105 protein-coding genes and 1 tRNA gene (2 of these 106 running past the window's edge) are annotated in these 111,688 nt (G+C 71.1%); 43 read left to right on the top strand and 63 right to left on the bottom strand.

Annotated features, from left to right (window positions below):
• A protein-coding gene (locus E5082_RS13745; RefSeq protein WP_135791521.1) for a hypothetical protein crosses the window boundary here: on the top strand, nucleotides 1-148 show its 3' portion. It extends 503 nt beyond the left edge of the window; 148 of the gene's 651 nt are visible here — the last part of the coding sequence; the start codon falls outside the window, past its left edge; it ends in the stop codon at nucleotides 146-148.
• Here E5082_RS13745 and E5082_RS13740 read toward each other — a convergent pair.
• The gene (locus tag E5082_RS13740) at nucleotides 141-572 is read right to left on the bottom strand and encodes a hypothetical protein (protein ID WP_135791520.1); all 432 of its coding nucleotides are present in this window, start codon (nucleotides 570-572) and stop codon (nucleotides 141-143) included. The two genes, E5082_RS13745 and E5082_RS13740, sit on opposite strands and share 8 nt — an antisense overlap.
• Nucleotides 573-696: 124 nt before the next feature.
• Here E5082_RS13740 and E5082_RS13735 point away from each other — a divergent pair, with 124 nt between their 5' ends.
• Both E5082_RS13735 and E5082_RS13730 read left to right on the top strand, forming a co-directional pair.
• The gene (locus E5082_RS13735; RefSeq protein WP_135791687.1) at nucleotides 697-1,578 is read left to right on the top strand and encodes a helix-turn-helix domain-containing protein; all 882 of its coding nucleotides are present in this window, start codon (nucleotides 697-699) and stop codon (nucleotides 1,576-1,578) included.
• The gene (locus E5082_RS13730; RefSeq protein ID WP_135791519.1) at nucleotides 1,535-1,795 is read left to right on the top strand and encodes a DUF397 domain-containing protein; all 261 of its coding nucleotides are present in this window, start codon (nucleotides 1,535-1,537) and stop codon (nucleotides 1,793-1,795) included. The genes E5082_RS13735 and E5082_RS13730 overlap by 44 nt, the downstream gene beginning before the upstream one ends.
• Here E5082_RS13730 and E5082_RS13725 read toward each other — a convergent pair.
• A complete protein-coding gene (locus tag E5082_RS13725) occupies nucleotides 1,773-1,964 on the bottom strand; it encodes a hypothetical protein (protein ID WP_135791518.1) in 192 nt (63 codons plus the stop codon). The two genes, E5082_RS13730 and E5082_RS13725, sit on opposite strands and share 23 nt — an antisense overlap.
• Before the next feature lie 91 nt (nucleotides 1,965-2,055).
• Nucleotides 2,056-3,339: an adenylosuccinate synthase gene (locus E5082_RS13720; RefSeq protein WP_135791517.1), complete on the bottom strand. Its 1,284-nt coding sequence runs from the start codon at nucleotides 3,337-3,339 to the stop codon at nucleotides 2,056-2,058.
• Between the two features lie 196 nt (nucleotides 3,340-3,535).
• Here E5082_RS13720 and E5082_RS13715 point away from each other — a divergent pair, with 196 nt between their 5' ends.
• Nucleotides 3,536-4,327, top strand: a complete 792-nt coding sequence (locus tag E5082_RS13715) for a diacylglycerol kinase family protein (RefSeq protein WP_135791516.1) — start codon at nucleotides 3,536-3,538, stop codon at nucleotides 4,325-4,327.
• A gap of 1 nt (nucleotide 4,328) precedes the next feature.
• Here E5082_RS13715 and E5082_RS13710 read toward each other — a convergent pair whose 3' ends face one another.
• Together E5082_RS13710 and E5082_RS13705 are read right to left on the bottom strand one after the other, a co-directional pair.
• The gene (locus E5082_RS13710) at nucleotides 4,329-4,937 is read right to left on the bottom strand and encodes a Uma2 family endonuclease (protein ID WP_135791515.1); all 609 of its coding nucleotides are present in this window, start codon (nucleotides 4,935-4,937) and stop codon (nucleotides 4,329-4,331) included.
• An 85-nt stretch (nucleotides 4,938-5,022) separates the two neighbouring features.
• Entirely contained in the window at nucleotides 5,023-5,529 is a 507-nt protein-coding gene (locus tag E5082_RS13705; protein ID WP_135791514.1) for a GbsR/MarR family transcriptional regulator, read from the bottom strand.
• 73 nt (nucleotides 5,530-5,602) lie between these two features.
• Between E5082_RS13705 and E5082_RS13700 the strand changes: the two genes are divergently transcribed.
• From E5082_RS13700 to E5082_RS13680, 5 genes are all read left to right on the top strand, one after another.
• Complete coding sequence (locus E5082_RS13700; RefSeq protein WP_135791513.1) at nucleotides 5,603-6,505, top strand: ABC transporter ATP-binding protein; 903 nt, start codon at nucleotides 5,603-5,605, stop codon at nucleotides 6,503-6,505.
• Nucleotides 6,505-8,061, top strand: coding sequence for an ABC transporter permease (locus E5082_RS13695; RefSeq protein ID WP_135791512.1), 1,557 nt, complete (start codon nucleotides 6,505-6,507; stop codon nucleotides 8,059-8,061). Before E5082_RS13700 ends, E5082_RS13695 begins: the two co-directional genes overlap by 1 nt.
• A gap of 75 nt (nucleotides 8,062-8,136) precedes the next feature.
• Entirely contained in the window at nucleotides 8,137-8,535 is a 399-nt protein-coding gene (locus E5082_RS13690; protein ID WP_135791511.1) for a hypothetical protein, read from the top strand.
• Nucleotides 8,536-8,634: 99 nt separating this feature from the next.
• The gene (locus E5082_RS13685) at nucleotides 8,635-9,309 is read left to right on the top strand and encodes a DUF4097 family beta strand repeat-containing protein (RefSeq protein WP_135791510.1); all 675 of its coding nucleotides are present in this window, start codon (nucleotides 8,635-8,637) and stop codon (nucleotides 9,307-9,309) included.
• Nucleotides 9,310-9,384: 75 nt separating this feature from the next.
• Nucleotides 9,385-9,900 (top strand): GNAT family N-acetyltransferase, encoded by a 516-nt coding sequence (locus E5082_RS13680; protein ID WP_135791509.1) that lies wholly within the window; start codon nucleotides 9,385-9,387, stop codon nucleotides 9,898-9,900.
• Between the two features lie 14 nt (nucleotides 9,901-9,914).
• On the opposite strand, the gene E5082_RS13675 is transcribed toward E5082_RS13680, so the two are convergent.
• Nucleotides 9,915-11,123, bottom strand: a complete 1,209-nt coding sequence (locus E5082_RS13675) for a cytochrome P450 (RefSeq protein ID WP_135791508.1) — start codon at nucleotides 11,121-11,123, stop codon at nucleotides 9,915-9,917.
• Between the two features lie 109 nt (nucleotides 11,124-11,232).
• On the opposite strand from E5082_RS13675, the gene E5082_RS13670 reads away from it, so the two are divergent.
• Nucleotides 11,233-11,454 (top strand): DUF7489 domain-containing protein, encoded by a 222-nt coding sequence (locus tag E5082_RS13670; RefSeq protein ID WP_135791507.1) that lies wholly within the window; start codon nucleotides 11,233-11,235, stop codon nucleotides 11,452-11,454.
• A gap of 2 nt (nucleotides 11,455-11,456) precedes the next feature.
• On the opposite strand, the gene E5082_RS13665 is transcribed toward E5082_RS13670, so the two are convergent.
• The 3 genes from E5082_RS13665 to E5082_RS13655 all read right to left on the bottom strand — a co-directional run bounded on the left by E5082_RS13665 (nucleotide 11,457) and on the right by E5082_RS13655 (nucleotide 14,581).
• Entirely contained in the window at nucleotides 11,457-12,350 is an 894-nt protein-coding gene (locus E5082_RS13665) for an alpha/beta hydrolase (protein WP_135791506.1), read from the bottom strand.
• A 184-nt stretch (nucleotides 12,351-12,534) separates the two neighbouring features.
• Entirely contained in the window at nucleotides 12,535-13,728 is a 1,194-nt protein-coding gene (gene kynU / locus E5082_RS13660; protein ID WP_135791505.1) for a kynureninase, read from the bottom strand.
• Nucleotides 13,721-14,581, bottom strand: coding sequence for a tryptophan 2,3-dioxygenase family protein (locus E5082_RS13655; protein ID WP_135791504.1), 861 nt, complete (start codon nucleotides 14,579-14,581; stop codon nucleotides 13,721-13,723). Before E5082_RS13655 ends, kynU begins: the two co-directional genes overlap by 8 nt.
• 141 nt (nucleotides 14,582-14,722) lie before the next feature.
• On the opposite strand from E5082_RS13655, the gene E5082_RS13650 reads away from it, so the two are divergent.
• On the top strand, nucleotides 14,723-15,142 hold the full coding sequence (locus E5082_RS13650; protein ID WP_135791503.1) for a DUF3151 domain-containing protein: 420 nt from the start codon (nucleotides 14,723-14,725) through the stop codon (nucleotides 15,140-15,142).
• A gap of 33 nt (nucleotides 15,143-15,175) precedes the next feature.
• Here the strand turns inward: E5082_RS13650 and E5082_RS13645 are convergent, their stop codons facing one another.
• The 18 genes from E5082_RS13645 to E5082_RS13555 all read right to left on the bottom strand — a co-directional run bounded on the left by E5082_RS13645 (nucleotide 15,176) and on the right by E5082_RS13555 (nucleotide 30,450).
• Nucleotides 15,176-16,648, bottom strand: a complete 1,473-nt coding sequence (locus tag E5082_RS13645; protein WP_135791502.1) for an MFS transporter — start codon at nucleotides 16,646-16,648, stop codon at nucleotides 15,176-15,178.
• Nucleotides 16,649-16,735: 87 nt separating this feature from the next.
• Nucleotides 16,736-17,758 (bottom strand): class II fructose-bisphosphate aldolase, encoded by a 1,023-nt coding sequence (gene fbaA / locus E5082_RS13640; RefSeq protein WP_135791501.1) that lies wholly within the window; start codon nucleotides 17,756-17,758, stop codon nucleotides 16,736-16,738.
• Between the two features lie 150 nt (nucleotides 17,759-17,908).
• The gene (gene pyrE / locus E5082_RS13635) at nucleotides 17,909-18,460 is read right to left on the bottom strand and encodes an orotate phosphoribosyltransferase (RefSeq protein ID WP_135791500.1); all 552 of its coding nucleotides are present in this window, start codon (nucleotides 18,458-18,460) and stop codon (nucleotides 17,909-17,911) included.
• Nucleotides 18,461-18,470: 10 nt separating this feature from the next.
• Nucleotides 18,471-19,259 carry an aldose epimerase family protein gene (locus E5082_RS13630; protein ID WP_135791499.1) on the bottom strand — a complete coding sequence of 263 codons (789 nt, stop codon included), beginning with the start codon at nucleotides 19,257-19,259 and terminating at the stop codon, nucleotides 18,471-18,473.
• A gap of 45 nt (nucleotides 19,260-19,304) precedes the next feature.
• Nucleotides 19,305-20,360 carry an SRPBCC family protein gene (locus E5082_RS13625; protein ID WP_135791498.1) on the bottom strand — a complete coding sequence of 352 codons (1,056 nt, stop codon included), beginning with the start codon at nucleotides 20,358-20,360 and terminating at the stop codon, nucleotides 19,305-19,307.
• 103 nt (nucleotides 20,361-20,463) lie between these two features.
• A complete protein-coding gene (locus E5082_RS13620) occupies nucleotides 20,464-22,110 on the bottom strand; it encodes a polyamine aminopropyltransferase (protein ID WP_135791497.1) in 1,647 nt (548 codons plus the stop codon).
• Between the two features lie 80 nt (nucleotides 22,111-22,190).
• Nucleotides 22,191-22,718 carry a DUF2617 family protein gene (locus E5082_RS13615; protein ID WP_135791496.1) on the bottom strand — a complete coding sequence of 176 codons (528 nt, stop codon included), beginning with the start codon at nucleotides 22,716-22,718 and terminating at the stop codon, nucleotides 22,191-22,193.
• A 956-nt stretch (nucleotides 22,719-23,674) separates the two neighbouring features.
• Complete coding sequence (locus tag E5082_RS13605; RefSeq protein ID WP_135791495.1) at nucleotides 23,675-24,925, bottom strand: tyrosine-type recombinase/integrase; 1,251 nt, start codon at nucleotides 24,923-24,925, stop codon at nucleotides 23,675-23,677.
• On the bottom strand, nucleotides 24,925-25,122 hold the full coding sequence (locus E5082_RS13600) for a helix-turn-helix transcriptional regulator (protein ID WP_135791494.1): 198 nt from the start codon (nucleotides 25,120-25,122) through the stop codon (nucleotides 24,925-24,927). Before E5082_RS13600 ends, E5082_RS13605 begins: the two co-directional genes overlap by 1 nt.
• A gap of 2 nt (nucleotides 25,123-25,124) precedes the next feature.
• The gene (gene repSA, locus E5082_RS13595) at nucleotides 25,125-26,543 is read right to left on the bottom strand and encodes a replication initiator protein RepSA (RefSeq protein WP_135791493.1); all 1,419 of its coding nucleotides are present in this window, start codon (nucleotides 26,541-26,543) and stop codon (nucleotides 25,125-25,127) included.
• 4 nt (nucleotides 26,544-26,547) lie between these two features.
• On the bottom strand, nucleotides 26,548-26,730 hold the full coding sequence (locus tag E5082_RS13590; protein WP_135791685.1) for a hypothetical protein: 183 nt from the start codon (nucleotides 26,728-26,730) through the stop codon (nucleotides 26,548-26,550).
• Between the two features lie 93 nt (nucleotides 26,731-26,823).
• Complete coding sequence (locus tag E5082_RS13585; RefSeq protein WP_135791492.1) at nucleotides 26,824-27,372, bottom strand: GGDEF domain-containing protein; 549 nt, start codon at nucleotides 27,370-27,372, stop codon at nucleotides 26,824-26,826.
• Nucleotides 27,373-27,375: 3 nt separating this feature from the next.
• Complete coding sequence (locus tag E5082_RS13580; RefSeq protein ID WP_135791491.1) at nucleotides 27,376-27,696, bottom strand: SpdD protein; 321 nt, start codon at nucleotides 27,694-27,696, stop codon at nucleotides 27,376-27,378.
• 15 nt (nucleotides 27,697-27,711) lie between these two features.
• Nucleotides 27,712-27,900 (bottom strand): mobile element transfer protein, encoded by a 189-nt coding sequence (locus tag E5082_RS13575; RefSeq protein WP_135791490.1) that lies wholly within the window; start codon nucleotides 27,898-27,900, stop codon nucleotides 27,712-27,714.
• Between the two features lies 1 nt (nucleotide 27,901).
• A complete protein-coding gene (locus tag E5082_RS13570) occupies nucleotides 27,902-28,084 on the bottom strand; it encodes a hypothetical protein (RefSeq protein WP_135791489.1) in 183 nt (60 codons plus the stop codon).
• A gap of 20 nt (nucleotides 28,085-28,104) precedes the next feature.
• Complete coding sequence (locus E5082_RS13565) at nucleotides 28,105-28,764, bottom strand: DUF2637 domain-containing protein (protein ID WP_135791684.1); 660 nt, start codon at nucleotides 28,762-28,764, stop codon at nucleotides 28,105-28,107.
• 14 nt (nucleotides 28,765-28,778) lie between these two features.
• A complete protein-coding gene (locus E5082_RS13560; RefSeq protein WP_135791488.1) occupies nucleotides 28,779-30,119 on the bottom strand; it encodes an FtsK/SpoIIIE domain-containing protein in 1,341 nt (446 codons plus the stop codon).
• 1 nt (nucleotide 30,120) lies between these two features.
• On the bottom strand, nucleotides 30,121-30,450 hold the full coding sequence (locus tag E5082_RS13555) for an SCO3933 family regulatory protein (protein ID WP_135791487.1): 330 nt from the start codon (nucleotides 30,448-30,450) through the stop codon (nucleotides 30,121-30,123).
• 216 nt (nucleotides 30,451-30,666) lie between these two features.
• Between E5082_RS13555 and E5082_RS13550 the strand changes: the two genes are divergently transcribed.
• Entirely contained in the window at nucleotides 30,667-31,425 is a 759-nt protein-coding gene (locus E5082_RS13550; RefSeq protein ID WP_135791486.1) for a GntR family transcriptional regulator, read from the top strand.
• Between the two features lie 1,572 nt (nucleotides 31,426-32,997).
• Here E5082_RS13550 and E5082_RS13545 read toward each other — a convergent pair.
• The 4 genes from E5082_RS13545 to E5082_RS13530 all read right to left on the bottom strand — a co-directional run bounded on the left by E5082_RS13545 (nucleotide 32,998) and on the right by E5082_RS13530 (nucleotide 36,948).
• A complete protein-coding gene (locus tag E5082_RS13545) occupies nucleotides 32,998-34,134 on the bottom strand; it encodes an HTTM domain-containing protein (RefSeq protein ID WP_135791485.1) in 1,137 nt (378 codons plus the stop codon).
• Nucleotides 34,124-34,714, bottom strand: a complete 591-nt coding sequence (locus E5082_RS13540) for a DUF5819 family protein (protein WP_229918842.1) — start codon at nucleotides 34,712-34,714, stop codon at nucleotides 34,124-34,126. Before E5082_RS13540 ends, E5082_RS13545 begins: the two co-directional genes overlap by 11 nt.
• 267 nt (nucleotides 34,715-34,981) lie before the next feature.
• The gene (locus tag E5082_RS13535; RefSeq protein ID WP_135791484.1) at nucleotides 34,982-36,280 is read right to left on the bottom strand and encodes an ice-binding family protein; all 1,299 of its coding nucleotides are present in this window, start codon (nucleotides 36,278-36,280) and stop codon (nucleotides 34,982-34,984) included.
• A gap of 398 nt (nucleotides 36,281-36,678) precedes the next feature.
• Nucleotides 36,679-36,948 (bottom strand): hypothetical protein, encoded by a 270-nt coding sequence (locus tag E5082_RS13530; RefSeq protein ID WP_135791483.1) that lies wholly within the window; start codon nucleotides 36,946-36,948, stop codon nucleotides 36,679-36,681.
• 361 nt (nucleotides 36,949-37,309) lie between these two features.
• Between E5082_RS13530 and E5082_RS13525 the strand changes: the two genes are divergently transcribed.
• Nucleotides 37,310-38,497: a pyridoxal phosphate-dependent aminotransferase gene (locus E5082_RS13525; protein WP_135791482.1), complete on the top strand. Its 1,188-nt coding sequence runs from the start codon at nucleotides 37,310-37,312 to the stop codon at nucleotides 38,495-38,497.
• Between the two features lie 74 nt (nucleotides 38,498-38,571).
• Here the strand turns inward: E5082_RS13525 and E5082_RS13520 are convergent, their stop codons facing one another.
• From E5082_RS13520 to clpB, 4 genes are all read right to left on the bottom strand, one after another.
• Entirely contained in the window at nucleotides 38,572-39,102 is a 531-nt protein-coding gene (locus E5082_RS13520; RefSeq protein WP_030816547.1) for a type III secretion system chaperone family protein, read from the bottom strand.
• Between the two features lie 133 nt (nucleotides 39,103-39,235).
• The gene (locus E5082_RS13515) at nucleotides 39,236-39,826 is read right to left on the bottom strand and encodes an RloB family protein (RefSeq protein ID WP_135791481.1); all 591 of its coding nucleotides are present in this window, start codon (nucleotides 39,824-39,826) and stop codon (nucleotides 39,236-39,238) included.
• Nucleotides 39,804-41,090, bottom strand: a complete 1,287-nt coding sequence (locus E5082_RS13510) for an AAA family ATPase (RefSeq protein ID WP_135791480.1) — start codon at nucleotides 41,088-41,090, stop codon at nucleotides 39,804-39,806. The genes E5082_RS13515 and E5082_RS13510 overlap by 23 nt, the downstream gene beginning before the upstream one ends.
• Nucleotides 41,091-41,241: 151 nt before the next feature.
• Nucleotides 41,242-43,839 (bottom strand): ATP-dependent chaperone ClpB, encoded by a 2,598-nt coding sequence (clpB, locus tag E5082_RS13505; protein ID WP_135791682.1) that lies wholly within the window; start codon nucleotides 43,837-43,839, stop codon nucleotides 41,242-41,244.
• A 115-nt stretch (nucleotides 43,840-43,954) separates the two neighbouring features.
• On the opposite strand from clpB, the gene E5082_RS13500 reads away from it, so the two are divergent.
• Complete coding sequence (locus E5082_RS13500) at nucleotides 43,955-44,368, top strand: pyridoxamine 5'-phosphate oxidase family protein (protein WP_135791479.1); 414 nt, start codon at nucleotides 43,955-43,957, stop codon at nucleotides 44,366-44,368.
• A gap of 139 nt (nucleotides 44,369-44,507) precedes the next feature.
• Here the strand turns inward: E5082_RS13500 and E5082_RS13495 are convergent, their stop codons facing one another.
• Entirely contained in the window at nucleotides 44,508-44,843 is a 336-nt protein-coding gene (locus E5082_RS13495; protein WP_030816552.1) for a Rieske (2Fe-2S) protein, read from the bottom strand.
• A 349-nt stretch (nucleotides 44,844-45,192) separates the two neighbouring features.
• On the opposite strand from E5082_RS13495, the gene E5082_RS13485 reads away from it, so the two are divergent.
• Nucleotides 45,193-46,206, top strand: coding sequence for a helix-turn-helix transcriptional regulator (locus E5082_RS13485; protein ID WP_167514048.1), 1,014 nt, complete (start codon nucleotides 45,193-45,195; stop codon nucleotides 46,204-46,206).
• A 163-nt stretch (nucleotides 46,207-46,369) separates the two neighbouring features.
• Here the strand turns inward: E5082_RS13485 and E5082_RS13475 are convergent, their stop codons facing one another.
• The 6 genes from E5082_RS13475 to dnaK form a co-directional block, all read right to left on the bottom strand.
• A complete protein-coding gene (locus tag E5082_RS13475) occupies nucleotides 46,370-47,398 on the bottom strand; it encodes a helix-turn-helix transcriptional regulator (protein WP_161201750.1) in 1,029 nt (342 codons plus the stop codon).
• A 219-nt stretch (nucleotides 47,399-47,617) separates the two neighbouring features.
• Nucleotides 47,618-48,724 carry a sugar ABC transporter substrate-binding protein gene (locus tag E5082_RS13470; RefSeq protein WP_135791476.1) on the bottom strand — a complete coding sequence of 369 codons (1,107 nt, stop codon included), beginning with the start codon at nucleotides 48,722-48,724 and terminating at the stop codon, nucleotides 47,618-47,620.
• A gap of 319 nt (nucleotides 48,725-49,043) precedes the next feature.
• Entirely contained in the window at nucleotides 49,044-49,502 is a 459-nt protein-coding gene (locus E5082_RS13465; protein ID WP_086692767.1) for a heat shock protein transcriptional repressor HspR, read from the bottom strand.
• A gap of 5 nt (nucleotides 49,503-49,507) precedes the next feature.
• A complete protein-coding gene (dnaJ, locus tag E5082_RS13460; RefSeq protein ID WP_135791475.1) occupies nucleotides 49,508-50,689 on the bottom strand; it encodes a molecular chaperone DnaJ in 1,182 nt (393 codons plus the stop codon).
• Between the two features lie 45 nt (nucleotides 50,690-50,734).
• Nucleotides 50,735-51,385 (bottom strand): nucleotide exchange factor GrpE, encoded by a 651-nt coding sequence (grpE, locus tag E5082_RS13455; protein ID WP_135791474.1) that lies wholly within the window; start codon nucleotides 51,383-51,385, stop codon nucleotides 50,735-50,737.
• Nucleotides 51,382-53,223, bottom strand: coding sequence for a molecular chaperone DnaK (gene dnaK, locus E5082_RS13450; RefSeq protein ID WP_135791473.1), 1,842 nt, complete (start codon nucleotides 53,221-53,223; stop codon nucleotides 51,382-51,384). The genes grpE and dnaK overlap by 4 nt, the downstream gene beginning before the upstream one ends.
• 282 nt (nucleotides 53,224-53,505) lie before the next feature.
• Here dnaK and E5082_RS13445 point away from each other — a divergent pair, with 282 nt between their 5' ends.
• Nucleotides 53,506-55,785 (top strand): (Fe-S)-binding protein, encoded by a 2,280-nt coding sequence (locus tag E5082_RS13445; RefSeq protein WP_135791472.1) that lies wholly within the window; start codon nucleotides 53,506-53,508, stop codon nucleotides 55,783-55,785.
• Between the two features lie 82 nt (nucleotides 55,786-55,867).
• On the opposite strand, the gene E5082_RS13440 is transcribed toward E5082_RS13445, so the two are convergent.
• Nucleotides 55,868-56,245, bottom strand: a complete 378-nt coding sequence (locus E5082_RS13440) for an antibiotic biosynthesis monooxygenase family protein (RefSeq protein WP_135791471.1) — start codon at nucleotides 56,243-56,245, stop codon at nucleotides 55,868-55,870.
• Between E5082_RS13440 and E5082_RS13435 the strand changes: the two genes are divergently transcribed.
• From E5082_RS13435 to E5082_RS13415, 5 genes are all read left to right on the top strand, one after another.
• On the top strand, nucleotides 56,195-57,877 hold the full coding sequence (locus E5082_RS13435) for a recombinase family protein (protein WP_135791470.1): 1,683 nt from the start codon (nucleotides 56,195-56,197) through the stop codon (nucleotides 57,875-57,877). The genes E5082_RS13440 and E5082_RS13435 overlap by 51 nt on opposite strands.
• 466 nt (nucleotides 57,878-58,343) lie before the next feature.
• On the top strand, nucleotides 58,344-59,828 hold the full coding sequence (locus E5082_RS13430; protein WP_135791469.1) for an FG-GAP repeat domain-containing protein: 1,485 nt from the start codon (nucleotides 58,344-58,346) through the stop codon (nucleotides 59,826-59,828).
• 144 nt (nucleotides 59,829-59,972) lie between these two features.
• Complete coding sequence (locus tag E5082_RS13425) at nucleotides 59,973-61,385, top strand: FG-GAP-like repeat-containing protein (RefSeq protein ID WP_135791468.1); 1,413 nt, start codon at nucleotides 59,973-59,975, stop codon at nucleotides 61,383-61,385.
• 34 nt (nucleotides 61,386-61,419) lie between these two features.
• The gene (locus tag E5082_RS13420) at nucleotides 61,420-62,844 is read left to right on the top strand and encodes an FG-GAP-like repeat-containing protein (RefSeq protein ID WP_135791467.1); all 1,425 of its coding nucleotides are present in this window, start codon (nucleotides 61,420-61,422) and stop codon (nucleotides 62,842-62,844) included.
• 113 nt (nucleotides 62,845-62,957) lie between these two features.
• Complete coding sequence (locus E5082_RS13415; protein ID WP_135791466.1) at nucleotides 62,958-63,863, top strand: Yip1 family protein; 906 nt, start codon at nucleotides 62,958-62,960, stop codon at nucleotides 63,861-63,863.
• Between the two features lie 206 nt (nucleotides 63,864-64,069).
• Here the strand turns inward: E5082_RS13415 and E5082_RS13410 are convergent, their stop codons facing one another.
• Together E5082_RS13410 and E5082_RS32660 are read right to left on the bottom strand one after the other, a co-directional pair.
• Nucleotides 64,070-64,513 (bottom strand): hypothetical protein, encoded by a 444-nt coding sequence (locus tag E5082_RS13410; RefSeq protein WP_135791465.1) that lies wholly within the window; start codon nucleotides 64,511-64,513, stop codon nucleotides 64,070-64,072.
• 193 nt (nucleotides 64,514-64,706) lie between these two features.
• A complete protein-coding gene (locus E5082_RS32660) occupies nucleotides 64,707-65,735 on the bottom strand; it encodes a hypothetical protein (RefSeq protein ID WP_135791464.1) in 1,029 nt (342 codons plus the stop codon).
• 349 nt (nucleotides 65,736-66,084) lie between these two features.
• On the opposite strand from E5082_RS32660, the gene E5082_RS33425 reads away from it, so the two are divergent.
• Entirely contained in the window at nucleotides 66,085-68,673 is a 2,589-nt protein-coding gene (locus tag E5082_RS33425; RefSeq protein ID WP_135791463.1) for an ATP-binding protein, read from the top strand.
• A gap of 188 nt (nucleotides 68,674-68,861) precedes the next feature.
• Here E5082_RS33425 and E5082_RS13395 read toward each other — a convergent pair whose 3' ends face one another.
• From E5082_RS13395 to E5082_RS32360, 3 genes are all read right to left on the bottom strand, one after another.
• Complete coding sequence (locus E5082_RS13395) at nucleotides 68,862-69,371, bottom strand: phosphoribosyltransferase (RefSeq protein ID WP_031178948.1); 510 nt, start codon at nucleotides 69,369-69,371, stop codon at nucleotides 68,862-68,864.
• A gap of 13 nt (nucleotides 69,372-69,384) precedes the next feature.
• On the bottom strand, nucleotides 69,385-69,960 hold the full coding sequence (gene dcd / locus E5082_RS13390; protein WP_030816566.1) for a dCTP deaminase: 576 nt from the start codon (nucleotides 69,958-69,960) through the stop codon (nucleotides 69,385-69,387).
• Nucleotides 69,961-70,055: 95 nt separating this feature from the next.
• Nucleotides 70,056-70,214 (bottom strand): hypothetical protein, encoded by a 159-nt coding sequence (locus E5082_RS32360; RefSeq protein WP_165425636.1) that lies wholly within the window; start codon nucleotides 70,212-70,214, stop codon nucleotides 70,056-70,058.
• Nucleotides 70,215-70,398: 184 nt separating this feature from the next.
• Here E5082_RS32360 and E5082_RS13385 point away from each other — a divergent pair.
• Nucleotides 70,399-70,469: transfer RNA gene (locus tag E5082_RS13385), tRNA-Gly, on the top strand.
• A 52-nt stretch (nucleotides 70,470-70,521) separates the two neighbouring features.
• On the opposite strand, the gene E5082_RS13380 is transcribed toward E5082_RS13385, so the two are convergent.
• Nucleotides 70,522-71,622, bottom strand: coding sequence for a helix-turn-helix domain-containing protein (locus tag E5082_RS13380; protein WP_308437521.1), 1,101 nt, complete (start codon nucleotides 71,620-71,622; stop codon nucleotides 70,522-70,524).
• A 239-nt stretch (nucleotides 71,623-71,861) separates the two neighbouring features.
• On the opposite strand from E5082_RS13380, the gene E5082_RS13375 reads away from it, so the two are divergent.
• The 5 genes from E5082_RS13375 (at nucleotide 71,862) to E5082_RS13355 (ending at nucleotide 77,616) form a co-directional block, all read left to right on the top strand.
• Nucleotides 71,862-72,380: a DUF4232 domain-containing protein gene (locus E5082_RS13375; protein WP_135791462.1), complete on the top strand. Its 519-nt coding sequence runs from the start codon at nucleotides 71,862-71,864 to the stop codon at nucleotides 72,378-72,380.
• Between the two features lie 143 nt (nucleotides 72,381-72,523).
• Entirely contained in the window at nucleotides 72,524-73,030 is a 507-nt protein-coding gene (locus E5082_RS13370) for a nucleotide triphosphate diphosphatase NUDT15 (protein WP_135791461.1), read from the top strand.
• A gap of 101 nt (nucleotides 73,031-73,131) precedes the next feature.
• The gene (locus E5082_RS13365) at nucleotides 73,132-74,121 is read left to right on the top strand and encodes an iron-containing alcohol dehydrogenase (RefSeq protein ID WP_167514046.1); all 990 of its coding nucleotides are present in this window, start codon (nucleotides 73,132-73,134) and stop codon (nucleotides 74,119-74,121) included.
• 44 nt (nucleotides 74,122-74,165) lie between these two features.
• Nucleotides 74,166-75,185, top strand: a complete 1,020-nt coding sequence (locus tag E5082_RS13360) for a PfkB family carbohydrate kinase (RefSeq protein WP_135791459.1) — start codon at nucleotides 74,166-74,168, stop codon at nucleotides 75,183-75,185.
• Complete coding sequence (locus E5082_RS13355; RefSeq protein ID WP_135791458.1) at nucleotides 75,178-77,616, top strand: tetratricopeptide repeat protein; 2,439 nt, start codon at nucleotides 75,178-75,180, stop codon at nucleotides 77,614-77,616. Before E5082_RS13360 ends, E5082_RS13355 begins: the two co-directional genes overlap by 8 nt.
• Nucleotides 77,617-77,638: 22 nt before the next feature.
• On the opposite strand, the gene E5082_RS13350 is transcribed toward E5082_RS13355, so the two are convergent.
• Entirely contained in the window at nucleotides 77,639-78,034 is a 396-nt protein-coding gene (locus E5082_RS13350; RefSeq protein WP_135791457.1) for a hypothetical protein, read from the bottom strand.
• 468 nt (nucleotides 78,035-78,502) lie between these two features.
• On the opposite strand from E5082_RS13350, the gene E5082_RS13345 reads away from it, so the two are divergent.
• Both E5082_RS13345 and E5082_RS13340 read left to right on the top strand, forming a co-directional pair.
• Nucleotides 78,503-79,261, top strand: a complete 759-nt coding sequence (locus E5082_RS13345; RefSeq protein ID WP_135791456.1) for a polysaccharide deacetylase family protein — start codon at nucleotides 78,503-78,505, stop codon at nucleotides 79,259-79,261.
• Nucleotides 79,262-79,308: 47 nt separating this feature from the next.
• A complete protein-coding gene (locus E5082_RS13340) occupies nucleotides 79,309-79,878 on the top strand; it encodes a hypothetical protein (protein WP_135791455.1) in 570 nt (189 codons plus the stop codon).
• A 19-nt stretch (nucleotides 79,879-79,897) separates the two neighbouring features.
• On the opposite strand, the gene E5082_RS13335 is transcribed toward E5082_RS13340, so the two are convergent.
• The 3 genes from E5082_RS13335 to E5082_RS13325 form a co-directional block, all read right to left on the bottom strand.
• The gene (locus tag E5082_RS13335) at nucleotides 79,898-81,277 is read right to left on the bottom strand and encodes a phosphatase PAP2 family protein (protein ID WP_135791454.1); all 1,380 of its coding nucleotides are present in this window, start codon (nucleotides 81,275-81,277) and stop codon (nucleotides 79,898-79,900) included.
• Nucleotides 81,278-81,518: 241 nt separating this feature from the next.
• The gene (locus tag E5082_RS13330; protein WP_135791453.1) at nucleotides 81,519-82,571 is read right to left on the bottom strand and encodes an LAETG motif-containing sortase-dependent surface protein; all 1,053 of its coding nucleotides are present in this window, start codon (nucleotides 82,569-82,571) and stop codon (nucleotides 81,519-81,521) included.
• Between the two features lie 158 nt (nucleotides 82,572-82,729).
• Nucleotides 82,730-83,602 carry a PhzF family phenazine biosynthesis isomerase gene (locus tag E5082_RS13325; RefSeq protein WP_135791452.1) on the bottom strand — a complete coding sequence of 291 codons (873 nt, stop codon included), beginning with the start codon at nucleotides 83,600-83,602 and terminating at the stop codon, nucleotides 82,730-82,732.
• A gap of 92 nt (nucleotides 83,603-83,694) precedes the next feature.
• On the opposite strand from E5082_RS13325, the gene E5082_RS13320 reads away from it, so the two are divergent.
• Nucleotides 83,695-84,585, top strand: a complete 891-nt coding sequence (locus E5082_RS13320) for a LysR family transcriptional regulator (protein WP_135791451.1) — start codon at nucleotides 83,695-83,697, stop codon at nucleotides 84,583-84,585.
• Nucleotides 84,586-84,744: 159 nt separating this feature from the next.
• Nucleotides 84,745-85,506: a glycosyltransferase family protein gene (locus E5082_RS13315; RefSeq protein WP_135791450.1), complete on the top strand. Its 762-nt coding sequence runs from the start codon at nucleotides 84,745-84,747 to the stop codon at nucleotides 85,504-85,506.
• A gap of 43 nt (nucleotides 85,507-85,549) precedes the next feature.
• Here the strand turns inward: E5082_RS13315 and E5082_RS13310 are convergent, their stop codons facing one another.
• From E5082_RS13310 to E5082_RS13290, 5 genes are all read right to left on the bottom strand, one after another.
• Nucleotides 85,550-87,664, bottom strand: coding sequence for an ATP-binding protein (locus tag E5082_RS13310; protein ID WP_341869154.1), 2,115 nt, complete (start codon nucleotides 87,662-87,664; stop codon nucleotides 85,550-85,552).
• 189 nt (nucleotides 87,665-87,853) lie between these two features.
• On the bottom strand, nucleotides 87,854-88,861 hold the full coding sequence (locus E5082_RS13305) for an MIP/aquaporin family protein (protein WP_135791448.1): 1,008 nt from the start codon (nucleotides 88,859-88,861) through the stop codon (nucleotides 87,854-87,856).
• Nucleotides 88,862-89,011: 150 nt separating this feature from the next.
• Nucleotides 89,012-89,686 (bottom strand): DUF4328 domain-containing protein, encoded by a 675-nt coding sequence (locus E5082_RS13300; protein ID WP_135791447.1) that lies wholly within the window; start codon nucleotides 89,684-89,686, stop codon nucleotides 89,012-89,014.
• A gap of 123 nt (nucleotides 89,687-89,809) precedes the next feature.
• Nucleotides 89,810-90,229, bottom strand: coding sequence for a DUF7144 family membrane protein (locus E5082_RS13295; protein WP_135791446.1), 420 nt, complete (start codon nucleotides 90,227-90,229; stop codon nucleotides 89,810-89,812).
• Between the two features lie 132 nt (nucleotides 90,230-90,361).
• Complete coding sequence (locus E5082_RS13290; RefSeq protein ID WP_135791445.1) at nucleotides 90,362-91,048, bottom strand: DUF6445 family protein; 687 nt, start codon at nucleotides 91,046-91,048, stop codon at nucleotides 90,362-90,364.
• 279 nt (nucleotides 91,049-91,327) lie between these two features.
• On the opposite strand from E5082_RS13290, the gene E5082_RS13285 reads away from it, so the two are divergent.
• The gene (locus E5082_RS13285; protein WP_229918821.1) at nucleotides 91,328-92,074 is read left to right on the top strand and encodes a DUF4142 domain-containing protein; all 747 of its coding nucleotides are present in this window, start codon (nucleotides 91,328-91,330) and stop codon (nucleotides 92,072-92,074) included.
• On the opposite strand, the gene E5082_RS13280 is transcribed toward E5082_RS13285, so the two are convergent.
• On the bottom strand, nucleotides 92,071-93,717 hold the full coding sequence (locus E5082_RS13280) for a glycoside hydrolase family 13 protein (RefSeq protein ID WP_135791444.1): 1,647 nt from the start codon (nucleotides 93,715-93,717) through the stop codon (nucleotides 92,071-92,073). The two genes, E5082_RS13285 and E5082_RS13280, sit on opposite strands and share 4 nt — an antisense overlap.
• A 76-nt stretch (nucleotides 93,718-93,793) precedes the next feature.
• Nucleotides 93,794-94,759 carry a nucleoside hydrolase gene (locus E5082_RS13275; RefSeq protein WP_135791443.1) on the bottom strand — a complete coding sequence of 322 codons (966 nt, stop codon included), beginning with the start codon at nucleotides 94,757-94,759 and terminating at the stop codon, nucleotides 93,794-93,796.
• Nucleotides 94,760-94,929: 170 nt separating this feature from the next.
• Here E5082_RS13275 and E5082_RS13270 point away from each other — a divergent pair, with 170 nt between their 5' ends.
• Nucleotides 94,930-95,718, top strand: coding sequence for a hypothetical protein (locus tag E5082_RS13270; protein WP_135791442.1), 789 nt, complete (start codon nucleotides 94,930-94,932; stop codon nucleotides 95,716-95,718).
• A gap of 24 nt (nucleotides 95,719-95,742) precedes the next feature.
• On the opposite strand, the gene E5082_RS13265 is transcribed toward E5082_RS13270, so the two are convergent.
• The gene (locus E5082_RS13265; protein WP_135791441.1) at nucleotides 95,743-97,086 is read right to left on the bottom strand and encodes a helix-turn-helix domain-containing protein; all 1,344 of its coding nucleotides are present in this window, start codon (nucleotides 97,084-97,086) and stop codon (nucleotides 95,743-95,745) included.
• 110 nt (nucleotides 97,087-97,196) lie between these two features.
• On the opposite strand from E5082_RS13265, the gene E5082_RS13260 reads away from it, so the two are divergent.
• From E5082_RS13260 to E5082_RS13250, 3 genes are all read left to right on the top strand, one after another.
• Complete coding sequence (locus E5082_RS13260) at nucleotides 97,197-97,394, top strand: hypothetical protein (RefSeq protein WP_135791440.1); 198 nt, start codon at nucleotides 97,197-97,199, stop codon at nucleotides 97,392-97,394.
• 270 nt (nucleotides 97,395-97,664) lie between these two features.
• Complete coding sequence (locus E5082_RS13255) at nucleotides 97,665-99,212, top strand: LCP family protein (protein ID WP_190045272.1); 1,548 nt, start codon at nucleotides 97,665-97,667, stop codon at nucleotides 99,210-99,212.
• A 156-nt stretch (nucleotides 99,213-99,368) separates the two neighbouring features.
• A complete protein-coding gene (locus tag E5082_RS13250; RefSeq protein WP_135791439.1) occupies nucleotides 99,369-101,339 on the top strand; it encodes a WD40 repeat domain-containing protein in 1,971 nt (656 codons plus the stop codon).
• 2 nt (nucleotides 101,340-101,341) lie between these two features.
• Here E5082_RS13250 and E5082_RS13245 read toward each other — a convergent pair whose 3' ends face one another.
• Together E5082_RS13245 and E5082_RS13240 are read right to left on the bottom strand one after the other, a co-directional pair.
• Nucleotides 101,342-102,394: a hypothetical protein gene (locus tag E5082_RS13245; RefSeq protein WP_135791438.1), complete on the bottom strand. Its 1,053-nt coding sequence runs from the start codon at nucleotides 102,392-102,394 to the stop codon at nucleotides 101,342-101,344.
• 77 nt (nucleotides 102,395-102,471) lie between these two features.
• On the bottom strand, nucleotides 102,472-103,677 hold the full coding sequence (locus tag E5082_RS13240; RefSeq protein WP_190045271.1) for a PP2C family protein-serine/threonine phosphatase: 1,206 nt from the start codon (nucleotides 103,675-103,677) through the stop codon (nucleotides 102,472-102,474).
• A 192-nt stretch (nucleotides 103,678-103,869) separates the two neighbouring features.
• On the opposite strand from E5082_RS13240, the gene E5082_RS13235 reads away from it, so the two are divergent.
• From E5082_RS13235 to E5082_RS13210, 6 genes are all read left to right on the top strand, one after another.
• Nucleotides 103,870-104,337 (top strand): hypothetical protein, encoded by a 468-nt coding sequence (locus E5082_RS13235; protein ID WP_190045270.1) that lies wholly within the window; start codon nucleotides 103,870-103,872, stop codon nucleotides 104,335-104,337.
• Nucleotides 104,338-104,415: 78 nt separating this feature from the next.
• Nucleotides 104,416-105,339: a hypothetical protein gene (locus E5082_RS13230; protein ID WP_135791436.1), complete on the top strand. Its 924-nt coding sequence runs from the start codon at nucleotides 104,416-104,418 to the stop codon at nucleotides 105,337-105,339.
• 95 nt (nucleotides 105,340-105,434) lie between these two features.
• The gene (locus E5082_RS13225) at nucleotides 105,435-107,366 is read left to right on the top strand and encodes an FUSC family protein (protein ID WP_135791435.1); all 1,932 of its coding nucleotides are present in this window, start codon (nucleotides 105,435-105,437) and stop codon (nucleotides 107,364-107,366) included.
• A 290-nt stretch (nucleotides 107,367-107,656) separates the two neighbouring features.
• On the top strand, nucleotides 107,657-109,639 hold the full coding sequence (locus tag E5082_RS13220; protein WP_308437519.1) for a VWA domain-containing protein: 1,983 nt from the start codon (nucleotides 107,657-107,659) through the stop codon (nucleotides 109,637-109,639).
• Between the two features lie 119 nt (nucleotides 109,640-109,758).
• On the top strand, nucleotides 109,759-111,474 hold the full coding sequence (gene metG, locus E5082_RS13215; protein WP_135791433.1) for a methionine--tRNA ligase: 1,716 nt from the start codon (nucleotides 109,759-109,761) through the stop codon (nucleotides 111,472-111,474).
• Nucleotides 111,475-111,668: 194 nt separating this feature from the next.
• Nucleotides 111,669-111,688, top strand: the beginning of a protein-coding gene (locus E5082_RS13210) for a hypothetical protein (RefSeq protein ID WP_190045269.1). The gene runs 409 nt beyond the window's last position; only the first 20 of its 429 coding nucleotides appear in the window; it begins with the start codon at nucleotides 111,669-111,671; the stop codon falls past the right edge of the window.

The following is a 111,688-nucleotide window of genomic DNA, read 5'->3' as shown; positions in this document are numbered from 1 at the left end:
CCCCTCGGCCCCCACCGAGCTGGAGGAGCCCGCCGTCCCCGGGCCCTACGACCCGAGCCCCTTCGCCCGTGAACGGCACGTCTGGCTCGGCCTGCACGCCGCCGCGACCCGCTCCCTCGCCCAGGGCTCGATGATCGTCTTCAGTTGAGCTCGTGCGGCTGCGGCGGCCCCTGGCTCCCGTCCAGCAGGGCCGCCCGCAGCAGCAGCGTGTGCACGAACCGGTCCGGCGCGGTCGGCGGGAACCGCCAGCCCAGCGGCCAGGTCTGCCCGTCCAGCGCCGGGACGGGGATGTAGCTCACCCGGTACGGCCCACTCGTGAGCCGGGTGACCTCGGCGGGCCAGGCGTGGTGCGCGGTACTCCCCGGCGCGACCAGGAAGTACACGCACCTGCGCCCGCTCCCCGACTCCACCACCGGCCCCGGATCACCCCCGGTCATCCGTGCCATCCGGTCCGCGACGACGCGTCCGCGATCGCCGTCCAGCCGCACCGCGTCGAACTGCACTCCGGCCCGCCGCAGTTGGATGCCCATGGCGGGAACCCACTGGATGCCCGCGTGACTTTGCGTATTCATGCGATCAGTTTCGGCAGGCGGCGCTACGGTTTCCATGACTCTCCGTCGACCTGTCGGAACGGTCGGGAGTCGGCGGCAATCGTTGAAGACCGGTTGAGTTCGGTTGAGTCCGGGGGTGATCGCAATGGCGCGAGCGGCGAACAAGCTGGCGGCCAGCGGGACGGCGCGCATGGTCGCCGCCTTCGCGAAGGCACGGCGTGAGCAGATGGGTCTCACCCAGGAGGAGTTGGGCGCCCTCATCGGCTACACGGCGTCCGCGATCAGCGCGATGGAGACGTGCGCGCAGCCCGCCAGCGACAAGATGCTGATGGAACTGGAGCGGGTGCTCGGGGACGGCATGAACATCTTCGAGATGGCCCGCAAGTTCGTCCTGCTGGACAAGTACCCGCCGCAGTTCCAGGACTTCGCCCTGATGGAGGCGGAGTCGGTCACGCTGTCCTCGTACCAGACTTACGTCGTCGACGGCTTGTTCCAGACTCCGGACTACGCGCGGGCACTGATCGGTGGCGGCTTCCCCAAACTCCCTGACGCGACGGTGGACGAGTTGGTGGATGCCCGCATCGCCCGACGGTCCCTCTTCGACCGCACCGAGCCAATTGCCATGATCGAGCTGATCCTTGACGAAGCAGCACTCCTTCGTACGATCGGCAGCCGGGACATCATGAGCGAGCAGTTGTACGCTCTCGCCGAGGACGCCGAGCGGGACAACGTGAGTCTGCAAGTGATTCGCCTGAACCGAGGGGAGAAGGGCCCCCACGCGGGTACCCGAGGCGACATGGTGCTCGTCACCACCAGCGAACACCACCACGTGGTCTACCTGGAGAGCCAAGACGAGAGCGTGCTGGTCAGTGATCCAGTTAAGGTAGCCCGCCTCACCCACCGGTATGCGAAGATCCGATCACAGGCTCTGAGCCCGGACGACTCTGTGAGCCTCATCCAGAAGTTGGCGGGAGAAGCGCGAAATGACCAGCACCCTCCTATGGTTCAAGTCGAGCTACAGCAATGACAGCGGCGGCCAGTGCGTCGAGACCGCTTACACCTGGCACAAGTCCTCGTACAGCGACGGCGGCGGCGGCCAGTGCGTCGAAGCCGCCTATACCTGGCACCAGCCCACGCGTCCCACCACCATCCACATCCGCGACTCCAAGCAGACCGACGGCCCCACCCTCGCCGTCACGCCCACCGCGTGGACCACCTTCCTCACGGACGCCCGACGAGGCTGATCTCCGGCGGCCACAGCACGCCCGAGCCCATCAACAGGGACGGGCCGAGGTGGAGCGGGCAGACCTGCAAGGACGGCCGGTTGTGCCGCCGCACCTCGAACACCGCGGGGTCCCCGCACTCGGACACCTCGCCGTAGGGCCCCCCGCACTTCTCCCGGTCGCTGCTCATGGAGAGATTCCACCGCGCCGGAACGCGGAACGCCCGCCGAGCGCGCCCATAGGGCGGACCGGCGGGCGTACCCACGTACAGACCGTGCGGCCTAGAGGAACGAGTTGATCTCGATCGTCTCGTCACGGCCCGGGCCGACACCGATTGCGGAGATCGGCGCGCCGGACATCTCCTCCAGCGCCTTCACGTAGTTCTGCGCGTTCTTCGGCAGGTCGGAGAAGGACTTCGCCTTGGTGATGTCCTCGGACCAGCCCGGCAGGGTCTCGTAGATCGGCTTCGCGTGGTGGAAGTCGCTCTGGGAGTAGGGGAGTTCCTCGACCCGCTTGCCGTCGATCTCGTACGCGACGCAGACCGGGATCTGCTCCCAGCCGGTGAGCACGTCGAGCTTGGTGAGGAAGAAGTCGGTGAGGCCGTTGACGCGGGTCGCGTAGCGGGCGATCACCGCGTCGAACCAGCCGCAGCGGCGGTCGCGGCCGGTGGTGACACCGCGCTCGCCACCGATGCGGCGCAGCGCCTCGCCGTCCTCGTCGAACAGCTCGGTCGGGAACGGGCCGGCGCCGACGCGGGTGGTGTACGCCTTGAGGATGCCGATGACACGGCTGATCTTCGTCGGGCCGACACCCGAGCCGGTGCAGGCACCGCCGGCGGTCGGGTTGGAGGAGGTGACGAAGGGGTACGTGCCGTGGTCGATGTCGAGCAGGGTGCCCTGACCGCCCTCGAACAGCACGACCTTGTCGTCCTCCAGCGCCTGGTTGAGCACCAGGACGGTGTCGGCGACGTACGGCCTGAGCTGCTCCGCGTAGCCCAGCAACTCCTCGACCACCTGGTCGGCGGCGATGGCGCGGCGGTTGTACAGCTTGGTGAGCATCTGGTTCTTGACCTCGAGCGCCGCCTCGACCTTCTGGGTGAGGATCGACTCGTCGTAGAGGTCCTGGACCCGGATGCCGACGCGGTTGATCTTGTCGGCGTAGGTCGGGCCGATGCCCCGGCCGGTGGTGCCGATCTTGCGCTTGCCGAGGAAGCGCTCCGCCACCTTGTCCATGCTGACGTGGTACGGCGTGATGATGTGCGCGTTACCGCTGATCAGGAGCTTCGACGTGTCGACGCCGCGCTCGTTCAGACCGCTCAGCTCGGAGAGCAGGACCGAGGGGTCGACGACGACACCGTTGCCGATGACCGGCGTACAGGTTGGGGAGAGGATTCCGGAAGGGAGGAGGTGGAGCGCGTACTTCTGGTCGCCCACGACGACCGTGTGGCCGGCGTTGTTGCCGCCCTGATAGCGCACTACATAGTCCACCGAGCCACCGAGCAGGTCGGTCGCCTTCCCCTTGCCTTCGTCACCCCACTGAGCACCGAGCAGCACAAGTGCGGGCACGCGCGTACACCCCTTCCGGGCGGGGCATGTCCATGGTCGGGATGTGGGCGTATGGTTCACCACCGCTTAACACCGCGACCGTCTTTGGCCGCACGACCGTCGGACCGGATGCCCCGGAATAGACGAAGCCCCTGGCGCAATAGCGCAAGGGGCTCTTGCACAAAGATGCTACCCGAGGAAGCGAGGCAGGACCGAGGTGGCGACTTCCGCGACGTCCGATCAGCTCCTTGTGATCATCGATCCGATGGCCCGGCACACGGACGGGGAGTCCGTGCGGATAGCGAAAGACGTGCTCAGCGCGGGTGCGGCGGCGAAGGTGTGCATGCCGGACGGCCCGGAGGAATTCGCCCGCGCGCTTGGGCGGCGGGGGTCACGCCGGCCGGTGGTCGTCGGGGACGATCGAGCACTTGTTCGAGCGGTGGGGTTGTTGCACCGGCATCGGGAGCTGGCCGGATGTGCGCTGTCCGTGGTGCCGGTGGGATCGGCGGGGCTGGCACGTTCGCTGGGGGTGCCGGGAGGGCCGGTCGCCTCGGCGCGAGCGGTGCTGGAAGGGGTCTCCCGGCAGCTGGACCTCCTGGTCGACGACAGCGACGGCGTCGTGCTCGGCTCGCTGGGCATACCGCCCGCGTCCGTCCCCGCCGAGCCGGTCGGCGCCGGCACCCGCCCGTGGCTGCGCACCCTGGTCCGCACCCTCGCCGCCCGCCCGGCCCGGCTCCGGGTCGAGATCGACGGCGTCACGGTGATCGACCTCGACCGTCCGGTGGAGTCGGTGTCGGTGACGCCGGGGGTGCGGGGGGTGGCGGAGGTGGAGATCCGCCCGGTGTCCCTGGGCGCCGAGTCCACCCCCCTGCGCTCCTGCGGCCGCACGGTCACCGTGACGGGGGAGGACTTCCACTACAGAGCCGACGCGGAGACCTCCGGCCCGGTGCGACGGCGTACCTGGCGGGTGGCGGAGGGGGCTTGGGGGCTGGTGGTGCCGGGGCCGTGAGTCAGGCGCCGCTGGATGACCGGGGGGCCTGGAAGCCGCTGGTGTCCAGCAGGCAGTCGAACGGCTCCGGGATGTGGACCTTCTCGCCGAACGGCTGGGTGCAGCGCGACTCGTACCCCTTCGCGGAGGGCGCCCACAGGACGGTGGCCCGCTCCTCCTGCATGTCCAGGATCAGGTAGACCGGCACACCCGCCCGGCCGTAGACCTCGACCTTGTCCGTCAGGTCGTCGTCGCGGGTGGATGCCGAGGTCAGCTCCGCGACGAACGACAGCGCCTCCCCGTCCAGACGGTTGCTGACCGTCTCGTAGACCTGACGCGGCGCCGCGTGGACGTCCGGCCCGTAGGCGCGCTCGTCCTGCGGAAAGACGTACAGGAACGGGGCGGACCCGATGGTGTGCCCGTCGGGCAGGGCGGGCGTCAACTGCCGGCACACCAGCTCCATCACCCGGTGGTAGTAACCCCTGGACCACGGCGACAAGACGATGTTCCCCTTGATGATCTCGGCCTTGTAGCCGACAGGCACGACGAGGTCGTCGAGGTCGCTCAGCAACGCCTCGAAGGCCCGGGGCCCGGTGCCGCCTGTCGTCGGTCGCTCGGTCATCAACGTCATGATGCGCCCTCCCTGTGACCCAGACCAGCCACGACTCAGCGTAGCCAGTCGCGCACGGTCAGGTGATCCAGTCGGGAAAACCGGGTCAGTCGCGGTCGAGCGCCTGCGCGCGGTGCCGCCGCCAGCGTTCCATGATCCCCGCCACGTCCTCCTCGATGAACTCGAAGAACTCGAGGGTGTCGGTCAGGCGGCGGCCGGCGGGGGTGTCGGGGCCGAGGCTGGCGATGCCCTCGCGGAGGGCGTCCTCCCATCGCTTGATGATGGCTTCGCGGCTGGTGAGGGCCTCGTACCACTGGTCGCTGTGCACGCGGTAGCGCTCGCGCCGGGAACCGGGTTCACGCTCACGGGAGACCAGGTGAACCTGGGACAGGTACCGCACCGCGCCGGAGACGGCAGCCGGGCTGATCCGCAGCAGCTCACCCAGCTCCGCCGAGGTGAGCGTCCCCGTGTCGGAGGACAGCAGCGCCGCGAACACCCGCGCGGGCATGCGGGGCACCCCCGCCTCCACCAACTGCGCCGCGAACCGCTCCACGAACCGCGACACCGACTCCGGATCGCGCCCGCCCCCACTCTCCACGCTCGGCCCCGTCATGCCCTCACCCTAACTCTGATTCATACGCTTCCTTAACTTCACAAACTTCTGAAGGAAGCGTACTTTCTGAACCATGACCAAGGCACTCACGGTCTCGGGGCTGCACAAGTCCTTCGGCCGTACCCCCGCCCTGACCGGCCTCGACCTGGAGGTCGAGGCCGGCGAGGTGCACGGCCTCCTCGGCCCCAACGGCGCCGGCAAGTCCACCACCATCCGCGTCCTCCTCGGCCTCCTCCGCGCCGACTCCGGCGCCGCGCAGATCCTCGGCCGCGACCCGTGGGCCGACGCGGTCGAGATCCACCGGCGCATCGCGTACGTCCCCGGGGACGTGACGCTGTGGCGGGGCCTGTCTGGCGGCGAGGTCATCGACCTCTACGGCCGGCTGCGCGGCGGGCTGGACACGCGCCGCCGTGCCGAACTCGTCGCCCGCTTCGAGCTGGACCCCACGAAGAAGGGCCACACCTACTCCAAGGGCAACCGGCAGAAGGTCGCCCTGGTCGCCGCCTTCGCCTCCGAGGTGGACCTGCTGATCCTGGACGAACCGACGTCCGGGCTGGACCCGTTGATGGAGGAGGTCTTCCAGAGCTGCGTCCGCGAGGAGCGGGAGCGGGGCCGTACCGTCCTGCTCTCCTCGCACATCCTCAGCGAGGTGGAGTCCCTGTGCGACCGGGTCAGCATCGTGCGGAAGGGGCGCACGGTGGAGAGCGGGTCGCTCACGGAGCTGCGGCATCTGACGCGGACGAGTGTGCGGGCGGAGGTTTCCTCGGCGGTGGACGTGGAGGGGCTGGCCGGGGTGCACGACCTGGAGGTGCGGGGGCCTCGGGTGCGGCTTCAGGTGGACACCGCCGAACTTGACGCGGTGCTACGGGTGTTGAGCGCGGCGGGGGTGCGGTCGCTGACGTGTACTCCGCCGACGCTGGAGGAGTTGTTCCTGCGGCACTACGAGGGTGCGGACGCCGTAGGGGTGACCGCCTGATGAGTGCGCTGGTGGGGACGGGGGTGCTGTTCCGCTTCGCGCTGCGGCGGGACCGGGTGCTGCTCCCGGTGTGGATCGGTGTGAACGCCCTGATGGTGCTGTCGATGCCGGGGACCCTCCGGGGGCTGTACGCCACGGAGGCGGAGCGTGCCGCCCTGCGTTCGCAGATGGCCGGCAACGCCTCCCTGCGGGCCCTGACAGGGCCCGCGCTGGACGATTCCCTGGGTGGCCTGACCGCCTGGCGCGTCGGCGTGTACGCCGGGCTCCTGGCCGCCGTGATGAGCCTCCTGATCGTCATCCGGCACACCCGTGACGAGGAGGAGAGCGGGAGGCTGGAGGTGATCGCCTCCGGCGCGGTGGGCCGGCGCGCGCCGCTGAGTTCCGCGCTGCTGACGTCAGCGGCGGCGAACGGGGTGCTGGCGGTCGTCCTGATCGCGGGGTTGGCGTCGCTGGGCCTGTCGGGCGCTCTGGCTCTCGGGCTCGCTGTGGGCTTGACCGGGCTGGTCTTCGCGTCGGCGGCCGCGGTGGCGGCTCAGCTCACCCAGAGTGCGCGGCTGGCGCGGGGGCTGACGGCAGGGTTGCTGGGGGCGGCCTTCGTGCTGCGGGCGGCGGGGGACGCGGGCCCTGCGTGGCTGACCTGGGCTTCGCCGCTGGGGTGGCTGGAGAAGGTGCGGGCGTACGCGGGGGAACGGTGGTGGGTGCTCGGCCTGTCAGCCCTTGCCTGTTTGTCCCAAGCTCTGCTGGCCTACGCCCTGGCCGGTCGCCGCGACCTCGGCATGAGCTTCCTCCCCACCCGGCCGGGCCCCGCCGTGGGCCGTCTGGGCAGCGCGGGCGCCCTCGCCTGGCGCCTCCAGCGCGGCGCGCTGCTGGGCTGGAGCACCGGCTTCTTCCTGGCCGGCGTGATCTACGGCAGCCTGACCGAGGGAGCGGCGGACATGATGTCGGGGAACGCGGGCGCGAGGGCGGTCCTGGAACGGATGGGGGGCCGTGCGGGTGTCACGGACACGTTCCTCTCCGCGATGATCAGCATGCTGGGCCTGGTCTCCGCGCTGTACGTGGTCTCGGCGGTCCTCCGCCTCTCCTCGGAGGAGTCCTCGGGCCGGGCCGAACCCTTGCTGGCCTGCGCGGTGAGCCGCCTCCGCTGGGCGGGGGGCCACCTGGTGACCGCGTTCGGCGGTGTGGCACTGCTGATGCTGCTCGCCGGGCTCGGCTTCTGGGCGGGGTACGGGGAGCGGCCGGACGCGGTGATGGGCGCCTGCCTGGTCCAGGTACCGGCCGCGTGGGCCCTGGGGGCCGTGACGGTACTCCTCTACGGGTTCGCCCCGAGGGTGGCGGTGGCGGGGTGGGCGGTCGCGGGGGCCGTGCTGCTCATCGGCTGGGTCGGATCAGCCCTGGACGCCCCGAGGTGGCTGCTGGCGGTCTCCCCGTACGACCACCTCCCGAAGCTGCCTGGGGCGGGAATGACTTGGGGGCCGGTGGGAGTGCTGATCGGGCTGGCGATGCTGCTGACGAGCGCGGGGCTCGTGGGCCTGCGTCGCCGGGACCTGGGGAGCTGAGTCCATGTGGGGGTGGGGCGCGGAGGGGACGGGGGTTCACTCGTGGGGGGGTAACTTCGGGGCGGGGGTGATGGGGTGGCGTACGTGTTGCTCGGGATCGTGGGCGAAGCCTCGGTGTTGAGGCGGACGTCGGGGGCGCGGGTCGTACCGCTCGGGCAGGGGATGGGGCTGCTGCCCGATCCGGGGCGAGCGGTGTCTGAGGGGGAGCTTGTCGTCTGGTCGGCGGCGGGGCCGGTCGCTCGCGTGGGTGCGGAGTACTTCGGGGGGCTCGGGGAGCAGTGGGCCACCGTCTGGAAGGGCGGGGTTGCCGTGCTGGGTCCCCTTCACCTGCCGGAGGGCGAGCCCTTTCCTGCCGAGGGCTCGCCGATCTCCCGGGCGCTGCGGCGGCTGGGGGTGGTCGCGGGGGCCGGTGAGGACGAGTTCACGGCCGTGGGGCTGGGGCGGCACCGGGCCACCGAGGACTGGCTCCACTGACCCGGTTTCCGTCATTTCGGGTGGCTGGATCAAGCCGTTTCGCCTCGGTGGCGGGTGGGGGCTGCTACCTGTGGGGGGCGGCGGAATTCAGGGGGACGTATGAAGAAGAAGCTGTTGGTGGCCGGGACGGTTCTGGCGGGGGTCGCGCTCGGTGGGTGTGCCGTGCAGGACAAGTCGGCGACGGCCCAGTACGGGATCGACGCGAAGGTGACCGCGCTGAGCGTGACGACGAAGGGCGGGAACATCGACGTCGTACCCGGTGAGGGCACCGGCGCGCAGGTCACGGAGAAGATCCGGTACGCCGGTGACAAGCCCCGTACCGAGCACTCCGTGCGCAACGGCCGCCTCACCCTCACCGCCCCCCGCTGCGACGACTGCGGCGTGAACTACACCGTCTCCGTGCCCCCCGGCACGACCCTGACCCTGGACACGGAGGGCGGCAACATCACCGTCCGCGAGGTCGACGGCGCGATGACGGCCCGCACGGGCGGCGGAAACGTACGCGTGACCGACACCGCCCCCAAGACCCTCTCCGCCCGGACGGACGGCGGAAACATCGAGGCGTCACTGAAGAAGCCCCCGTCCGCCCTGACCGCGGAAACGGGCGGCGGCAATGTCACGGTCACCCTCCCCCGCACCCCCTACGCCGTCGACGCCACCACGAGCGGCGGCCGCAACACGGTCTCGGTCCCGACCGACCCGTCCTCCCCGCACCACGTGACCATCCGAACCGGCGGCGGAAACATCAACGTCAACCTGGCACCTTCCACCTGAGGGTGAACCTTCGGCGGCCGCCCGGCCGGGCAAAAGCCTTTGCCGTCCCGCTGTTCAGCCACCGAGACTGGGCGGATGCTGATCCGACGAGAAGCGCCCGCCGACGAACCCGCCGTACGCGCGGTCACCACCGCCGCGTTCGCCAAGCCGGAAACGCCGGACCCCGTGGAGGCCGGCCTCCTGGACCGGTTGCGGACCTGTGAGGCGTGGCTTCCGGAGCTGTCGATGGTGGCGACCGGTGAGCAGGGGGAGATCATCGGGCACGTCGTCTGCACCCGCGGGCACGTCGGAACCCACCCGGTCCTCGGGCTCGGCCCGCTCAGCGTGCACCCGGCGCACCAACGCCGTGGCGTCGGCCTGGCGCTCGTCCATTCCGTACTGGGCGCGGCGGACGCGACCGGCGAACCCCTCGTCGCGCTGCTCGGCAACCCCGCGTACTACAACCGCTTCGGCTTCCGGGCGAGCACGCGGTACGGCATCACCCCTCCCGATCCCGGCTGGGGCGACTACTTCCAGGTCCGCACCCTGAGCGCTTACGCCCCGGCGCTACGGGGCGCCTTCGCCTACCCCGACCCGTTCAACGACCTCTGACGCCCCGGAACGCCTCAGACGACGGTCACCCTCAGTTCCTCCAGCCCCCGCATCACGAAGCCCGGCTTGCGGGCAGGCTCGGAGGCCAGGGTCAGGGTGGGGGCCAGGGTCAGCAGAGCCCTCATGGACGCCCCCAGCTCCAGGCGGGCCAGGGGGGCGCCGATGCAGTAGTGGGTGCCCGCGCTGAAGGAGATGTGGGGGTTGTCCCTACGGGTCAGGTCCAGGGTCGTCGGGGCGTCGAAGACAGCCTCGTCGTGGTTGGCCGAGCCGAAGAGGAGGGCGAGTTCGGCGCCCCGCGGGATGGTCGTGCCGCCGAGTTCGATGTCGTCCAGGACCCAGCGTTCGAAGAGCTGGAGCGGGGTGTCGTAGCGGAGCAACTCCTCCACCGCCGTGGGGATCAGAGTCGAGTCGGCGCGGAGAGCCGCCAGTTGATCCGGGTGCTCGAACAGCGCCAGCCAGCCGTTCGTCGTGGCGTTCACCGTCGCCTCGTGGCCCGCGTTCAGCAGCAGCACCGCCGTGGAGATCATCTCCTGCTCGGTGAGCCGGTCGCCCTCGTCGTGGGCCGCGATCAGGGCCGAGATCAGGTCCTCCCCGGGGGCCGCGCGGCGCGCCGCGATGAGGCCCCGCAGGTACTCCGAGAACTCCACCGACGCCCGTACCGCCCGCGCCGCCGCCTCCGGCGACGGATTCAGCTCGTACATTCCGCAGATGTCCGCCGACCAGGGCCGCAGCGGTCCCCGGTCCCCCTCCGGGATGCCCAGGAGTTCCGCGATCACCGCGACCGGGAGGGGCTCCGCCACGTCCGCCAGGAGATCACCCCCGCCCGCCGCGACCAGGCCGGCCACCAGGGAGTCCGCCAGCCCGTGCACGTACCCCCGCAGCCGCTCCACCGTGCGCGGGGTGAACGCCTTGGAGACCAGGCGCCGGATGCGGGTGTGGTCCGGCGGCTCCAGGTCGAGCATGCCGTGATCGTTGAGCGTGTGGAACGGCTCGTGCTCGGGAGGCGGCGCGGTACGGCCGAACTCCTCGTGCGTGAAACGGTGCTGGTACGTCCGCCCCAGCCGCCGGTCCCGCAGCAGCGCCGACACGTCGGCGTGGTGCGGCACCAGCCACTGGTCCGTCGGCTCGTACCGGATCACCCGCCCGCGCCCCCGCAGCTCGGCGTAGGCCGGGTAGGGGTCGGTGAGGAACTCCGGTGACCAGGGGTCGAAGGTGGTGCCCATGGGGGGACGCTAGTGCGTACGAACCCCACCGGGGTAGATGACATGTGTCATTCCCAGGACATGCCCCTCGGCACTGCCCCCGGGGACCCCGCCTTCCTAGACTCGCCCCATGTTCAAATCCCGCAAACCCGGACAGGACGACGCCTGGGAAGGCGTCGTCACCGACAAGTCGCGCGGCATGCTCGACGGCGCGAACATGTACCACTTCGCCGAACTCCGCCTGGACGACGGCGCGTCCACGAAGGTACGGATCGGCCGACAGCTCTGGAAGTCCCTGGCCGTCGGCGACCGCCTTGTCAAGCGACCCGGCGAGGACCCGGTCAAGGCGTAGGGCTAGAAGGCCAGTTGGGCGATCTCCTCCGCCACCACCGCGGCCGCGTCCGCCGCCGGATCGATCAGCGGGAAGTGGCCGACGTCCTCCAGCAGCGTCACCCCCACGATCTCCCCGGCCCTGGCCGCCGCGTCCGCGAAGGACTCCGCCACCTCGTAGGGGACGTCCCGGTCGGTACGGCCCTGCACCAGGGTCGTGGCGATACCGGTCGGGAGGAGCAGCGCGGGGTCCGCGTGCGGGGCCCGCTCCACGGACAAGTGCGGCCCACCGAGGAGCTGGCCTACCGCCCCCTCGCAGACCTCCAGCCTCTCCGCCAGTCCCAGATCCGCGATCGGGGCCAGCGCGACGACCCCCCGCAGGGGCGCCGGCCGGTCCGTACGCCAGGGCGAGTCCGCCGGGAGGACGTGCCGGGCGGCCGCCCACAGCGCGAGGTGCCCGCCCGCAGAGTGCCCGGTGAGGACCATGCGCCGGGCGTCCGCGCTCGGCAGCGCCTCGCGGGCCAGCTCCGGCAGCGCGTCCAGCGCGGCGGCGACGTCGTCGAAGGTCTCCGGCCACCGGCCCGCCACAGGCGCGGAAGCCGGTTCGCCGCCCGTGTTCTGGGCCGGGATGTCCGGCCCGCCGCGCCGGTACTCCACGTTCGCCACGGCGAATCCCCGCCGCGCCAGGAAGTCCGCGAACGGCGTGATGTGCCGCCGGTCGTACCGCGCCCGCCACGCCCCGCCGTGCAGGACCACGACCAGCGGCGCGGACGCCGTGCCGGTGCGCGGGGCGTAGAAGTCGATCACCTGGTCGGGGTGGTCCCCGTAGGGGGCGCTCGCGTCGGGGTCGACGGGCGGATGGGAGAACGCCGACTCCTCCTCGGCGGCGGCACGGGCTGCGCTTGCGTCCTCCGGCATGCTCCAACCTTCCAGCTGTGTACGGGATTTGGCGGGCCAGGGCCACGGTGGGATTCGGCCGTTGGCCGGGACGGTACCAGGCCCGTGACGTGCGCGGACACGGGGATGTCACCCAGGGTGAGGCAAAAGGGGGCTGCGCGGAGTTCGTCCCTCCGCACAGCCCCCCGGCGCCCCGTTCCAGCGCCTACGCCAGCACCTCTCCGAGCACCCGCGCCGCCCGCTCCGCGTCCGCGAAACCGACGTACAGCGGGGTGAAGCCGAAGCGCAGCACGTCCGGGTGGCGGAAGTCGCCCACCACGCCCCGGTCGATCAGCCGTTTCATCACGTCACCGGCGTCCGCGCAGCGCAGCGCGACCTGGCTGCCCCGCTCCTCGTGCCGCAGCGGGGTCACGCACTCCACTCGGCCGGGCTCGGTGTACGCGGTCACGCAGTCCAGGAAGAAGTCGGTCAGGGCCAGCGACTTCGCCCGTACGGCGTCCACCGAGACCCCGTCCCACACCTCCAGTGCCGCTTCGAGCGCCAGCATGGAGAGGATGTCCGGCGTGCCGACCCGCCCGCGCCGCGCGCCCGGCACCGGGGTGTACTCGGGGTTCATCCCGAAGGGTTCGGCGTGCGAGTTCCAGCCCGGCAGGGGCGAGTCGAAACGGTCCTGGAGATCGCCGCGGACGTACAGGTAAGCCGGTGAACCGGGGCCGCCGTTCAGGTACTTGTAGGTGCAGCCGACCGCCAGGTCCACCCCGTGCGCGTCCAGCCCGACCGGCAGTGCGCCGGCGCTGTGACAGAGGTCCCAGACGACCAGCGCGCCGGCGTCGTGGACGGCCGCCGTCAGCGCGGGCAGGTCGTGCAGGCGGCCGGTGCGGTAGTCGACGTGGTTCAGCAGGACCGCGGCCGTGCGCGGGCCCAGGGCAGCGGGGATCTCGGCGGGGGCCAGGGCGCGCAGCTCACAACCCGTCATCCTTGCGGCCGAGTTGGCGATGTAGCCGTCCGTGGGGAAGGTCGTCGCGTCGACCAGGATCTCGTCGCGGCCCTCCCCCGCCATCCGTACGGCCGCCACAAGTGCCTTGTACACGTTGACGCTTGTCGAGTCGCCCACCACGACATGGCCCGGACCAGCGCCGATCAGCGGGGCGATGCGGTCCCCGATCCGCTCCGGCGCCGTCCACCAGCCCGACTCGTCCCAGGAGCGGATGCGCAACTCGCCCCACTGACGGGCCAGTACGTCCCGCATCCGGTCGGGTACGTGCGCGGGGAGCGCGCCGAGCGAGTTGCCGTCCAGGTACACGCCCTCGTCGAGGACGAACCGGTCACGCAGTCCGGCGAGCGCGTCGGCCGCGTCCAGCTCCTTGGCGCGCAGCGCCGGTTCCGTACGGTCAGACATGGGACCTCGCCGTCCACAGCTCGGGGAACACGTTCTTGCGGGCCCGCTTCTCCAGCCAGGCCACCCCGGCGGAGCCGCCGGTGCCGGCCTTCGAGCCCATGGCGCGGCGGGTGGCCACGAGGTGGTCGTTGCGCCATCGCCACACCAGTTCGGCGACGTTCGTCAGCGCTTCCCCGAGGCGGGCCAGGTCGGTGTCGGGGTCACCGGAGTACACCGCCGTCCACGCGGCCTCGACCGCGTCGACGGGCTCGTACCGCCGGGACACATCCCGGTTCAGCACCTCGGCGGGGATCGCGTGGCCGCGGCGGGCGAGCAGGCGTACCGCCTCGTCGTACAGGCTCGGCTCGCACAGCGCCTTCTCCAGCTCGGCGTACGTGCGGGGGGTGCCGCGGTGCGGGACGAGCATCGACGCGGACTTGTCGCCGAGCAGGAACTCCATGCGGCGGTACATCGCCGACTGGAACCCCGAGCCCTCCCCCAGGGCGGACCGGTACGAGTTGAACTGGGCCGGGGTGAGCTGGGCCAGCGGGCGCCAGGAGGCGTTCAGCGCGTCCAGCTCGCGCACGGAACGCTTCAGCGCGGCGATCGCGGTGGGCACGTCGTCCGAGCGGAGCGCCTTCGCGGCGGTCTCCCACTCGTGCGTGATCACCGTGAACCACAGCTCCATGACCTGGGTCGTGACCAGGAAGACCATCTCTCCGGGGTCGTCGGAGAGGGTGTGCTGGAGGTGCGTGAGCACGTCGGCCCGGACGTAGTCCTCGTACGGCGTCGTACCGGCGAAGTCGAGATGCGGGGTCTCGGGCTCAGCGGCCTCTTCGGCGGCCTGGGAAGGGGGGTGAGCCTGATGGGACATCGCTGTCTCCTGTTGAACTCCGGGTAGCGGTCCGCCCCTGCCGAAGCCGGCACGGGGGCCCCGGTCCCCAGACCGAATCCTCCGCAATCCCATGGGATACGGCAAGGCGGGGACGGTAACCCCTAGTGGCAGACTTCAACCATGACTACGCACAAGAACCTGCTCGGCGGCCCGGACCCGACGCACCTGCCCGAGAACGAAGAGGCGTACCGCCTGCTGGACGACGACGCCCTGGCCCCGGCCGAGGTCGTGGCGAAGTACCCCACGTTCTCCCTGGCCTGGGCGATGCTCGCGGACGAGGCCTTCGAGGCCGGCCGCGTGGTCGAGTCGTACGCCTACGCCCGCACCGGCTACCACCGCGGCCTGGACGCGCTGCGCCGCGCCGGCTGGAAGGGCCACGGCCCCATCCCCTGGTCCCACCGCCCCAACCGGGGCTTCCTCCGCTGCCTCGCCGCCCTCGCCCGCGCGGCCGACGCGATCGACGAGAAGGAGGAGGCGGACCGCTGCTGGCAGTTCCTCCAGGACAGCAGCGAGGAGGCTTACGCGGAGCTGCGGCGCTGAGTTCTGCGGGGCCGGCCGGGGGGCCGAGTCCGCTCACCCCCTCGCAGTCGGCTCCGTCTCTCCCGTTTCCAGGGGTGGGGTCGTGATGCTGCCGTGGGTTCTGCATTCCGGGTGGGGGCAGTCCGGGGTGGGGCGGCGGCGGATCAGGGTGGCGGAGAGGAGTGAGGCCAGGACCAGGACTCCCGCGCAGATCGGCATCGCCTTGTCGAAGGACGTGTTGAAGGCCGCCGGGAGTCGGTACGCCTCCGGGCCCATGCCCGTCAGGAGGGGCAGGGCCGCCACCGCCACCAGGCCCGCCACCCGCGCCGCCGCGTTGTTAACGCCGCTCGCCAGGCCTGCCCGGGCGGTGTCGACCGAGGCGAGGACCGTCGCCGTCAGGGGGGCCACCAGGGTGACCATCCCCGTGCCCATGACGAGCAGCGCGGGGAGGACGTCCGTCAGGTAGTTCGCGTCGGTGCCTACCCGGAGCATCAGGAGCATCGCTGCCGCGCAGAGGAGGGGGCCGACGGTCAGGGGGAGGCGGGGGCCCGTGCGGTCCGCCAGGGCGCCCGAGCGGGAGGAGAACAACAGCATCAGGATCGTCGGCGGGAGCAGGGCCGTACCCGCCGCCAGCGGGGAGTAGCCCGCCACCACCTGGAGCTGCAGCGCCGTCAGGAAGAAGAAGCCGCCGAAGGCCGCGTACACGCACAGCGTGACCAGGTTGACCGCGGTGAACTGCCGCGAGGCGAAGATGTCCGGCGGCAGCATCGGGTCCGGCCGGTGGTGCTCGACGTACACGAAGGCCACCGCCGCGACGACGCCCGCCACCGCCGTCACCCAGACCGCGACGGACGCGGAGCGGGCCTCGATCAGCGCGTACGTCAGCAGCGCCAGCGCCACCGCGCCCAGCACCGCCCCGAGCACGTCGAACCGCCCGCGCGCGGGCCCCGCGTCCGACTCGGGTACGTGCCGCAGCGCCACCGGTACGCAGATCAGGGCGAGCGGCACGTTCAGCAGGAAGACCCAGCGCCAGCCGGGACCCTCCACCAGCCAGCCGCCCAGGAACGGCCCGATCGCCGCCCCGACCCCGCCGAACCCGGACCACAGCCCCACCGCGCGGCTGCGGTCGTCGGGGTGGAAGGACGCCTGGATCAGCGCGAGCGACCCCGGCGTGAGCAGCGCCCCGCCCACGCCCTGGAGCGCACGGGCGATGATCAGCACGTTCGCGTCGGGGGCCAGCCCGCACATCAGCGAGGCCGCCGCGAACCAGATCACCCCGATGACGAAGACCTTGCGCCGCCCGTACCGGTCCCCCAGCGAACCGCCCAGCAGGATCAGGCCCGCCAGCGTCACCATGTACGCGTTGACCGTCCACTGGAGCGCCGCGAGGCTCGCGTCGAGATCGCGGCCGATGCGGGGCAGCGCGACGTTGACGACGGTCGAGTCCAGCAGGGCCATGCTGGAACCGAGCACGGTGGTCAGCAGAATCCACCGGCCCTTGGGGGACGCCAGCCGGACATCGGGCATGCCCCCAGGTATACCCCGGATACCCGTAGGGGGCCCGGCCCCTGCGCGAGACAGGGTGCCGGGCCCCCTGAGGGAGACCAGGGAGGGTCACTTCATCTTGTTGCCCGCCGACCGCAGGTTGTTCGCGGCGGTCACGACACGCGCCGCCATGCCCGCCTCGGCCAGCTTGCCCCAGGTGCGCGGGTCGTACTGCTTCTTGTCACCGACCTCGCCGTCGATCTTCAGCACACCGTCGTACTGACGGAACATGTGGTCGGCGACCGGACGGGTGAAGGCGTACTGGGTGTCCGTGTCGATGTTCATCTTCACGACGCCGTTCTCCAGCGCGATACGGATCTCCTCCTCGGAGGAACCGGAACCACCGTGGAAGACGAAGTCGAACGGCGACGGCTTGCCGAACTTCGCGGCGACCCCGTCGTTCAGCTCCTTCAGCAGCTCCGGGCGGAGCACCACGTTGCCCGGCTTGTACACGCCGTGCACGTTGCCGAAGGACGCGGCCAGCAGGTAGCGGCCCTTCTCGCCCAGGCCCAGCGCCTCGGCGGTACGGATCGCGTCCTCGACCGTGGTGTAGAGGGAGTCGTTGATCTCGTGCGAGACGCCGTCCTCCTCACCGCCGGTCGGGGTGATCTCGACCTCGAGGATGATCTTCGCGCGGCGGGCCTGCTCCAGCAGCTCCTGGGCGATCGCCAGGTTCTCCGAGAGGGTCTCGGCGGAGCCGTCCCACATGTGCGACTGGAACAGCGGGTTGCCCCCGGCCTTCACGCGCTCCTCGGACAGCGCGAGCAGCGGACGCACGTAACCGTCCAGCTTGTCCTTGGGGCAGTGGTCGGTGTGCAGCGCGATGTTGACCGGGTACTTCTCGGCGACGACGTGCGCGAACTCCGCGAGCGCGACCGCGCCGGTCACCATGTCCTTCTTGTACTGGCCGCCGAGGAACTCCGCGCCGCCGGTCGAGATCTGGACGATGCCGTCGCTCTCCGCCTCCGCGAAGCCGCGCAGGGCCGCGTTCAGGGTCTGGCTGGAGGTGACGTTGATGGCCGGGTAGGCGAACTTGCCTGCCTTCGCCCGGTCGAGCATCTCGTTGTAGACCTCGGGAGTTGCGATGGGCATCTGTCCGCTCCTCGTGTTGCGGGTTGGCGTTCTGCGATATGCGGCCCTGACCTGGACCCTGGGGGCGACATCGGCGTCGGCCCCATCTTTCCAGACCTGCCCTGCCGGACGGTCTGGCGGCCGGGGAGAAGTCCAGCCCCAAGCGGACCGTCAGTCCAGCCCCAGTTCATCCTTCGAGAAGGCGAACCGGTACGGAACGCCCGCCCCGGCCTCGATCTTCTCCGCGGCGCCGGTCGCCCGGTCCACGATCGTGGCGACGCCGACGACCTCCGCGCCGGCCTCCCGTACCGCCTCCACCGCCGTCAGCGGCGAACCGCCGGTGGTGGAGGTGTCCTCGACGACCAGCACCCGGCGGCCCGCGATGTCCGGACCCTCGACCCGGCGCTGGAGGCCGTGCGCCTTCGCGGCCTTGCGGACCACGAACGCGTCGAGCTTCTGCCCGCGCGCGGCGGCCGCGTGCAGCATGGCGGCGGCCACCGGGTCGGCGCCCATGGTGAGACCGCCGACCGCGTCGAAGTCCAGGTCGGCGGTGAGGTCCAGCAGCACCTGGCCGACCAGGGGGGCGGCCTCACCGTCCAGGGTGATGCGGCGCAGGTCGACGTAGTAGTCGGCCTCCAGACCCGAGGAGAGGGTCACCTTGCCGTGCACCACGGCCTTGTCCTTGATCTGCTGGAGCAGTTCGCCACGCACGTCCGTCGTCATACCGCCCAGCTTAGAGGCGACGCCAGGTCCAGGTCGTGGACGCCTCCAGCGGTTCCAGGGGGGTGACCAGGCGCTGGGCGGTGTTCAGGCCGTTGGGCGGGCCGGTCTGGGGCTCCACGCACACGGCGGCGTCCTGCTCGTCGTAGACGACCGCCCACTGTTCACGGCTGGCCACCCTGAGTTCGAGCTGGCCGGGCCAGGTCAGCCGCACGTCGACTCCGTCGGGCATGCCGAAGCAGTCGTCCCAGGGGCCGGGCCTCGGCTCGATACGGTTGCCGGTGGGCAGGTGGTCCTCGCCGCGCTCCTCCTGCCACGCCGGGTGGAAGTCGATCGTCACGTCCTCGCCGCCGAGGTTCCGGTTGAACCAGGGGTGCCAGCCGATCTGCGCCGGGAACGAATCCTCGTACGTCTCCACGGACATGCTCAACGTCAGGCTGTCCTCAGCGAGGCTCACGATCTGCGTGATCCTGCCGGAGTGCGGCCAGGGGTCGGTCAGTTCGTACGTCAGTACCGCCTCGTCGGCCGACTTGCGCGCGACGCGCCAGGCGCCGTCGCGGGCGGTGCCGTGGATGGCGTGCGGCGGGGAGTTGAGCGGCATCTGCCGTACGACCCCGCCGTCCAGGAACTGCCCGTCCCTGATCCGCCCGCACCAGGGCACCATCGGGAAACACCCGAACCGCTCCCCCTGCCGCAGCAGCTCCGTCCCGCCGACGAGCAGCCCGCCGATCCGCCCGCCGTTACCGGGCAGCACCCGTACCTCCGCGTCACCCGCGGTCAACGTGATCTCTCCGTTACTCACGCTGCCGACCCTACTGGTCCCTCCGGGGGTGGGGCGGGGTGGTGCTCAGTGGCGCTTGCGGAGGGCTCTCGCGACCACGATCGCCCCGGCGACCGCCACCGCTGCCGCCGGGGCGGCCCAGCGGAGGGCCGGGTTCGCGGTGACCGTCTGGGGGGCGGGTACGGGCGCGTAGCGGCCTCGGGGCGGGGCGTGGTCGACCTCCTCCGCGCTGCGGCCGATCATCGTCCGGCGGGCGTGGGCGGCCTCGGCGGGAGGTTCGGCGCGGACCTCCAGATCGTCCGGGACGGTGTCGGGGATCGCGGCGTCCGTCTCGGGGTCGAGGGAGGGCGGGGGGACTTCGGTGTCGAAGCCGGAGGGGGGCGGGGTACCGGGCTTCTCGTCCGTGGGCTCGGCTTCGGCCTGCCGGCCCGGGGCGGGCTCGCCGTCCTCGTCTTCTGCTCGCTCCCCCGGGGCGGCCGACTCGCCGTCGGCGTGCGGCCCCGGCCCGGACGCGGCCTCTGCCTGCTCGGGGGCGGCCGGCTTGCCTTCTGCCTGTCGGCCCGGCGTGGCCGAATCGCCCTCCACCTGCTCCGGCCCGGCTGCCTTGTCCGCTGCCTGCGGGGCCGGCTCGGTCGCCTCGCCCTGACCCTGCTGCCCCGGCTCGGACGCGTCTTCCGCCCGCACCGGCCCGGTGCCCTCGGTCGCGCCCGCCGCCAGAGTCTCCAGCGTCCGCGTCAGCAGCCGGTTCGCCGCTGTCGTCACCGCGTCCGCGGGGAGTTCCGCGAGACGGCCGTCCGCCTTGGCGGTGCCGCCCACGGTGACCGTCGTGCCGCCCTGCGTGGGCGCCAGGGCCAGAGTCAGGGACAGGGTGACCGTGCCCGCGCCGCGGGACTCCGAGCCGTCCGCGCGTACCGCGTAGGTGCCGTCCGCCCGCGGGCTCACCGCAAGCGTGCCCCGGTACGTGACCGAGTGCCCGGCGACCCGTAGCTTCAGGCGGCCGGCGACGGGAGCCGCACCGGCGTCCTGCTGGAGTCCCGGCACCGCGCGGGCCACCCTCACGGCGTCCGCGAGGGCCTCCCTGAGCCGGTCGGCCGGAACCGGAACGAAGACCTGGAGCTCCATGTTGGCCGAGCCTACCCAGTAGTCCCCGGAATGCACCTGCCCTGGCGGCGAACGGGAGACCCGGCCCCTGGACCCGCGCCCCGAGACTCCGGCTCAGGGCCCCTCAGTACTGCGGATGCGCCAGCGTCGACGGCCGCAGGCCCGGTACGTGGGTGAGGCGGGCGGCCGCGATGTCCGCTGTCAGGCCCGAGTCCGTCAGGGTGGAGGGGTGGAGGCCGAGGTGGGGGCGGGGGGACCTCGGGCCGGGCGCGGAGAGGAGGAAGCCCCAGTCGTGGAGGGTGCGGGAGGTGCCTGCCGAGCGGTCGGGGCCGGTGGCGAAGCCGGTGTCGTGACGCAGGACCCGGTAAGGGGTGGTGGAGAAGCCCGCCGCGCGCAGGGTCGCCTCGACCGTCCAGAAGACGCGGGGCCGCGCCGACACTGGACCCGCGTGCACCGCGAGGCGGCCGTGCGGGGTGAGGACGCGGCGGGTGAGCCCGTAGAACTCCTGGGAGTACAGCTTGGTGCTCGCGGTGATGCCGGGATCGGGGAGGTCCGCGAGGACCACGTCGTACCGCCCGGCCGGCGCCCGCCGCAGCCAGCTCAGCGCGTCCGCCGTGGTGACGTGCATCCGCGGGTTGTCGTACGCGTGCGCGTTGAGAGACGACAGGCCGGGGTCGTGGCGCGCCAACCGCACCAGACCCGCGTCCCGTTCGACCACGTCCACCCGCGAGACCCCCTTGTGCCGCAGCACCTCCCGCGCGGCCAGCCCGTCCCCGCCGCCCATGATCAGCACCCGCCGGTGCGGCCCCGACAGCGCGGGATGGACCAGCGCCTCGTGGTACCGCCGCTCGTCCCGCCCGCCGACCCGCAGCCGCCCGTCGAGGTAGAGGTCGAGCGGCTTGCCGTCCGTACCCCCGGCGAGCACGACCTCCTGTACGTCCGTCCGCGCGGCCACCCGCACGTCCGGCCCGTACACCGCGCGCCGGGCGGCCGCCTCGAAGTCACCGGCGAGTACGGCGGCGGAGGCGAGCACGCCGAGCACCGCGAGCCCGGCCACGAGCAGCGTCCAGCGGGCGCGCCGGGTGAGGTCGCGGCGGAACAGCCCGAGCACCAGGGCGCTTCCCGCGACCACGTTCACCGACCCGGTGAGCAGCGCGCCGGTCAACTGCCCCAGGAACGGCAGGAGCAGAAAGGGGAACGCCAACCCGCCGACCAGCGCGCCCACATAGTCGGCAGCGAAGAGATCGGCCACCGCCCCGCCCGCGTCCTGCCGCCGGATGCGCTGGATCAGCTCCATCAGCAAGGGCACCTCGGCCCCCACCAACAACCCGATGGCCAGCGAGAACCCGACCAGCAGACAGCACGGCCCGTCCGCCCAGATCCCGCCCCACCCGCCGGTCCAGGCGAACACCGCGTACACCGCCATCGCACTGCACCCGCCCACCAGCGCGAGCGCGGTCTCGATCGCGCCGAACCCCACCGCCGCGTGCCAGCGCAGCCGTTTCGCGCCGAGCGAGCCGATGCCCATGGCGAACACCATCACCGACAGCACCACGGACGCCTGGGTGACCGAGTCACCGATCAAGTAGGAGGCGAAGGCGACGAGTTCGAGTTCGTACACCAGCCCGCAGGCCGCGCAGACGAAGACGCACGCGAGCACCAGGAACCGCCCGGTACCGGGCTGGACGGGGAGCCACGCGGGCTCGGTCCAGGGCGGGGCACCCGAGGACGGCGGGGCAGCCCGGGACACGGGGGCGTGCGGATCGATCACGCTGCGACGTTACGTCACCGCAGTGGGACGCTTCGTCACCCACACGTGTGGAAACTCCCCGTCAACCTGGCCCTGTTGGTTTACCAGGCACCCCGCCCGGCCGGGACTCTCACCCCGACGCGGGTACGGGTCACCACCAACTGCCCGTCCTGCGGGTACGCGTGCCAGGTACGCCACCGCACCTGGCCCTCGTGCCGCTGGGCGAGCATCGCGGTGAAGGCGTGCGGGCTGCCGGGGAAGACCCCGGCGAGTCCGTGCGGATGGTCGGAGACCAGCGCCAGCAACTCCTGGGCGCGGCCCGCGAAGGAGCCCGGCGTGAGCACCTCCACGCGCGCCGCGAACTCGTACTCCCAGTCGCCGACGCGCTTGGCGACGCCGAGGGGCAGCGGGGTGGAGGAGCCGGGCATGCACGCGACCGTCTCCGAACAACTGCCCCGGTCCGTCTCCAGAAGGACCTGGTGCGAGGCGCCGAGCAGCCTCAACTGCATTTTGGCGCCACTCAGTTCGAGGTCGAGGGTGGCCAGGGCCGGGAGCGGTTCGCGGCCGAGGGCCCAGGCGAGGTCTGCGGCTCGGGTGTCGGTGTAGGACGTGTTCAGGGTCGTGAGCATGGATCGGCTCCGCTAACACACAAGGAGAGGGCGGCACACCTCGGTGACACCGGGCGATTCGGCCAGGTCGGCCCGGCTGGAGAAGCGGTGTCCCTAGGACGTCCGAGGGCTTGAGGTGGTGTTTTAGAGGGAATCACGAACACTGGCCCTGCCACAGGGTTTTTACCCAAGTTCGTAGGGTTTCCATCCCTCAGAGGGCTCCACAGCTCAACTGTTCAACTACGGCGTACGCCCAGCGCGGAGCGAGATGCTCCGCCGGTTCGGGCGCCCTGGGCGCCGACCCCTGGGCGTTTCCGCCACGCGGGGGCGGTCGCGGGCGGCCGGATATCGCCGCTGCGGCCGCCCGAGCGCTTCGGTGTCCGTGCCTCGGTATGCGTGCCTGGGGTGCGTGCCCCGAGGGCTCAGCTGCCGCCTCCGCAGCCCCCGCCGCCACCACAGGAGGAGCCGCCGCCGCAGGACGAGTGGCCGCCCCCGCAGGAGGAGTGCCCGGAGTGGCCGCCGCTGTCGCCGCCGTGATGCCCACCGTGGTGCCCACCGCCGGAGGAGGACCCGGAGTCCCCGCCCCAGACCCACCAGCTGGCCCCGCCGTCGTACGCCCCCGACCCCGAGGACGAGGACCCCGACGACCGCGACCCGCCGCCCCGCGACGGCCGCGCCTTCCCGGCGGAAACCCCCCACGTACGCCGGCGCCGCGACCGCGCCGCGGCCACGCCGGCCAGGATCACCACGATGAGGATGATGCCGAAGACCATGGCGTCCCCCCTCCTTCCGTTCCCCCGAAGCGACCCCCCGTGGGCGCCCCGTCCATCCCCGCGCACCGCGCGGTGACCGGGAGATGCCCGCCCCCGAAGAACCCCAAAGCCGAGTTGAGGAACTTCAGAGGGTTCTCCCACGCCAACAGCCCCTGACCTGCGGAAAAGGGCAGATCAGGGGCCGTCGCTGTCTTCCTGGGCCGTCTAGGGGCCGTGATCTTCTTGCGAGGCGCCCCACAGCACGGAGTCGATGGCACGCCGGGCACGCTCGCGGCTGTCGGGCATCAGGTGGGCGTACACCCGCAGCGTCAGAGCCGGGTCGGCATGCCCCATGTACTCGCTGACGGCTTTGATGTTCTCGCCGGCGTCCAGCAGTGCGGAGGCGTAGAAGTGCCGGAGGGCATGCATCCCGTGCTCGCGCGCCGACTCGTACTTGCCGTCACCGTCCGCTTCCGGGATGAGGCCCGCGGCCGCGAGAGCGGGCTTCCACTCCTTGCCGTTGAAGTTGCTCCGCCACACCATGCCCCCTTGCTCAGCCGTGAAGATCAACCGGGCGGAGACCTCCGGCCCTTCCGGCACGTCCCACGGCAACGTGATCTCTACGGGCTTGCAGGCGTCCATGTGCGCTCGGAGGGCCTGCCCCACGGAGTCGGGCAACGGCACATCCCGCCTCTTGCCGCCCTTGGGGAGCGCGAAGACCGGGCGCCCTTCCACATGCTTGATCTGCCGCACGACACGGAGTGTGCGACCGTCAGCGGCAATGGCGTCTTCAGCCAGTCCGAACACCTCACCCTGACGCAGGCCGCATCCGGCACCAACGTCGACCATTGCTCGGTACCGCTCCAGAAGGGCCGCTCGAACAGCGAACACCTGAGCGGGCGCCCACGGGACCACGGGATGCGCCTCGGGCCTGGGCCGCCGGATACTCCGTGCGCTGCACGGGTTACGCGACAACAGCGAGTCATCGACAGCCGCAGACATGACCGACTGCACGTCCGCGAAGATGTTCCGGGCGTAGGAAGGGCCGATCCCAGGCTTCGCCTCCAGGGTGGCGAGGAATGCCCTGATGTGCTCGGGCCGGAAGGTCCCGACCGGTCGGGAGCCGAGCACCGGGTAGGCATGCAGCCGCAGGCGCCGGCCGAGTTCCTTCCTGGCGGTCGCACTGGGCGTCTTGCTGTCCAACCACTTCTCCGCGTACTGACGGAACGTGATCTGCATGGACTTGGGATCGGTGTACTGCCCGCGCGTCATGTCCGTCTCGATGGCGCTGAGCCACTTCTCGGCGAGACGCTTCTTGCCGTCGGGGAAGCTCTTGGACTTCTCAGCCCCGTCAGGGCCGACGTACCGGGCCCGGTAGCGCATGCCCGTGCCATGACGGTCGGTCTTCACCTTGACGGGTTTGCCGTTCGGGCCGGTCTCGGACCTGTACCAGCGGTCTTGGATGTGACCGGCCATCAGGCAGCCTCCCCGATTCGAGAGTCCACCCAGGCCCGCACGTCACTGGGGTCGAAGCGCAGGTGCCGGCCGACCCGGAAGCCGCGGGGCCCGGTTTGCTTCCGGCGCCACTGGTAGACCGTCTCCACGCTGGGCAGCTCGAACATCTCGACCAGGTCCTCAGGGGTCAGGAACCGGTTCGGCAGCTCTGAGGCCATGGTCAGCAGTCCCTTTCGTCGGCAAGCAAGGCAGGCAGTTCTTCGCGGGCGATCTCGCGGTTGTGCTGGATGTCGCGACGGATGTTGGCGGCGAGCCAGGATTCGCCGGGGGTGTGGCCGTGACCGGCGTAGACCCAGTGAGCGAGCGTGAGGGTGGTCGCCTCTTCGTCGTCGGGGTCAGGCAGGCCGAGGGCGGCACGCTGCTGGGCGGCGCGGTAGTCGGCGCGGACCTGGCGCAGGGCGCCGAGAGTGGTCGAGTAGCTGCGGGACTTGGTGGAGAAGTGGCCTCGGAAGCCGAGCATGTGGGCCCAGTCCCGTAACTTCCGGTCCGGGTAGAGCGGGTGGAGGTCGAGGCACGCGGTGATGAGCCGCGCCGGGTGGTCGGGCACGTCGAGCAGGGCCAGGGCTTCCTTGTTGCCGATCCGGCGATCCACGGTGCCGGTCGTTTCGGCGGCCTTGGTGGCGTACTTGGCGACGTAGGAGGCCACGGCCTGTTCGGTGATCTCGGCACCGTCCCCGAAGGCCCGGATCGGGCGCACGTCGATCTGCTCGCCCCAACGCAACGTGCGCGCGGGTTCGGTACGTGCCGGCTGCTCGGGGTCCGGCTGATACCAGGCCGGAGGGACATCGACCGCGACGCGGGCAGCGGCTGCACGGATAGCGTCGGTGAGCAGATCGAGGGTGGCCCAGGCCGGGGGCGGGCTGTCGGGTCCCTCAGGTCCGTCGAAGCGGATCACTGCGTGGAAGTGGATGGTCCCGCGCTTCTGGTACTCGGCGACCTTGCCGAAGGAGACGCGGGACTGTTCCCGGGCGGCCTTCTGCGTGAGACCAGCCAGCTTGGCGATCTCGCGCCGCAGGTAGATCGTGAAGTAGCGCCACAGGTCGCAGGCGTGGTTGTTCCAGAGCACGGCGCCTGCGTAGTCGTACGACTCGGGGTCGAGCGGGGTGCCGAGGTCGGGCGCGTCGTCCTGGTGGTGGGTGCCGCAGCGGCAGGGCCGGTTGCCGGGCCGGTTGTGGACCGGGCCGAACGAGGGCGCGGTGAGGGTGGCGAAGACGCGCGGGTGATCCCGGATCGTCTCAGGGGTGCCCTTGGCGGGGTCTCCGACGAGGCCGGCGCGGATGAGGTGGTAGGTGTCCCCGGCGTAGGTCCAGGCGCAGGCCGGGCAGCGTGAGGCACGCCGGTTGCCGCAAGCCAGGCGGAGGACGCCGCCGGGTTCGGTGGCGGTGGAGTAGGAGTGCAGGACGTGGCCAGTAGCCGCGTCGCGGGTGATGGTCGTACCAGTAAGGCGGATGGGGTCGGTGCAGCCGCCGGTGCGGCGGATCTGGTCTTGGATGCGGTCGAAGCCTTGGGACCCGGCCAGCCTCAGCACGTCGGCGAGGGTGGCCGGGTCCAGGCCCGCCATCGTGGCGGTGTCGGTCACGCGGTCACCCCCGAGCGCGGATGAGGGTGCGGGCGGGGGCGGTGTGGCCGGTGCCCTTGCAGGCCGGGCAGGTCACGCGGAGGGTGACGCGGGTGCCGTCCGGGTTGAGGGTGCCGGTGGTGATGTGGGCGGTGGCGTGGCCGTCGCAGTCGCGGCAGACACGCGTACTGCGGGTGTGCTGGGGCATCATGAGGTTTCCCTTTCGGGTCCGTTGGATCTGGAAGTGGTGCAGGCGCCCGGAGCGGCGGATCTTTGGCGAGAGAGGCCGCTCCGGGGGCCGTCATGGGCGGGTGTTGCGCCTGCCGTGACCCTTGGCCGCGTACATCGCCGCGTCGGCGGCGGACAGGGCGTTGGTGAGGGTTCGCACCGGCAGGTGTGAGCAGGGGCAGCGGCCGACCGAGGCCGAGACCGGCAGGGTGCGGCCGTCGTGTTCGAGGGGCCGGTTCAAGGCGAGCTGCAGGGCGTCGAAGCCGGGGGTGCGTCCGGGGTCGGTGACGATGGCGGTGAACTCGTCTCCGCCGAGGCGGGCGGCGATGCCGTAGCGGCCAATCCAGGTGTTCAGACGGCGGGCAGTGGCGGTGAGAACGGCGTCTCCGGCGGCGTGGCCGTAGGTGTCGTTCGTGGCCTTGAAGTCGTCCAGGTCGACCAGGAGCACCAGGGCGCCGGGGTGCTTGGCCAGCAGGTGTTGGGCGCGGGTGGTCCATCCGGCGCGGGTGTGCAGGCCGGTCAGCGGGTCACGGCGGGCGGTGGCCAGGCGGCGTACGAGGAGGCCGCCGTGAACGGCCCAGCCCAGCGTGGGTAATGCGGCGGTGATCACGTGGGTGTCCATCGTTCAGTGGCCCTTCCGTAGGTCGGTGATGAGGAAGCGGAGCACGACGGCGGTCACGGCGACGGAGACAGCGGTGATGGCGACCGCGAGGAGCATGGAGACCAGGACCGCGCCGACGACCAGGACCACAGCCCCGCCACCGGCCGCCAGGGCAAGCGCGCTACCGGGAGTGAGCTGGACGGCCGGCCGGTTCGAGGCCGGGGCCATCGGGAGGACCTGAGCCGGGGCCGGGGCCTGAACCGTGGGGACCGGGGCGGTCGTCTGCAGCGGGGTGACGTTCGGTGCGGGGGCGGTGTCCTGAGGCGGGTACTTCGGTGTGAACACGGGATCTTCCTCCTGTCAGGCGTTGCAGCGGTGAGTGCGGGCGGCCAGCTCGGCGGCCGAGCGGTCGCGGTGTTCGGTGGAGAAGCCGCAGCCGGGCGCGGTACAGGCAGCGGTGTGCCGGGGCTGGCCGCGGCCGTTGTGGTAGGTGCCGACCGTGACCGGCCCGAAGCGGCACACGTCGCGGAAGCGGCGGTAGGCGGCCACGTCAGCTCTCCTGCCGCAGGCTCTGGCCGGGGAACTCGGCGAGGATGCGGGCCGCCTCGTTCGGGTCCGGGGTGCGGTCGGCGGCTTCCTCGGCGAGGAGCCGGGCCAGGGTGTGACGGCCGGAGTCGGACATCTCGCGAGCGGCGTCCAGGTAGTCGGTGGCGCGGTCGTAGGACCAAGACATGGGCTGATCTCCTCTCGGTGTCAGGTGAGCTGGAGCTGCGCGGCGATCTCTTGGCAGGTCGGGGCGGGCAGGCCGAGCCGGGCAGTAAGCACCTCGGCGGTGATCGGCTCACCCGTGCTGGAGCGGTGGGCGTCCGCGATCGAGCGGGCGTGGTCGAGGAGTGCCGGCGGAACGGCCGCACCAGAGGCGGGCGGCTTGGGCGGAGCCGGGGCGATCTCCGGTGCCCGGACCGGGGCCGGGGCCGACTCGTCGGCGGTGTCGGTGCGGAGCGTCTCGACTTCCACCGCCGGTTCCTCGACCTGCTCCAGGTTCGGGGTGTCCGGTGTAGGGGCGTGGACGAGGAGGGTGCCGCCGAGGAAGGCAAGGGCGGGCCACCCAGCGACGAGGATGCGCAGCCAGGCGGGCACCTGGTGCAGGTCGAGTAGGCCGGCCGTGGCGACGTTGGCGCCGAGGGAGGCCGCCAGGGCGATGGCGAACCAGGTCCAGGAGGAGCGGTCCCGGCCGGCGCGGAACCGACGCCAGGCGGCGACCAACAGCAGGTCGACCGAGACCGGGTAGGCCCACGCCTTCCATCCGGACTGTCCGGCCGCAGCCGCCAAATCGTGCAGGTGCGCGAAGGAGAGAGCACCGGCGATCACGGCTTGGATCAGCACCGCATCGGGGCGGATCGAGCGATTCACGGCCATCGCTCCCCCTAGTCCGTGACCGGGAGCGGCTTGACCAGCGACGGCCCGGACGCCGGGGCGTCGGCGGGCACATGTGGGCGGTACGGGTCGAGGGCGGGCAGATCCGGGACGAGGTGGGCGAACTCCCGGCACACCGCCTTCGCCTCATCACGGGGGGTGTGCGGGGTGCGGATCTTCGCCCAGCCACCGGAGGAATCCGCGGCAACCGCCGTACCGGGGCGTTCGGCGGGGATGAGGCTGGCGGCCATCACCGCGTCCGGGGCGACGTCGGCGAGGCCCATCTCGGCGGTCTGTTTGTCGTTGACCCGGTGCACGACCCGGCCGGTGAGCTGGGCGCGGAGCATGGTCGCACCCCTGCCCAGCTCGGAGCCGAAGCGCTGCCCGCACACCTCCAGGTAGATACCGACCGCGCGGGCCATCTGCGCCAGCCGGATCAACGCGGTCACGATCCGCTCCCGCCGCTCCTCATCCTTCTTCGAGGAGATCAGGAACAGCTCCGCCACCTCGTCCATTAGGACGACGACGGGCACCGGCCGTAACCGCTCGGGCAGCTCCCACATGTCCGACACCCCGTGGAGGCTCAGCACGTCGAAGCGGGATTCCATCTCCGCGACCAGCACATCCAGCAGGGAGGCGGAGTCGTCCGGGGTGGTGGCCAGGGCCGACAGGCGGGGTGCGTAGGCGGAGTGTTCGACACCGCGCTTGCAGTCGATGCCGACCAGCGCCACCGGCAGTCGCGCCAGCCCTTTGATCAGGTTCCGCTGATACACGGACTTGCCGGAGTTGTTGGCGCCCAGCGTCAGTGCCATCGGCATGGCGCGGTAGTCACGGACGAAGGCCGTTCCGTCCTCGCGCAGCGCCACCGGCACCGTCAGTCCGTCAGGGCGGGCCCCGCGCGGCATCCGGACCTGACGCAGCACGTCATAGCCGGTCATGCGCAGTTCGACATAGCCGGGCTTGGTCTCGGCGACGGTCACCGAGTGCACGCCCCAGGCATGCCGCAGCCGCTCCGAGGCGGCCATCAGGTCGGCGGGTTCCAGGCCGGCGGGGAGCCGCAGTGTCACTCGCAGCCCCGTCGACGTGCCCCGGACCCGGCGCACCTTTGGCGGGACCGGCAGCACCTCACGCCGGGCCACGTTCCGGGCGATGAAGGCCCGCAGCCGGGAAGGCTGCACTGTCAGCCCGCACACGTCCATCGTCGAGCGGTAGGAGAGGGTGAACCGGGCCCAGGTGACCGGCAGCCCGACCAGCGACCAGTACACGCGCGGAGCGCGGACCTTCGCGTAGCCGAGACTGCCGACACCTGCGAGGGCGCCCGTGGCCTCCAGCATCACGGACAGGTCGGTCATGTCAGGCCGCCGAGGTGATCGCGACCGCGCGAAACGAGATCCCGTGCCGCTTCTGCCCGTTGAACTCGTTCTCCCAGTCCCGCGCCTTCAGCCCGACCACCCGAACCGGCAGACCCGGCGCCAACCCCTCGGGGTAGCCGGTCTCCGGGATGGTGACCTGGTAGAGGTTGCCCTCCCCCTCGTCCGAGACCAGCAGGCCCACCGTCGACAGCGGCGCCCCGGTCTCCCGGTCCATCGCACGTTCACCGGTCTTGGCGTTGGCCAGCTTCGGCACGGGCGCGGTCGCCACGAACACCACAGCGGTCGAAAGGTCGATCTTGAAAGACGGCATGAGCGCATCCCTCGTTCAGGAGGCCACCCGGTGCAGCCTCTCTAGACATCTCCACAATGGAGAGCCTGTCTAGAGATGTCAAGAAGGATGTCTAGAGACGTCCGAGCTGATGGCTAGAGATGTTGCGGGCGCAAGATCGCGGATACACGCAGAGAGCGACGCGAGACAGCTGGTCCCCTAGAGTGGGGTGTCTAGAGAAGAGAGGAGGGCTCCGGAATGGCCAACGCCGACGACGACCGCCGGCCGAAGTACCAGCGGATCGCGGACTCCCTACGCGAGGCGATCCAGTCGGGCGAGTACGGCCCCGGTGATCGCCTCCCCGGAGAGAACGACCTGATGGCCGCGCACGGCGTGGCTCGCATGACGGCCCGACAGGCGTTGAGCGTGCTCCGAGACGAAGGCGTCGCCGAGGCCCGCAAGGGCGCCGGCGTGTTCGTCCGAGCCTTCCGTCCCCTTCGGCGCCGAGGCATCCAGCGACTTTCCCAGCAGCAATGGGGTAGCGGCCGTTCCATCTGGTCTGCGGACATCGAAAATCGCGCGCTCGAGGTGGACCAGGTCACCGTGTCCGAGGAGGCCGCACCCGACCGCATCAGCGCGGTTCTGGACCTGGCCGACGACGAAACGGTGTGCGTGAGGCGCCGACGCTTCGTCTTGGACGGGAAAGCCGTCCTGCTCGCGACGAGCTATCTGCCCACGTCAGTGGTCGCCGGGTCCGCCATCACCCAGGAGGACACAGGACCAGGCGGAACGTACGCCAGGCTTGCCGAACTCGGCTACAAGCCAGTGCACTTCCGCGAGGAGATCCGCTCACGCATGCCGTCGAAGGATGAAGCGGCACAGTTGAGCATGTCCCCCGGCACGCCGGTCATCCACATCTGCCGCACCGCGTTCGCGGACGAAGGCCGCCCCGTCGAGATCAACGAGATGACGCTCGACGCCGCGTCCTACATCCTGGAGTACGACTTCGACGCGTGACCTGGGCTGTTACAGGTTTCTCTACCTCATCAAGCCCCGGCTGCGCTCCGCTCCGCCGGGCGCGCTTCCCGGCTCCGCTGCGGGCGCCGCTCCTGCCTCCGGCCCGCTCCGCCCGCGCTGCGCCGACGCGCGCCCACTGGTGGATAGGGCCGGAGGCCATGAGTCGATCACCGCATAGAGCGGCTCGTGGTCAAGACGATGCCTCCGGCGGGGGATCGGCCGGCACCGGGGGGAAAGGAACGCCGATGCCGTCTGCGGGTCCGAAGTGGTGAGCGTGGAGCGCTCCCGTCCCGTACGCCATCGACCCAGGCAGAGCCGAGCAGACGCGGCCCAGGGCGTCAAGGTCGTTCGTACAGTGGCGCGCTCCACCTTGACGCCCTGAACCACGCCCGCTCCACGGTGTGTGGGTCGACGGCGTACGGGACGGGAGCTAGGCGTGGTTCATGAAGGGTTTTCAGTGGCGGTCGGCCCTCGTTTCACGTGAAACGTTCTCACTTGGCATCGATGTTCGAGGTCTCGTGCAAGTTCTCATTCGAACTCGATGTCGGACCTGACGTAGCGTCAGAAAAACATGGGCCCTGACCTGCGAAAACAAGGCTGTCGGGGTTGTCGGTGGCGACCGGTAAACTAAGCCTGGCTACTTCACGAAGCTCGTGATTGAACTCCGCTGCGAGGGGGGCGGATTCGAGGACTCCGGTTCACTCGGAACCGGCACGCGAGTGAAGGGAGGTAGCTGGTGAGCGGGAACCTCGACAAGCGCAGGCGTAAGTGGACGGGCCCTGAGAAGTGGCAAGTTGGCTTGGCCGTGCTGGCCTTGGTGTTCACGATCATCGATCATGTGGGGTGGCCCCACTGATCATCGGAGAACCGGTCGGAGGTGACCTGATGAGCTGTGAACGCAGCGAGTCCGGTCGGCTGCAACTCGACCGGACTCGCTAAGGCGGGAGGTTTGGCCCTGGCTGGCACCGGGGCCAAGCCTCTCTGTCTACCGCTTTGGAAAAGCCCTGATCAGAGCCCCAAAAGCGTAACGCCCTGTAAGGAATAGTACAGCGCTGAGGCAGGGGCTTGCTAGCGTGCGCGCTTGTACGTCACCCTTCTAGCATCTGTCAAGGGCGGACTGATCTATGGCCTCAGTAGGTCACCTCCACAGAACGACCAGAGGCAACTAGGCAGGTGCCTAGACGGGCATGGCAGGTGACCTGGAAACGCGTCGGGCACAGCCAGCGGTGGTACAGCAGCGGAGTACAGCAACTACCGCAACCGGCAGCGTCCGCAGGCACCCTAGTGTGACCGTAGCGCGGCAGGTATGACCGCCACTGACCGATCCACATAGAGCTACGGATCAGAAGGTGGCCGTGCCCCAACCGTGCCCGATCCAACGGGAACCACGGGGAACAGCGGGCAGTCACAGCGCGCGGACATGAGAACGGCCCCCGACCGGACATCCAGGTCAGGGGCCTTTCCTCACGGCTCATCGTGCGGAGGCGGTGGGATTTGAACCCACGGTGACATCGCTGCCACGACGGTCTTCGAGGCTTCACCGACCTGAGGGGTGTAGCCGGCTCCGGTGAATCACCGGGCGGCGGAGCGGTCCCCGACGGGGTCGGCTGCCAGGTTCTCCCCCTCCGCCGGACGGGCCGACGAGCAGAGCGGGGCGGGGCCGGCCTGCGCGGGTACCGAAGCGGCGCCGGCCGTCTCCTGGAGCGTCGGCCGGCCCCTGCGGGCCAAGCGCCGGTACAGGTGGGGCAGGAAGAGATAGAAGCGGTCGGGGAGGAACACGGCATCCGCGATGATCATCGCGCCCGAGAAGAGCGGCAGCCCCATGAGGACCGCGATGCCGAGGTGCATCCCCAGCAGCATGACCAGCACGGGGTACTTGAGCCGGCCGAAGAGCACGAACGGGAAGGCCACCTGCAACAGCACGGTCATGTACCCGGCGACCGCGATCAGGGTCGTGTGCGCGTCCACGAACTGGGAGAGGGCGGGCCAGGGGCGGAAGAGTTCGAGGTGGAGGACGTAGTGGAGGGCGGTGCCGCTGCCCCACATGGCGCCCTGGACCTTGTAGAGGCCCGCCGATCCGTACAGGAAGCAGACCTGGGCCGCGATGAGGAACATGCCGCAGTTGTGCACGACCGTGGTCAGGGTGATCCGGGCGTCCCGGACTCCCTGTACGAGCGAGCCCTTCACCGGTTCCTGCGGCGCCCCGTCCGCCCGGGCCGTCTTCACCCGGACCCTGCGCGCGTCCAGGGACCAGCGCCGGCCGCACGCGGTGAGGACGAGGTAGAGGGACATCAGCAGGATCAGGTTGTCGCCGCCGTCGGTCATGAAGATCGCCCGGGCGTGGAACGAGGTCACCACGAGGGCGAAGAGCACGGAGGTGATCCGGGTGCGCCAGCCCAGCAGGAACAGGGTGGACGTGACGACGGCCGCCGCGTAGCAGAGCTCCAGCCAGGCGCGGTCGTCGGACAGGGTCAGGAAGCTGTTCCACCCGGTCTGGGCGAAGAGCTGCCGCGCCAGGGCCGGGGTCCACGGCGAGTCGGGGCCCCAGATCTCGTGGCGGTGCGGGAACTCGCGCAGCAGGAAGCCCAGGTAGAGGAAGCCGTAGCCGATGCGCAGCACCGACGCGGCATACAGGGACACCGGCCGGCCGGTCAGCAGTTCCCGGAGGGCTCCGTACCGGTCGGTCGAGGGGATCTGCTCACTTCCCATGGCTGGACACCTTCCACCACGGCAGAAGCCGGTTCTCGGCGGGCTTCGGCGGGCTGCCCGCGGAGCCCGAGGCGGGGATGGGCCGGGTGATGACACGGAGCTGGACGAAGTCGAACGAGCCGCCCTTGTGCGCGGCGACCCGGTCCGCGGCGATGTTCGCCAGGTACTTCTGCATCATCAGGGCCCGTTCCGTGCGGGACTTGTCGTCCCCGCCGTGCGAATCGACGTAGGAGGACCAGGCGCGGCGCAGCAGGTTCTGGGCGGTGTGGCTTGGGAACGGATCGTGTTCGACCGCCGCGTGGTCCACCGCGGTCAGGTCGGACCAGCCGCTCACCCGGATGGCTCCGCCCGGCCCGGTGTGGGCCGTTCTCACCAGGATCTGCCGGTTGACGGATTCAGGGTCCGGCGCGAAAAGTCGCCAGTTCTGTTCGAAAAAGGGAAAAACCCACGCGTTGATCTGCGGGGTGAATCGTTTGGACACGGTATTGGCGGGAGCGACGTGCAGGAAAACAAGAAACACGTGGACGAGGGTCGCCGCCACGCAAAGGATCACAGTGGTCCACAGACCTGTTCTCACCACGAGGACACCGGTCGGCCGGCTTTCCGGCGTCGGGTCGCCGCCAGGGCCTTTAGGTGCGGCCGGACCGGAAAGGGAGTGCTGGATCGCCTCCGCCTCCGCCTCCGCATCCGCCGATTCGATTCGGGTCGGCACCGCCACCCCGCCTCTCTCAGATAACTGCTCGCGTCCGATAGTCACCGCGGATCGCCACGGGCGGCGCACGGCGGGTCCGTGGGGACTCGCCGTGCGCCGTCGTCCGGTGGACGAATTCACCGCGGTGGGTGCCGTCTAGCCCTTGTACGCCTTGTCGTAGTCGCCCATCTCCGGGACCTCGGGCTTGTCCTGGTAGCCGTAGGTCTCGTCGGGGTGCTGGGGCTTGCTCTCGTGGCCGTGGCCCGGCTTGCTCTCGTGGCCGTGGCCCGGCTTGGCGTCGTGGTGCGGCTTCTCGTGCTTGCCGTGGCCCGGCTTGGCGTCGTGGTGCGGCTTCTCGTGCTTGCCGTGGCCCGGCTTGTGGCCGTGGCCGTTGCCGTTGCCGTTGCCGTTGCCGCCGATGGTGTTGCCCGCGGTGTTGCCGGAGGTGGTGTTGCCGGCGGTGTTGCCCGCCGTGTTCCCGGACGTGTTGCCGGCGATGTTGCCGGAGGTGTCACCGCCGGTGACGTCGACGATGGGTCCGCCCAGGACCCCGCCGGTGACCAGACCCCCGCTGAGCAGTCCGCCGGTGGTCGTGCTTCCGGTCGTGTTGCCGGTGGTGGTGCCCGTGGTCGTGCTTCCGGTCGTGTTGCCGGTGGTGGTTCCCGTGGTCGTGCCCGTGGTCGTGCCGGTCGTCGTCCCACCGGTGGTGGTGTTCGCGCACGAGTTGAGGAAGATCCGGTTGGTGTCGAGCGTCACGGCACCGTTGCGGGCCAGCGCCCGGCCCTCGATGTTCGTCCCCGTGGTGACGCTGATCGAGGTCAGGGCCATGATGGTGCCGACGAAGGTGGAGTTCGTGCCCAGGGTGGCCGAACTGCCGATCTGCCAGTACACGTTGCACGGCGAAGCGCCGTTCGTGAGCAGTACCCGGCTGGAGGACGCCGTCGTCAGGGCCTCCGGGATCTGGAACACCCAGACGGCGTTCGGGTTGCCGCCGGCGTCCAGGATCAGGTCGCCGTTGAGCCCGACACCGGCCACGGCGCTGTAGACACCCGGAAGCAGGGTGTTGCCGTTGCCGATGCCGGCCGGGAGCGCGAAGTCCGTGGCCTGGCCGGCGGCGTTGTTGTACGCGGTGACCAGGTCCGCCTTGGCCTGAGCGGCGGCGGCGTCGGCGGAGTGGACGGCACCGAGCACCTGGCCGGGCGGGAAGCCGGTGATGGCCGTACCCGGGTGCACCCCGAGGTCGTGAGCGATCACCGAGGGTCCGGTGTTGGTGACCTGCGTACCCGCGAGCACGGAGTAGCTGGCGGCCGTCGCCAGCGGTACGGGCGTGGCGATGGCGAGCGCCGGCGTCGGTGTGAGCGCGACCATCGTGGCGGCGACCGTCGCGGCAAGAGCCGAGGCGAGCACGCCGGACAGACTGCGGCGGTGAGCCACTTGATGGAACTTCAGCTTCATCGAAGGCCATTTCCTGTGGGGGCCGTTGGCATCCGGGCCCTATCCGATACGCCCGGTAGCCTTGTTGCTGTTGCGGCATATTACGCAGGAAATTCGCGCACCGAGAAAACTAGCAATCGACAACTAAAAGCAATCGTTTCTTCAGTGACATGAGGCGGGATGAAAAGAATCAGACTCAAAACTCTGATCATCCGGCGTATCCCCCGAACGCGTGAAGGGGATTACGGCAGACGGGTCGACGCGGTCCCGTCCGGCCGCGATGTATGCACCGCCATGCATGTCTCGGTGCCGCCGATGGGGTGGTTGTGCATGAGATGCCGATGAACGGGCGTGGCGGTGATTTCGCGCATACCCCGACAGACCAGGCGGGCGCCATCCGCATCATCGGCCTGCCCCCGTCACTCTTGCGCGGTCATTGAGCCAGAACGCCGCTCGCGGAGGTAGTCGAGGTACTCGTCTCCTGCCATGCCGGCGTTCACCCAGCGGTGACGGGCCGCCCCGGTCCGACACTCAGCCTCAGCCATCGCGACGGCCGCATCATCGGCGACAGCAAGTGTCCGGCCGAACTCGTGATCGGGGTCCAGCGGCGGAAACTCCAGGAGATCACAGAAGGTCTCGCTGCCCGCGTCCTCGACGACATGCAGTGTCACCTCGTACCCGCGCTTCATCGACTCGATGCCGACCCAGCGAATGGCAGGAGTCTCTGCCCCTTGTACCGGCCCGAGGAACTGCTCAATCCCTTGGCCACGCCGCAGAGCACCGACAGCGAGCGACTACTCAACCAGATACCGCATGGGCGCAGCGCACGGCGCGAAATTGCGCGCTCCCCCTGTGCCCCATCAACCGGGAACCTGCGGGGGGGTGGACGCCCCGCGCTGGGCCGTCTGTGGGCCGTCCGACAGCAGCCAGCCACGACCAACGATGACAGTTGACGGCAGATCTCCCCCAGCTCAGAGGAGCCCCAAGGAGCGTCGACGCAGACGCCAACCCCCGAACGTAAGTTGAGGAACTCCAGAGCTTGGGCGGAGGATGGCCGGTATGACCTCCACCGCACGTCCGTACCTCAACCGCCGGCTCGCCGAGTTCGGGACGACCATCTTCGCCGAGATGTCCGCGCTGGCCACGGCCACCGGCGCGATCAACCTCGGGCAGGGTTTCCCCGACACGGACGGCCCCGAGGAGATCAGGGAGGCGGCGGTGCGGGCGCTGCGGGACGGGCGGGGGAACCAGTACCCGCCGGGTCCGGGCGTGCCGGAGCTGCGGCACGCGATCACCGCGCACCAGCGGCGCCGGTGCGGCCTCGCGTACGACCCCGACACCGAGGTGCTGGTCACGGCGGGCGCCACGGAGGCCATCGCGGCGACCCTGCTCGCGCTGGTGGAGCCGGGTGACGAGGTGGTGGCGCTGGAGCCGTACTACGACTCGTACGCGGCGAGCATCGCCATGGCCGGCGGGCGGCGCGTACCGGTGACGCTGCGCCCGGCAGAGGACCGCTTCCGGCTGGACCTGGACGAGCTGCGCGCGGCCGTCACCGACCGCACCCGGCTGCTGCTGATCAACACTCCGCACAATCCGACCGGCACGGTCCTCACCCGCGAGGAGCTGACCGCGATCGCCGGGCTGGCGGTCGAGCGGGACCTGCTGGTGGTCACGGACGAGGTGTACGAGCACCTGGTCTTCGACGACGCCGAGCACCTCCCGCTCGCGAGCTTCCCCGGCATGCGCGACCGCACGGTGACGATCGGCTCGGCCGGCAAGACGTTTTCGTTCACGGGCTGGAAGGTCGGCTGGGTGACGGCGGCTCCCGCCCTGGTCAGCGCGGTCCGCTCGGCGAAGCAGTACCTCACCTACGTCTCGGCGGGTCCCTTCCAGTACGCGGTCGCCGAGGCCCTCGCCCTGCCCGACTCCTACTTCGACGGCTTCCGCAGCGACATGGTCGCCCGCCGCGACATCCTCGCCACGGGCCTCGCCGAGGCGGGTTTCGGCGTCTTCCGTCCCGCCGGCACCTACTTCATCACCACCGACATCCGCCCCCTCGGCGAGAAGGACGGCTTCGCCTTCTGCCGCGCCCTCCCCGAACGCGCCGGCGTGGTGGCCGTCCCCAACGCCGTCTTCTACGACGACCGCGAGGCCGGCGCCCCGTTCGTACGCTTCGCGTTCTGCAAGAAGCCGGAGATCCTCCAGGAGGCCACGGACCGCCTGCGCCGCATGGCGTGACAACGGAAACGGCCGAGGGCCGGGGCAGCGAAACGCGCCCCGGCCCTCGGCCGTGTGCGGCCGGGGTGGGTGGATTACTCCACGTCCCCGCCCGAGTCCTCCGCGTCGTCGATCTCCTGCTCGAGACCGAGCTGTTCGGCGAGCCACTTGTCGAACTCGATGGCCGCGCGGACCCAGCTCACCACGGAGGAGACGAAGTGGTTCAGGTCGACGCCCGTGCCGATCAGCATCTGGGCCTCGCCGATGAGGCGGACCGTGCCGTCGTCGTGGGTGTGGGTGTAGACCTTGGGCCACAGGGTGCGCCGGTTCCAGTCGTCGACGGACTCCAGCAGTCGCGTCTTCTCCTCGATCTGGTGCGGACGGTCGTAGAAGGTCCGCACCGAGAAGACGGCCTGCTCGTCCTCGCCGCGGAACATGAAGTACGTACGGAACTGCTCCCAGGGCGCCGCGAGGTCGCCCTCCTCGTCCACGACGTACTTCAGCTCCATCTGGTCCAGGAGCTGCTTCACAAGGTCCTGATCCGGGAGGACGGGGCCCGCCGGTCCCTGCGGCTGCTGCTCGGGCTGGCCCCCGAAGTTCGGAATCGAGGACGGGTCGATGCTCACCGTGGTTCTCCTTCGTACGGAATTCCGCCATCCTCTCCCAGAGGGGGAGGTCCGTGGCAAGCCCCGGCGCGGCCTGTCAGCCACGGGCGGACAGCCCTGCGCCGTACGGGGCTCTCAGCGGCGAGTACCACCCTCAGCGCTCTTCCATTCGTTCCACGAGCTGCCATACACCGGTCGACGGGTTCCGGGCGTAATCCTGCCCGCTGGAGTCCAGCTTGCGGGCACGCTCCATCGCGTCGGTTCGGCCATCTCGGTACACAGCGAAGTCGATGCGCGTCTTGTCGTACTCCGGCACGTGCTTACGCAGGATCGGCAGCAGGGCCTTGTACGTCGCCACGTGGGCCGTGTGCGCGGCGAAGTGGAGGAGCAGCCACAGCTCGAAGCACGGGTGGGAGACCGCCACCCGGATGCCTGCGCGGCGGGCGGCGGTCACAGCCGCCGACACGTCCGGGAACTGGTCCACGTCGAAGACGCACCAGACCTCGTCGAAGCTGTCCTTGCCCAGGCTGCGCTGTGTCTTGGCATAGGCGACCAGCTGTGTCGGGGAACATGCCTTGCCCCGCACGACGACGGACACAGCGGGGTTCCGCAATTGCTCGCGCAGCCCCTGGAAGTACTGGCGCTCGGTCTCCTTGCTGCCGCAGACGATCAGGAGCGTACGCGCCGAGCGCCGGACGGGGCCGCGCCGACGGCCCGATCCCTCACGCGGAAACGGCCTTGCCACGTGCCCCCCAGTACTGCTTGACCATGTCCTCGAAGGCCCCGTCGGGCAGCAGTGGCACAGCGCCGTAGCTTCCCGCCAGATACCGCCGCTCGAAGTTCTCCCCCTTGCGCGGCTTGAAGTCACTCAGCGGGTACAGCTCCGAGGCTCCGGTCGCCGCGTCCTTCTCCACGAACCAGATCTGGTCACGGCGCAGCACCTCTTCGCCGAGCATGGTGCCGAGGAGCGATGCGTCGTGTGTGGTGAAGACCAGCTGGGCGCCGAGCGGGTTCATTTCGGTGCTCTGGAAGAGCTTGACGAGCTTGGCGGTCAGCAAAGGGTGCAGGCTGACATCGACCTCGTCGATCCACAGTTGCGAGCCACGGCCGATCGCGAGAAGCGAGAAGGTGACCAAGGTGAGCCAGGTCTTTGTTCCGGCGGACTCGTCCTCGGCCGTCAGCAAGAACTCCTCGTCTTCGACCCGGTGGACAAATCGAAGCGACTTGCTCATGGACCGCGTGAGCGATGCCGTGAACTCGTCGCTGAGGCCCGCCTGAGTCTGCAGTCGCATGAACTCGGCGGCGTAACGCTGGAGTCCTGGATCGTCCTCCTGGCTCGGCCGCACGCCGTGCACTCCGAGATCCGCAGCCGCCAGCAGTTCCCCGGCCCGCGCGATACCCATCCTCTCGAAGAAGTCGAACACTTCCGCGGTGATGGAGCCTGCCGTCGGCAGCGCCTGCCGCATCTTGTCATCGACAACCGCGACCCCCTGCAGGGCCTCCCACACGGCACTCAACCTCGCGTGTCCGGACTGCGCGGCGGCGGAAAGGTACAGACTGTTGGCCCGCATGATCCGCTCAGCAGCGACCCGCTCGCCGGTAAGCGAGGCTCCGAACGTCACCGCGCCGCCCTTGCGCTCGAAGAGGACGCGCTTGCGGGCCTTCGGGTAGGAGTAGAGCCATTCCTCCTCGATAGCCCCGTCACCGGTGCTGAAGCCGTAGACATGGCGGACCCCGTCGATCAGTAGATCCACCGCGTAGCTCGACGGTTCGCGCCTGCTGTCGTGATCCAGGAGGAAGGGACGGCGCTTCACCGGCTCGTCCGGAAGCCAGCGGGCCTGGGAATCCCGCACGGCGCGCAGGAAGAACTGGTACGCGTTCATCACCGTCGACTTACCCGAGGCGTTGGCACCATAGATCGCCGCCACGGGCAGTGCGGGGCGGTCAGCGTCATAAGCAGGAACGAAGTTCAGCTCCTGCGGATCACGCAGCGAGCCGTGATTGGCCACTCTGAAACTCAAAAGCACGTCATGACCCCCACTTCCGCCTTTGTGAACAAGTGAATCTCATATCCGCCACTGAACAAATGCTAGCTTCTGGCTCTCCACGCGAAAAGGTCCGCCACCCAAAAGGGGAAGCGGGCCTTTTCACGCCATCCGGTCAGAGCGACTTACCCGTCGCCGGGCCCACCTTCAGGCCCTCCTCCGCGCGGTCCACGCGGACCGTGTCGCCGTCCTTGATCTCGCCGGAGAGGATCTCCTTGGCGAGCCGGTCGCCGATGGCCGTCTGGACCAGGCGGCGCAGCGGGCGCGCGCCGTACGCCGGGTCGTTGCCCTCCTCCGCGAGCCACCCCAGCGCCTCGGGCGTGACGTCGAGGGTGAGGCGCCGCTCCGCCAGCCGGCGGCCGAGCCGGTCGATCTGGAGGCGGGCGATCCGGGCCAGCTCCGTCTCGCTGAGCGCGGAGAACACCACCAGGTCGTCCAGCCGGTTCAGGAACTCCGGCTTGAACGAGGCCCGCACCGTGTCCAGCACCCGCTGCCGCTTCTCCGCCTCGTCCAGCGCCGGGTCGACCAGGTACTGGCTGCCCAGGTTGGAGGTGAGCACCAGGATGGTGTTGCGGAAGTCGACCGTACGGCCCTGGCCGTCCGTCAGGCGGCCGTCGTCCAGCACCTGGAGCAGGATGTCGAAGACCTCGGGGTGCGCCTTCTCCACCTCGTCCAGCAGCACCACGCTGTACGGGCGCCGCCGCACGGCCTCGGTGAGCTGGCCGCCCTCCTCGTAGCCGACGTAGCCGGGAGGCGCGCCGACCAGGCGGGCGACGCTGTGCTTCTCGCCGTACTCCGACATGTCGATGCGGATCATCGCCCGCTCGTCGTCGAAGAGGAAGTCCGCGAGCGCCTTGGCCAGCTCCGTCTTGCCGACGCCGGTCGGGCCGAGGAACAGGAAGGAGCCGGTGGGCCGGTCCGGGTCCGCGACCCCGGCGCGCGAGCGGCGCACCGCGTCGGAGACGGCCTGCACGGCCTCGCTCTGGCCGATGAGCCGCTTGCCCAGCTCGTCCTCCATGCGCAGCAGCTTCTGCGTCTCGCCCTCCAGCAGGCGGCCGGCCGGGATGCCGGTCCAGGCGGCGACGACGTCCGCGATGTCGTCGGAGCCGACCTCCTCCTTGACCATGGTGTCCCGCGCGGCCTCCTCCTCGGCCTCCGAGGCCGCCTCCAGCTCCTTCTCCAGCTCGGGGATCTGCCCGTACAGCAGCTTGGAGGCGGTGTCGAAGTCACCGTCGCGCTGGGCGCGTTCGGCCTGGCCGCGCAGGTCGTCCAGGCGCTCCTTCAGCTCACCGACGCGGTTGAGGGACTGCTTCTCCTTCTCCCAGCGGGCGGTGAGCCCGCGCAGCTCCTCCTCCTTGTCGGCGAGGTCGCGGCGCAGCCGCTCCAGGCGCTCGCGGGAGGCCGGGTCGGTCTCCTTGCCGATCGCCAGCTCCTCCATCCGCAGCCGGTCGACCCCGCGCTGGAGCTCGTCGATCTCCACCGGGGAGGAGTCGATCTCCATGCGCAGCCGGGACGCGGCCTCGTCCACGAGGTCGATCGCCTTGTCGGGCAGGAAGCGGGAGGTGATGTACCGGTCGGACAGGGTCGCGGCGGCCACCAGCGCGCTGTCCGCGATCTGCACCTTGTGGTGCGCCTCGTACCGCCCCTTCAGACCGCGCAGGATCGCGATGGTGTCCTCGACACTCGGCTCGGCCACCAGCACCTGCTGGAAGCGCCGCTCCAGCGCCGGGTCCTTCTCGATCCGCTCGCGGTACTCGTCCAGCGTGGTCGCGCCGACCATGCGCAGCTCGCCGCGGGCCAGCATCGGCTTGAGCATGTTGCCCGCGTCCATCGCGGAGTCGCCCCCGGCGCCCGCGCCGACGACGGTGTGCAGCTCGTCGATGAAGGTGATGATCTGCCCGTCGGAGTCCTTGATCTCCGAGAGCACGGCCTTGAGCCGCTCCTCGAACTCACCGCGGTACTTGGCGCCCGCGACCATCGCGCCGAGGTCCAGCGAGACCAGCCGCTTGTCCTTCAGCGACTCCGGCACGTCGCCCTTGACGATGCGCTGGGCCAGCCCCTCGACCACGGCGGTCTTGCCGACGCCCGGCTCACCGATGAGGACGGGGTTGTTCTTGGTGCGGCGGCTCAGCACCTGCACGACCCGGCGGATCTCCTGGTCCCGGCCGATGACCGGGTCGAGGCGGCCCTCCCGGGCGGCGGCGGTGAAGTCGGTGCCGAACTTCTCCAGGGCCTTGTACTGACCCTCGGGGTCGGCGGTGGTCACGCGGCGTCCTCCTCTGGCCTTCTGAAAGGCGTCTTGCAGCTTCTTGGCGGTAGCCCCCTGCTCGCGGAGCACGTCCCCGGCGGCGCCGCCCTTCGCGGCGAGACCGGTCAGCAGGTGTTCGGTGGAGAGATAGTCGTCCCCGAGGGCCCCGGCGCGCTCGTCGGCGTCCGCGAGGACGGCGAGCAGCTCCCGGCTGGGCTGCGGGGGCGCGACGGTGGAGCCGGTCACGCTGGGCAGCGTGGCGAGCGCGCGCTCGGCCCCGGCGCGCACGGCGGCCGGGTCGGCGCCGACGGCGGCGAGCAGGTCGGTGATGTTCTCGTTGTCCTGGCCCGCGAGCAGCGCCAGCAACAGGTGAGCGGGCGTCAGGTCGGGGTGCCCGTCCGTCACGGCCCGCTGGCTTGCGGCGTTGATCGCGTCCCGGCTCCTGTTGGTCAGCTCGGCGTCCACGTGCGTGTTCTCCCCTTCCGCCACTGCTCCACTGATGACTTAATCAGTGTACACAAACTTGAGTCGGGTGCGCTCAATTAAGCGCCGCCGACTTCACGTTGGCTAGGTTTCAGCCATGCCCTCATACTCCGTGGACCTGGACGCACCGGATGAGTCGTACGTCGCCTTCTGGCGGGAGCGGCACCTGAGCACGCTCACCACCCTGCGCCCGGACGGCAGCCCGCACGTGGTGCCGGTATGCGTGACCTGGGACCCCGGGGCCGGCATCGCCCGCGTCATCACCAGCGGCACCAGCACCAAGGCGGCGCTGGTACGGGCGGCCGGGGAGGAGGGCGCTCGGGTGGCGGTGTGCCAGGTGGACGGCCGGCGCTGGGCCACGCTGGAGGGACGGGCGCGGGTGCGCGAGGACCGCGAGGCGGTCGCCGAGGCGGAACGGCGCTTCACCGAGCGGTACGGCCGCGAGCCCCGGGAGAACCCGCTGCGGGTCGCCCTGGAGATCCGGGTGGAACGCGCGCTCGGACTCGGCTGAAGAATTCCGGCCAGGTGGCCGGAGTGCCGAAACCCCGAAATATGCGCAGAAACTGCAGCGGCGTCACCGTGTTCAGGTCACGGTGACGCCGCTGCGGGGGGAAGTACCTGAGGCGATCTTTTACGACGGGGGAATCGCGTCAGGCACTGCGGGGGGTGGCAGTTGTGGTCCTGAGGTCGGCGACCTCGGGCTCAGCGAGACGGTGGTCCCGCTGGTCCAGATTGACGAAGATCATGCCGTACCGGACGGCACACCGCACCGGCTGCGGCGCGCCGCGTGGCTTGCGCAGGCAGCGGTACGCCCGTACGTCCTCGTCCTCGTCACGGGTGACCACCACCGGCTCGCCGAACACCGTCACCATCAACGAGTCGCCGCTGTGGGGGATGGCGGTGACCAGGTCGATGAAGTGCCAGCCGGAGCGGTAGGCGGTGGCCATCTCACGACGGAAGGAGCGGTCGTCGGGAGGCGTGGTCATGGTGATCAGTCCCACCGCGTGTCGAGCGGGGCGACGTCCCACCTCGTGTCCGCGGGTGTGGTGTCCCACCTGGTGTCCGCCGGCGTGGTGTCCCACCGGGTGTCCTGAACGCCCGCCGCTCGCACGGCCCCCCCGTCACCCGGCGAGTGCGCGCTCGTCGCACCGGAGAGGCCCGCCAGTGTTCCGACGGCCGCAACGGCGGAGAGAGCGGCAACAAGCGCCGAGCGAAGCATTCTGTTACGCATGGTCGGCTTCGTCCTCACTTGAAAGTCCCCTCTTCCCCCGTCGAGTTAGACGATGGCTCATTCAGGCACATCATCGCCACACGATCGGTGCATCATGTTCCTGCATGTTCAGGACCCTGGGGGGTGGAGATTTGGCAACAAACGGGACAGAGGCGACACATCCCCACGCGGTGACAGAGATGTGCGCGGAAGGAAGCCGCCTCTACGCGAGCGCGCTGCGCACCGGCCGCATCCCGCGCGCGGACGCCGAGGCGGCTCCGTGCCTGATGGAGTTCGCCCTGCTCCACCCGGACCCCGACGATCCCGGCTGGCTGCGGCCGGTGGCGCCGGCCGTCGCGCTGGCCCAGCGCCTGACCCCGATCGAGCGGGAGATCGCCGAGCGGCGGCGCCGGTCCATCGTGCTCTCCGAGATCTTCGAACCCTTCATGACACTGAGCGCCCGCGAGGACGCCCCGACGCACGCCATCACCGTCCTGGAGGGCCTGGACCGCATCAACGCGGCCCTGGACCTCGCCACCGGCCAGTGCCGCACCGAGGTGCTCACCGTGCAGCCCGGCGGCTGGCGCAGCCCCGAGAACCGCCTCCTGGAGGCGCTGGACCGCGACCGCCCGCTGATCGAGCGCGGGGTCCGCATCCGCACCCTCTACCAGCACACCGCCCGCTACAGCGCCGACCGCCTCGCCTACGTGGACCGCCTCACCGACGGCAAGGCCGAGTACCGCACCATCGACGAACTGGTCGAGCGGCTGATCATCTGCGACGAGACGGTGGCCTTCATCCCGGTCCGCGAGGACCGCCAGGTCGCCCTGGAGCTGCGCCACCCCGGCCTGGTGCGCTACCTGGTCAAGGTCTTCGAGTTCATGTGGAGCCGCGCGGTACCGCTGAACGCCGGCACGCCCTACGAGACCGCCCCGGACGGCATCACCGACGTCCAGCACTCCATCGCCAAGCTGCTGGTGGAGGGGCATGTCGACGAGGCCATCGCCAGGCGCCTGGGCATGAACGTCCGCACCTGCCGCGCCCACATCGCCAAGCTGGCCACCGCGCTGGGCAGCGGCAGCCGGGCCCAGCTCGGCTATCTGATCGCCCGCTCCGGGATGCTCAACGAGGAGGGCTAGGGCCTCTCGTTTGGATCTTGCCGGGCTCGCGGGCCCTGGCACCGCGCCTCGCGGCGTTGTCGTCGGTTGCCATGGCTCCGCCATGTCGCCCTCCTCCGCCTTGCGATGCACGGCACCAGACCCCGCTCCCTGATCCGGCCTGATCCAAACGAAAGACCCTGGTTCAGGGCGCGTGCACGCCCTCGGCGGGCGCGGGCGCCGGTCCGTGCGAGGGGCCGTCCAGCCCCACCTGGGCGATCCGGACGCCGAGCTGGGTGCGGCTGGTCGCGCCCAGCGTCTCCGAGAGCCGGGCGATGTGCGCGCGGCAGGTGCGCACGCTGATGCCGAGCCGCTCGGCGATCACCGCGTCCTGGTGGCCCTCGGCGAGCAGTGCGGCGATGGCGCGTTCGCGGTGCGAGATGCCCTCGATGCCGGTGTCGGGCAGCGGGGCGGTGAGCGGGATCGCCAGCCGCCACAGCCGCTCGAAGACGGTCACGAGGTACTCCACCAGCGCCGGGTGGCGCAGCTCCAACGCCATCGTGCGGTCGGTGTTGGCGGGGATGAAGGCCACCGTGCGGTCGAAGAGGATGAGCCGGTCGATGACCTCGTCCAGCGTGCGGGCCTCCACCGCGTCGCCCATCAGCTCCAGGTAGTTGAGCAACCCCTGGCCGTGCCGGGCGACATGGGTGTACAGATCGCGCATCCGTACGCCCCGGCCCCGCAGTTCGAGCGCCCGGTGCAGCCCCTCGGTCAGCTCGGCCTCGCGCCGGATGCCGCCGGGCTGCACGGTGAGCACCTCGGTCGCGCACCGCTCGGTCGCCTCGTCCATCGCGGCCTGGATGCGGGTGAGTCCGTCCAGCACCCGGATCGCGGAGCCTTCACCCGGTGCGCCGAGGGCGGGCAGTTGACGGCCGAGCCCGGCGTACCAGTCGAACGCTGCGACCGCCGAGCCCATCCGGCGCCGGCTCTCGGTGACCTCGTCGTAGACCCCGCGCAGCAGCCGGGTCATCACCTCCTGCGGGGAGGTGGGGACCAGCCAGTCCATGTCGTCGGGGTCGGGGTGCAGCAGGGCCAGCTCCAGCAGGCAGGGCACCGGCTCCGCGTCCGCGCGGGGCACCCGGCCCCGGCGCACGGCACGGGAGTACAAACGGTCTCCCTGCCCGCACAGCCGGTCGGCACCGTGGGGATGCTCCTCCGTCGCGTGCCCGGCCATCGCCCATTCCACCCCCGGTCGCCGCCACTTCGCAGCGCAACTATGCGCGGCGCCGCCCGCCTCCGCAACACGGCTCCTCCTGCCCCGCGCACCGCGAAACACCGGTATGCCCGGATCGCCGGGGGCCGGACAACGCACGAAAAGGGAGGCGGCCCCGCCGTCACCGGGGCCGCCTCCCTCACCTGTCTCCGGGTCGCTCCCCGGCCGTGTGCCGGCGCGTCAGCGCAGGCCCACGGCGGCGCAGGCCGACTTGTAGGGGGCGGTGCAGATCTGGTCGACGGTGTAGATGCCGTCCTCGACGACCGTCTCCTTGATCTTGCTCTTGGTCAGCGCGGTCACCTGGACCAGCTTGGCCGGGATCTGCTTGTCGGTGGGGCTGTCGACGCGGTCCTGGGTGAGGGCGTCGAACTGGATGTCCTTGCCCTGCACCTTGGCGACGGCCATCTGGGCCGCTGCCTCGGCCTCGTCCGGGTAGGACTTGTAGACGCTCATGTACTGCTGGCCCGCCAGGATGCGCTGCACGGCGTCCAGTTCGGCGTCCTGGCCGGTGATCGGGGGCAGGTTGGTGACACCGGCGTTCTTCAGGGCCTTGATGACGCCGCCGGCCATGCCGTCGTTGGCGGCGTAGACGGCGGCGATGTTGTCCTTGCCGATCCGGCTTATCGCCTCGGTCATGTTGGCCTCGGCGTTCTCCGGCTTCCACTCCTTGGTGTCGAAGCTGTCCGCGATCGTCACCTTGCCGCTCAGCTCGGAGAGCGCGCCCTCCTTGAACTGCTTGGCGTTGGGGTCGGTGGGCGAACCGTTCATCATCACGATCTTGGTGGAGAGCCCGGCGCCCGAACCCAGCCGCTCCAGCAGGGAACGGCCCTGCACCTCGCCGACCAGCTCGTTGTCGAAGGAGATGTACGCCTGGATCGGGCCCTCGGCGAGCCGGTCGTAGGCGATGACCGGGATGCCCGCGTCCTTGGCCTTCTTCACGGTCGGCGCGATCGCGTGCGCGTCTACGGCGTCCAGCAGGATGACGTTGACCTTCTCGTCGATCATCCGCTGCATCTGCTCGGCCTGCTGACCGGCGTCCGCGTCGGCGTTGGCGTACTCGACCTTGCCCTTCTTGTGGGTCAGTTCGGCCACCTTGCTCTTGATGATGGGGTAGTCGAACTTGTCGTAGCGGGTGTTCGCCTTCTCCGGCAGCAACAGGCCGACGGTGACCTGGTCGCCCATGGTCGGGCTCGCGCTCGCGTCGTCTCCCGCCGCGTTCAGGACGCCGCAGCCGGCGAGCGGGAGGACCATCGCGGAGACGGCCACGGATATGGCGATACGGCGCATTCGAGGGCTCACTTCAGGTGCGTTTCGACGGGGTGCTGCGTGCTACCCGGGTGTCTGAAAAGACAACTTGGAGGCGACCTGTGGCGTCAAGCAAAACAACTTAACGAGATGGCAACACCACGCTGCGTTCAGCCGGTGAAGACCTGGCGGAACCTTGCGCAACCCGCTGTAAACGCCCTTCACAACCTCCCCGCGCGAACCGCGTGTTACGTACACACAGGCGAAAGAAGTCAGCCACGCTGTGAACGCCTGCCCGGTGAACGAGCGAAGGGGCCGGGAGGCTTGTGCCTCCCGGCCCCTTCGAAGGTGCTCGGACACGTCAGTCCGCGGACGGCTGCCGCTTCGGCCGCCACACCACCAGCGCGCTGGTCTGCTGGACCTCCTGGTACGGGACCAGGTCACGCCGGTAGGAGGCGTGCACGGCGGCCTCGCGCTGACGCATCGTCGCCGCCGCGCCGTCCAGCGCCGACTCCAGCTCCGCCACGCGGGACTGGAGAGCCGCGACGTGGTTCTCCAGTTCGATGATGCGCTTGATGCCGGCCAGGTTGATGCCCTCGTCCTGCGACAACTGCTGCACCTGGCGGAGCAGTTCGATGTCACGGGCCGAATAGCGCCGCCCGCGCCCCGCCGTGCGGTCCGGGGAGACCAGACCGAGGCGGTCGTACTGCCGGAGCGTCTGCGGATGGAGTCCGGAGAGCTGTGCGGCGACCGAGATGACGTAGACCGGGGTCTCCTCGGTCAGCTCGTACGGGTTGCGCCGACGACCTGGTGTGTCCATCGGGCTCATTCTCCCTTCGCGGCCTCGAACAGCTCCGCCCGCGGGTCCTCGTCCGCGGTCGCCTCGCGATACGCCTCCAGCGCGTCACGAGCCTTCCCCGAGAGGTCCTTCGGGACACTCACCTCCACGGTGATCAGCAGATCGCCGTGGCTGCCGTCCTTGCGCGCCGCGCCCTTGCCCCGCGCCCGCATGGTGCGGCCGTTGGGCGTGCCGGGCGGCAGCTTCAGGGTGACCGGGGCCCCGCCGAGGGTGGGCACCCGCACCTCGCCGCCGAGGGCCGCCTCGGTGAAGGTGACCGGGACGGTGACGGTGAGGTTGTCGCCCTTGCGGCCGAACACCTTGTGCTCGCCCACATGGACGGTGACGTACAGATCGCCCGCCGGACCGCCGCGCTCGCCGGGCGCGCCCTTGCCGCGCAGCCGGATGCGCTGCCCGTCGGTGACACCCGCCGGGATGCGGACCTGCATGGTGCGCGAGGACTTGGCCCGGCCGCTGCCGCTGCAGTCGGTGCAGGGGTGCTCGGCGATCAGGCCGCGGCCCTTGCAGTCGGGGCACGGGTCGGTGAGCGAGAAGCCGCCGCCCGAACCCCGCGCGACCTGCCCGGTGCCGACGCAGGTCGGGCACACACGCGGCGTGCCGTTCTTGTCGCCGGTGCCCGAACACGCCTTGCAGGGCGCCTGGGAGGTCATCCTGAGCGGCACGGTCGCGCCCTCGATCGCCTCGGTGAAGCTGAGGGTCACCTCGGTGTCGACGTCCTGCCCCCGGCGCGGCTGGGTACGGGTGGTACCCGCGCCGCCCCGGTTGAACAGGCCGCCGAAGACGTCGCCCAGGCCGCCGCCGAAGCTGCCGCTCTGCGCGCCGCCCGCACCGCCGGCGCCCCCGAAGAGGTCGCCGAGGTCGAAGTTGAACTGACCGCCGCCCGCGCCCGGCCCCGGCCGGAAACCGCCGTTGCCGAACAGGGCCCGCGCGTCGTCGTACTCCTTGCGCTTCTTGGGGTCGCCGAGGACGTCGTTCGCCTCGGAGATCTCCTTGAAGCGCTCCTCGGCGCGGGTGTTGCCCTTGTTGGCGTCCGGGTGGAACTCGCGGGCGAGCTTCCGGTACGCCTTCTTGATCTCGGCCTCGGTGGCGTCCTTCGGGACGCCGAGGACCTTGTAGAAGTCCTTCTCGATGAAGTCCTTGGTACTCATCCCCGACGTCCCTCCTTCCGGACCTGCATGACTTCCGTGATTACGTCAGCCCTCCTCCGGGCCACCGTTCTCCTTGTCGTCGGCCGCGCTCTCCTCGGCCTCCTCCGCCTTGACGGTCTGCGCGCCGGGCTGCGGCTCGGCGACGGCCACCCGCGCGGGGCGGATGGTGCGCTCACCGATGCGGTAACCGGGCTGGAGGATGGCCACGCACGTCGTCTCCGTGACGTCGGGCGCGTAGGAGTGCATCAGGGCTTCGTGGATCGTCGGGTCGAAGGGCTCGCCCTCCTTGCCGAACTGCATGAGGCCCATCTTGGCCGCGACGGTCTCCAGCGACTCGGCGACCGACTTGAAGCCGCCGAGCAGTTCGCCGTGCTCCCGCGCGCGGCCGATGTCGTCCAGCACGGGCAGCAGCTCGGTCAGGAGGTTCGCGATGGCGATCTCCTTGACCGCGACGCGGTCGCGCTCGACGCGGCGGCGGTAGTTCTGGTACTCGGCCTGCAGCCGCTGGAGGTCGGCCGTGCGCTCACCGAGCGCCGTCCGCACCTGGTCCAGCTGCGCCACCAGACCGGCGTCCGCACTTGCGTCCCCCGCCGGGGCCGCCTCCTGCTCGGAGGCGGCCTTCGGCTCGGCGTCGTCGGGGTTCGCGCCGGAGGGGACGTCGGGCTTCTCCTCGAAGCCCGGGGTCTCCTCCGTCACGCGGCACCGTCCTTGCGCTCGTCGTCGACGATCTCGGCGTCCACGACGTCGTCGTCCTTGGCCTCACCGGCGTCGGCGGACGGACCGCCGGCGGCCTGGGCGCCCTGGGCGTCGGCGTACATGGCCTGGCCGAGCTTCTGCGAGACGGCCGCGACCTTCTCGGTGGCCGTACGGATCTCGGCGCTGTCCTCGCCCTTGAGCTTCTCCTTCAGCTCGGCGACAGCCGCCTCGACCTCGGTCTTGATCTCGCCCGGGACCTTGTCCTCGTTGTCCTTGAGGAACTTCTCGGTCTGGTAGACGAGCTGCTCGCCCTGGTTGCGGGACTCGGCGGCCTCGCGGCGGGCGTGGTCCTCCTCCGCGTACTTCTCCGCCTCCTGGCGCATGCGGTCGACCTCGTCCTTCGGCAGCGAGGAGCCGCCGGTGACGGTCATCTTCTGCTCCTTGCCCGTGCCCAGGTCCTTCGCGGTCACGTGCATGATGCCGTTGGCGTCGATGTCGAAGGCGACCTCGATCTGCGGGACACCGCGCGGGGCCGGCGGCAGACCGGTCAGCTCGAACATCCCGAGCTTCTTGTTGTACGCCGCGATCTCGCGCTCGCCCTGGTAGACCTGGATCTGCACGGAGGGCTGGTTGTCCTCGGCGGTGGTGAAGATCTCGGACCGCTTGGTCGGGATCGTCGTGTTCCGCTCGATCAGCTTGGTCATGATGCCGCCCTTGGTCTCGATACCGAGGGACAGCGGGGTGACGTCGAGGAGCAGGACGTCCTTGACCTCGCCCTTGAGGACACCGGCCTGGAGGGCCGCGCCGATGGCGACGACCTCGTCCGGGTTGACGCCCTTGTTGGCCTCGTTGCCGCCGGTCAGTTCCTTGACCAGCTCGGCGACGGCCGGCATACGGGTCGAACCGCCCACGAGGACCACGTGGTCGATCTCGCCGAGCTGGATGCCCGCGTCCTTGATGACGTTGTGGAACGGCGTCTTGCAGCGCTCCAGGAGGTCGGCGGTGAGCTGCTGGAACTGGGCGCGGGTGAGCTTCTCGTCCAGGTGCAGCGGGCCCTCGGCGGACGCCGTGATGTAGGGCAGGTTGATCGAGGTCTCCGTGGAGGAGGACAGCTCGATCTTGGCCTTCTCGGCGGCCTCACGGAGGCGCTGGAGAGCCATCTTGTCCTTGGCGAGGTCCACGCCGTGGCCGGCCTTGAACTGCTGGACCAGGTAGTCGACGACGCGCTGGTCCCAGTCGTCACCACCGAGATGGTTGTCACCGTTGGTGGCCTTCACCTCGACGACGCCGTCACCGATCTCCAGCAGCGACACGTCGAAGGTGCCGCCACCGAGGTCGAAGACCAGGATGGTCTGGTCGTCCTTGTCGAGGCCGTACGCGAGGGCGGCGGCGGTCGGCTCGTTGACGATGCGCAGGACGTTCAGACCCGCGATCTCACCGGCCTCCTTGGTCGCCTGGCGCTCGGAGTCGTTGAAGTACGCCGGGACGGTGATGACCGCGTCGGTCACCTTCTCGCCCAGGTAGGACTCGGCGTCGCGCTTCAGCTTCTGCAGGATGAACGCGGAGATCTGCTGCGGGTTGAAGTCCTTCCCGTCGAGCTGGATCTTCCAGTCGGTGCCCATGTGGCGCTTCACCGAGCGGATGGTCCGGTCCACGTTCGTGACCGCCTGGCGCTTGGCGACCTCGCCGACGAGCACCTCACCGTTCTTCGCGAAGGCGACGACGGACGGCGTGGTCCGGGCACCCTCGGCGTTGGTGATGACGGTGGGCTCGCCGCCCTCCAGAACGCTGACGACGGAGTTAGTCGTGCCCAGGTCGATGCCGACCGCACGTGCCATGGTTGGTTCCTCCAGAGGACTTGAGTGGGAATGGCTCAAGTGTGCCACCCCGACTCCACTGGGTCAACAGACATGAGCCGACCGGGCTCAACTCTTATATGGCGCTTATATGCAAGGCGGCGTCGGGCCCGGCCGGGCGGGTTCCCCCGTCCCGGCGAAGGCAACCCTCAGCGACTCATCTCACCCCGCGCCGTGCTGCATCGCGCAGGAGGATGGGGGTAGTCTCAGACGGACTGCATAAGTTACCGCTTAGTAATTTCGAGGCCGCCTCAGGAGCCCCTCATGCAACTCGCCGCGATCATCGTGTCGCTGGTCCTGACCGTGGTCGGTGTCGCGCTGCTCGCCCGGGCCATCGGACAGTTCGTCCGGTACTTCAAGCTGGGCCAGCCCGTCCCCGCCGGTACCAGGACCGACAACCCGTACCAGCGCAGCGTGACGCTGGTGCGGGAGTTCCTCGGCCACACCCGGATGAACAAGTGGGGCATCGTCGGTGTGGCCCACTGGTTCGTGGCCGTGGGCTTCCTGACGCTGCCGCCGACCCTGGCCCAGGCGTTCGGCCAGCTCTTCAAGGCCGACTGGACGCTGCCCTTCATCGGCGACTTCCTGCCCTTCGAGCTGTACATCGAGTTCATCGGTGTGATGACCGTGCTCGGCATCGCCGTGCTCATGGTCATCCGGCTGCTGAGCCTGCCCAGCCGCCCGGGCCGCAAGTCCCGCTTCGCCGGTTCCAAGGCCGGCCAGGCGTACTTCGTCGAGTACGTCATCCTCACCATCGGCCTGGCGATCTACACCCTGCGCGGCCTCGAGGGCGCCCTGCACCACGTGGACCACTACGAGGCGGCCTACTTCGCCTCGTACCCGCTGGTCCTCGCCTTCAAGACGCTGAGCGTCACCACGCTGCAGAACCTGGTCTACCTGGTCGCCATGATCAAGATCGGGACCTCGTTCATCTGGATGATCGTGGTCTCGCTCAACACCAACATGGGTGTGGCCTGGCACCGCTTCCTCGCGTTCCCGAACATCTGGTTCAAGCGGGAGGCGGACGGCGGTGTGGCCCTCGGCGCCCTTCAGCCGATGACCTCCGGCGGCAAGCCGATCGACTTCACCGACCCCGGTGAGGACGACGTCTTCGGCGTCTCCCAGGTCGAGCAGTTCTCCTGGAAGGGCCTGCTGGACTTCTCCACCTGCACCGAGTGCGGCCGCTGCCAGTCGCAGTGCCCCGCGTGGAACACCGGCAAGCCGCTCTCCCCGAAGCTGCTGATCATGTCGCTGCGGGACCACGCCCACGCCAAGGCGCCCTACCTGCTCGCGGGTGGCGGCAAGACCATGGAGGGCGACGAGAAGGCGTCCGAGGAGCAGCTCGCGAACGTGCCCGCCGCGGCCCTCGCCGAGGCCGAGCGCCCGCTCATCGGCACCGCCGAGGAGAACGGCGTCATCGACCCGGACGTGCTGTGGTCCTGCACCACCTGCGGCGCCTGTGTCGAGCAGTGCCCGGTGGACATCGAGCACGTCGACCACATCGTCGACATGCGCCGCTACCAGGTGATGATCGAGTCCGCGTTCCCGTCCGAGGCGGGCACGATGCTCAAGAACCTGGAGAAGAAGGGCAACCCCTGGGGCCTGGCCAAGAAGCAGCGCCTCGAGTGGACCAAGGAGGTCGACTTCGAGGTCCCGGTCGTCGGCAAGGACATCGAGGACCTCTCCGAGGTCGAGTACCTCTACTGGGTCGGCTGTGCCGGTGCCCTGGAGGACCGCGCCAAGAAGACGACCAAGGCGTTCGCCGAGCTGCTGCACATCGCGGGCGTCAAGTTCGCCATCATGGGCGGCGACGAGAAGTGCACCGGTGACTCCGCCCGCCGCCTCGGCAACGAGCCCCTGTTCCAGGAGCTCGGCATGGAGAACGTCATGTCCCTCAACGCCGCCTTCGGCGAGGAGATGGACGACGACGGCAAGGTGGTGCCCGAGTCGGCGAAGCCCAAGTCGGCCAAGAAGATCGTCGCCACCTGCCCGCACTGCCTCAACACGCTCGGCAACGAGTACCCGCAGCTCGGCGGCGACTACGAGGTCATCCACCACACCCAGCTGCTCCAGCACCTGGTGGACGAGGGCAAGCTGATCCCCGTCACCCCGGTCGAGGGCATCATCACGTACCACGACCCCTGCTACCTGGGCCGGCACAACAAGATCTACACGCCTCCGCGCGAGATCATCGGCAAGGTGCCGGGCCTCAGGAACGAGGAGATGCACCGCCACAAGGAGCGCGGCTTCTGCTGTGGCGCCGGTGGCGCGCGGATGTGGATGGAGGAGCGGATCGGCAAGCGCATCAACAACGAGCGCGTCGACGAGGCCCTCTCCCTCAACCCCGACATCGTCTCCACCGCCTGCCCGTTCTGCCTGGTCATGCTGACCGACTCGGTCAACGGCAAGAAGAACGACGGCAAGGCGAAGGAGTCCATCCAGGTCGTGGACGTGGCCCAGCTCCTGCTGGACTCCGTCAGGACCCCGGCGGACCCCGCGGACGACGAGCCCGCCACCGAGCCGGAGCCCGAGCCGGTCAAGTAGCGCACCGCTTCGCACACGACGGCGCCCCCCGGTCCACGAGGCCGGGGGGCGCCGTCGTACCCGTAGGGGTTACGCGGGGGAGTTACTTCGGGGACGCCTGCTGGACGACCTCGAAGGACCACAGGGTGGAGCCGGCCGCGGCGGGCCGCTGCTTCTCGCCCTCACCACCGCCCGTGCCCTGGTGGGCGGCCTTCATGGGGCCCTCCATCCACGCCTGGAAGGCCGCGTCGTCGCGCCAGCGGGTGTAGACGAGGTACTGGTCGGTGCCCTCCACCGGTCGCAGCAGCTCGAACCACTCGAACCCGTCCGAGCTCTCCACGGTGTGCGCCCGCGAGGCGAACCGCTTCTCCAGCACCTCCCGCTGGTCGTCAGGAACGGTCAGCACGTTGATTTTTACTACGCTAGGCACATGACACCTCTCGTCAAACGGGGCTCCGATTGGACCCCTAATCTGGACCATGTGCGCGCAGTGTCCTACATCCGACAGTCAAGGAAGCGTGAGGACGACTCCGCGTCGTCCCCCGAAGCGCAGCGGACCAAGTGCGAGGCGCTGATCACGGCCAAAGGCTGGGACAACGCGGGCCACTTCGCCGACGTCGGTAAATCCGGCTGGGACCCCAAGGTTGTCCGGCCGGAGTTCGAGGAGATGATGTCCGCCGTTCGCGCCGGGCACGTAGACGCAGTGGTCGTGTTCTCGCTGTCCCGCCTCACTCGACAGGGTGCCCTTGAGGCCATGCTGATCAATGAGGAGTTGGCCAAACACGGCGTGCTGCTCGTCAGCGTGGAAGAGCCGTACCTGGACACGTCCACCCCGATGGGCGTCGCGATCTTCGGCCTCATCGCCGCGCTGGCCCAGCAAGAGTCCGACATGAAGTCGGCGTACATCACGGCGACGAAAGTGACGCTGAGGGCAGCGGGTAGCCACGTGTCCGGCATGGCCCCGTACGGCTTCCAGTCGACGCGTGAGCCGCGCGGGGAACTGGTGGTGGTCAGGCTGGTCCCCCATCCCGCTGAGGCCCCGTACGTGCGCGACATGGTGTCCTGGGCACTGGGCGGCATGACCGCATCGGCCATAGCTCGCAAGCTGAACACCGAGGGCGTACCGACCAAGGCAGCGGACATGTCAGCGCGTGTGATCGCACGCCGGGCCCGAGGCGTAAGCCAGCCGCTGGAGCGTACGACGTGGGTGTCGTCCACTGTGCTCCGCATCCTCCGTGACCCGCGCCTTGCCGGCTACGCCGCCGAACGTCAGGGGACCAAGCGCGTCATTCTGCGCGACGACTCAGGGGCCCCGCTGGTGGCGCATGAGGGCATCGTTCCCGCCGATGACTGGTGGCGGCTTCAGGACGTACTCGATGGCCGTACGCCCCAGGGGGTTCGCCAGGGTGGCCGTTCCGTGCCATCCCTGCTCGGTTCCGCCGGGATGCTGTTCTGCGAGGTCTGCGGTAGCTCCATGGTCACGGACAAGCGCAACGGCAAGCCGCTCTATCGCTGCAACCGGGCCCAGTCCGGCGCTGTGCCGGGACACGGTGGTCTGGCCATCAACATGGACGCAGCTGATGACGTGGTGGCCCGTACCGTGTGGTCGCGCCTGACTGCGCTGGACCCCGAAGACCCCGAAGATCTCGAATGGCTCGCTGAGGCCGCACGCCGGTTTGCAGCGCAAGCCGACACGGGCGAGCGACAGGCCGAACTAGCAGCCGCTCGGGTCGAGTTGGAGCACGTACGAGAAGCGCTTCGCACGCTGTATGTCGACCGGCAGGCAGGCTTGTACGCGGGTGCCGTGGGTGACCGGATGTTCCGTGAATCAGTGGAACGGCTGTCAGCCCATGAGGAACGTACGGCCGCCCGCGTGGAAGAGCTGGGAACCGCTGAGGCCGGCACGGTAGCTGTCCCGTCAGAGTGGACTGCACCGGAGGGGGACCCGCTTGGCCCGGAGTCGACGTGGGCCGGTTGGGACCTGTCTGAACGGCGGGGGTTCCTTGCGCTGTTCGTTGACCGCGTGAGCGTGGCACGCAGCGTAGGCAGGGGCCGGAACGCGAACACGGCGGAGCGGGTGGCCGTGCACTGGGCGGAGGCACCAGCCACGTAGGCGCCTGAGCGCCCCTCTGAGCCCCGTTCGGGCGCCCTGGCGGGAATCCGGGCGGGGCTTTCTCGTGGCCGCCGACAGCCGTGCAGAGCCCTGGAAGCCGTTGCGCTTCCAGAGATGGGTAGCACGTCGGCGCGGGCGACCGGGGTGACGGAACGGCTTTACCCATCACCGCGCTGACCTGCGAGAATGACCGCCAGCAGCCCGTCACGGTCGACGTAGCCTCGCTCGAGCGAGGAAAGCAAGTCCAACGTTCCGCAGGTCAGGCTCATGTGCGTAGCTTGATAGCTTCATTGATCTTCTACGCTCAATTTTCGGGAAGCCGCACAACCGTTCCCCGCCAGTGTCGGTCTGATGATCGCCAACCGCTTCGCGGCCCCCTGGGCGACCAGGGCCCACGCGGGCTGTCGGCCCCACACCGACTCGCGGACGCCGCTCCCGGCATCCCCGTACGCCGCAGGAGAATCCCATGCGCGCGCACCACAGAATCGCCCTGGCGACGGTCACCGCCGCCGCCCTCACCGGCGGACTGCTCAGCCTCACCGCCGCCCCCGCCACGGCCGCCGACTCCACCACCGTGGCCAAGGCCGACTTCAACGGCGACGGCATCGGCGACCTCGCCACCTCTGCCTCCGCCTCCTACGTGAACGGCCGCAAGGGCGCCGGCCAGGTCGTCGTCCTGTACGGCACCAGGACCGGCGTCTCCGGCGCCAAGCGCACCACCCTCAGCCAGGACACCCCCGGCGTCCCCGGCGGCGCCGAGGTGGGCGACGCCTTCGGCGGCGCGCTGGCCTACGGCGACTTCAACGGCGACGGCTACGACGACCTCGCCGTCGGCGTCCCGCACGAGAAGCTCGGCAGCGACACCAACGCCGGTGCCGTCGCGCTGCTCTGGGGCTCCGCGAACGGGCTGACCGGCAAGAGCGCCGAACTCCTCGACCCGGCGCAGTCCTCCCACGACTACTGGGGCCACCTCTTGGCGGCCGGCGACTACGACGGCGACGGGCGCACCGACCTCGTCGTGAGCGCGTCGACCTCCACGCTGTACCTCTACAAGGGCGGCTTCAGCTCCACCGGCACCGCCACGAGCCGCACCACCCTCAACCCGCCGATCCAGTCCGGCGACGACACGTACCCCTTCGGCCCGCTGAACCTGACCGCGGGCGATGTCAACGGTGACGGCCGCACCGACCTGGTCGTGGACGGCTACGAGACCAAGACCCGCTACGGGTGGAACACCAACTACTGGCTGCCCGGCACCGCGAACGGTCTCAGCACCGCCGCCGCGAAGAAGCTCAAGTCCGGCATCATCACCGGCATCGGCGACATCAACGGCGACGGCTACGGCGACATCGTCAGCGGCGCCATGTGGGACGCCGGCAAGCTGGAGGACGGCACCGCGGTCCCGGACGCCTCCACGGGCGGCCGCGTCAATATCACCTACGGATCGGTCTCCGGGCCGGACCGCACCGCCGCGATCAACCAGAACACCGGCAACGTCCCCGGCGGGTCCGAGAAGGGCGACGGCTTCGGCGGCGAGCTGGACCTCGGCGACATCAACGGCGACGGCTACCAGGACCTCGTGATCAGCAGCGTCTTCGAGGACCTCGGCAAGGTGTCCGAGGCGGGCATGGTCACCGTGCTGTACGGCTCCGCGAGCGGCGTGAACACCACCACCCGCGCCCAGGCCTTCGCCCAGAACAGCGCGGGCGTCCCCGGCGGCGACGAGAACGGCGACCACTTCGGCAGCGACGTGAAGCTCGACGACGTCACCGGCGACGGCCGGGCCGACCTGCTGGTCGGCTCCGACGAGGACGGCGGCGACGGCGCCCTCACCTACCTGCCCTCCGACGGCACGAAGATCACCACGACGGGCGCCCGCCTCATCGGCGTCAAGAACGTGGGCGTCTCCGCGACCGGCACGCCCTGGTTCGGCAGCATCATCGCGAACTGAGCCCACTCACCGAACTCACGTACAACCTTTACCTTTCATCGCGGGTCTCCTGATCGCCGACGGCCCCCGCGGGCCGTCGGCGGTCCCTCGTCCGGCCGGGCGCGCAGCAGTGCGGGCCCGGCCCACTCCCGCTCGGAGCCCGCCTTGCGCAAGCGCGTCCTCCTTCTGGCCGCCACTCTGACCACCGGCCTGCTCACCGCCCTGCCCGCCACCCCGGCCGGCGCCGCGCCGTCCCGGCTGTCCGGCGACTTCAACGGTGACGGGTACCTGGACATCGCCCTCACCGCCGCCGGCCACGACGTCGGCAGGGCCCAGCAGGCGGGCACGGTGGTCGTGCTCTACGGCTCCTCCTCGGGGGTCTCCGCCGCCAGGCGCAGCGTGATCACCCAGAACTCCGCCGGTGTCCCCGGCACCGCCGAGACGGGCGACCTCTTCGGCGCGAGCCTGGCGGCGGGTGACCTGGACGGCGACGGCTACTCCGACCTCGTCGTGGGCGCCACGAGCGAGAGCATCGGCGACCGGGACCAGGTGGGCAGCGCGACCATCCTGTGGGGCGGGAGGTCGGGCCTGTCGGGCGGTGCCCTGGTGCCCCAGCCGGCCTCCCTGCCCGAGTGGAGCGACTTCGGCCGGGGCATCGCGATCGCCGACTTCGACGGGGACCACAAGCTCGACCTGACCCTCACCGGCCGGACCCAGACCCGGCTGTACAGGGGCCCCTTCACCCGCTCGGGCACCCCGCTGACCAACAGCGGCGTCGGCGAACTGGGCAGCACGACCGAGACGTTCGCGGGGGACCTCAACCACGACGGCGCGGCCGAGCGCTTCTACCCCTTCCTCGTCGACGGTGACGAGGGCGGCGACATCATCTACTACACCTGGACCGGTACGAAGCACGCCATGAAGCGCCTGCCGAAGGCGGACGGTCTGGCCGGCTCGGTGGCCGACATCAACGGCGACGGCTACGGCGACGTGGTGCTCGGCGACGCCTCCGACCCCACCGGGATCAAGAAGTCCGGTCACAAGGGCGGACAGATCACCGTCTGGTACGGCGGCCCGGCAGGCCCGGACCCCGCGCAGACCCCGACCGTGATCCACCAGGACACCGCCGGCGTACCCGGCACGGGCGAGTCCGACGACGCGTTCGGCTCCTCGGTCGGCACCGGTGACATCAACGGCGACGGCTACGCCGACGTCGCGGTGGGCGCGCCGGGCGAGGCCCTCGGCAAGGCCCTCGGGGCCGGGTCGGTGACCATCCTGTTCGGCTCCGCCTCGGGCCTGACCACGAAGGGCGCCCAGGGCTGGACGCAGGACTCGAAGGGCGTACCCGGCGGCTCGGAGACCGGGGACCAGTTCGGCCAGTCGGTCCGTCTGCCCGACATCAACCGGGACGGCAAGGCCGACCTGGTGACCGGGGCGGGCGGGGAGGACGGCCACGGCGCCGTCACCGTCCTGCGGGGCTCGGCATCCGGCCTGACCACCGGCTCTGCCAAGTTCATCGCCGCCCGCGACGTCGCCCTGACCGGCACGGGCGACTTCGCCTGGGCCATCGCCCCGTGATCCGCACCCGACTCCGGCCTCCCAAGGACACTTCATGCGTACGCGCGTCCTCGCCCTCGCTCTCACCGGGCTCGTCGCCCCGCTCGCGCTGAGCGTGCCCGCCCACGCGGCCCCGGCTGCCGCCCCGTACGACTTCAACGGCGACGGCCGTATCGATCTCGCGGTCGGCGCCCCCGACGCCACCGTGGGCGGCCGGTCCGAGGCAGGTGCCGTCTCGGTCGTCTACGGCGGCTCCGCCGGGCTGAAGACGGCCACCCGCACCCTGATCACCCAGAACACCGCCGGAGTGCCGGGCGCCGCCGAGGCCGGCGACGCCTTCGGCACCGCCGTGGCGAGCGCCGACCTGAACAAGGACGGTTACGCCGACCTGCTGGTCGGCGCGCCCGGCGAGGACGTGGACGGCGACACCAACGACGGCATGGTGGTCGTCGTCTGGGGCGGCCGGAACGGCCTGTCCGGAGCCCGCGGGGTCATCGACTACTGGCACGAGGACAAGGACCGCTACGGGCAGTCGCTGGCCGTCGGCGACCTCGACCACGACGGCGACCTCGACGTGGCGATCGGCTCCACCGGGTCCCTCGGCCTGTCCTTCCTCAATGGCCCGGTCACCAGGTCCGGCGCCTGGCAGGGTGCCTCCGGCTCGGGTGTCACCGATGCTTACTCCCCCTCGTACGGCGTCACGTCCATGAGCGTGGGGAACGTCTCCGCCGCCTGGTCCACCAGCCTGGTGGTGCACGGCAGGAAGCCGGGCGCGGGGGGCTCGGTCACCGACCTCGTCGTCGACCCCTCCATCGGCAACTACAGCGACTGGCTCCAAGGCCTGCCCGCCGGCACGGTCTCGGCGATCGGCGACATCGACAAGGACGGGTACGCCGACATCGTCGTCGGCAACCCCGCCGAGCGGTCCGCCGACCCGGCCGGGGCAAAGGGCGGCAGGGTCACCGTCGTCTACGGCGGCCCGGCCGGCAAGGACACCTCGCGCGAGCCGCTGGTGCTCGACCAGGACACTCCGGGCGTGCCGGGCGGGGCCGAGACGGGCGACGCGTTCGGCGGCAGTGTCTCGCTGGGCGACGTCGACGGGGACGGGTTCATGGACCTGGCCGTCGGCGCGCCCGGCGAGGACGCGGGCGCCGGCGCAGTCACCCTGCTCCGGGGCAGTGCCTCGGGGCTCACCACCCGGCAGGCCGCGTGGTTCGGGCAGAACACCTCGGGCGTCCCCGGCACCTCGGAGAAGGGCGACCGGTTCGGCGCCCGTGTCCTGCTCGCCGACCACTCCGGTGACCGGCGCGCGGAACTGACCGTCGCGGCCCCCGGCGAGGACGCGGGCGACGGCGCGGTCTGGTCACTGCGCGGCTCGGCGGGCGGCCCCGTCACCGCGGGCGCCCTCTCCTTCGGCCCGGCGGCCACCGGCGTCGGCACCACAGGCAGCCCGCGCTTCGGGACGGCCCTGAACGGCTGAGCCCCTGATCCGCCCCTGACGGTCCCTTAGGGGATGTCACAGGATGGCCGCAATGCCGGGCCCGACCCCCCGGGCCCGGCACGCGGGCGGCCGGGAGCAGGTACGTTCGACGGGTGGCTGGATTCAGGATGGGACGCGGGGACCGGGACAACCGCACCGCGCAAGGACAGCAGGCGCACGCACCCCAGGGCCCGTCGTACGGCGGCCAGGCCCCGCACCACGGGCAGCGGGGGCCCGCCTACGGCTACCCGCAGGGCCGTACGGGGCACCCGCAGGGGAGCCAGTACGGGTATCCGGGGCCGGTGAACGACGGACCGGAGTACTTCGGCGACCCCGGCCACGGCGGGCACGGCGGGCACGACCCGTACGCGGCGAACCAGCCGGGCCACACCCAGGCGTTCTCCATCGACGAGGCGTCCGCCTACTCCCACGGCGAGACCTACCACGCGGGCTCGGCGCAGCCCCCCGGCCCGTCCGGCCCGCCGCTGCACTGGAAGGAACTGCTGAAGGGGGTCGTCCTCAACCCCAACCCGACCTTCCTCCGCATGCGGGACTACACGATGTGGGGCCCCGCCCTGATCGTGACGTTCCTCTACGGCCTGCTCGCGGTGTTCGGCTTCGACGGCGCCCGCGCGGACGTGATCGGCGCGACGTTCACCAACGCGGTGCCGATCGTGCTGATCTCGGCCGTGGCGATGGTGCTGAGCGCGTTCATCCTGGGGGTGGTCACGCACACGCTGGCCCGCCAGCTCGGCGGTGACGGCGCCTGGCAGCCGACGGTCGGCCTGTCGATGCTGATCATGTCGCTGACGGACGCCCCGCGCCTGGTCTTCGCCATGTTCTTCGGCGGTGACGCGAGCTTCGTGCAGGTCATCGGCTGGATCACCTGGCTCGGCGCGGGCGCCCTGCTCACCCTGATGGTCTCCCGCTCCCACGACCTGCCCTGGCCGAAGGCGCTGGGCGCGTCCGCGATCCAGTTGATCGCGCTGCTGTCGATCGTGAAGCTGGGAACGTTCTGACTCCGGTTCGCACAAATTCCGCGTACGTATAAGGCGTACGTATGAGAGGGGCTCCCGGCACTGTGCCGGGAGCCCCTCTCGCATTCCGGTTCATCGGCAACTACGCGAGCCAGGGCGCGACACGAAAGCGACGAGGCCCACTGCGTGCGGTGATGCCGGACATCTCCGCAGCACAGTGGGCCTCGTTCGCCGCGGCAGCGGCCTCGTCATCCGTTCAGGCCGTCATTGATCAATTCGAATGTGCGCGAACTGATCTTTTTCGCCGCGTCCTCGGCGCCTTGGGTGATGCCGCCCTGGTTGTTGTTGGTGCCGCTCTGTGTGCCGCCCTGGATGTTGTCGGTGCCGCCCTGCGTCCCACCCTGGGTGTTGCCATTGCCGGCGCCCTGGACACCGCCCTGGGTGTTCCCCTTGCCGATCAGCGTGCCGCCCTGGGTGTTGCCGGTGCCGCCCTGCACACCGCCCTGGGTGTTCCCCTTGCCGCCCTGGGTGTTGAAGACGTTGCCGTAATACCCATGGTTGAAAACAACAGTGACTTCTGCGGGGTATCCCGCATAGTGGCGGTTTTCCGCGGAAGCCTGGCTTGCCGTTGCGCCTGTCAGCGCCATGGCAGCGGCACAAGACAGGGATGCGTAGATTCCGACCCGCTTCACGGTAGGCCTTTCTTGCGGTAGACAGCAGAGAGGACTTCTTGCGGGCCAAATTAGCCGCAACCTCTCACTGCGTTACTACAGCGACACAGGCGATGTCACCCGTACAGAGTGCATGCCGGGCGATCGGCATGGGGTGAACACGGCATCACCCCGCAGAGGTTTCCTCCGCGGGGTGATGAACTCGGTCTATCGATTAACCCTGGACACCGCCCTGGGTGTTGCCGGTGCCGCCACCCTGGACACCGCCCTGGGTGTTCCCGGTGCCGCCACCCTGGACACCGCCCTGGGTGTTCCCGGTGCCGCCACCCTGCACACCGCCCTGGGTATTGCCAGTGCCGCCACCCTGGACTCCGCCCTGGGTATTGCCAGTGCCGCCACCCTGGACGCCGCCCTGGGTGTTGCCCCGACCGCTGCCCTGCACACCGCCCTGGGTGTTCCCGGTGCCGCCACCCTGCACACCGCCCTGGGTGTTCCCGGTGCCGCCACCCTGCACACCGCCCTGGGTGTTGCCAGTGCCACCCTGCACACCGCCCTGGGTGTTGCCCCGACCGCTGCCCTGGACGCCGCCCTGGGTGTTGCCAGTGCCGCCACCCTGGACACCGCCCTGGGTGTTGCCAGTGCCGCCACCCTGGACACCGCCCTGGGTGTTGCCAGTGCCGCCACCCTGGACACCGCCCTGGGTGTTGCCAGTGCCGCCACCCTGGACTCCGCCCTGGGTGTTGCCGGTGCCGCCCTGCACACCGCCCTGGGTGTTGCCAGTGCCGCCACCCTGGACTCCGCCCTGGGTGTTACCGGTGCCGCCACCCTGGACTCCGCCCTGGGTGTTACCGGTGCCGCCACCCTGGACTCCGCCCTGGGTGTTACCGGTGCCGCCACCCTGGACACCGCCCTGGGTGTTGCCAGTGCCGCCACCCTGCACACCGCCCTGGGTGTTACCAGTGCCGCCACCCTGGACGCCACCCTGGGTGTTCCCCCTACCGCTGCCCTGGACCCCGCCCTGCGTGTTCCCCCTACCGCTGCCCTGGACCCCGCCCTGGGTATTACGACCCTGAGCATTACGGTTGATCTTGCAGTTCTTCTTCTGGCACGGCTGGTCCGGCGTCGTCGCCTGAGTTCCTGTGGGCGCCGGGGTGGCGAATGCGGAGGAGGGCGTGAGGGCACCCCCAGCAGCCAGGGCAGCCGATGCCGTCACCAGCGCCGCACGCTTCGCGAAGTTCTGCATGATGATTCCTTTCCGGGGACTATCGGGACCAGCCGGTTCGCGGCCCCGATTCGATTACGGAGGGCGTCCTCCGTAGCCCTGGGGCTCAAGCCGCCTCAACTCCGGGACATCAGGACGCGGCGGACCGCCACAGTCTTTTCTCGGAGGCGCGGGGGAGCCCGGGTTTGGAACTCCTCGACCAGCATGCGCCGCCGTCCTGGGCGGCGCATCGGGCGAACACCCCAAGTTCCACCCCGGGCACACCCCAGGTCCCGGCCCGGAACCCGGGCATTACCGCCCCGACGGCCTACCTGCTGGGATCGGGCTGGATCTTTTGCGCGGCTCCGGCCACGGAGAGAAACTGACTGTGATGGACCTGCTAGAGCGAGAGGCCGTTCTCCAGGACCTCACCGGCCACCTGAAAGTGGCAGTGAGCGGCCCGGGACGCCTGGCCCTTGTGCGTGGCGAGACCGGCATCGGCAAGACCGCCGTTGTTCACCGGCTGGCCCGGCTGGCCGATCCCCACGTCCGGGTGTTGTCGGGCGCCTGTGATCCGCTGGCCACTCCCCGCCCGTTGGGCCCCCTGATGGACCTGGCCCCGAATTTGGGTGCCGCGGCGCGCACCGCCCTGACCGGGGCGCTGGCCGGTACCTGCCGTTCCGACGAGCTCTTCGACTGCCTGCTCGCCGACCTGAGTTCCTATCCGAGCCTGCTGGTCGTGGAGGACGTCCACTGGGCCGATGAGGCCACGATGGACCTGCTGCGCCATCTGACCCGGCGCCTGCCCAGCGTTCCGGCGCTGGTGGCGGTCACCTACCGCGACGACGAGATCGGCCGGACCCACGACCTGACCGCCCTCCTCGGCACCCTGGCCGGTTATCCGTGGGTGTACCGCCACGACCTGCTCCCCCTGAGCCGCCGGGCCGTGGCCCGACTGGCCGCCGGACACGCCGTGGACGCCGAGCAGGTGTACCGCGTCTCCGCCGGAAACCCCTTCATCGTCACCTCGGTCCTGGCCGACCCCGCCGAGCCCGTCCCGGCCACGGTGCGCGAGGCCGTCGCGGGCCGCCTGGCCGGCCTGTCGGCCTCGGCGCGCCAGGTGGTCGACGTGCTGGCCGTCCTCGGCCGCCGGGTCTCGCTGCCGCTGCTGGCCGGCGTCCTGCCGGCCCCGGAGGAGGCTCTCGACGAGGCCGTGGCCTGCGGCATCGTACGCACCGAGGGGCGAACGGCCGAGTTCCGCCATGAGCTGACCCGGCAGGCGGTCCTGGAGGCCGTACCCGCCGCCCACCGGCTGCGAGTGCACCGGCAGGCACTGGCGTTGATGCGGTCCGGGCCGGTCGCGGCGGACGACCTGGCGCTGCTGGCCGATCATTCCGAGGGCGCCGAGGACGCGGCCGCCGTGCTGGAGTACGCGCCCGCGGCAGCCGCCCACGCCGCCGCGTCGGGCGCGCACCGGGAAGCGGCCGCCCAGTACGCCCGCGCCCTGCGGTACGCCGACGACCTGCCGACCGACCAGCAGACCTCCCTGCTGGAGGGCCACTCGCAGGCCTGTCTGCTGTCCAGCCGACTCGATGAGGGGGTGGCGTCCCGCCGTACGGCGGTGCGGCTGCGCCGGGCACTGGGTGACCGGCTGGGCGAGGGGGAGGACCTGCGCCGGCTGTCGTGCTGGCTGTGGCCGGCCGGGCGCACCGCCGAGGCCAGGCAGACCGGCCTGGAGGCAGTGCGGGTACTCGAAGGGCTGCGACCGGGCCGGGAGTTGGCGTGGGCGTACCTGAACCTCTGCCAGTTGGCCTGTCACGAGCATGAAGGGGTCGCGGTGGCCGCCGCCTACGCCGAGAAGGCGGCCGCTCTGGGCGAGCGTTTCGGCGACGCGGGGGTGGCCGACCAGGCGCACTTCTATGCCGCGGCGGCACGCATGCTGAGCGAAGGGGCGGGGTGGGAGGACTGCGAGCGGGCGGTGTCCCGCGCGATGGCGCGGGATCTGCCGGTGGACGCGGGCTTCCTGGCGCTCACCCTGTGCTGGCTCGCCGCGTTGCAGCATGACGCCGACCGGATCACCGCGGCCGCGAGCCGGGCGGAAGCCTACTTCCTCGATCACGACCTGCTGCCCCACCTGCTGTGCGCGAGGGCCTGGGACAGCTGGGGACTGCTGAACCGGGGCCTGTGGACCGAGGCCGCCGACACCGCGCAGGAGGTCGTGTCCCACCCCGGCTCACCACCGGTCGGCGAGGCGCTGGCCCTGACCGTCCTGGGCCTGGTGCGGGCGCGTCAGGGCGAGGACCAGGTGTGGCCGCTGCTGGACCAGGCGGCGGGCCTGGTCGACGCGGGCTGCCTGCTGGACACGGGTCTGGGGTGGGAGGCCCGGGTCGAGGCGGCCTGGCTGGCCGGTGACCAGGAGCTGGTACAGACGGAGGCACGCCGCGGGCTGGCCGCGTTGGCGGAGCGTACGCACCCCTGGCTGTCCGGCCCGCTGGCCTGCTGGATCCGCCGCGCCGGCGGGACACCCCCGCAGGTGCCGGCCGCCGAACCCTACGCGCTGGAGCTGACCGGCGACTGGGCCGGCGCCGCGGCCCGCTGGGACGGGCTCGGCTGCCCGTACGACGCGGCGCTGGCCCGCCTGTCCGGCGACGCAGCCGCGCTGCGCGAGGCCCGGGCCGCCTTCGAGGCCCTGGACGCCCGGCCGGCCGTGGCACGCACCCGCGCCGTGATGCGCGCCCGGGGGGTCCGCCCCGTCCGGCGCGGCGCACGGGCGGCCACCCGGGCCAACCCGTACGGGCTGACCAACCGGGAGCTGGACGTCCTCAAGCTGCTGAACGAGGGCCTGTCGGACGCCGAGATCGCCGCGCGCCTCTACATCACGCCCAAGACCGCCGGGCACCACGTGGGCGCGGTGCTGGCCAAGCTAGGCGTCCACACCCGGCACGACGCCGCCCGCAAACTGCACCCTCCCGAGCCGTGACAGGGGTTCCGTGACGGGTATCGGGGCAGCGGCGGGCCGGAATGCCGGTGCTGCGGCCGCGGCTTTCTGCATTTGCTGCGTTTCACTCGGTGTGTGGGGTCCACCAGGTGCGGCAGCGAGCGAATCGGGCGCCCGGTGGGAGAACTCCTGACGCGGCATGCGGGCCCACTGGGGTTGCGGCAACGGTCCTACAGGGCGTCCTTCGAGGGCGTGACCGGAGTGCCCGCCTTACGGCAGGGCGGCAGAACGGACCACGGGAAGTTGATCCAGTCCTCGGTGCGCTTCCAGACGTACTCGCACTTCACGAGGGAGTGGGACTTCTCGTAGATGACGGCGGAGCGCACCTCGGCGACGGTGTCGAGGCAGAAGTCGCGCACCAGCTTGAGCGTCTTGCCGGTGTCGGCGACGTCGTCGGTGATGAGCACCTTCTTGTCGGAGAAGTCGATGCGGTCGGGGACGGGTGCCAGCATCACCGGCATGTCGAGCGTGGTGCCGACGCCGGTGTAGAACTCCACGTTGACCAGGTGGATGTTCTTGCAGTCCAAGGCGTAGGCCAGGCCGCCGGCCACGAAGACGCCGCCGCGCGCGATGCTCAGCACGATGTCGGGCTCGAAGCCGTCGTCCGCGATGGTCTGCGCCAGCTCACGGACGGCCGTGCCGAAGCGCTCGTAGGTCAGGTTCTCCCGCACGTCGCTCATGTCGTCGTCACCCTCATACCTGGGTCCGGTGGAAGTTCAGGAAGGACCGCGAGGCGGTCGGGCCGCGCTGGCCCTGGTAGCGGGAGCCGTAGCGCTCGCTGCCGTAGGGGTGCTCGGCGGGGGAGGACAGCCGGAACATGCAGAGCTGGCCGATCTTCATACCGGGCCAGAGCTTGATCGGCAGGGTGGCGAGGTTGGACAGCTCCAGGGTGACGTGGCCGCTGAAGCCGGGGTCGATGAAGCCGGCCGTGGAGTGGGTGACCAGACCGAGGCGGCCCAGCGAACTCTTGCCCTCCAGGCGGGAGGCGAGGTCGTCGGGAAGCGTGATGACCTCGTACGTGCTCGCCAGCACGAACTCACCGGGGTGCAGGATGAACGGCTCGTCGCCCTCGGGCTCGACCAGCCGGGTGAGATCCGGCTGCTCCACGGAGGGGTCGATGTGGGGGTACCGGTGGTTCTCGAACACCCGGAAGTAACGGTCCAGCCGTACGTCGATGCTCGAGGGCTGAACCATGGATTCTTCGAAGGGATCGATCCGGACCCGCCCGGCGTCGATCTCGGCCCGGATGTCCTTGTCTGAGAGAAGCACGCCCCGAGGATACGCAAGGGGCGCGGACCGCCGACAATCGTGACGGGTCCGCGCCCCTGGTGGTGCGTATGCCCACCCTTAGGTGGTGCGTGTGCCTACCGCTTCTGCAGCGTGACCGGCACCGCGCTGCGCAGCCGCGCGCAGCGGGGACACCGGACGAGCCGGCCGGGGCCCAGCCGCTCGGCCTGCTGCATCGGGAACGAAGCGGCGCTGAAGACGTGCCCGTCCGCGCAACGGACGACGGTGCGTTCCATCAAGTCCCTCAAGTCCCTTCCCCAGGAGCCGCGTCGGGCTCGCTCCCCCGACGCCGAACGTCACGTTACGGGACCACCGGAACCTGACCCAGGCGGCACTCCGGGACCCCGAAGCCCCCACCGTAAGGTACAGTGAGCGAGCGTTCGGACGCCGACTGCACCCCAGTCGATATGTCCGTATTGCGCGGGTGTAGTTTAATGGTAGAACATCAGCTTCCCAAGCTGAGAGCGCGAGTTCGATTCTCGTCACCCGCTCTTCGAAAAGGGCCCAGGTCATCGACCTGGGCCCTTTTTTGCCTCCGGGATCTCACGCGTCCCGGTACCAATGTGTTCCGCCCACCAGGAACTCGTACACCGGCCGCCCCCGGCTCCCGCTCGTGCGGAAGGCCTCGCCGTGGTCGTTGATGCGGATCGTGCCCTGGCGGCCGGCGCTGTTCCACTGGAGGTCCACGTACCAGTGGACGTCGTGGGTGTCGGCGTGGGCGGTGATGTAGAGGACCTCGGGGTCGGTGCGGCTGACCTTGTAGGGGAAACCGCGCTGGCCGGCCTTCGGGGACAGTACGGGGTGGGGGGCGTCGAGGTCGGTGTCGAAGGACCTCGTCTGGACGCCTCCGCCGCAGCCGGAGGAGCCGAGGTACGCGTTCCAGGCCGGCGGTGGGCCGGAGTCGGCCACACCGACGTGCATCGACTCGATGACGACGGCCTCGTCGCCGGTGCCCTGGACGGTCAGCGCCACGCGCTGCTCGTCGGCGGCGACGGCCCGGTGTGCCTTCACCCAGCCCGGTAGGTCCTGTCCCATCACCGGCGGGGCGACCTCGGCGGGAGGCCGGTCGACGAGGTACTTCCCCTCGCACTGGGGGTCGTCCCAGCCGTAGGTGCGGGTGCTCACGGTGAGGGGGGCGGCGGTTGCCCGGCCGGGGACGGTGCCGTGCGCCGAGGGGTCACCGTCGTCGCGGTTCAGCGTCAGCGCGGTGGCCACCGTGACGACCAGGGCGACGGCCGCCGCGATCAGGGGCCAGTGCCTACGGCGAGGGCGGGGGGACGGCTCTTCCACGGAGGCCGTTACGCGTACGGGGACAGATGGGGCACCCTCCGACGCCGGGGACACGGGCGCGACACCCGCCCCCGGCGCCGGAGCAACCGCCCGCCGCCCCCGCTCCCGCGCCGCGTCCGCCAGTACCCACCGCCGGTGCAGTTCCACCAGCTCCTCCGGCGTCGCCCCGCACAGCCGGGCCATGCGGGAGACGACCGCGTAGTCGGCCGGTACGCCGTCGCCGCGGCAGTAGCGGTGCAGCGTCGAGGTGCTCATGTGCGCACGCTTCGCCAGAGCCTCGTAACTCAGCCCGGACCGCTGCTTCAACTCGCGTAAGAGCGCCGCGAACTCGGCGATCTCCTCAGCCGCCCCCACCAGTCCCCCATTCCGTCCGGCATCCCATGCCGACCGCGTTTCACCAGGTCAGAGCCGGTGCCGACATCCCAGCGTTCCAGAAATCCCGATGGAATGGCGGGCGGGACGCGGGGTGGCACAGGCTGAGGTCATCCAAGCACGGCACCCCACCGGTCACCGTGCTGGCCCAGCTTCCCTTGCGCTTCGAGCGCGTTGAACCGGCGGAAGCTCAACTCACCTACAGACAGGGCAACCCACTCATGCGCAGCACGACCCGTACCGCAGCCGCCTCCTCCCTGATGGCCCTCGCCGCACTCGCCCTCGTGGGCGTCCAGGCCGGCACGGCCCACGCCGCCACCACGGCCACCTGCACCACGGCCAACACCAAGCTGACCGTCACGGAGGTGTCCCGCCCCATCAACCACCTGCTGCTGAAGGCCACCAACACCGGCACCGCCACCTGCAACGCCTTCTACGCCCCCGTTCTGCGCGCCGGCGCCGACGCTCAGGCCCCGCTCGCCCGGGTCGAGGACAGCAAGCCGCAGGCCGTGGTGACGCTCAAGCCGGGCGAGTCCGCGTACGCCGGCATCGCCACGTACTCCCCCGACGGCGAGGGCGGCGCCACCGAGAAGACCCTCGGCGTGTTCTTCACCGACCGGAACGCGGGCACCACCGGCAAGGAGAAGACGCTGAACCTGCCGAACGGCGGGGTCTTCTTCAACAGCGCGGCCGCGGTGACGTACTGGCAGGACAACGCGGCCGACGCCCTTGTCTGGTAGGACCCTTCGGCACTCCAGGACGTAACCACCGCCAGCCGCACCGCGTATCCAGCCTTCATCGGGATGCCCGGTGCGGCTGGCCGTGTCTGGGCGCCCCCGGTCCGGAGGACACGGCAGGCGGTTGGGGTCCGTCGGCGGAGGGTATGTCAGACGGATCGGAGCCACCACGCCACCGCTGGGGCAGAAGGACGCTGTGGCGTGAAGGGCGCGTCCGGACACCTTCGGGGGGTTCCATGACTGTGGCCGAACGGCCGAAAGTCGGAGTGGGCGTCATGCTGCGGAGAGGTTCCGACATGCTGCTGGGGAAACGGCTCCGGTCGCACGGCGCCGGAAGCTACGGCTGGTGCGGCGGTCACGTGGAGTTCGGCGAGACGCTGGAGGAAGCCGCCGCCCGAGAGGTCGCGGAGGAGAGCGGCCTCAAGGTGCACGGCCTCAGGCTGCTGTGTGTGAGCAACGTCCGGGAGTACGGGCGCCACTACATCGACATCGAGTTCATCGCCGAGGACTTCGAAGGCACCCCCGCGGTGCGGGAGCCGGACCGGCTGGAGAGCTGGGACTGGTACCGGCTCGACGCCCTGCCCAGTCCGCTGTTCCTGCCTGTGCGACTGGCGCTCGACAGTTATCGGACGGGACAGATGTACAACCCGTGAGCCGGTATGCCACGCACCATTCACATCTCCCTGGGGGTGGGTGATCGATGAGAACGTCGGCCGGGTCGACTAGCCGGCGTGATCCGGCTTGCTATCCCCGTTTGCGCTTCGTCACGCGGCCGATCCCGGAAGCCCTGCTCGCCCTCATGGACGACTCCACCATTCTCCTGGCGGACAGCCACAACTTTCCTCTCGTCCGTGACGTGGGTGAGACGGTGCTGGTCACTGAACCGCGTGCGGATGTCGTGGACGACATCCGCACGACGTACCGCTACGAGAAGGTGATCGCCGTGGGAGGGTGTTCGGTACTGGACGTCGGCCGGGCATGCGCCCAGCCGGGGTCCTTACGGGTATTTCCGTCGATTCTCTCCAACTCGTGCCTGAGTACGGATCGCAGTGTGCTGATCGAAGACGGCACCCGGACCAGCAGACGCACCGTGGCGCCGGTCGCAACGGTGATCAGCCAGCCCTCTGTCCATGCGGCCCACCGGGGCCCGGGCGTCAAGTGGACGACTTCGGGTCTGGGTGACTTGTTCAGCTCGCTCAGTGCCGCGATCGAATACCAGTGTCCCGACGGCGAGGACGCCCTCCTCAATATGCCGGTCACCCGAGTGACATCCCAGATTCCCGTCGTCTGGGCGGCTGTGGAATGGGTGCTGGGCAGCCGGGGGTCCATGGCCGGCCTAGACCTGCGGTCGCTCGCCCGGTACCTGCACGAATCGTCTCTCGACGTGCTCCGTCTCGGGCACACCAGACTGAACGCCGCGAGCGAGCACCTGCTCTGCTACCGGCTTCAGGAGAAGCATCACTACCCGGCCGACCACGCGACGCACGGGCGTCTGGTCAGCATCGGCACGCTCCTCGTGTGCGCGATGTTCTCCCGGAGCAGCGGCCAGCACGGTTTCTACCGGTCGGTCCGGCGGCTCTACGAGAAGTCCGGACTACCCACCACCTACGGGGACCTGGCTCAGATCGGTGTCCACCGGGAGCACATCCTGCACGGGCTCGACGAGTTGGCCGAAACGAACTGCCTTCTCGGACGGTTGTACCGGCAGTACGCGTTCCGCATGGCCGACGAGGTCTTCGCCTGATACAGGCCGTTCACCAGCGGGTTCGTCACCGAGCAGAGGAGCGGATGGTGCAGCAATCGGGCGGGGCAAAGGCAGAGGCGGACCGACCGCGCATCGTGGTGACGGGGAACGCGGTCATGGACCTCCTCTACCGCGTGCGGTCCCTGCCGAAGTGGTCCGAGGCGGTTCCGGCCTCCGACGTCACCGTCCTGCCGGGCGGCAAGGGCCTCAACCAGGCACTCGCGGCGGCCCGGCTCGGCGCCCAAGTCCATCTCCTCAGTGCCGCGGGGCAGGACCAGTGGGGCGTACAGCTGAAGGAAACACTGGTCGGGAACGGCGTGGACGTCTCCCACTTTCTCCTGAGGGAAGGCGCTTCCACGTCACCCGTGGCAGTCCTCGTGGCGCCGGACGGAGCGACGGCCTTCATCGGGTGGAAGCAACCTCGCCCGCTGCGGCTACGCGACACCGACATCGAAGCGGTCCGTCCTGTCATCGGCGGCGCGAACCTCCTGATGGCCACCCTGGAGATAAGTCCGGCCATCCTGCTGCGGCTCTTCCAGATCGCGGCGGAGTCCGGAGTCAGCGTGATGCTCAACCCAGGACCCACTCCCGACCTGGCCGATCTGCCGGAGGTCGGCAAGCTCCTTCCCTACGTGGACATCCTGGTACCCAACCTCGAGGAGGCGGCGCTCCTGGCACAGGGGGCGGGCCTGGGCCGGCTCGACGGCGCGGAAGAACTCGCCGCCGCCCTGCACGGGACGGGCATCCCCGTCGTCTGCGTCACCGACGCGGGCCAGGGGTGTGCCGTGGCCTCCGACGAAGCCACGTTCCGGTCACCCGGATTCCCCTCCCGGGTGCAGGACACGACAGGGGCGAGCGACGCGTTCTGCTCCGCGCTGGCAGTAAGCAGGTCCTTGGGAGCAGGCCTTCGCACCGCCGCCGCGTATGCCAACGCAGCCGGCGCCCTCACGGTACGCACGGTCGGGTCCTCCTCCGGCCTGCCGGACGCCCGGTCCATACAGCGGGTGTTGTCGGAAGCGAAGAGCAGTCCGGTGACACCGGCCCGGGGAGACCTCGATGAGTGAGCGTCCCGCCGAGATCAGCGCCCGTGACCTGCAGGGTGCCCAGATCGGTGACGGTGGCCACCAGGCGAACACCTGGCACAACACCTGGATCACGACAGGTCCGTCCGTCCAATGGCCCATGCAGGTGGGTCGGCCTCCCACCCGGCCGGCTGCCTTCCAGCAGCGGCATGCAGTGTCCGCGTTGATCGCGCACATACTGGACGACGGCGGTGCCACCGTGCTGACCCAAGTGGTGGCCACCGGTGGCGGAGGGGTCGGCAAGACACAACTTGCCGCGAACGCCTTCCTCCAGGCCCGCGAAGACGGCGTCCAGCTCCTGCTGTGGGTCAACGCCATGTCCCGCGAATCGATCGTCAGTACGTTCGCGCAAGCACGCATCGAGACCAGCCCCGGTGCTCTGCACGCCCAGTCCGCCGACGTCCTCTGCGACCGCTTCCTCGACTGGCTGAGCACCACTCGGACGCCCTGGCTGATCGTCCTGGACGACGTGAGCGATCCCGCCGACCTGGTGGGGCTGTGGCCGGAAGGGCCGGCCGGGCGGGTTCTGGTCACCACACGGCGCAGGGATTGCGCACCGGCCGGTGCCCGGCAGATCACGGTGGACGTGTTCACCCCGGAAGAGGCGCACGCCTACTTCGTACGCAGGCTCAGTTCGCCCGGGGCACAGGACACCCATCCTCAGGTGCTGGACGAGGCCGCGGAGCTCGCGGATGACCTGGGCCGGCTGCCGGTGGCGCTGGCGCAGGCGGCCGGTGTCATCCGCAACCAGGGAATCACCTGCGCCGAGTACCGGGTCTCCTTCGCCCAGCGATCGCAGCGTCTCGACCACCTCTTCCCGGGAGACGCGAGCGCGGACGGCTACCGGCACACGGTCGCCACCACGTGGTCCCTCGCCGTCGACCGCGCGGACCAGCTTCCTCCCACCGGCTTGGCCCGTCCCGCTCTGTACGTGGCCGCGGTCCTCGATCCCAACGGCGCGCCCGACTCCATCTGGGCGGCCGAGCCCGTACGCCGGTTCCTGACCACGACGCCGTATCCCTCACGGTCGGAGGTCACACCGACAGAGGCCAGAGCGGCACTGCGCAACCTTCACCGGCTGAACCTGGTGACCCACGACCCGGCAGGCGGGTCTGTGGCTATCCGCACCCACGCCCTCGTGCAGCGGGCGGTCCTCGACCCGCTGCCCGCCGAGGTCCGCACCGCCGCGGTACGCGCCGCGGCGGACGCCCTCACTCAGGACTGGCCGGCGATCGAGGACGATCCGGAGCATTCGCGGGTCCTGCGGCACAACGTCGCCGCGCTCTCCGCGCACGAGGGCGCCGCCCTGTGGCAGCCGCGACTGCACAGGTCGCTGTTCCAGGCGGCCGGGAGCTTCGGCGAGCTGGGCCTGATCGATGGCGCGGTCGCCAACTGGGAGCACCTGACGGCGACGGCCACCGGGCACCTGGGCGCGGACCATCCCGACACACTGGCGGCCCGGTACGGCATGGCGTACTGGCTGGGATCGGCTGGTCGCGTCACCGAAGCTCTCCAGGCCATGGGCGAGCTGCTCGAGGACCGGGTCAGACTTCTCGGGCCGGAGCACCCGGAAACCCTCAACACCCGGCACAACCTGTGCGACTGGCAAGGCGCCGTGGGAGATGCGCCCGCCGCGGTGGCGGCGCTGCGCACACTGCTGCGGGACCGGTTGCGTCTGCTCGGTCCCGACCATCCGCACACCCTGATGACGCGGCACAGTCTGGCCCGCTGGCGAGGTGTGGCCGGTGACCCGGAAGGTGCGGTCCGTGAGTTCGAGTGCCTGGTCGCGGACCGCAGCCGGGTGCTCGGTCGGGACCACCCCGACACACTGGCGGCACGTCACGCCCTGGCGTGCTTCCGGGGAGCGGCGGGTGACTGCCAGAACGCAGTGGCGGAGTTGAGAGAGCTCCTGGACGATAAGTTGCGACTACTGGGTTCCGAGCATCCCAGCACCCTGACGACCCGGCACGACCTGGCCTGCTGGCAGGGTGCCCACGGAGACGTCGCCACGGCGGTCTCGGCCATGACGACGCTGTTGGAGGACAGGCGGCGCGTGCTGGGCACCGACCATCCCCGCACCCTCACAACACGTCAGGACCTGGCCGACTGGCTGGGGGAGACGGGGGACGCCGAAGGTGCCGCGCAGGCACTGAGGGCGCTGTTGGAGGACCGGCTGCGCGTCCTGGGTGGCCGGCACCCGGACGTCACGATCACCCTGCAAGGTCTGGCGTTCTGGCTCGCCGAGGCGGGGCGGACGGAAGAGGCGGCGGCCGCGGTGCGGGAGTGGCAGCAGGCCACGGAACAGAGTGGTCGTACGGCCTCCGCACCCGGACCGCCCGCAGGGCCGGACAGTTGGCGCGAGGGCCGCTCGCGCCGGTGGCTGACGCGCTGGTCCAGCCGGGCGCTGCAGTGAACCCACCTGCCGGCCTTGATCACTAGGTGCCGGCAGGTGGGGTGCCGAAGGTGTTCTGCTGGTGCCCGAAGTCGCCGATCTGCACGCCCTGCGCGTCCCGGACGTCGACCCGGTACTTCCCGCTGGCCGATCCCGTGGGGTCGGCTATGCGCATGATCTGCGCCGATGTGCGCAGTGCCTGTTCGTCGCCGTCAGCACCCGTCTCGGCGAGGTAGCCGCGTACGGCCGCCGCGAAGGTGTCGGGGTCCTGTGCGTGGAGATCGAGGGTGGCGGGAGCCTGTGGATGCCGTGCGAACAGGTGCCGTAGTCGCTCACGCAGCGCGGTGTGAGCGCTGTTGACGGCGAGTGTGGCCGACTGACCGACCGCGGCGGTACCGCCGATCGACAGGGCCGCGAGAATCAGGTCAGCGCCTTCCATGCATCCCCCCCGGAGTCATGCACTCGGATCCCCATCATGAGGCCATCGCGCCCTGCCGGCCACCACGCCGTTGCGCCAGGGGGTCACGGGCAAGGAGGTGCCGGTTGCCGGGGAAAGGGAGCCATCCGCGCCTCGCGGGTGGACGGCGTGCTCAGCGGAATCGCAGCCGCGCTCGGGGGAGGGGTCTTCCACCCAGAGATCGCCGCCTTCGCGCGGAAGGGTTGGCACTGGCCATTTCGTCGGGAGCGGGCCTGGTGATCCTGAGATCGGGATCGTGGGTGGCGGGTCCGCCGCTGCGAGCGGACCCAGTTGGTGGGCGGTGGTTGCCCTCGGGCCGGTACCCGTTGTCCGGGAACTCTCCCGGAATTGTCCGTGATCGGTAACACGCGCATCCCCCCGCTCCCGCCCTCCGTCCTGACAAGTGGTCGCGACGCGGCCGGGGTCGGACGGGCGAGAGTGGGGGCGGGCATGGCGCGGCACAACGGGACGCGGGGCTGGTACGGCAAGGTGGTCGGGGCGGCGCTCGGCGTCACGATGCTCGCGGTCGGCGCGTCCATATGGACCGCGCAGGCCGACACCGCGGGCGGGCCCGCGCCGAAGCCCGCGACGAGCAGCGTCAAGCCGGTCGACGTGACCATCGCGCACTCCTCCGACCGGGGCGCGCGCGGCGTCAACATCACCATCGACGACGGCCCCGACCCCACCTGGACGCCCCAAGTGCTGGCCGTGCTCGAGGAGTACGGGGTGAAGGCGACGTTCTGCATGGTCGGCACCCAGGCGCAGGCGCACCCCGATCTGGTGAAGCAGGTCGTCGCCGCCGGGCACCGGCTGTGCGACCACACGGTGTCGCACGACACGGCGATGGACAAGAAGCCCGTGTCCTACCAGTCGAAGCAGATCCTCGACGCCGAGCGCATGATCACCGAGGCGTCCGGGGGCGTACGGCCGATGTACTACCGCGCTCCCGGCGGCGCCTTCACCCCCGCCAGCCGCAAGCTCGCCGCCTCGCGGGGGATGCGTCCGCTCGGCTGGAACGTCGACACCAAGGACTTCGAACGGCCGGGTACGGAAGCCATCGTGGCCACGGTCGAGCGTGAACTTCCCAACGGCCCGACACTGTTGTTCCACGACGCGGGCGGTGACCGCTCACAGACGGTCGAGGCGCTGCGCCGCGTGCTGCCCGAACTCAAGCAGCAGGGTTACTCGTTCGGCTTCCCGGTGCGCTGAGAGCGGTTCACCCGCTCTTGCATCCCCCACTTCGAAAGGAACCTCCCATGAACCGCCACCTGCGCAAGGCCGTTGTCGCCTCTGTCGCGATCACCGCCGGACTGCTGATGACGGCGTGCCAGAGCGGCGCAGACTCCGCCACCGCCTCCGGCACGAGCACCACGTCCGCCGCTGGGACGGCCACGGAATCCCCCGGGTCCCAGGACGCCGGCGGGTCGGAGCGGCAAGCCGCGCAGCAGGGCTCCGGCGCGGATTCCTCCACCGGCTCCTCCACCGGCACGGGCTCCGGCTCCGGCTCCGGCACTGTCTCCCCCTCCCGTGACACCGCCGTCGAGGGCATCGACAAGGGCGAGGGCGTCAACGGCACCTGGTTCGGCAACGTCTCGTACCTCGCCCCCGGCAAGTACACGGTCAGCGACCAGAAGAACAGCGAGCAGGAATTCCTCCTCGCCGAGGACACCGAGATCATCGGCTACGACGACATCTGCGGCGACCCGGGCGTGGCCGGCGGCACCAAGTGCACCGAGGCCCAGCTCGAGACGGCCGCGAAGAAGGGTGTCTCGGCCGAGGTCGTGATCAGGAACGGCATCGCCACGAGCATCCGCGACGACCACTGAGCCCGGCCGCGAGGACGCCTCACGCCGGTTCGAGCTGCGGCTCCGGCCGGGGCGTCGGCGGGGCGGCCTTCGGCTCCCAGCGGGCGGTGGTGCGGAGGTAGCCGTAGATCACCGCGGCCGTGGCCAGGAGGATGAAGGGGCCCACCGTCCAGGGGTGGTGGGCCATCTGTACGGGCAGGAAGCGGGCCGCGAGCAGGAGGGCGGTGAAGAACGCCACTCCCCCGGCGACCTGCTGTACGGCCCGGCGGTCCCAGCCGTGGTCGAGTGCGCGCAGGGCCGTCTCGATGGTGAGCGTGAACACCACACCGGCGACGAGGTCGATGCCGTAGTGGTAGCCGAACCCCAGGGTCGCGGCGAGGGTGGCCAGGAGCCAGAAGGTGCCCGCGAAGCGCAGGAACCGCGAGGCTCTGCGGGAGTGGATGAAGATCGCGGTGGCCCAGGCGGTGTGCAGGCTGGGCATGCAGTTGCGGGGCGTGATCGCGTCGTAGACCACCGGGTGCGGGGACCCGACCGGGGGCGGGGTGTGCGGCCAGATCTCGGCGACGGCCCAGTGCGCGCTGCCCGTGCCGAAGGCGCCGGTGCCGTAGGCGAAGACGGGGCCGACCACGGGGTAGATCATGTAGATGGCCGGTCCGAGCAGGCCGATCACCAGGAACGTACGCACCAGATGGTGGGCCGGGAAGCGGCGCTCGGCCGCCACATTGCGGAGCTGGTACAGCGACACGACGACCGCGGCCACCGCGAGCTGGCCGTAGACCACGTGGAGGATGTTCGAGCCCACCGGGCCGGTGGCCGCGACGATCCGGCCCGCCACCCACGAAGGGTTGCCCAGCGCGTGATCGGCGGTCGCCACGTACGGGTCGAGCACCAGGGGACGGGTCTTGGAGGTGATCAGCAGCCAGGTGTCGCCCGTCTTGCGGCCGGCCACCAGCAGCAGACCCAGGCCGACGCCCTTCAGCAGCAGGACGCGTTCCCGGCCGGTACGACGGGTGAGCGCGATGACTCCGCAGCCCAGTACCACCCACAGCGCGCCGTTGCCGAACGCGCGGCCCTCGTTTCCGCCGACGCCGCCGATGTCGAACGCCCAGCGCGTCAGCGCGAGGACGGCGTCGATGCCGAGCGCCACTCCGATCGCGACGAAGCGCTGCCGCCAGGTGAGCACCACCAGGGTCAGCGCCAGGCCGGCGTACAGCAGAGCCCCCGACTTGGGGCGGTACACCAGCTCCGCGACCTGGTGGGTGAGCGGCCCCGGCAGGCCGTACCGACGCGCGGCCAGCTCCAGCGCGACGAGGAATCCGAGAGCCGTCACACCCGCCGCGGCCCAGAGTCCCGTCCGCGCCCGCCCCTTGGGGGTGGACGCGGTCGGGCCGGATATTCGCGAAAACCCCCGTGACAGCATGCGCCTCAACTTATCGGCACAGGGCACTGAAAAGCGCCCCTATGGACAGAACTGATCAACAAAGGGCGGACCTGGGCGGGGGCGGCACGTGAACAGGCCCGGACGGGAGATCGTCCGGGCCTGCTCGGGGTCGTACGGGGCGCGCTGTGGCCCTGGTCGTACGGGGTGGTCGTCACCTCAGCCGTACGGGGTTGGCCGCCGGCACCTCAGCGGTGCGGTGCCGCCATCGCCACTGGCGTCGTCAGACCGCGACGTTGCCGCCCTCGTTGCGGCGGCGGCGGACGACGAAGACCGCGCCGAGGCCGAGCGCGACGGCCGCGCCACCGGCGAGGGCTATCGCCGGGAGGGCCGAGCTGGAGCCGGTCTCGGCGAGGTGGCCCTGGGGGACGACCTGGGTGTTGCCGGCGGGCTTGGTGGTGGGCAGGGGCTTGCTGCCGCCCTGCGGCTTCGGGGTGGAGTCGTCGACCGGGCCGGGGGTGGCGCCGGCGGCGAGGATGTCGAACTCGTAGAAGTCGTCGTCCGACGCGTAGACGCAGTTGCCCTCGTCGTCCACGTACGAACCGATGCTGATGGCGAAGCCGGCCCCGGCGGGGGCCTTCTTGTCCACCGACAGGCGCAGGTCGATGGAGAACGACTCCTTGGCCTTCACGTCGGTGTAACCGAGGTAGCCGGCGGACTCGTCGTCGAGGTCCACGGAGATGTCGTTCCACTTGCCCGAGGTCGGGTCCTGGTACTGCAGGGTGAGGTACTGGGTGGCGTCGGAGAAGTCGTCCTCGCCCATCGCCGCGGCGAAGACACCGAGGTCGACCCGCTTGTAGGCGTGCTCGCCCGAGTTCTTCACGTTGAGCTTGAAGCCGTGGAACCCGCTGCCCGCGACGATCTTCGACGGCAGCCCGGAGAGGCTGGTGGTGAGTTCCTTGTCGAGCTTCGGGTCGGTGTCCTCGCAGTCCTCCGGGCCGGTGGACGCGGACGCCGACGCGGAGGCGGAAGCGCTCGGCGAGGTGGACGCGGGGGTGGAGGCGGACGCCGAGGCGGAGGTGGCGTCCGTGGAGGGCGCGGCCGAGGTGGAGTTCTGGGCGGGCGGGGTGGAGGTGCCCGTCTCGGCCGAGGTGGAGGTGCCGGTGGCCGGGGTGGAGGTGACGCCGCCCTCGGGCTCGGTCTCCCCCGTCGTGACCGACTCGGAGGCCGAGGGGGAGGGGTTCTCCTCCGCCTGCGCCACCGAGGCCGTCATGAGCACGACCGGAGAGAGGACGGCCGTCGCAGCAGCGAGGGCCAGGGAACGACGCAGCTTCATTACGAACCTCTGGGCAGCAGGGATCAACGTATGCGCATAGCTGACTCGCCTGCGGGGAAAAGGGTTGCCCAAAAAGTTTCGAAATCTCTACGCCAAGTGCCCGAGTTCAGCATACAGATGGGGCATGAGTGATCATTTACGGATGAGACGGGCGGGACTCAGGAGGCCGGCGTGGCGATCGGTACGGCCTGCCCGGTGACCCTCACGGGAGTCTCGTACGGGTCCACCTCGATGGTGAGGTCGCTCGGGCGGCCCATGTCCTCGCCCTGGCGGATGGTGATCGCGCTCGGGGCGGTCACCAGGCCGATGGTGCGCAGATAGCCGCCGAACGCCGCCGCCGCCGCGCCGGTGGCCGGGTCCTCGACGACGCCGCCGACGGGGAAGGGGTCGCGGGCGTGGTAACTGCCGTCGTTCTCCCGCCAGACGAGGTGGACGGTCGTCCACCCGTGGGTGCGCATGACGGTGGCGAGGGCGTCGAAGTCGTAGTTCAGGTCGGCCAGTCGGGCGCGGGAGGTGGCGGCGAGGATCAGGTGGTCGTTGCCCCCGAAGGCCACGTGCGGCGGCAGGGCCGGGTCCAGGTCGGCGGCGTCCCAGTGCAGGGCGGCGAGCGTGGCGGTCAGCTCGGTGGCGTCGGCCGGGCGGGAATGGGCGGGGACGCTGGTGAGGGTGGCCCCTACGGTGCCGTCCCGGTCGGCCGTCGTCTCGACCCTGATCTCCCCTGCGGGTGTATCGAAGTGGAGTTCACCGGTGCCGATGCGTTCGGCGAGGGCCACCGCGGTGGCGACCGTGGCGTGGCCGCAGAAGGCGACCTCGGCGAGGGGGCTGAAGTAGCGGAGTGTGAACCGGCGTCGGGCGTCGTCCCGTTCGGTGACGAAGGCGGTCTCGGAGTAGCCGACCTCGGCCGCGACGGCGAGCATGCGCTGCTCGTCGAGGCCGGTCGCGTCGAGGACGACCCCTGCGGGGTTTCCCCCGTGGGGGTCGGGGGTGAAGGCCGCGTAGCGCAGGACATCGGGTGCCGTGGTGTGAGCCATGCCCCTATGCTGGCGCTTCCAGGGGCATCAATGCCAACGATTGTTTTTCATACGAGCCATCGGCATCCTCGATGGCTGGCTACCCTTCCGCCATGGAAACCCGGCTCCTCCAGACCTTCGCCACGCTGGCCAGAACGGGCAGCTTCACCGCCGCCGCCACCGAGCTGCGGCTGGCGCAGTCCACGGTGACCGTGCAGATCAAGGCGCTGGAGAAGGCGCTGGGCACGCGGCTGTTCGACCGGGTGGCCAGGGGGGCGCTGCTCACCGAGGACGGGCGGCGGCTGCTCGGCACGGCCGAGGAGGTGCTGGAGGCGGAGTCCCGGCTGTTCGCGGCCGCCGCCGAGGACGGGCCCGTCACCGGGACGGTGGTGGTGGGTGCGGGTGAGACCCTGTGCTCGGCCCATCTGCCGCTCATTGTCGCCGCGTTGCGTGAGCTCCACCCCGAGGTGGAGGTCCAGCTGGAGCCCCGCGGCACCTCCGCCGCGCTGACCGGCCTGCGCTCCGGCCAGCTGGACCTCGCCCTGCTGCTGGAGGAGCGAGTCAACCACGCGGACATCGCCGCCGATCGCATCTCCGCCCAGCCGCTGGACCTGCTGTGCGCCCCGGGCCACCGGCTGGCGGACCGTACCCACCCGGCGACCTGGGAGGAGCTGGCCGAGGAAGACTTCTTCCTCCATGAACAGGGCTGCTCCTACAGCGACTGGCTCGCCGGCCAACTCCAGGCGGTCCCCGGCGCCCAGCCCCGTATGACCCGCTTCGGCAGCATCGAGGCGGCCCGCTCCTGCGTCACCGCGGGCCTCGGCCTGACAGTCCTCCCCCACGCGAACGCGTCCCACGCCCTGGAGGAGGGCCGCCTGACCCTGGTCGCGGGGCCGCCCCTGCCGGACGTCCCCATCCACCTGGCCCACCACCGGCGACGACAGCCAACTCGAGCGGCTCGGGCGGTAATGAAGGCGGTCGCACGGCACTTCGAGCAGGGGTAACCCCCCTGCGGAGTCCCCTCACTCCAGGTGCGCCACGACCGACCGGTGGAAGCGGTGTACCGGGAGCCTTTTGCGGAGCCGGGCTGGGGGTGCGTGTGCGCATTAGGGTTTCGGAAGTTCGGGGCAGGGCCTCGGTTGTCGAAGGGGAACGCGTTTCGTATGCCTACGCTCAGTGTCCTGACGCCCGTTCACGACGGTGGGCAGGGCTATCTGCGGGAGTTGTACGACTCGTTGTGTGCGCAGCGGTTGCCCGGCGGGTGGGGGCTGCAGTGGGTGGTGCAGGAGGACGGGGAGACGGGGCGGCCGGCGGGGGTGCTGCCGCAGGAGGCGTGGATCTCCACCGGCACCGGGCGTCACGGTGGGGCCGCGCGGGCTCGCACGCTCGGACTGGCTCGGGTGAGCGGAGCCCTGCTGCGGTGCGTCGATGCCGATGATCTGCTGCCTGATGCCGACGCGCTCGCCCGCGACATCGAGGTGCTGGTTGCCCAGCCCGGTTACGGCTGGACCGTCGCCCCCTGTCTCGACCTGCACCCCGACGGGCGGCTCGAACCCGGACCCTACGATCCCGAGCCCGGTCCGTTGCCCGCTCGGGCCCTGCTGGACGGGGCCGCGCGTGGGGCCATGCCGGTGGTCGGGACCACCCAGACCGTTCACACCGAGCTGGTCCGGCTCCTGGGCGGCTGGCCCGCGCTGCCCGCGTTCGAGGACGGGGCGCTGCTGCTGAGCTGCGAGGCGGTCAGTCCCGGCTGGATGCAGGCCGAGCCCGGCACGCTCTACCGCAAGCACCCCACCCAGCACACCGCGTCCGCAGCCTTCCGGGACCGCGCCGAGGCCCGGCTCCGCGTCCAGATCGCGGTCCAGCGGGCGGAAGCTCTGCACGCGGCGGGGTGGCGCTGGCGGCCCACGGCGATCAAAGGCTGACTCGGTCGCCTTCGTGTTTCACGTGAAACCACCCGATTGCCCCTCACATACGGCTGGACGTTCTGCTCGGCATGAGCGTGTCCGTCCGAGGTGCCGGCACCGTGGGTCGCGGGGTCCGGGGGGCCTCGATGTCGGCGAGCAGGCGGTGCAGGGACGCGCGTACGGACGGGATGTCGGGAGAGTCCGGGGTGCCCGGCAGGGGGACGCGGGCGTCCAGCGTGGCCAGGGTGCGGTGGGCGCGGTGCCAGGCGCGGGCGGTGTGGCCCTGGTGGTGGTCGGTGTAGGCGCGGGCGTAGCGGGCGAGGGCCGTCGCCCAGGCGTCGTCACGTACGCCGGGGAAGGACAGCGCGCGGCCCGCGCTGCGGCCCGCCGCGCCCGGTGAGGTGCGGACCTGGGCCAGGGCCAGTGCCGCCAGGCTCACGGCGGGGGCCGGGCCGCCGGGGGCGAACGCCGGGACGGTGTCGGCGGCCTGCCGGAAGCACTCGGCGGCGGTACGGGCGTCCCCGCGCTCCCACGCCACCACGCCCTGGACATGCGCGACCCAGCCGATCAGCGCGTCGTCACCGGCGAGGACCGCCACCGGCCAGACCTGGCCGAGCAGGGTGCGGGCGGTGGCCGGGTCGCCGGGGGCGTGCAGCCAGGCGGCGAGCCAGCGGGCGCGGGCGGTGAGGTGGTCGTCGGCGGTCGCGCGGGGCAGCAGGCGGGCCAGATGGGCGCGGCCCTCCTCGCCGTGGTCGTACACCGTCCACCAGAACCACAGGTCGGCCACCGTGGCCAGCGCCGCCGTCACCTGCGCGGCCGGTGCCTCGGGGCGGGACGCGTACTCCACCAGCGCCGTCAGCTCGGCCGCGTTGTCCCGGACGAGACGGGCCGCCTGGCGCTGATCGCCCGCGTGCCACAGGTGCTCGGCCACCTCCGCGAGACGGCGGTGGTGCAGTACATGGCGTTCCACGGCCACCTCGAACTCACCGGCCGCGCCCAGGCGTTCGGCACCGAAGTCGCGGGCGGCGCGGGTCATCCGGTAGCGGGGCGGGCGCAGGCCACCCGGTTCGTCGAGGGTCTCCAGCACTCCGGCGGCGGCCAGCCGGGCGAGGCAGGTGGCGACCTGGTGCGGGGCGACTCCCGCACCGGCGCACAGGTACGCCGCCGTCGGCTCGGTGAACACCCCCTGGAAGACGCTGCTCCGGCTCCACACCGCGCGCTCCGGCCGCTCGCACAGCAGATACGCCGCGCCGACGGCCGACCGCAGCGAGCGGTGCCTGCGCAGTGCCGGGCCGGGTGCGGCCAGCCAGCACTGGCCCTGCTCCAGCCGGTCGGCGAGCGCCCGGGCGGAGGGCTCCGCCTCGAGTTGGCCGGCGGCCAGCTCCACGGCGAGGGGTACGCCCTCCAGCACCCGGCAGATCCGGGCCACGGCCGCCGACTCCGCGCCCTCCGCGCGGAAACCGGGGGCGGCGTCGCGGGCCCGCGCGAGGAACAGCTCCACCGCCGCGTCCGGGGCCAGCGGGGCCAGCCGCAGCACCCGTTCCTCACCGAGCCCGAGCGCCTGACGGCAGGTCACCAGCACCCTCACACCGGGTACGTCCATCAGCAGCCGTTGCACCAGACCCGCGCACTCGGTGCGCACCGCGTCGGCGTCGTCGAGCAGCAGCAGGACGGACCGCCGCCCGGCCGTGCCCCGCAACGCCGCGACCAGGTCGGCAAGGGAGGGGCGGGCCTTGGTACGGGCACCGCGCGCGGCCGGTACGGCCCCCGCGCCGACTCTCCGCCGCCCACCCGCGCCCACAGCCACACCCCGCGGCCCCAGCACCGCCTCCGACACCCGAGCGGCGAGCGCCCCCACGGCCACGGGCCCGCCTCCGCCGGGGCACCGCACGTAGATCACCCGGGTCCAAGCGGGCGCGCCCTCCGCACCGTCACCCCTCTCACCCCCCGCCGCGACAGCCGCCAGCGCGCTCTTCCCCACGCCCGCGGCCCCCGTCACCGTGACCAGCCGATGCCGCGCCAGCGCGTCCCGGAGGGACCCCGTCTCCTCCCCCCGCCCGATCAGCCCGTCCGGTCCGCAACGCCCCGCTGCGGACGCCCACTCCGTGTCCTCGGCGTATGCCCACACTGTTCTGCGCTCCGTAGCTCGCGGCGGTGCGGCATCCGGTGGCCGCATGCTCAGAGAGGGCGGCAAAATCGTTCCTGCGCCGCGCCGCCTTCACGCAGAGTCCAACGGCCGCCCGCGACCTCGGGTGCGGACGCGGGCCAGGGATCACACCCCGCGCTGAACCCTCGTACACAGGTGCACATAGCGGTGGGCGGCCCGGCATCCGGGCCGCCCACGCGTCCAGCCTGCCGGGAGAACCTAATACTCGTCATCCTCGTCCGGCCCCTTCCGCCTGCCGCCGCCGCGGCCCGTCTCGTCGTCCTGGTCGATCGTCCTGACCGGGCGGGTACGGCCGGGCTCGGGGAGTTCGCCCAGGTGGTTGCGGAGATAGAGGACGTCGCCGATGAAGAGGTCGTAGAGGAAGATGCCGACCAGGCCGCCGATCAGCGGGCCCACAATGGGAATCCACCAGTAGTCGCTGAACTGGCCCGGCTGGCTGCCCGGGAAGGCGAGGCTCCCCCAGCCCGCCACCCAGGTCAACAGCCGGGGGCCGAAGTCGCGGGCCGGGTTGATGGCGTAGCCCGCGTTGGCGCCGTAGGACATGCCGATCGCGGCGACCGCGAAGCCCACCATCAGCGGGGCCAGGTTCGCCTTCACCGCCTGGTTGCGCAGGTCCAGGATGGCGACCACGAACATCACCAGGAAGCCCGCGCCGGCGATCTGGTCGATCAGCGGCCCCCAGATGCCCCCGTGGAAGTAGGGCGCCGGGAAGGTGGCGAAGATGGAGAACGAGGCCAGGGTATGACCGTCGGTCTTGGGTCCCGGAGCTGCCGCGTCGAAGGTGTCGATCGCGTTGTGGTAGACGAGGTACACCAGCGCCGCCCCGGCGAACGCGCCCGCGACCTGGGCGAACCAGTACGGCAGCACCTTCAGCCAGGGGAAGCCCCGGCGCACGGCCATGGCGAGGGTGACCGCGGGGTTGAGGTGGGCCCCGCTGACGCCGCCGGCCACGTACACGCCGAAGGTCACGGCCAGCCCCCAGCCCCAGGCGACGAGCAGCCAGTCACCGGCGGCAAGGAAGATCGTCGTGGGGGTGGCGGCGCGGCCGGAGCCCGGCAGCGCGGCGACCGCCATGGCGACGACACCGCAGCCGAACGAGATGAGGACGAAGGTCCCGATGAACTCCGCCATGAGCTCGCCCGCCAGACCGCCCCGGTGCCGGAGCCGGGACGGCTTGATGAGCGGGGGAATGTCTACAGCAGCCATTGAGGCCCCCTAGCAGAGGAGCGGTGGGGCAAACATCCTCATGTTCACCCACACCGCCCCGGCCCGCAGGACGGGAAACCCGTCTGGCCTAAGGGTTGTTGCGGGGGCGCCCCCAGAACCGGCGGCCCCGGCGCGTTTCCCTACGGGATGTCAGGCCCCCGCGAGACGCGCCGTCTGTGCCCCCGTCACCGTACGCACCATCAGCGCCCCCGCCACGGCCGCGCCCGCCACGGCCAGGTCGGCCACCAGCAGCGGCCCGATCTCCGAGTAGGCCCGGCCGATCACGGAGTCGGCGTCCCCCTGCTGGAGGAAGCCACCGAGCAGGCCGGCCAGCCACAGCCCCCACCACACGTTGACCACGGCCGGCAGCCGCCGCTCCGCCGCGCTCGCCCAGTAGGCGTCGGCCACGATGCAGCGCGGGAACCAGAGGTTCACCACCGGCACCACCCAGCCCAGGTACACCCAGATCCCCGCGTACTTCGGCGGGCGTCCCGACAGCGCGCGGGCGTTGTCCCGGACCCGCCCCAGCCACATCAGGAAGGCCGCCGCGCACAGCAGGGTGAGCACGGAGCCGGCCGTGCTCACCAGGTGGTACGAGTTCTCCAGGGAGGTGAGCGGGCGGTGCACCCCGTCGCCCTGGTCCGGGAGCCCGGAGGCGGGCTCGCCAGCGCCGTACAGCCGTATCTCCCACACCGCCCGGGCCAGCCAGCCGGCCCCGGTCAGCAGGAGCGTCCCGGCGGCCAGCCGGGCGAGGGAGTCCGACGCCCGCGGGTCGGGCGGCGCGGCAGGGGTGTCGAGAGCGTTGTCCGTGGTCACGGGGCCCATCCTCGCCCCCTCAACTGGCCGGTCACCAGGGACTATCGGGCCCGGAAACCGATGAAACCCGGACAAGGGGCCGGTGCCGCGCGGGAGAGCGTCGCGGCACCGGCCCGTAGGGGGAGGCGGCGGTCAGACGACCGGACGGCCCTCCGGGTGCCAGGTCGCCAGCGCCCAGATGATGAAGAAGTCGAGGGCGATGGTGATCAGCGACCAGAGGGGGGCGTACGGGAGGAACAGGAACTGCAGGATCAGGCCCAGTGAGATGATCACGATGCCGACCAGCCGCGCCCAGGCCGCTCCCATCAGCACCCCGATCCCGGCCGCCACCACGATCACACCGGCCACCAGCAGGATCCAGCCCCAGCCGGTCAGGTCGATCTTGTAGACGTAGGCGTTGATCCGGGCGTACACGTCGTCCAGGGCGATCGCCGAGATGCCCTGGAAGATGTGAAGGATGCCGTTCACCAGCATCAGGACACCCGCGAATACCGCGCCTCCCTCGGCCAGCCCGTTGTACTCGGGCCGCGCCGACTGCGTCTGCTGGGTCATGGCCGTTACCTCCGACGTCTCGTCCCCCGTGAACCCCGGACGGGGTCGTAGGTACGACGATCCGACGCGCGGCGCCCGGCGACCACGGGGACTAGGCCGTACGGGTGACGCCCCGGCGCGGTCCTGGGCGTGTCACGCCATCCAGAAGAACACCGCCGTCATCCGCTTCTCCTCCAGCGTGCGGCCGGTGTAGGCGGTCGCGCTGTGCACCAGATTGGCGTTGTAGAGCAGCAGGCGGTTGGCGCGGTGCGGCACGCGCACGTCCTCCTCGAAGGCATCGGCAGCGACGAATCGGGTACCGAGGGCGTCGACGAGGTTGTTGTGCGGGGCCTGGACGACATTGCCGCCGAGCCGCCCGCCGGGGAGGGACTGGCGGTAGAAGCTGGTGCCGCAGTGCTTCGGCACGGCGGGGTTGAGGTAGAGCACGGCCGCGTACCGGCACAGCGCGCGGGAGTCGGTGTGCGGGCGGGGCTCGCTCTCACCCTCGCCGACGACCTGGACGCAGTTGTGGTTGAGGGTGCCGCCGCCGGGCGCCCGCTGCACCCACAGCTCCTTCGCGCCGGTCGCCTTCTTCACCAGCCGCTCCACGCGCGCCAGCTCACCGGGTTCGAGACCGGGCATCGCCCGCAGGCCGGGCCAGGTCTGCGAGGTGTACGGGTATCCCTCGGCCCAGTCCTCCTTGGCGAGACACCGTTCGCGCACCGCACCGGCGTCGGGCAGCGCGTCGTCCAGCACCCAGTAGTCGCGGCCCTCGGTGGGCTTGCGGTACGGCAGGACGGGCAGGGCCGCGGGCGTCCGGGGCGGTGGCTGTGGGGGCATGCGGCGAAATCTAGGCCGCTGACCTGGGCCGCTTCGCCCGAGGGCAGGTCAACCTTTGGCCAACGTCCGCTCATACACTGGTCGTTGGCGGGCCAAGGACGCCCCCGTCGCACAGCACCGGACACCGGCGCGGAATCTTTTCGGCGGCTGTCGAGACGATTCGGCTCCGCGTCCGTACTGCTGTGTGTCTGAACCGCCTGTCGGCGGAACCACGACCGGGCAGGAGGAACGGTGCGCTTTTCGCGGAACGCGACGGGAACTCTCTTCGTGGGCGGTGCCATGGCACTGACCCTCGCGGCGCTGGCCTACCCGGGCATGCTCGGGCTGGACACCGTCTCCAGTTCGCAGACCCGTATCATCGCCAACACCCAGTGGGGTCCGCTCACCGAGCAGGACCGGGACTTCGTGGTGAAGGTGCGCGCGGCCGGGCTGTGGGAGTACCCGCTCGGGCAGATCGGGCTCCAGAAGGGCTCCTCCGAGGGGGTCAAGATCGCGAGCAAGCACCTGATCGACGGGCACGCGGCGCTGGACGCCTCCTGCCGCAAGATCGCGCCGATGCTGAACATCACGATCCCCAACGTGGCGAGCCCCCAGCAGGAGGGGTTCGTGACCCAGCTCAAGGGCGAGACCGGCAAGGCGTTCGACACCGACTTCGCCAACATCCTGCGGATGACGCACGGTTCGATCTTCAACGCCATCGCGAAGATCCGGTCCACCACCAAGAACTCGCTGATCCGCTCGCTGGCCGACCAGGCCAACGACACCGTGCTCGACCACATGACGGTGATGGAGAAGACCGGTCTGGTCGACTTCGACCAGACCATCTTCCAGCAGACCACCCCGCCCAAGCTGCCCTCGGACAACCTCACCCCGCCCGCGCCGGACCCCGGCCAGCCCCAGGTCGTGCTCACCCCGCCGCCGAACGCCACCTCGACCCCGCTGGCCATCCCCGGCGAACCGGCCTCGAACAGCACCCGCGAGGACCCCACCCCGGCCGAGCCGGGCTCCACCCCGACGATCGGCTAGCCCAGCCACACCGTGGTGTCCGGCGGGAGTAGGTCCGGCTCGCTCAAGGGCGCGCTGGACAACAGGAGTTCGCCCGCCGGACGCTCCACCTGCTCGGTGGTGAGGTTGGTCAGGCAGCGCCAGCCGGGGGCGCGGGTGAAGTCCAGGACGCCGGGCGGCGCGCCGGGCGTCCAGGTCAGTTCCTCGCCCTGGAGCAGCTTGCGGCGCAGCCTGAGCGCGGTGCGGTACAGCTCCAGCGTGGAGCCCTCGGCGCCGGCCTGCGCCTCGACGGCGTACCGGGCGAACGATTCCGGCTGCGGCAGCCAGGCCGGGCCCGGGCCGAAGCCGTACGAGGGTCCGGTGACCGTCCACGGCAGGGGTACGCGGCTGCCGTCCCGGCCCTTACGGGTGTGCCCCGACTGTTCCCAGACCGGGTCGCGCAGCGCCTCGGGGGGCAGGTCGGCGACCTCGGGCAGGCCCAGTTCCTCGCCCTGGTAGAGGTAGGCCGAGCCGGGCAGCGCCAGCATCAGCAGGGTCGCGGCGCGGGCCCGGCGCAGTCCCGCGTCGGGATCGGTGGCGGGGTCGGTGCCGCCCGAGCGCAGCCAGGCGTCCAGGTCGGTGCCGGGCGGCAGGACCAGGCGGGAGGCGTGCCGGACCACGTCGTGGTTGGAGAGCACCCAGGTCGCCGAGGCACCGGCGGTGTGCGCCTCCGCGAGGGAGGCGGTGATGGCGCGGCGCAGCCGGTCCGCGTCCCAGCCGGTCTCCAGATACTCGAAGTTGAACGCCTGGCCCAGTTCGTCGGGGCGGGCGTACAGGGCGCGCCGGGTGTCCGGGACCCAGGCTTCGGCGACGGCGGTGCGGGGCGGGTCGTAGGCGTCCAGCAGGGTGCGCCAGTCACGGTAGATCTCGTGGACCTCGTCCCGGTCCCAGTAGGGGTGGCTGCCGGGGGCGAGCAGGGGCAGGGCCTCCTCGCCGGTGGCGCCGATGCCCCCGACGTCCCGCAGGGGTTCGGTGAGGTCCTTGGCCAGGCCGTGGGCGACGTCCACGCGGAAGCCGTCCACGCCCCGGTCGGACCAGAAGCGCAGGGTGGTGCGGAAGTCCTCGCGGACCTCGGGGTGGGACCAGTCGAGGTCGGGCTGCTCGGGGGCGAACAGGTGGAGGTACCAGTCGCCGTCCGGGACGCGGCTCCAGGCGCTGCCGCCGAACACCGACTGCCAGTCGGTGGGCGGGAGTTCGCCGTACTTTCCGCGGCCGGGGCGGAAGACGTAACGGGCGCGGGCCGCCGAGCCGGGCGCGGAGAGCAGGGCCTCCTGGAACCAGGGGTGGCGGTGCGAGGTGTGGTTGGGGACGAGGTCGACGACGACCTTCAGGCCCAGGCGGTGGGCCTCCGCGACCAGGGTGTCGAAGTCGTCCAGGGTGCCGAGGCGCGGGTCGACGCCCCGGTGGTCGGCGACGTCGTAGCCGCCGTCGGCCAGTTCGGAGGGGTAGAAGGGGCTGAGCCACAGGGCGTCGACGCCGAGCGTGGCCAGGTGGTCCAGGCGGCCGGTGACGCCCGCCAGGTCGCCCAGGCCGTCGCCGTCGGCGTCCGCGAAGCTGCGGGGATACACCTGGTAGATGACGGCCTGCCGCCACCAGTCCGGGTTCCTGGACGAGAGGTCCGCCATGCGGGCTCCGTTCGTACGGTTCGCCTGAGGCCAGGAATCTGCCCAACTCGCCCCGAATCGGAAACGTGATCCTCGGCTACGGCCGCTCCACCGTCTTCAGGTACAGGTCCACGTACCGGGCCACGTCGACATCGAGCGCCACGTCCACCAGGGGCCGCGCGCGGGCGCCGCCGTGGATCTCGGACTCGCCCGGCCGGGGGCGGCGGTCGACGACGGTCTGGCCGCGCGCCGGGCCGGGGGCGAGGCTGACCTCGACCGGGAGCAGACGGGTGGTGAGCCCGGCCGGGTCGGCCACCGCGCAGACCGCGCCCGCGTCGCCGAGGCCGCCCGCCTCCTCGTCGTCCGGGGTGGTGCCGGGGGCGCTCGGGCGGTGGGACAGCAGGTCACCGGCGAGCTTCGCGCCGGGCTCGGCGGAGCCGCGCAGGCGGCGCACCTCCGTGCCGGGGACCACGACGCGGGTGAACACGTCCAGCCCGTACATCGTGATCGGCACGTCCGCGCCGAGCAGGATCGCGGCCGCCTCGGGGTCGTGCCAGACGTTGAACTCCGCGACCGGGGTGGCGTTGCCGACGCCGGCCGCGCCGCCCATGAAGACGATGCGCTCGATGTTGCACGTCACCTCCGGGTGGGTGCGCAGCAGCAGGGCGATGTTGGTCAGCGGCGCGGTGGGGATCAGGGTCACCGGCCGCGGAGAGGCGAGGATCTCCCGGTGCAGCAGGGTGACGGCGTCCACGGCGGCCGGGGCGCGGGTGGGGGCGGGCAGGCCGAGGTCGCCCATGCCGTCGCTGCCGTGCACATGGCGGGCCGGGCGGGCGGGCTCCAGCAGCGGGCGTTCGGCGCCCCGGGCCACCGGGATGTCGGGGGCGCCGGCCTGCTCCAGCACGGTGAGGGTGTTGCGGACCACGCCGTCCACGTCGGTGTTCCCGGCCACGCAGGTCACCGCGCGCAGGTCGAGTCCGGGGTGGCGGACGGCGAGGAGCAGGGCCAGCGCGTCGTCGACGCCGGTGTCGCAGTCGATGATCACGGGCACCACGGGCTGCACGGCGGCCTCCTGCCGGGCGTCGCTGCGTAACGGACACACCGACCCTAGACGAGCGCCCGCCCCCTCGGTCCTTATGCCCTCACCCGAACGGACCGGAGCGCTGGTGGGCGGTGATCGCCGGTGGTGCCGTAGGAGCAGGCAGCGGCCGGAACGATCAGGAGGCACACCCGATGACCGGAGGCATACGTACCCGCGGCGCCCGTGTCCTCCTGCCGCTCGGCTCCCTGCTCGCGCTGAGCGGGTGCGTCACCCTCGGTCTGGAGCATCCGCCGACCGCGACGTACTCCCTGCCGACGGTCGAGAAGCCCTCGGCCACCTCCCGGGCACCGGCCGCCGGGGATTCCGCGCTCACCGACGCGCAGGCGCGGGCGGCGCTGGTCACCGAGTCCGACCTCGGCTCGCCGTGGGCGGCGGCGGACTCCATCGCGACCTGGCGGGACGGCCTGCTGAAGGCCAGGTCGGAGGTGGCCGAGTGCCAGCGGCTGCTGGACGCGCTCTACTCCGACCAGGTCCTCGGCGCCCCCGCCCGCGTCGCCGTCGCCCTGGACGACCCCGGCACCCGGGCCCAGCTCCGCTACCAGATCGGCGCCCGGCGCCCTTCCGACGTGGACGCCGACCTGAAGTGGCTGGGCGAGATGCCGGCCAAGTGCGCCCGCTTCACCGCCACCACCCAGACCGGCTGGACCGAGGACGTCCAGGTCTCCGACCTCCCCCTCCCCGAGGTCGGCGACAAACGCCAGGGCCTCCGCCTCACCCTCACCGCCACCGACCCCGAGAACCCCGACGCCGACGAGCAGGACCTCACCGTCGAACTGGCCGCCGCCCGAGTGGGCGAGGACGCCTTCGCCCTCACCAACGGCGGCCAGGGCGACGTCCCCAACGACGCGACCCAGGCGGCGGTACAGATCGGCGCGCTGAGGCTGGCGGACGTACGGCGGCAGGGTCGGGCGCAGGTCTAGAGCAGCGGGTCCAAAGCGGCGGGTCTAGAACGGCGGCCCGGCCGGTGCCGGGCCCAATGTGGTCGTGCCCGGCGTCGTCCGGTGGCCCAGCCCCGTGCGGTACGCGTCCAGGGCCGCCTCCGTGCGTCCCGTGCGGCGGAGGAGGTCGCCCAGGAGGCGGCAGAGGTCGGCCAGGTCGCCTGCCGCACCAGCGCGTTCGAGGAGGCTCAGGGCGCGTACGTAGTGCTCTTCGGCCGAGTCCGTTTCGTCCGCCTCCTCGGCGATGATGCCGAGGAGGCGGTGGGCGGCGGCCGCGTGCACGGCGCCGCGTTCGGAGGAGAAGTCGCCGAGGACGCCGTCGAGGAGGGCGGCGGCCTCGGTGGGTCTGCCCCGGCGGTGCAGGACGTCGGCCAGCTCGACCGCGGCCTGGCTGCGGTACAGGGCGGCACGGGTCTCGGCCAGCATCTCCAGCGCTTGCCGCAGTTCGCTTTCGGCGCGGTCCAGTTCGCCCGCCTGGGCGTGGACGTAGCCGCGCATCCAGTGGCAGTTGGCCAGCTCGGTGCGCAGCCGGAGCTGGCGGTAGAGCCCGGCCGCCTTGGCGAGGGAGGCGTCCGCCTCGGCGTGCCGGCCCTCGGCGAGCAGCGTACGGGCCACCGAGCGGTGCATCCGGGCGATCAGCGCGGGGTCGGCGGCGCGCGGGGCGAGGGCGAGCGCGAACTCGGCGGCCTGGGCGGCGCGGGCGTGGGCGCCCATGTCCATGTAGGGGCCGATGACAGCGGTGTAGAGGTGCAGCAGGGCGTCCGGGTCGTGCAGGCCGCCCCGGTTGAGTTCGTCGAGGGCGGACTCCAGCAGGTAGACCGCGTAGCGAAGTTCACCGCCCAGGTAGTGCGCCACGGCCCGGCCGCGTACGGCGGGTACCCGTACCGGGAGGGTCTCGCCGGAGAGCAGTGCCTCAGCCTGCTCGAAGTGGTCGTGCGCCGAACGGAGTTCACCGGTCTCCAGCGCGCATTCGCCAAGTCCCATGAGGGCGGCGGCCTGTTCGTGGCCGAGGCCGTGTTCCTCCGCCTCGGCCAGCAGGGCCGCGTACCGCTCGGTGGCCTCCTCGGCGCGGCCGTCCGCGAGGAGGCGCTGCGCCTCGGTGAGCCGGAGCCGCAGGGCGGTGACGAGTCCCGCGGGGCGGCCGGAGGCCAGCTCGTCGTAGGTGACGCCGAGCCGGTCCGCGATGTACCTCAGGGCGTCGTCGGAGGCGCGTACCCGGCCCGCCTCCAGGGTGGAGATGTAGGCGGGGGTGTAGGCGGGCTCGGCCAACTGTCGCTGGGTCATACCGCGTTCGGCGCGCAGCCGTTGCACGCGCCGTCCGACGACCTCCGGTCCGTCCCGCTCCGGCATGCCCGCCCCTCCCCAACTCCCCTGGGTCCCCTTGTCGTTGAGGTCCCGCAGCCCTAGGTTAAACGGCGGCTCAAGTCCGCTTGACCCGTCGCTGATGTTGCGAGGTAGCCGTGCCAGGTCGCACGCCCGCCGCACGCCCCCATGCTCCCGCCCGCACCCGGCTCCGCCTCGCGGACGCCGGCCCGTTCGCCAGAGGGACCGTGGCGGCCGTGGTGGCCGTTGCCACCCTCGTGATCGCCGGCCACGCCGGCCCGGCCCGTGCGGCGGGCGCCGCCCCCGAACCCGTCGCCCGGCACGCCCAGCCCTGACAACCCCAACGCCTCGTCGCGCAAGGGGGTTTCTCGCCCAACCCCGAGTAAAACCCACCCCGAGCCGCCCGGCGAACCCCCCCAAACACCATCAAGACACCGGTTGTACCGGAGTGGAATATCTCACCGTCAACAGTTGACAGCGGACCCCGCCATTAGGGTGAGCCACGATCCGGCCAGGCCCTTCACGCAGCGCGAACCGCCTTGCCGCTGAACGGGGTTTCTTTTCGGTGGCCGGGGTCGGGGGGCCAGGGCGGAAGGGCACGGGGGATGACGGGTAGCAGCCTGCGCACGGAGGACACCGGGGCACCGGACACCACCGGCGAGACCGGGCCGCCGCCGGGAAAGCGGGCCGGACGCGTCCTGCGCTGGACCGCCCTCGCGCTGGCCCTGCTCCTGCTCGGCACCGCCGCCGCCGGCTACCTCTACTACCGGCACCTCAACGGCAACCTCGCCAAGGCCCCGCTCAACCTCGGCGACAGCCCCAACCCCTCGGCCACGCCGGACGCGGCGGGCCGTACCCCGCTGAACATCCTGCTGATCGGCTCGGACAGCCGGAACACCGCCGACGACCTCGAACTCGGCGGTTCCAAGGGCGATGTGGGCCGCCCCCCGCTGGCGGACGTACAGATGCTGCTGCACGTCTCGGCGGACCGGAACGACATGTCGGTGATCAGCCTGCCCCGCGACACCATGGTCCCGATCCCCCGCTGCACCGACCCCGTCACCAAGAAGGTGTATCCGGAGCTGAGCCTGGCGATGGCCAACGAGTCGCTGGGCCGGGGCGGCCCCGGCTGCACGGTCGCCACCTGGATGCGGCTCACCGGCATTCCCGTGGACCACTTCATGATGGTCGACTTCTCCGGCGTGGTCGCCATGGCCGACGCCATCGGCGGCGTCCCGGTCTGCGTGGAGCAGAACGTCTACTCGCACACCGCGAGCGGCCACGGCTCCGGTCTGAAGCTCAGGGCGGGCACCCACCCGGTCAAGGGCGAGCAGGCCCTCCAGTGGCTCCGCACCCGCTACGGCTTCGAGGACGGCACCGACGTCGGCCGCACCCACGCCCAGCACATGTACATGAACTCCATGGTCCGCCAGCTCCGCGCCAACGCCACTCTCGGCAACCCCGCCGAGATGCGGCGCCTCGCGGAGGCCGCGACCAGCGCGCTCACCGTCGACGAGGGCCTCGGCACGGTCAAGAAGCTGTACGACCTCTCGATGGAGCTGCAGAAGGTGCCCACCGAGCGGATCACCATGACCACCCTGCCCACCACCCCGTGGTCGCAGGACCGCAACCGCCTGGTGCCCGCCGCCGACGACGCCGACAAGCTCGTCTCCATGGTCCGCGACGACGTCCCGCTGGACGGCCGCGGCACCAAGGACCCCGGTCCGAAGACCACCGACCCGGCCGCGCCCCCCGCCGAGATCACCGTCCGGGTCAAGAACGGCACCGGCGCGGGCCTGGAGTCCCCCGCGCCCGACCGCGCCGGGGCGGTCGCCGGCATCCTCCGCGACCACGGCTTCACCCACACCCTCGACGAGAAGACCCCCGCCGCCGAGCCCGGCACCTCCGTCCTCTACTCCGGCACCACGCTCAGGGGCGACGCCCTGGCGGTGGCCAAGGAGCTGAACATCCCCCCCGCCCGCGTCCGCGCGGTGGACGACGCGCGGGACATCACCCTCGTCGTCGGCGCCGACTGGCCCTCCGGCGACCGCTTCCCCGAACCCGCCGAGCGCGAGGTCCCCGAATCGGCGGCCGTACTGAGCGGCGACAGGACGGATGCCTGCATGAAGATCCAAGAGGGCTTCACCTGGTGATCAGCGCGTGACGCTGTCAGCGGCATGACCTACTCTTTGCTCACTCGCCGCACGAGGCACACAGCTCACCCACATCACAGGCGCACCGGGGACTCTCCGCGCCGTGCCGCCCGTACGGCTCCAACTCAGCATTCGTTCCGGGGGGTTCGAATCAGCGTGCGTATACGCACCCGCTCCACCGCCACCGCTCTGGCGGTGCTCTTCAGCTCGGCGGCCCTCGCGGCCGCCCCCGCCCACGCCGACACCGTGCAGCCGCTGCCGGTCAGGTCGACCGGTTCCCTGGTGGTGGACGGCCTCCACCAGCGGGTGTTCCTCAGCGACCCGTCCGGCGGCAAAATCGTCGTCACCGACTACCGGGGCACGGTCGTCAAGCAGCTCACCGCCCTGCCCGGCGTGCTCGGCCTGGAACTCTCCGCCGATTCCGCCACCCTGTACGCGGCGGTCCCCGGCGGCACGGACGCGATCGTGGCCATCGACACCGCGACCGCCACCGAGTCCGCCCGCTATCCGGTGGGCGACATCGACCCGAAGTACCCGGCGATCGCCGGCGGCAAGCTGTGGTTCGGCTACGACTCCGACGCCACCGGCATCGGCGGCAACATCGGTTCGATCGACCTCACCGCGGCCGAGCCCACCGTCGCCCTGGCCCAGGACCCGCAGAGCCCCTGGTTCGCCGCGCCCATGCTCGACGGTGCGGGCGGCACCCTGGTCGTCGGCATCCCGTCGCAGAGCCCGTCCGAACTGGGCGTTTACGACGTCTCGTCCGGCACCCCCGTCCGCACCGCGCATCGCAGCGTGGACGGCGGCAACCTGCGCGACCTCGCCGTCACACCCGACGGGCAGCGGCTCGTGGTGGCCAGCGGCTACCCGTACCACCAGGCGGTCTACAACACGGCCGACCTGTCGGACGACGGCTCCTACCCGACCGACGCCTACCCGAACGCAGTGGACATCGCCCCGGACGGCTCGGTGGCGGCGGGCATCGACGGCGCGTACGAGCCCGACGTGTTCGTGTTCAAGCCGGGGCAGCGGACGTCGGTCCGGGAGTACGACTTCGAGGCGAGCGACCAGATCCTCGCGGACGCCGGACTCGCCTGGGCGCCGGACAGCTCCCGTCTCTTCGCGGTCAGCCACGACTACGACGGCGCCTACCGGCTGCGCGTACTGGAGGGCCCCACCAAGGCCGTCACCAAGGTCACCGCCGACGCCCCGGCCACCGCGACCCGCGCCAAGACGCTCACCGTCAAGGGCAAGGTGACCTCGAAGGCCGCGCTCCCGGCCGGGACCCGGCTCACCGTGACCCGCACCGACCTGGAGTCCCCCAAGGGCAAGCCGCTGCCCCAGGTCGGCACGAAGGCCGACGGCAGCTACTCCTTCACCGACACCCCGCCGGCCGGCGGCAAGGTCACGTACAAGGTGTCCTACGCGGGCGACGCCGCCCACACCGCGGCCTCCGGCAGCGACAGTGCGACCGTCTCCCGCAGCAAGGCGTCGCTGTCGCTGAACAACAACGGCAAGGTCTACTCCTACGGCAAGGACGTGAAGTTCACGGCCCACCTGGGGAAGACGTACAAGAACCGCACGGTGGAGATCTGGGCCGACCCCTACGGCGCCGACAAGCCGAACAAGCTGGTGAAGTCCGGCAAGGTCAACTCCAACGGCGACCTCGCCGTCACCCTCGACCTGCGCCGGGACACCAAGCTCACCGCGAAGTTCGCCGGTGACGCGCGCACCGCCACGGCGAGCGCCACCAGCACCGTCTGGACCCGCGTCAGCGTGTCCCTGACGACGGCCAAGCAGTACAAGTCGGTGAGGACGTACGGCCAGACCTACGCCTACTTCCACAAGTCCACCGACCCGCGCTTCACCACCAAGATGCCCTACTACAAGGGCCGTTCGCACCGTCTGGAGATCCAGGTCCACTACCAGGGCACCTGGTACGACGCCGGGTCGGACTACTTCAAGCTCGGCACCAACGGGGTCTCCGAGGTGCGGTACACCGGCGACCACGGCCAGGAGGCCGGCTACCGGCTGCGGGTGCGCTCGTCGTACATCAACGGCAGCTCCGGCGACAGCGTGAACTCCACGACGTACGGCTCCTGGAAGTACTTCCTGTTCACCAAGTGACGTCAGCTGTCCTGTAGCTGCTCCAGCCGCTCCCGCACGGCGTCCAGGGCGCCCTCCCGGCGTCCTGGTACCCGGGCACGCAACTCCGCGAGCTTGTGGCCCAGTTCGCGTACCCGGTCCGCGTCCTCGATGCGGCTCCACTGGTGGTGGGCGCGGTCCACCGCGGACTCCACGGCGGGGGCGTCGGGAGCGTGGCCGGAGGCGAGGCGGAAGCCGGCCACGCCGAGCCAGGCGCGGCAGCTGCGCACCGGGTCGCCCGCGAACATCGCCAGGTCGGCGCGGACCTCCGCCCAGTGCAGGGCGTCCTCGGAGGCGGGCCCGTGCCGCCGTACCGCCGCCTCCTGGTGGCGGGCGGCCAGCCGGTCGGCGTCGGCATGGCGCCCGGCCCGGACGGCGGCGCTCAGCGCGGCGTGCGGGTCGCCCTCGTCGTCGGGGGCGGTGAGCACCAGGTTGGACGGCAGCTCGGCCGCGATCCGGTCCAGCGCCCGCCGGTGCAGCTCCGCGACCGGCGGCCGGTGCCCGCCGCGCAGCAGCGCCGCCACGGCCCGCATGTACGTCGGCTCCGCGATCCGGCGCCGGCCCGGCGGGGGCGCGATCCGGCCGTGCACGACGGCCGTACGGCCCGAGTCCAGCGGGCGTTCCGCCAGATCGGCCCAGGTCTCGGCGTCCGCGTGCAGGTCCAGCAGCAGATGGGTGGTCCCGGCCGGGCGGAGCCGCAGCTCGTCCTTGAGCCAGTGCCAGGGCAGCGCGGTGTAGCGGGCGGTGGCCGGAGTGGTGCGGGCCAGCGCGAGGTGGGGGAGTCGCTGGCGGCGGTCCAGCAGCAGCTGCCCGGTGACGTACACCGTCAGCGGGCCGGACGCGGCGGCGGCCGCGCGCAGCCGGGTCAGCACGCCCTGCGGGTCGAGCGGGTCGGCGAGTTCGACCACGTGCGCGGTGTCGGTGCCCGCCAGCACGGACGGCGCGACCGCGCCCAGTACGGGCAGCACGGCCGCCGCGTCCACCAGGCGGCCGCGGCCCAGCGGCGCGGCCGCGAGCAGCAGCACGGTTCCGGGCATGGCGCCTCCCCCTGTGTTCGGCCGGCCGGTTACGCCGGTCAGCCAGCACCGTAACCGCTGGACGCGGGCGGCGCGGCTCAGGCCCGCGAAGGTCGCCCGGTCGTGGACGCGGGGCCGGGGTCGGACTGCGGCTCGGGGAGCCTGCGCAGCGCGAAGACGGTGGTGTCGTCGTCGAGCCGGCCACGGGTGTGCCGCAGCACGCCCTCACGGACCAGGCGGACCAGCCGCCGGGGCGCGGCCCGGCCGTGGTCGGCGGCCACCGCGCGGGCCACGTCGTCCAGCAGCGGATAGAACTCGTCGGCGCGGTCGCGGGCCTCGGTCACCCCGTCCGTCACCATCAGCAGCGTCTCGTCCTCGTCCAGCCGCACCCGGCAGGCGGGCGGTCCCGGTTCGGCGCCGGGCTCCGCGGCCCCCGTGAGGTCCCCGAAGCCGATCGGCAGCCGCTCCCCGCCGGGCAGCGGGCGCACTCCGCGCGGGCCCACGGCGAGCGGCGGCTCGTGCCCGAAGTTGATCACTTCGACGGCGTCCCGCGCGTCCTTGGGGAAGCCCAGCAGCAGCGCGGTGGCGAACCGGTCGCCGTCGTACCGGCCCAGCGCGGCGGTGTGCCCCCGGTGGCGGCACATCCGCACCTCCAGCCGGTCGGCCACGGTCACCAGGTCGGGCTCGTGGTACGCCACCTCGCGGAAGGTGCCCAGCAGGGCGGCGGCCGTCTCCACCGCGCCGAGGCCCTTGCCCTGCACGTCCCCGAGGAGCACCCGCGTGCCGTTCGGGCCGGGCTGGATGTCGTAGAAGTCACCGCCCACCCGCGCGTCCACGTCGGCGGCCAGGTACACGCCCGCGTGCTCCAGACCGGCCCAGTTCGGCGGCAGCGGGCGCAGCACCGTACGGCGGGTGGTCTCGGCGATGTCCCGCATGTGCAGGCCCCGCCGCTCCCGGCGCGTCCGCACCACGGAGGCGGTCACGGCGAGCACGCCGCCGAACGCGAGCAGCACGAAGTCGGCGGTGCCCGCCCGGTACCGCTCGGGGAAGGCGGTGTCCACGGCGAGGTAGGCGGCCAGGGACAGCAGGGCGAACAGGATGGTCGCGCCGACCCCGCAGATCGCGGCGGCGATGCTCGGCACCAGGATGATCCAGGAGACCACGCGGAACTTCTCCCCGGTCTGGAGGTCCACCGTCACGATGGCCGCCAGCAGCACCAGCGGCACCAGCCAGGCGGTGCCCCGGCCCACGGTCCGCCGCTGCTCGCGCCGGTCCCCGTACTCCATCTCGGTCACGAGCCCCATCTCCGTCCCGGGGCCGCGCGAAGGTCGCGGCGGGCCGCCCTCCTCGGAAACCTCAGGGGAACACGGGCCGGTCCAGGCCGCATCCGGGCCCCGTCACCCGCCCGGCCGAGTTGCCGGGCCGTCGCCGCAGGTGTGCCCTGGAAGCCGGGCCGTCACCCCATGGCCCGAAGCGGCGAGAGAAGGAGCGCTCTCATGGCTCACGCGGCACCCGCGCCCGGCACGCCGATCCGAGGCGGCCGCCAGGACGCCCCGAAGGCGATCACCCCGCCCCCCGACGTCTTCGACACCCGCACCCACCGCATGGCCAGGGTCGCGGTACCGGTGCTGCTGGCGCTGGTCTACGGCTACTGGGCGGCCGCGAACCGCCGCTCCGGCGGCCCGGTCACCGGCTGGAACCTGCTCTTCGGGTTCCTCACCGCCCTGGTCTTCGGCGTCGTGTTCTACGCCGTGCTGAGGATCGCGCCCCGGCTGCGGCGCGAGACGCACGCGCTGCTGTGGGCGGCGTTCGTCGGCGCGTCCTTCGGCTTCCTCTACAACCAGGCGGGCGCCTCGCTCGTGCGGTCGGTGGGGATTCCGCTGATCGTGGCGGCGGTGACGTTCATCGTGTTCTTCTACCGCTTCTACACCCACGAGGACGCGGTGGGGCACCGGGTGAGCTGAGCCGGTGGGGGTGCGTCCGTCCCCCGAACGCACCCCCACCGCTCGCGCCGAAGGTCCGGCGGGACTTGCCTGTAAGACGTGCACCCCCGACTGAGGAGTGCCCTGTCGGCCGCGCTGATCGCCCTGGCCTGCCTCCTCGTGCCCTTCGGCGCACCGGCGGCCTGGGCGGCGTACACGCTCACCGACACGGGCCGGTACGTCACCACGATGGCCCCGCTCGCCGCCGACCCGGCCGTGCGGGACGCCGTCGCGGACACGGTCGGAGACGGCATCCTCCGCGAGGTCGGCCAGCACGCGGACATGACGCCGGTACGCGGCTCGGTCGGCCCCTTCGTCCGGGACGCGGTGCGCTCCTTCACCCACACCCGCGCCTTCCGCCTCGCCTGGAACACCGGCAACCGGGTCACCCACGACGCGGTGCTGCGGGCGCTGCGCGCGGACGCCCCGGCGGGCGACGCCCCGCGCGCGGTCACCGTCGACCTCGCCCCGGTGACCGCCGAGGTCAAGGCCCAGCTCGCCGAGGACCACATTCCGCTCGCCGCCCGCATCCCAGTGCGCCACACCGAGGTCCCGGTGCTCCCGGCGGGGGAGCTGACCCGGTACCGCAAGGGATTCCACATGCTCGAAGTCGCCGGTCTGTGGCTGCCGGTGGCAGCCGTCCTGTTCGCCGCCGCCGGCATCGCCCTGGCCGTACGCCGCCGGCGCGCGATCGTCGCCACCGCCCTGGGCACCGCGCTGGGCGGCGCCCTCCTCGGCCTGGCCCTCACGGCAGGCCGCGCCCTCACCCTCGCCGACCTCCCCGCCGACGTCCCCCACCCCGTGGCCGCCGCCGTCTACGACACCCTCACCTCCGGCCTCCGCACGGTCTCCTGGCTCCTGTTGGTCCTGGGCCTGGTGGTGGCTCTGACGGTATGGCTGACCCGGCGCCGGTCGGCGCGCCGGCGGGGGGAGGGAGGGGGGAAGTCGGCGGGGACGCCCGCGCGGACCCGGGCGCGGGTCTGAGGGGGGCCCGGGTCACCCGGCGGTGAGTACCGCCAAGCTTTCTGCCTGGCGGGCCGGTTGAGGGGACCGGAGGCCACAGTGGACATAATGGGCACATGGTCCGAGAGTTGCCCATTGGCCTGGCGCCGCCCGACTGGCTGGTCCGGAACCTTCGGCCGCGTCCGGCGCCGGTCAACTGGGCCGCTGTGGCGCGGGCCTCCCTGGCGATGGCGTCGCCCCTGGCGGCCGGGTTCGCGGCCGGGCAGCCGGCGCTCGGGGCGCTCGCGTCGATGGGGGCGCTGAACGGGGTCATCGGCGACACCGCGGACGCGTACCGGATGCGGGTCATCACCATCGCCGTACCCCAGCTCACCGGCGCCGTCGGGGTCATCCTCGGACAGCTCGTGTTCGGGCAGGGATGGTCCGCCGTCGTCGTGGTCACCCTGGTCGCGCTGGTCTCCGGGATGATCTCGACCATCGGCACGGTGGCCTCCGTGTCGGGGCTGCTGCTCCTGCTCAACTGCGTGGTCGGCGCCGGGCTCCCGCTGCCCCACCCCTGGTGGCTGGCGCCGCTGCTGATGACCGGAGGCGGCCTGCTGGTACTGGCCCTCGCCCTGCTGGCGTGGCCCCTGCGGGCCGGGGTGCCGGAACGGGCGGCGGTGGCGAAGGCCTACCGCCGGGTCGCCGACCTGCTGGACGACACCGGCGACGACGACCGCTACATCGGCACCCGCTTCGACGTCACCCGCGCGCTGGACCAGGCGTTCGACCTGATCCTCGGACACCGCGCCCGCCACCACGGCCGCAGCGAGGAACTCACCCGGCTGCTGGCCCAGTTGAACGCCATCACCCCGGTCGTCGAGGCCGCCCCCGCCGTCCACCTCACCGGCCGCCCCCTCCCGCCCGAGGTCCCCCGAGCGGTACGGGAACTGGCCGACGCCGTCGAGACCGGCGACACCACCCGTCTGCGCCTGCCCAAGCTCCCCCTCGCCCTCACCGAGACCGAGCGCGCCGTCGACCACGCCCTCAAGCACACCGCCGCGGTGGTCACCTCCCCCTCGGCGGACCCGCGCGGTATCGACGAACACACCGTCGCCCTCCACGTCCGCGCCGCCCAAGCCACCCGGAACGCGGTGCTCTCCGCGGGCTCCTGGCGCTACGGGCTCCGTCTCGCCGTCTGCATCGGCATCGCGCAGGCCCTCGTCTCCCTCGTCCCGGTCCCGCGCTCGTACTGGGTCGCGCTGACCGTCACCTTCGTCCTCAAGCCCGACTTCGGCTCGGTCTTCTCCCGCGCCCTGCTGCGCGCGCTGGGCACGGTGGTGGGGCTGGCGATCGCCGCGGCGATCCTGGCGGAGGTGCCGATCGGCTGGTGGGACGTACCGGTGATGATGCTGCTCGCCCCGCTCGTCCCGGCGCTCACCCCGCGCGGCTACGGCTTCCAGACCGCCGCGATCACCCCGGTGATCCTCCTGCTCTCCGACATCCTCAACCACGAGGGCACCGGCCTGCTGCTGCCCCGCCTGCTGGACTCCCTGATGGGCTGCGGGATCGCCCTGGTCGCGGGGTACCTCCTCTGGCCGGAGAGCTGGCACACCCGTGTCGGCGACCGGCTCGCGGACGCGGTCGAGGACACGGCGGTGTACGTCGAGACGGCGTTCGGCACCGAGACGGACCCCGTCCGCCGCACCCGGATGCGACGCCGTCTCTACCGCGACCTGTCCACCATCCGGACGGAATTCCAGCGCGCGCTCACCGAACCGCCGCCCACCGGACGGCGCGCTGCGGCATGGTGGCCGCTGGTGGTCGCCGTGGAGCGGATCGTCGACGCGACGACCGCGGCACGCGTCCGCGTCCACCACGGCGCACCGCCCCCGTCCTCCGCCGAGGTCCACCAAGTGGTGCGCCAACTCGGTGAATTGGCGGAGGGGGTGCGGGAGGCCGAAATCCTCACCGGCTTCCCCACCCACCTGACCGGCCCGGCGGGCAGCGTGCTGGAACCGGTACGACAAGAAGTGGCGGCCGCGAGAGCCATCGCCACACCGCACTGAAGGGCCGCTAACCTGACGTGGCCGTCCTGGCCAGGGATCTACGGCGACAACTCACGCGAAGGGGTGCGCACATGGGCATTCTCACTCTCCTGCGGAACGCGTTCGGCCGAGGACGCAAAGGGCGTCCCGCCGAGGCGGAGAGTGCAGACCACCTCCCGACCCCTCGCCAGGAACACGACCTGGTAACAGAGGCGTTCGAGAACCCGAGGGTCCCGTCCCAGGGAGGCTCGGACTCACCGAAGGCGGAAGCTGCACCCAAGACCCCGGCCGCGTCGGAGACCCCGGCCGCGGTGGAGAACCCGGAGCCGGTGGACGCCGAGGCTGCCGTGAAGTCGGCGGAGGCGGACGGCGCGGCTGAGGCCCTTGCCTCGGAGGAGCCGGCCGGAACGGCTGCGCCGAACGCGGGGACCACGCCCGCCTCGGAGACGCCGAAGGCGGAATCAGCGCCCATGTCCGAGGCGCTGGACTCGGAGAAGTCGACGGAGGCGGAAGCTGCCGTTGCACCGCAGACCTCCGCCCCGGCGGAGTCGCCGAATGCGGAGACCGCGCCCACGGCGGACGCCCCGGTCACCCCGGAGCCCGAGGCCGAAGCTCCGAAGGAGAAGGCACCGGAGATCGAGCCCCTGCTGCTGGAGCCGGCCATCATCGACGCGGACCCGGAGGTGGTGGTCCCCCAGCAGCGCACCGAGCCGCTCCCCGAGGCGGAGGCGGAGCACGACCAGCCGGCCATCCCCGAGCAGTCCACGGAACCGCCCACCGGCACCTTCGCGGAACCGGCTTCGGAAAGCGCCCCGCGGGCCCCCGAGGCCGACGCCGACCGGGACACCGTCCCCGCCCCGAAGATCACCTCCACCCCGGCAGCGAAGTCTGACGCCGACCCCGAGCCCACCCCGGCGGCGAAGGCGGACCCCGAAACCGAGCCCACCCCGGCGGCGAAGGCGAAGGCCGAGCCGGAGGCCGACGCGGAGGCCACCCGCGAGCCGGAGCCGAAGGCCGAGGCGAAGACCACCCCCGAGCCCGAGGCCAAGGCCGAGGCGAAGACCGCCCCCGAGGCGGAGGCAAAGGCCGAGCCGGACGCCGACGCGAAGGCCCCTGCCGAGCCGGAGGCGGCGGCTCCCGCCGAGGCCGAGGCGGACGCCGACGCGAAGGCCACTGCCGAGCCCGAGGCCGAGACGGAGGCAAAGGCCGAATCGAAGGCGACGACTCCCGCCGAGCCCGAGGCCAAGGCCGAGCCGGAGGCCACCCCCGCCCCGGCCGACGCCACCCCGGAGACCTCCCCCGCGTCGAAGCCCAAGGCGAAGGCCCCCGCCGAGACGGACGCCGAGGCCAAGCCGAAGGCCGCCGCCGAGGCCAAGCCGAAGGCCGCCGCCGAGACGGAGGCTCCTGCCGAGCCCCAGCCCGGGGCGAAGGCCGGGCCGGACGCCGACGCGAAGGCCACTGCCGAGCCGGAGACGGAGGCGAAGGCCGAGACGGAGTCCGCCCCCGCCCCGGAAGCCGACGCCGAGCCGGAGGCCGCCCCCGCCCCCGAGGCCGCCGACGCTCCCGCGCCCCCGCAGGCCGCACCCGCAGGCGACAAAGCACCCCGCGAGGGTGGTGCGGGTGGGGACACGGCCGGGGCCGAGGGCGAGACGCTCGCCCAGACACCGTCCCTCACCACCGCCCACACCGCCGCGGCAGCAACCCTCGCCGCCACCGACCTCACCGGCACGACAGCGAAGCTCTACCTCGTGCTGGACCGCTCCGCGAGCATGCGCCCCTACTACAAGGACGGCTCGGCCCAGGCCCTCGCCGACCAGACCCTCGCGCTCGCGGCCCACCTGGACAAGGACCCGACCGTCCACGTGGTCTTCTTCTCCACCGAGGTCGACGGCACCACCGACCTCACTCTCACCGAGGACCACGCCACCAAGATCGACGAGACGCACGCGGAACTCGGCCGCATGGGCCGCACCAGCTACCACGCCGCCGTGGAAGCCGTACTCGCCCACCACGACAAGCACAACAGCGCCGAGGACAACGTCCTCGTCGTGTTCCAGACGGACGGCGCCCCCGACGCCAAGACCCCCGCCACCCAGGCCCTCACGAACGCCGCGAAGACCCACCCCAAGGTCTTCTTCTCGTTCGTCGCCTTCGGTGAGCCGGACAACAAGGCGTTCGACTACCTCCGCAAGCTCAAGACCGGAAACACGTCCTTCTTCCACGCGGGCCCCACCCCCCGCGAGCTCACGGACACCGAGCTGTACGAGGGCGTACTCGCCGCCTGGCGCCCGTAACCTCCCGCAGCATCCCGATGCCGCCCGCGTCCCACCCCGTAAAACGGGAGGCGGGCGGCATACACACGTCGGCTACGATTTCAAGGTTCGTACCCATAGCGACCTGGGAGCAGCCCCCGATGGCTCGACACCTCATCACCAGCGCCCTTCCGTACATCAACGGGATCAAGCACCTGGGCAACATGGTGGGGTCCATGCTCCCGGCGGACGTGTACTCCCGGTACCTCCGCCAGCGCGGCCACGACGTCCTGTACATCTGCGCGACCGACGAGCACGGCACCCCCGCCGAGCTGGCCGCGAAGGAGCGGGGTCTGCCGGTGGACGAGTTCTGCGCCCAGGCGCACGACGCGCAGAAGGCGGTGTACGACGGCTTCGCGCTGGCCTTCGACTACTTCGGCCGCAGCTCCTCCGCCGAGAACCGCGACATCACCCAGCACTTCGCCCGGAAGCTGAACGAGAACGGCTTCATCGAGGAGCGGGCGATCCGCCAGGTCTACTCCCCGGCCGACGGCCGCTTCCTGCCGGACCGCTACGTGGAGGGCACCTGCCCGCACTGCGGCTACGACAAGGCCCGCGGTGACCAGTGCGAGAACTGCACCCGGGTGCTGGACCCGACCGACCTGATCGAGCCGCGCAGCGCGATCTCCGGCTCCACGGACCTGGAGGTCCGCGAGACCAAGCACCTCTTCCTGCTGCAGTCCAAGCTCCAGCACGAGGTCGAGGAGTGGGTGGCCCGGCACGAGCAGGACTGGCCGCAGCTGGCCTCCTCGATCGCCCGCAAGTGGCTGACCGAGGGCCTGCACGACCGCGCGATCACCCGTGACCTGGACTGGGGCGTGCCCGTCCCGGCCGACACCTGGCCGGAGCTGGCCGCCGAGGGCAAGGTCTTCTACGTCTGGTTCGACGCCCCGATCGAGTACATCGGCGCGACGAAGGAGTGGGCCGATCAGGACCCGGAGAACCGGGACTGGAAGTCCTGGTGGTACGAGGCGGACGACACCGTCCGCTACACGGAGTTCATGGCGAAGGACAACGTCCCGTTCCACACCGTGATGTTCCCGGCGACCGAGCTGGGCGTGCGCGAGCCGTGGAAGAAGGTCGACTACGTCAAGGCGTTCAACTGGCTGACGTACTACGGCGGCAAGTTCTCCACCTCGCAGAAGCGGGGCGTCTTCACCGACCAGGCCCTGGACATCCTGCCCGCGGACTACTGGCGCTACTTCCTGATCGCCAACGCCCCCGAGTCGGACGACGCGTCCTTCACCTGGGAGCACTTCACCGCCACGGTGAACAAGGACCTGGCGGACACGCTGGGCAACTTCGTCAACCGCGTCCTGTCCTTCTCCCGCAAGCGCTTCGGCGACGAGGTCCCGGCGGGCGGCGAGCCCGGTGAGGCGGAGACCCGCCTGGGCGAGGAGATCGCCGGGCTGCTCGCGGAGTACGAGAACCAGATGGAGGCGCTCCAGTTCCGCAAGGCGGCCTCCGCCCTGCGCGCCCTGTGGTCGGCCGGCAACTCCTACCTGGAGGAGAAGGCCCCCTGGCTGGAGATCAAGACCGACAAGGACGCGGCGGCCCTCACCCTGCGCACCGCGATGAACCTGATCCACCTCTACGCGGTGGTCTCCGAGCCCTTCATCCCGGCCTCGGCGGCAGCCATGCGCGCGGCCTTCTCCCTCCCGGACGACACGGCCACCTGGATCACCCAGGAGGAGGCCCGCACCCTCACCACCCTCCAGCCCGGCATCCCCTTCACCGTCCCCCCGGTCCTCTTCGCCAAGCTGACGGACGAGGACCTGGAGACGTACAAGGAGCGCTTCGGCGGCACGGAAGGCTGACCCCGCCCTCCCACGACGGCGCCGCCCCCTCGGGGTCGGCGCCGTCGCATGTCCCGGCACCTGCGGGAACCTCCCCTCGCCCCTCGAACGAGTGAACCCCTCCCCATCCCCCGGACAGAGCACCCACCTTTGTCGTCGGCCCGGACAACCTTCCCGCGATCACCGACGCAAGGACGGCGGCCGAGAAGCCCGCCATGGCCGCCTTTTCAGCACT

Source organism: Streptomyces griseoluteus (assembly GCF_004784465.1).
Classification (GTDB): Bacteria; Actinomycetota; Actinomycetes; order Streptomycetales; family Streptomycetaceae; genus Streptomyces; species Streptomyces griseoluteus.
Note: the sequence above shows the minus strand (reverse complement) of the source record. Positions and strands in the feature narration are given on the sequence as shown.

What these genes read in the sequence shown, in the direction of transcription:
- E5082_RS13245 (WP_135791438.1), bottom strand. Translation starts at nt 102,394, where the DNA reads ATGCCCGGAACCGTGCTGCTGCTCGCGGCCGCGCCGCTGGGCCGCGGC.
- E5082_RS13325 (WP_135791452.1), bottom strand. Translation starts at nt 83,602, where the DNA reads ATGGCTCACACCACGGCACCCGATGTCCTGCGCTACGCGGCCTTCACC.
- E5082_RS13530 (WP_135791483.1), bottom strand. Translation starts at nt 36,948, where the DNA reads ATGAAGCGCGGGTACGAGGTGACACTGCATGTCGTCGAGGACGCGGGC.
- E5082_RS13345 (WP_135791456.1), top strand. Translation starts at nt 78,503, where the DNA reads ATGGCGCGGCACAACGGGACGCGGGGCTGGTACGGCAAGGTGGTCGGG.
- E5082_RS13240 (WP_190045271.1), bottom strand. Translation starts at nt 103,677, where the DNA reads ATGGGGCTCGTGACCGAGATGGAGTACGGGGACCGGCGCGAGCAGCGG.
- E5082_RS13555 (WP_135791487.1), bottom strand. Translation starts at nt 30,450, where the DNA reads ATGCCGTCTTTCAAGATCGACCTTTCGACCGCTGTGGTGTTCGTGGCG.
- E5082_RS13445 (WP_135791472.1), top strand. Translation starts at nt 53,506, where the DNA reads ATGCAACTCGCCGCGATCATCGTGTCGCTGGTCCTGACCGTGGTCGGT.
- E5082_RS13310 (WP_341869154.1), bottom strand. Translation starts at nt 87,664, where the DNA reads ATGCGGCCACCGGATGCCGCACCGCCGCGAGCTACGGAGCGCAGAACA.
- E5082_RS13285 (WP_229918821.1), top strand. Translation starts at nt 91,328, where the DNA reads ATGGCACTGACCCTCGCGGCGCTGGCCTACCCGGGCATGCTCGGGCTG.
- E5082_RS13625 (WP_135791498.1), bottom strand. Translation starts at nt 20,360, where the DNA reads ATGGAGCTCCAGGTCTTCGTTCCGGTTCCGGCCGACCGGCTCAGGGAG.
- E5082_RS13585 (WP_135791492.1), bottom strand. Translation starts at nt 27,372, where the DNA reads ATGGACACCCACGTGATCACCGCCGCATTACCCACGCTGGGCTGGGCC.
- E5082_RS13470 (WP_135791476.1), bottom strand. Translation starts at nt 48,724, where the DNA reads ATGCGCCGTATCGCCATATCCGTGGCCGTCTCCGCGATGGTCCTCCCG.
- E5082_RS13225 (WP_135791435.1), top strand. Translation starts at nt 105,435, where the DNA reads ATGGTCCGAGAGTTGCCCATTGGCCTGGCGCCGCCCGACTGGCTGGTC.
- E5082_RS13420 (WP_135791467.1), top strand. Translation starts at nt 61,420, where the DNA reads ATGCGTACGCGCGTCCTCGCCCTCGCTCTCACCGGGCTCGTCGCCCCG.
- E5082_RS13705 (WP_135791514.1), bottom strand. Translation starts at nt 5,529, where the DNA reads ATGACGGGGCCGAGCGTGGAGAGTGGGGGCGGGCGCGATCCGGAGTCG.
- E5082_RS13495 (WP_030816552.1), bottom strand. Translation starts at nt 44,843, where the DNA reads ATGACCACGCCTCCCGACGACCGCTCCTTCCGTCGTGAGATGGCCACC.
- kynU (WP_135791505.1), bottom strand. Translation starts at nt 13,728, where the DNA reads ATGTCTGACCGTACGGAACCGGCGCTGCGCGCCAAGGAGCTGGACGCG.
- E5082_RS13645 (WP_135791502.1), bottom strand. Translation starts at nt 16,648, where the DNA reads ATGCCCGATGTCCGGCTGGCGTCCCCCAAGGGCCGGTGGATTCTGCTG.
- E5082_RS13295 (WP_135791446.1), bottom strand. Translation starts at nt 90,229, where the DNA reads ATGACCCAGCAGACGCAGTCGGCGCGGCCCGAGTACAACGGGCTGGCC.
- E5082_RS13710 (WP_135791515.1), bottom strand. Translation starts at nt 4,937, where the DNA reads ATGACGTTGATGACCGAGCGACCGACGACAGGCGGCACCGGGCCCCGG.
- E5082_RS13590 (WP_135791685.1), bottom strand. Translation starts at nt 26,730, where the DNA reads ATGCCCCAGCACACCCGCAGTACGCGTGTCTGCCGCGACTGCGACGGC.
- E5082_RS13440 (WP_135791471.1), bottom strand. Translation starts at nt 56,245, where the DNA reads ATGGTCCAGATTAGGGGTCCAATCGGAGCCCCGTTTGACGAGAGGTGT.
- E5082_RS13650 (WP_135791503.1), top strand. Translation starts at nt 14,723, where the DNA reads ATGACTACGCACAAGAACCTGCTCGGCGGCCCGGACCCGACGCACCTG.
- dnaJ (WP_135791475.1), bottom strand. Translation starts at nt 50,689, where the DNA reads ATGAGTACCAAGGACTTCATCGAGAAGGACTTCTACAAGGTCCTCGGC.
- E5082_RS13525 (WP_135791482.1), top strand. Translation starts at nt 37,310, where the DNA reads ATGGCCGGTATGACCTCCACCGCACGTCCGTACCTCAACCGCCGGCTC.
- E5082_RS13395 (WP_031178948.1), bottom strand. Translation starts at nt 69,371, where the DNA reads ATGAGCGACGTGCGGGAGAACCTGACCTACGAGCGCTTCGGCACGGCC.
- E5082_RS13535 (WP_135791484.1), bottom strand. Translation starts at nt 36,280, where the DNA reads ATGAAGCTGAAGTTCCATCAAGTGGCTCACCGCCGCAGTCTGTCCGGC.
- E5082_RS32360 (WP_165425636.1), bottom strand. Translation starts at nt 70,214, where the DNA reads ATGGAACGCACCGTCGTCCGTTGCGCGGACGGGCACGTCTTCAGCGCC.
- E5082_RS13665 (WP_135791506.1), bottom strand. Translation starts at nt 12,350, where the DNA reads ATGCCGGAGGACGCAAGCGCAGCCCGTGCCGCCGCCGAGGAGGAGTCG.
- E5082_RS13475 (WP_161201750.1), bottom strand. Translation starts at nt 47,398, where the DNA reads ATGGCCGGGCACGCGACGGAGGAGCATCCCCACGGTGCCGACCGGCTG.
- E5082_RS13570 (WP_135791489.1), bottom strand. Translation starts at nt 28,084, where the DNA reads ATGTCTTGGTCCTACGACCGCGCCACCGACTACCTGGACGCCGCTCGC.
- E5082_RS13300 (WP_135791447.1), bottom strand. Translation starts at nt 89,686, where the DNA reads ATGGGCCCCGTGACCACGGACAACGCTCTCGACACCCCTGCCGCGCCG.
- E5082_RS13340 (WP_135791455.1), top strand. Translation starts at nt 79,309, where the DNA reads ATGAACCGCCACCTGCGCAAGGCCGTTGTCGCCTCTGTCGCGATCACC.
- E5082_RS13740 (WP_135791520.1), bottom strand. Translation starts at nt 572, where the DNA reads ATGAATACGCAAAGTCACGCGGGCATCCAGTGGGTTCCCGCCATGGGC.
- E5082_RS13730 (WP_135791519.1), top strand. Translation starts at nt 1,535, where the DNA reads ATGACCAGCACCCTCCTATGGTTCAAGTCGAGCTACAGCAATGACAGC.
- E5082_RS13680 (WP_135791509.1), top strand. Translation starts at nt 9,385, where the DNA reads ATGCTGATCCGACGAGAAGCGCCCGCCGACGAACCCGCCGTACGCGCG.
- E5082_RS13330 (WP_135791453.1), bottom strand. Translation starts at nt 82,571, where the DNA reads ATGAAGCTGCGTCGTTCCCTGGCCCTCGCTGCTGCGACGGCCGTCCTC.
- E5082_RS13320 (WP_135791451.1), top strand. Translation starts at nt 83,695, where the DNA reads ATGGAAACCCGGCTCCTCCAGACCTTCGCCACGCTGGCCAGAACGGGC.
- E5082_RS13360 (WP_135791459.1), top strand. Translation starts at nt 74,166, where the DNA reads ATGGTGCAGCAATCGGGCGGGGCAAAGGCAGAGGCGGACCGACCGCGC.
- E5082_RS13350 (WP_135791457.1), bottom strand. Translation starts at nt 78,034, where the DNA reads ATGGAAGGCGCTGACCTGATTCTCGCGGCCCTGTCGATCGGCGGTACC.
- metG (WP_135791433.1), top strand. Translation starts at nt 109,759, where the DNA reads ATGGCTCGACACCTCATCACCAGCGCCCTTCCGTACATCAACGGGATC.
- E5082_RS13685 (WP_135791510.1), top strand. Translation starts at nt 8,635, where the DNA reads ATGAAGAAGAAGCTGTTGGTGGCCGGGACGGTTCTGGCGGGGGTCGCG.
- E5082_RS13280 (WP_135791444.1), bottom strand. Translation starts at nt 93,717, where the DNA reads ATGGCGGACCTCTCGTCCAGGAACCCGGACTGGTGGCGGCAGGCCGTC.
- E5082_RS13545 (WP_135791485.1), bottom strand. Translation starts at nt 34,134, where the DNA reads ATGGGAAGTGAGCAGATCCCCTCGACCGACCGGTACGGAGCCCTCCGG.
- E5082_RS13670 (WP_135791507.1), top strand. Translation starts at nt 11,233, where the DNA reads ATGTTCAAATCCCGCAAACCCGGACAGGACGACGCCTGGGAAGGCGTC.
- E5082_RS13600 (WP_135791494.1), bottom strand. Translation starts at nt 25,122, where the DNA reads ATGGCCTCAGAGCTGCCGAACCGGTTCCTGACCCCTGAGGACCTGGTC.
- E5082_RS13500 (WP_135791479.1), top strand. Translation starts at nt 43,955, where the DNA reads ATGCCCTCATACTCCGTGGACCTGGACGCACCGGATGAGTCGTACGTC.
- E5082_RS13735 (WP_135791687.1), top strand. Translation starts at nt 697, where the DNA reads ATGGCGCGAGCGGCGAACAAGCTGGCGGCCAGCGGGACGGCGCGCATG.
- E5082_RS13560 (WP_135791488.1), bottom strand. Translation starts at nt 30,119, where the DNA reads ATGACCGACCTGTCCGTGATGCTGGAGGCCACGGGCGCCCTCGCAGGT.
- E5082_RS13235 (WP_190045270.1), top strand. Translation starts at nt 103,870, where the DNA reads ATGGCTCACGCGGCACCCGCGCCCGGCACGCCGATCCGAGGCGGCCGC.
- E5082_RS13615 (WP_135791496.1), bottom strand. Translation starts at nt 22,718, where the DNA reads ATGCTCACGACCCTGAACACGTCCTACACCGACACCCGAGCCGCAGAC.
- E5082_RS13695 (WP_135791512.1), top strand. Translation starts at nt 6,505, where the DNA reads ATGAGTGCGCTGGTGGGGACGGGGGTGCTGTTCCGCTTCGCGCTGCGG.
- E5082_RS13290 (WP_135791445.1), bottom strand. Translation starts at nt 91,048, where the DNA reads ATGCCCCCACAGCCACCGCCCCGGACGCCCGCGGCCCTGCCCGTCCTG.
- E5082_RS13255 (WP_190045272.1), top strand. Translation starts at nt 97,665, where the DNA reads ATGACGGGTAGCAGCCTGCGCACGGAGGACACCGGGGCACCGGACACC.
- E5082_RS13265 (WP_135791441.1), bottom strand. Translation starts at nt 97,086, where the DNA reads ATGCCGGAGCGGGACGGACCGGAGGTCGTCGGACGGCGCGTGCAACGG.
- E5082_RS13675 (WP_135791508.1), bottom strand. Translation starts at nt 11,123, where the DNA reads ATGGGCACCACCTTCGACCCCTGGTCACCGGAGTTCCTCACCGACCCC.
- E5082_RS13430 (WP_135791469.1), top strand. Translation starts at nt 58,344, where the DNA reads ATGCGCGCGCACCACAGAATCGCCCTGGCGACGGTCACCGCCGCCGCC.
- E5082_RS33425 (WP_135791463.1), top strand. Translation starts at nt 66,085, where the DNA reads ATGGACCTGCTAGAGCGAGAGGCCGTTCTCCAGGACCTCACCGGCCAC.
- E5082_RS13725 (WP_135791518.1), bottom strand. Translation starts at nt 1,964, where the DNA reads ATGAGCAGCGACCGGGAGAAGTGCGGGGGGCCCTACGGCGAGGTGTCC.
- E5082_RS13550 (WP_135791486.1), top strand. Translation starts at nt 30,667, where the DNA reads ATGGCCAACGCCGACGACGACCGCCGGCCGAAGTACCAGCGGATCGCG.
- E5082_RS13435 (WP_135791470.1), top strand. Translation starts at nt 56,195, where the DNA reads ATGACACCTCTCGTCAAACGGGGCTCCGATTGGACCCCTAATCTGGAC.
- E5082_RS13605 (WP_135791495.1), bottom strand. Translation starts at nt 24,925, where the DNA reads ATGGCCGGTCACATCCAAGACCGCTGGTACAGGTCCGAGACCGGCCCG.
- E5082_RS13335 (WP_135791454.1), bottom strand. Translation starts at nt 81,277, where the DNA reads ATGCTGTCACGGGGGTTTTCGCGAATATCCGGCCCGACCGCGTCCACC.
- E5082_RS13655 (WP_135791504.1), bottom strand. Translation starts at nt 14,581, where the DNA reads ATGTCCCATCAGGCTCACCCCCCTTCCCAGGCCGCCGAAGAGGCCGCT.
- E5082_RS13485 (WP_167514048.1), top strand. Translation starts at nt 45,193, where the DNA reads ATGTTCAGGACCCTGGGGGGTGGAGATTTGGCAACAAACGGGACAGAG.
- pyrE (WP_135791500.1), bottom strand. Translation starts at nt 18,460, where the DNA reads ATGACGACGGACGTGCGTGGCGAACTGCTCCAGCAGATCAAGGACAAG.
- E5082_RS13355 (WP_135791458.1), top strand. Translation starts at nt 75,178, where the DNA reads ATGAGTGAGCGTCCCGCCGAGATCAGCGCCCGTGACCTGCAGGGTGCC.
- E5082_RS13315 (WP_135791450.1), top strand. Translation starts at nt 84,745, where the DNA reads ATGCCTACGCTCAGTGTCCTGACGCCCGTTCACGACGGTGGGCAGGGC.
- dnaK (WP_135791473.1), bottom strand. Translation starts at nt 53,223, where the DNA reads ATGGCACGTGCGGTCGGCATCGACCTGGGCACGACTAACTCCGTCGTC.
- E5082_RS13305 (WP_135791448.1), bottom strand. Translation starts at nt 88,861, where the DNA reads ATGGCTGCTGTAGACATTCCCCCGCTCATCAAGCCGTCCCGGCTCCGG.
- fbaA (WP_135791501.1), bottom strand. Translation starts at nt 17,758, where the DNA reads ATGCCCATCGCAACTCCCGAGGTCTACAACGAGATGCTCGACCGGGCG.
- E5082_RS13465 (WP_086692767.1), bottom strand. Translation starts at nt 49,502, where the DNA reads ATGGACACACCAGGTCGTCGGCGCAACCCGTACGAGCTGACCGAGGAG.
- E5082_RS13375 (WP_135791462.1), top strand. Translation starts at nt 71,862, where the DNA reads ATGCGCAGCACGACCCGTACCGCAGCCGCCTCCTCCCTGATGGCCCTC.
- E5082_RS13270 (WP_135791442.1), top strand. Translation starts at nt 94,930, where the DNA reads ATGACCGGAGGCATACGTACCCGCGGCGCCCGTGTCCTCCTGCCGCTC.
- E5082_RS13370 (WP_135791461.1), top strand. Translation starts at nt 72,524, where the DNA reads ATGTCAGACGGATCGGAGCCACCACGCCACCGCTGGGGCAGAAGGACG.
- E5082_RS13700 (WP_135791513.1), top strand. Translation starts at nt 5,603, where the DNA reads ATGACCAAGGCACTCACGGTCTCGGGGCTGCACAAGTCCTTCGGCCGT.
- E5082_RS32660 (WP_135791464.1), bottom strand. Translation starts at nt 65,735, where the DNA reads ATGCAGAACTTCGCGAAGCGTGCGGCGCTGGTGACGGCATCGGCTGCC.